The 115343-nt window shown below is 69.6% G+C and carries 92 protein-coding genes, 1 tRNA gene, 3 rRNA genes and 2 pseudogenes (2 of these 98 cut by a window edge); 75 read left to right on the forward strand and 23 right to left on the reverse strand.

Annotated elements, in window-relative coordinates:
* The 4 genes in view from QA802_RS30100 to QA802_RS30115 are tightly spaced (at most 47 nt apart) and all read left to right on the forward strand, a layout consistent with a single transcriptional unit that may run on beyond the window.
* A protein-coding gene (locus QA802_RS30100) for a 1,4-beta-glucanase (protein ID WP_334529047.1) crosses the window boundary here: on the forward strand, positions 1-794 show its end. The gene continues 1420 nt to the left of window position 1, outside the view; 794 of the gene's 2214 nt are visible here — the last part of the coding sequence; its start codon lies beyond the left edge, outside the window; its stop codon occupies positions 792-794.
* Positions 794-2761: a beta-galactosidase gene (locus QA802_RS30105; protein ID WP_334529050.1), complete on the forward strand. Its 1968-nt coding sequence runs from the start codon at positions 794-796 to the stop codon at positions 2759-2761. The genes QA802_RS30100 and QA802_RS30105 overlap by 1 nt, the downstream gene beginning before the upstream one ends.
* Complete coding sequence (locus tag QA802_RS30110) at positions 2758-5094, forward strand: glycosyl hydrolase family 95 catalytic domain-containing protein (RefSeq protein ID WP_334529053.1); 2337 nt, start codon at positions 2758-2760, stop codon at positions 5092-5094. The genes QA802_RS30105 and QA802_RS30110 overlap by 4 nt, the downstream gene beginning before the upstream one ends.
* A gap of 47 nt (positions 5095-5141) precedes the next feature.
* Positions 5142-5861 (forward strand): glycoside hydrolase family 12 protein, encoded by a 720-nt coding sequence (locus QA802_RS30115; protein WP_334529056.1) that lies wholly within the window; start codon positions 5142-5144, stop codon positions 5859-5861.
* A 119-nt stretch (positions 5862-5980) separates the two neighbouring features.
* Here the strand turns inward: QA802_RS30115 and QA802_RS30120 are convergent, their stop codons facing one another.
* From QA802_RS30120 to QA802_RS30130, 3 genes are all read right to left on the reverse strand, one after another.
* A complete protein-coding gene (locus QA802_RS30120; RefSeq protein WP_334529059.1) occupies positions 5981-7168 on the reverse strand; it encodes a sulfotransferase family protein in 1188 nt (395 codons plus the stop codon).
* A 115-nt stretch (positions 7169-7283) separates the two neighbouring features.
* The gene (locus tag QA802_RS30125; RefSeq protein ID WP_334529062.1) at positions 7284-9326 is read right to left on the reverse strand and encodes a glycoside hydrolase family 31 protein; all 2043 of its coding nucleotides are present in this window, start codon (positions 9324-9326) and stop codon (positions 7284-7286) included.
* A 212-nt stretch (positions 9327-9538) separates the two neighbouring features.
* Positions 9539-10552: a LacI family DNA-binding transcriptional regulator gene (locus tag QA802_RS30130; RefSeq protein WP_334529065.1), complete on the reverse strand. Its 1014-nt coding sequence runs from the start codon at positions 10550-10552 to the stop codon at positions 9539-9541.
* Between the two features lie 466 nt (positions 10553-11018).
* Here QA802_RS30130 and QA802_RS30135 point away from each other — a divergent pair, with 466 nt between their 5' ends.
* From QA802_RS30135 to QA802_RS30165, 7 genes are all read left to right on the forward strand, one after another.
* On the forward strand, positions 11019-12992 hold the full coding sequence (locus tag QA802_RS30135; protein WP_334529068.1) for an acyl-CoA dehydrogenase family protein: 1974 nt from the start codon (positions 11019-11021) through the stop codon (positions 12990-12992).
* A gap of 182 nt (positions 12993-13174) precedes the next feature.
* Positions 13175-14428, forward strand: coding sequence for a 1-deoxy-D-xylulose-5-phosphate reductoisomerase (gene dxr / locus QA802_RS30140; RefSeq protein WP_334529071.1), 1254 nt, complete (start codon positions 13175-13177; stop codon positions 14426-14428).
* Positions 14425-15729, forward strand: coding sequence for a M50 family metallopeptidase (locus QA802_RS30145; RefSeq protein WP_334529074.1), 1305 nt, complete (start codon positions 14425-14427; stop codon positions 15727-15729). The genes dxr and QA802_RS30145 overlap by 4 nt, the downstream gene beginning before the upstream one ends.
* Positions 15730-15913: 184 nt before the next feature.
* Positions 15914-17071, forward strand: coding sequence for a flavodoxin-dependent (E)-4-hydroxy-3-methylbut-2-enyl-diphosphate synthase (gene ispG / locus QA802_RS30150; RefSeq protein WP_334529077.1), 1158 nt, complete (start codon positions 15914-15916; stop codon positions 17069-17071).
* 271 nt (positions 17072-17342) lie between these two features.
* Positions 17343-18191: a GNAT family N-acetyltransferase gene (locus QA802_RS30155; RefSeq protein ID WP_334529080.1), complete on the forward strand. Its 849-nt coding sequence runs from the start codon at positions 17343-17345 to the stop codon at positions 18189-18191.
* 21 nt (positions 18192-18212) lie between these two features.
* Complete coding sequence (locus tag QA802_RS30160) at positions 18213-18746, forward strand: GNAT family N-acetyltransferase (RefSeq protein WP_334529083.1); 534 nt, start codon at positions 18213-18215, stop codon at positions 18744-18746.
* Between the two features lie 166 nt (positions 18747-18912).
* Complete coding sequence (locus QA802_RS30165; protein WP_334529086.1) at positions 18913-20616, forward strand: proline--tRNA ligase; 1704 nt, start codon at positions 18913-18915, stop codon at positions 20614-20616.
* Between the two features lie 424 nt (positions 20617-21040).
* Here the strand turns inward: QA802_RS30165 and QA802_RS30170 are convergent, their stop codons facing one another.
* The 3 genes from QA802_RS30170 to QA802_RS30180 all read right to left on the reverse strand — a co-directional run bounded on the left by QA802_RS30170 (position 21041) and on the right by QA802_RS30180 (position 23188).
* Complete coding sequence (locus tag QA802_RS30170) at positions 21041-21940, reverse strand: aminoglycoside phosphotransferase family protein (protein ID WP_334529090.1); 900 nt, start codon at positions 21938-21940, stop codon at positions 21041-21043.
* A 139-nt stretch (positions 21941-22079) separates the two neighbouring features.
* Positions 22080-22580 (reverse strand): DUF4439 domain-containing protein, encoded by a 501-nt coding sequence (locus QA802_RS30175; protein WP_319172441.1) that lies wholly within the window; start codon positions 22578-22580, stop codon positions 22080-22082.
* A complete protein-coding gene (locus QA802_RS30180; RefSeq protein ID WP_334529096.1) occupies positions 22577-23188 on the reverse strand; it encodes a hypothetical protein in 612 nt (203 codons plus the stop codon). Before QA802_RS30180 ends, QA802_RS30175 begins: the two co-directional genes overlap by 4 nt.
* A gap of 285 nt (positions 23189-23473) precedes the next feature.
* Between QA802_RS30180 and rimP the strand changes: the two genes are divergently transcribed.
* The 9 genes from rimP to QA802_RS30225 all read left to right on the forward strand — a co-directional run bounded on the left by rimP (position 23474) and on the right by QA802_RS30225 (position 36104).
* Positions 23474-24001 carry a ribosome maturation factor RimP gene (gene rimP / locus QA802_RS30185; RefSeq protein WP_334529099.1) on the forward strand — a complete coding sequence of 176 codons (528 nt, stop codon included), beginning with the start codon at positions 23474-23476 and terminating at the stop codon, positions 23999-24001.
* A gap of 2 nt (positions 24002-24003) precedes the next feature.
* Positions 24004-24990: a transcription termination factor NusA gene (gene nusA / locus QA802_RS30190; RefSeq protein ID WP_057579509.1), complete on the forward strand. Its 987-nt coding sequence runs from the start codon at positions 24004-24006 to the stop codon at positions 24988-24990.
* A gap of 102 nt (positions 24991-25092) precedes the next feature.
* Positions 25093-25389, forward strand: coding sequence for a YlxR family protein (locus QA802_RS30195; RefSeq protein WP_334529102.1), 297 nt, complete (start codon positions 25093-25095; stop codon positions 25387-25389).
* A 147-nt stretch (positions 25390-25536) separates the two neighbouring features.
* Positions 25537-28665, forward strand: coding sequence for a translation initiation factor IF-2 (gene infB, locus QA802_RS30200; protein WP_334529105.1), 3129 nt, complete (start codon positions 25537-25539; stop codon positions 28663-28665).
* 266 nt (positions 28666-28931) lie between these two features.
* Positions 28932-29225, forward strand: coding sequence for a DUF503 domain-containing protein (locus tag QA802_RS30205; protein WP_334529108.1), 294 nt, complete (start codon positions 28932-28934; stop codon positions 29223-29225).
* A 52-nt stretch (positions 29226-29277) separates the two neighbouring features.
* Complete coding sequence (gene rbfA, locus QA802_RS30210; RefSeq protein ID WP_319172334.1) at positions 29278-29727, forward strand: 30S ribosome-binding factor RbfA; 450 nt, start codon at positions 29278-29280, stop codon at positions 29725-29727.
* Positions 29727-30632 carry a tRNA pseudouridine(55) synthase TruB gene (truB, locus tag QA802_RS30215; protein WP_334529113.1) on the forward strand — a complete coding sequence of 302 codons (906 nt, stop codon included), beginning with the start codon at positions 29727-29729 and terminating at the stop codon, positions 30630-30632. The genes rbfA and truB overlap by 1 nt, the downstream gene beginning before the upstream one ends.
* Positions 30633-30882: 250 nt before the next feature.
* A complete protein-coding gene (locus QA802_RS30220) occupies positions 30883-35094 on the forward strand; it encodes a trypsin-like peptidase domain-containing protein (protein ID WP_334529116.1) in 4212 nt (1403 codons plus the stop codon).
* A 53-nt stretch (positions 35095-35147) separates the two neighbouring features.
* Positions 35148-36104 (forward strand): bifunctional riboflavin kinase/FAD synthetase, encoded by a 957-nt coding sequence (locus QA802_RS30225; protein WP_334529118.1) that lies wholly within the window; start codon positions 35148-35150, stop codon positions 36102-36104.
* A 138-nt stretch (positions 36105-36242) separates the two neighbouring features.
* On the opposite strand, the gene QA802_RS30230 is transcribed toward QA802_RS30225, so the two are convergent.
* The 3 genes from QA802_RS30230 to eccE all read right to left on the reverse strand — a co-directional run bounded on the left by QA802_RS30230 (position 36243) and on the right by eccE (position 42046).
* Complete coding sequence (locus QA802_RS30230) at positions 36243-39611, reverse strand: SCO5717 family growth-regulating ATPase (RefSeq protein ID WP_334529122.1); 3369 nt, start codon at positions 39609-39611, stop codon at positions 36243-36245.
* Positions 39612-39932: 321 nt separating this feature from the next.
* Positions 39933-40727: a hypothetical protein gene (locus QA802_RS30235; protein ID WP_334529125.1), complete on the reverse strand. Its 795-nt coding sequence runs from the start codon at positions 40725-40727 to the stop codon at positions 39933-39935.
* On the reverse strand, positions 40724-42046 hold the full coding sequence (gene eccE / locus QA802_RS30240) for a type VII secretion protein EccE (protein WP_334529128.1): 1323 nt from the start codon (positions 42044-42046) through the stop codon (positions 40724-40726). The genes QA802_RS30235 and eccE overlap by 4 nt, the downstream gene beginning before the upstream one ends.
* A 209-nt stretch (positions 42047-42255) precedes the next feature.
* Here eccE and eccB point away from each other — a divergent pair, with 209 nt between their 5' ends.
* From eccB to QA802_RS30280, 8 genes are all read left to right on the forward strand, one after another.
* Positions 42256-43782, forward strand: coding sequence for a type VII secretion protein EccB (gene eccB, locus QA802_RS30245; RefSeq protein ID WP_334529131.1), 1527 nt, complete (start codon positions 42256-42258; stop codon positions 43780-43782).
* A 14-nt stretch (positions 43783-43796) separates the two neighbouring features.
* A complete protein-coding gene (mycP, locus tag QA802_RS30250) occupies positions 43797-45104 on the forward strand; it encodes a type VII secretion-associated serine protease mycosin (protein ID WP_334529134.1) in 1308 nt (435 codons plus the stop codon).
* A 126-nt stretch (positions 45105-45230) separates the two neighbouring features.
* Positions 45231-45650 (forward strand): WXG100 family type VII secretion target, encoded by a 420-nt coding sequence (locus tag QA802_RS30255; RefSeq protein ID WP_334529137.1) that lies wholly within the window; start codon positions 45231-45233, stop codon positions 45648-45650.
* A 54-nt stretch (positions 45651-45704) separates the two neighbouring features.
* Complete coding sequence (locus QA802_RS30260) at positions 45705-46022, forward strand: WXG100 family type VII secretion target (RefSeq protein WP_334529140.1); 318 nt, start codon at positions 45705-45707, stop codon at positions 46020-46022.
* Positions 46022-47764: an RNase A-like domain-containing protein gene (locus QA802_RS30265; RefSeq protein WP_334529143.1), complete on the forward strand. Its 1743-nt coding sequence runs from the start codon at positions 46022-46024 to the stop codon at positions 47762-47764. The genes QA802_RS30260 and QA802_RS30265 overlap by 1 nt, the downstream gene beginning before the upstream one ends.
* Before the next feature lie 21 nt (positions 47765-47785).
* Positions 47786-48355 carry a hypothetical protein gene (locus QA802_RS30270; protein WP_334529146.1) on the forward strand — a complete coding sequence of 190 codons (570 nt, stop codon included), beginning with the start codon at positions 47786-47788 and terminating at the stop codon, positions 48353-48355.
* A 68-nt stretch (positions 48356-48423) separates the two neighbouring features.
* Positions 48424-48987, forward strand: coding sequence for a hypothetical protein (locus tag QA802_RS30275; RefSeq protein WP_334529149.1), 564 nt, complete (start codon positions 48424-48426; stop codon positions 48985-48987).
* A 74-nt stretch (positions 48988-49061) separates the two neighbouring features.
* Positions 49062-49373, forward strand: a complete 312-nt coding sequence (locus tag QA802_RS30280; protein ID WP_334529151.1) for an RNase A-like domain-containing protein — start codon at positions 49062-49064, stop codon at positions 49371-49373.
* Positions 49374-49670: 297 nt separating this feature from the next.
* Here the strand turns inward: QA802_RS30280 and QA802_RS30285 are convergent, their stop codons facing one another.
* A complete protein-coding gene (locus tag QA802_RS30285; RefSeq protein ID WP_334518312.1) occupies positions 49671-51131 on the reverse strand; it encodes an IS1380 family transposase in 1461 nt (486 codons plus the stop codon).
* Between the two features lie 153 nt (positions 51132-51284).
* On the opposite strand from QA802_RS30285, the gene QA802_RS30290 reads away from it, so the two are divergent.
* The 13 genes from QA802_RS30290 to QA802_RS30350 all read left to right on the forward strand — a co-directional run bounded on the left by QA802_RS30290 (position 51285) and on the right by QA802_RS30350 (position 60926).
* Positions 51285-52001: a hypothetical protein gene (locus QA802_RS30290; protein WP_334529154.1), complete on the forward strand. Its 717-nt coding sequence runs from the start codon at positions 51285-51287 to the stop codon at positions 51999-52001.
* 54 nt (positions 52002-52055) lie between these two features.
* The gene (locus QA802_RS30295; protein WP_334529157.1) at positions 52056-52355 is read left to right on the forward strand and encodes an RNase A-like domain-containing protein; all 300 of its coding nucleotides are present in this window, start codon (positions 52056-52058) and stop codon (positions 52353-52355) included.
* Between the two features lie 37 nt (positions 52356-52392).
* The gene (locus tag QA802_RS30300) at positions 52393-53088 is read left to right on the forward strand and encodes a contact-dependent growth inhibition system immunity protein (RefSeq protein ID WP_334529160.1); all 696 of its coding nucleotides are present in this window, start codon (positions 52393-52395) and stop codon (positions 53086-53088) included.
* Positions 53089-53463: 375 nt separating this feature from the next.
* Complete coding sequence (locus tag QA802_RS30305; protein WP_334529164.1) at positions 53464-53871, forward strand: hypothetical protein; 408 nt, start codon at positions 53464-53466, stop codon at positions 53869-53871.
* A complete protein-coding gene (locus QA802_RS30310; protein WP_319172321.1) occupies positions 53871-54173 on the forward strand; it encodes a DUF6317 family protein in 303 nt (100 codons plus the stop codon). The genes QA802_RS30305 and QA802_RS30310 overlap by 1 nt, the downstream gene beginning before the upstream one ends.
* Positions 54173-55447, forward strand: a complete 1275-nt coding sequence (locus QA802_RS30315) for a WXG100 family type VII secretion target (RefSeq protein ID WP_334529170.1) — start codon at positions 54173-54175, stop codon at positions 55445-55447. Before QA802_RS30310 ends, QA802_RS30315 begins: the two co-directional genes overlap by 1 nt.
* Complete coding sequence (locus tag QA802_RS30320) at positions 55425-55961, forward strand: hypothetical protein (protein WP_334529173.1); 537 nt, start codon at positions 55425-55427, stop codon at positions 55959-55961. The genes QA802_RS30315 and QA802_RS30320 overlap by 23 nt, the downstream gene beginning before the upstream one ends.
* Positions 55958-56464, forward strand: a complete 507-nt coding sequence (locus QA802_RS30325; protein ID WP_319172317.1) for a hypothetical protein — start codon at positions 55958-55960, stop codon at positions 56462-56464. The genes QA802_RS30320 and QA802_RS30325 overlap by 4 nt, the downstream gene beginning before the upstream one ends.
* Before the next feature lie 173 nt (positions 56465-56637).
* On the forward strand, positions 56638-57069 hold the full coding sequence (locus tag QA802_RS30330; protein WP_334449533.1) for a DUF2563 family protein: 432 nt from the start codon (positions 56638-56640) through the stop codon (positions 57067-57069).
* Positions 57069-58787: a WXG100 family type VII secretion target gene (locus QA802_RS30335; protein WP_334529177.1), complete on the forward strand. Its 1719-nt coding sequence runs from the start codon at positions 57069-57071 to the stop codon at positions 58785-58787. Before QA802_RS30330 ends, QA802_RS30335 begins: the two co-directional genes overlap by 1 nt.
* 64 nt (positions 58788-58851) lie before the next feature.
* The gene (locus QA802_RS30340; protein WP_443042193.1) at positions 58852-60105 is read left to right on the forward strand and encodes a S8 family serine peptidase; all 1254 of its coding nucleotides are present in this window, start codon (positions 58852-58854) and stop codon (positions 60103-60105) included.
* Between the two features lie 87 nt (positions 60106-60192).
* Positions 60193-60531 (forward strand): WXG100 family type VII secretion target, encoded by a 339-nt coding sequence (locus QA802_RS30345; protein ID WP_319172505.1) that lies wholly within the window; start codon positions 60193-60195, stop codon positions 60529-60531.
* A 92-nt stretch (positions 60532-60623) separates the two neighbouring features.
* Positions 60624-60926 carry a WXG100 family type VII secretion target gene (locus QA802_RS30350; protein WP_057579477.1) on the forward strand — a complete coding sequence of 101 codons (303 nt, stop codon included), beginning with the start codon at positions 60624-60626 and terminating at the stop codon, positions 60924-60926.
* 91 nt (positions 60927-61017) lie between these two features.
* On the opposite strand, the gene QA802_RS30355 is transcribed toward QA802_RS30350, so the two are convergent.
* Positions 61018-61305 carry a GntR family transcriptional regulator gene (locus QA802_RS30355; RefSeq protein ID WP_319172355.1) on the reverse strand — a complete coding sequence of 96 codons (288 nt, stop codon included), beginning with the start codon at positions 61303-61305 and terminating at the stop codon, positions 61018-61020.
* A gap of 153 nt (positions 61306-61458) precedes the next feature.
* Here QA802_RS30355 and QA802_RS30360 point away from each other — a divergent pair, with 153 nt between their 5' ends.
* Both QA802_RS30360 and QA802_RS30365 read left to right on the forward strand, forming a co-directional pair.
* Complete coding sequence (locus QA802_RS30360; protein ID WP_334529187.1) at positions 61459-61839, forward strand: hypothetical protein; 381 nt, start codon at positions 61459-61461, stop codon at positions 61837-61839.
* A 62-nt stretch (positions 61840-61901) separates the two neighbouring features.
* The gene (locus QA802_RS30365; RefSeq protein WP_334529190.1) at positions 61902-62060 is read left to right on the forward strand and encodes a hypothetical protein; all 159 of its coding nucleotides are present in this window, start codon (positions 61902-61904) and stop codon (positions 62058-62060) included.
* A gap of 418 nt (positions 62061-62478) precedes the next feature.
* Here QA802_RS30365 and QA802_RS30370 read toward each other — a convergent pair whose 3' ends face one another.
* The gene (locus QA802_RS30370; RefSeq protein WP_334529193.1) at positions 62479-62724 is read right to left on the reverse strand and encodes a DUF2283 domain-containing protein; all 246 of its coding nucleotides are present in this window, start codon (positions 62722-62724) and stop codon (positions 62479-62481) included.
* A 300-nt stretch (positions 62725-63024) separates the two neighbouring features.
* Here QA802_RS30370 and QA802_RS30380 point away from each other — a divergent pair, with 300 nt between their 5' ends.
* From QA802_RS30380 to QA802_RS30425, 10 genes are all read left to right on the forward strand, one after another.
* The gene (locus QA802_RS30380) at positions 63025-63498 is read left to right on the forward strand and encodes a hypothetical protein (RefSeq protein ID WP_334529196.1); all 474 of its coding nucleotides are present in this window, start codon (positions 63025-63027) and stop codon (positions 63496-63498) included.
* A gap of 43 nt (positions 63499-63541) precedes the next feature.
* A complete protein-coding gene (locus QA802_RS30385; protein WP_334529199.1) occupies positions 63542-64090 on the forward strand; it encodes a hypothetical protein in 549 nt (182 codons plus the stop codon).
* A 235-nt stretch (positions 64091-64325) separates the two neighbouring features.
* Complete coding sequence (locus QA802_RS30390; RefSeq protein WP_334529202.1) at positions 64326-64757, forward strand: hypothetical protein; 432 nt, start codon at positions 64326-64328, stop codon at positions 64755-64757.
* A gap of 22 nt (positions 64758-64779) precedes the next feature.
* On the forward strand, positions 64780-67140 hold the full coding sequence (locus QA802_RS30395; protein WP_334529205.1) for a hypothetical protein: 2361 nt from the start codon (positions 64780-64782) through the stop codon (positions 67138-67140).
* A 27-nt stretch (positions 67141-67167) separates the two neighbouring features.
* Positions 67168-67845 carry a hypothetical protein gene (locus tag QA802_RS30400; RefSeq protein ID WP_334529208.1) on the forward strand — a complete coding sequence of 226 codons (678 nt, stop codon included), beginning with the start codon at positions 67168-67170 and terminating at the stop codon, positions 67843-67845.
* 153 nt (positions 67846-67998) lie between these two features.
* Positions 67999-68688 carry a hypothetical protein gene (locus tag QA802_RS30405; RefSeq protein WP_334529211.1) on the forward strand — a complete coding sequence of 230 codons (690 nt, stop codon included), beginning with the start codon at positions 67999-68001 and terminating at the stop codon, positions 68686-68688.
* Positions 68689-68856: 168 nt separating this feature from the next.
* Positions 68857-69192: a hypothetical protein gene (locus tag QA802_RS30410; protein WP_334529214.1), complete on the forward strand. Its 336-nt coding sequence runs from the start codon at positions 68857-68859 to the stop codon at positions 69190-69192.
* Positions 69158-69811 (forward strand): hypothetical protein, encoded by a 654-nt coding sequence (locus QA802_RS30415; RefSeq protein ID WP_334529217.1) that lies wholly within the window; start codon positions 69158-69160, stop codon positions 69809-69811. The genes QA802_RS30410 and QA802_RS30415 overlap by 35 nt, the downstream gene beginning before the upstream one ends.
* A gap of 58 nt (positions 69812-69869) precedes the next feature.
* Positions 69870-70208, forward strand: a complete 339-nt coding sequence (locus tag QA802_RS30420) for a WXG100 family type VII secretion target (RefSeq protein WP_334529220.1) — start codon at positions 69870-69872, stop codon at positions 70206-70208.
* Positions 70209-70293: 85 nt separating this feature from the next.
* Positions 70294-70596, forward strand: a complete 303-nt coding sequence (locus QA802_RS30425) for a WXG100 family type VII secretion target (protein ID WP_057579477.1) — start codon at positions 70294-70296, stop codon at positions 70594-70596.
* A gap of 92 nt (positions 70597-70688) precedes the next feature.
* Here QA802_RS30425 and QA802_RS30430 read toward each other — a convergent pair whose 3' ends face one another.
* Positions 70689-70967, reverse strand: a complete 279-nt coding sequence (locus tag QA802_RS30430) for a GntR family transcriptional regulator (protein ID WP_334529223.1) — start codon at positions 70965-70967, stop codon at positions 70689-70691.
* Between the two features lie 161 nt (positions 70968-71128).
* Here QA802_RS30430 and QA802_RS30435 point away from each other — a divergent pair, with 161 nt between their 5' ends.
* Complete coding sequence (locus QA802_RS30435; RefSeq protein WP_334529226.1) at positions 71129-71512, forward strand: hypothetical protein; 384 nt, start codon at positions 71129-71131, stop codon at positions 71510-71512.
* Between the two features lie 56 nt (positions 71513-71568).
* Complete coding sequence (locus tag QA802_RS30440; protein ID WP_319172353.1) at positions 71569-71727, forward strand: hypothetical protein; 159 nt, start codon at positions 71569-71571, stop codon at positions 71725-71727.
* Here QA802_RS30440 and QA802_RS30445 read toward each other — a convergent pair.
* Complete coding sequence (locus tag QA802_RS30445) at positions 71661-72650, reverse strand: DUF2283 domain-containing protein (RefSeq protein ID WP_334529229.1); 990 nt, start codon at positions 72648-72650, stop codon at positions 71661-71663. The genes QA802_RS30440 and QA802_RS30445 overlap by 67 nt on opposite strands.
* Before the next feature lie 36 nt (positions 72651-72686).
* Here QA802_RS30445 and QA802_RS30450 point away from each other — a divergent pair, with 36 nt between their 5' ends.
* Positions 72687-72926, forward strand: a complete 240-nt coding sequence (locus tag QA802_RS30450) for a hypothetical protein (RefSeq protein WP_334529232.1) — start codon at positions 72687-72689, stop codon at positions 72924-72926.
* A 393-nt stretch (positions 72927-73319) separates the two neighbouring features.
* Here the strand turns inward: QA802_RS30450 and QA802_RS30455 are convergent, their stop codons facing one another.
* The 5 genes from QA802_RS30455 to eccCa all read right to left on the reverse strand — a co-directional run bounded on the left by QA802_RS30455 (position 73320) and on the right by eccCa (position 81074).
* On the reverse strand, positions 73320-73817 hold the full coding sequence (locus QA802_RS30455; protein WP_319172356.1) for a hypothetical protein: 498 nt from the start codon (positions 73815-73817) through the stop codon (positions 73320-73322).
* A 27-nt stretch (positions 73818-73844) separates the two neighbouring features.
* Positions 73845-75137 (reverse strand): hypothetical protein, encoded by a 1293-nt coding sequence (locus QA802_RS30460; protein ID WP_334529235.1) that lies wholly within the window; start codon positions 75135-75137, stop codon positions 73845-73847.
* Between the two features lie 73 nt (positions 75138-75210).
* Complete coding sequence (locus QA802_RS30465) at positions 75211-76134, reverse strand: hypothetical protein (RefSeq protein ID WP_334529238.1); 924 nt, start codon at positions 76132-76134, stop codon at positions 75211-75213.
* A 209-nt stretch (positions 76135-76343) separates the two neighbouring features.
* Positions 76344-76790 carry a hypothetical protein gene (locus QA802_RS30470; RefSeq protein ID WP_319172349.1) on the reverse strand — a complete coding sequence of 149 codons (447 nt, stop codon included), beginning with the start codon at positions 76788-76790 and terminating at the stop codon, positions 76344-76346.
* Positions 76791-77078: 288 nt separating this feature from the next.
* Positions 77079-81074, reverse strand: coding sequence for a type VII secretion protein EccCa (gene eccCa / locus QA802_RS30475; RefSeq protein ID WP_334529241.1), 3996 nt, complete (start codon positions 81072-81074; stop codon positions 77079-77081).
* 220 nt (positions 81075-81294) lie between these two features.
* Here eccCa and eccD point away from each other — a divergent pair, with 220 nt between their 5' ends.
* Positions 81295-82806 carry a type VII secretion integral membrane protein EccD gene (gene eccD, locus QA802_RS30480; protein ID WP_334529243.1) on the forward strand — a complete coding sequence of 504 codons (1512 nt, stop codon included), beginning with the start codon at positions 81295-81297 and terminating at the stop codon, positions 82804-82806.
* A 97-nt stretch (positions 82807-82903) separates the two neighbouring features.
* On the opposite strand, the gene QA802_RS30485 is transcribed toward eccD, so the two are convergent.
* Positions 82904-83257: a DUF397 domain-containing protein gene (locus QA802_RS30485; protein ID WP_334529246.1), complete on the reverse strand. Its 354-nt coding sequence runs from the start codon at positions 83255-83257 to the stop codon at positions 82904-82906.
* Positions 83258-83628: 371 nt separating this feature from the next.
* Between QA802_RS30485 and rpsO the strand changes: the two genes are divergently transcribed.
* The 5 genes from rpsO to QA802_RS30510 all read left to right on the forward strand — a co-directional run bounded on the left by rpsO (position 83629) and on the right by QA802_RS30510 (position 89187).
* Positions 83629-83916 carry a 30S ribosomal protein S15 gene (gene rpsO, locus QA802_RS30490; RefSeq protein ID WP_057579463.1) on the forward strand — a complete coding sequence of 96 codons (288 nt, stop codon included), beginning with the start codon at positions 83629-83631 and terminating at the stop codon, positions 83914-83916.
* A 410-nt stretch (positions 83917-84326) separates the two neighbouring features.
* On the forward strand, positions 84327-86546 hold the full coding sequence (locus QA802_RS30495) for a polyribonucleotide nucleotidyltransferase (protein WP_319172345.1): 2220 nt from the start codon (positions 84327-84329) through the stop codon (positions 86544-86546).
* On the forward strand, positions 86543-87922 hold the full coding sequence (locus tag QA802_RS30500; protein WP_334529250.1) for a M16 family metallopeptidase: 1380 nt from the start codon (positions 86543-86545) through the stop codon (positions 87920-87922). The genes QA802_RS30495 and QA802_RS30500 overlap by 4 nt, the downstream gene beginning before the upstream one ends.
* Positions 87923-87966: 44 nt before the next feature.
* Entirely contained in the window at positions 87967-88719 is a 753-nt protein-coding gene (gene dapB / locus QA802_RS30505) for a 4-hydroxy-tetrahydrodipicolinate reductase (protein ID WP_334529253.1), read from the forward strand.
* 12 nt (positions 88720-88731) lie between these two features.
* Positions 88732-89187 carry a tetratricopeptide repeat protein gene (locus QA802_RS30510; RefSeq protein ID WP_334529256.1) on the forward strand — a complete coding sequence of 152 codons (456 nt, stop codon included), beginning with the start codon at positions 88732-88734 and terminating at the stop codon, positions 89185-89187.
* 230 nt (positions 89188-89417) lie between these two features.
* Here QA802_RS30510 and QA802_RS30515 read toward each other — a convergent pair whose 3' ends face one another.
* Complete coding sequence (locus tag QA802_RS30515) at positions 89418-89969, reverse strand: SCO5741 family PH domain-containing membrane protein (protein ID WP_334529259.1); 552 nt, start codon at positions 89967-89969, stop codon at positions 89418-89420.
* Between the two features lie 103 nt (positions 89970-90072).
* Positions 90073-90309, reverse strand: a complete 237-nt coding sequence (locus QA802_RS30520; RefSeq protein WP_334529262.1) for a hypothetical protein — start codon at positions 90307-90309, stop codon at positions 90073-90075.
* Positions 90310-90515: 206 nt separating this feature from the next.
* Here QA802_RS30520 and QA802_RS30525 point away from each other — a divergent pair.
* The 8 genes and pseudogenes from QA802_RS30525 to QA802_RS30565 all read left to right on the forward strand — a co-directional run.
* Positions 90516-90806: pseudogene (locus QA802_RS30525) on the forward strand (FAD-dependent thymidylate synthase); the annotation flags it as partial.
* Positions 90807-90911: 105 nt separating this feature from the next.
* The gene (thyX, locus tag QA802_RS41695; RefSeq protein WP_443042303.1) at positions 90912-92015 is read left to right on the forward strand and encodes an FAD-dependent thymidylate synthase; all 1104 of its coding nucleotides are present in this window, start codon (positions 90912-90914) and stop codon (positions 92013-92015) included.
* A gap of 205 nt (positions 92016-92220) precedes the next feature.
* Positions 92221-93120 carry a 4-hydroxy-tetrahydrodipicolinate synthase gene (dapA, locus tag QA802_RS30540; RefSeq protein WP_334529265.1) on the forward strand — a complete coding sequence of 300 codons (900 nt, stop codon included), beginning with the start codon at positions 92221-92223 and terminating at the stop codon, positions 93118-93120.
* Positions 93121-93248: 128 nt separating this feature from the next.
* Entirely contained in the window at positions 93249-94934 is a 1686-nt protein-coding gene (locus tag QA802_RS30545) for a ribonuclease J (RefSeq protein ID WP_319172338.1), read from the forward strand.
* A gap of 512 nt (positions 94935-95446) precedes the next feature.
* Positions 95447-96972 (forward strand): 16S ribosomal RNA (locus tag QA802_RS30550).
* A 320-nt stretch (positions 96973-97292) separates the two neighbouring features.
* Positions 97293-100416: ribosomal RNA gene (locus tag QA802_RS30555) — 23S ribosomal RNA — on the forward strand.
* Positions 100417-100506: 90 nt separating this feature from the next.
* A 5S ribosomal RNA gene (gene rrf, locus QA802_RS30560) occupies positions 100507-100623 on the forward strand.
* Together the 16S, 23S and 5S rRNA genes with 1 tRNA gene alongside form the textbook arrangement of a ribosomal RNA operon.
* A gap of 247 nt (positions 100624-100870) precedes the next feature.
* Positions 100871-100943 (forward strand) — tRNA-Thr (locus tag QA802_RS30565).
* A 58-nt stretch (positions 100944-101001) separates the two neighbouring features.
* On the opposite strand, the pseudogene QA802_RS30570 reads toward QA802_RS30565, so the two are convergent.
* Positions 101002-103742: pseudogene (locus tag QA802_RS30570) on the reverse strand (SpoIIE family protein phosphatase).
* Between the two features lie 376 nt (positions 103743-104118).
* Between QA802_RS30570 and QA802_RS30575 the strand changes: the two are divergent.
* The 5 genes from QA802_RS30575 to rimO form a co-directional block, all read left to right on the forward strand.
* Positions 104119-109581 (forward strand): HAMP domain-containing protein, encoded by a 5463-nt coding sequence (locus QA802_RS30575; RefSeq protein WP_334529268.1) that lies wholly within the window; start codon positions 104119-104121, stop codon positions 109579-109581.
* Positions 109582-109879: 298 nt separating this feature from the next.
* Positions 109880-110566, forward strand: coding sequence for a response regulator (locus QA802_RS30580; RefSeq protein WP_319170176.1), 687 nt, complete (start codon positions 109880-109882; stop codon positions 110564-110566).
* A gap of 244 nt (positions 110567-110810) precedes the next feature.
* A complete protein-coding gene (locus tag QA802_RS30585) occupies positions 110811-113570 on the forward strand; it encodes a DNA translocase FtsK (RefSeq protein WP_334529271.1) in 2760 nt (919 codons plus the stop codon).
* A gap of 259 nt (positions 113571-113829) precedes the next feature.
* Positions 113830-114669 carry a helix-turn-helix domain-containing protein gene (locus tag QA802_RS30590; RefSeq protein ID WP_334529274.1) on the forward strand — a complete coding sequence of 280 codons (840 nt, stop codon included), beginning with the start codon at positions 113830-113832 and terminating at the stop codon, positions 114667-114669.
* A 100-nt stretch (positions 114670-114769) separates the two neighbouring features.
* Positions 114770-115343, forward strand: the beginning of a protein-coding gene (rimO, locus tag QA802_RS30595) for a 30S ribosomal protein S12 methylthiotransferase RimO (protein WP_334529277.1). 896 nt of this gene lie beyond the right edge of the window; the window shows 574 of its 1470 coding nt (coding positions 1-574); it begins with the start codon at positions 114770-114772; its stop codon lies beyond the right edge, outside the window.

A 115343-nucleotide genomic window follows, 5' to 3' on the forward strand; every position in this document is an offset into this window, starting at 1 on the left:
GTTCGACGACGGGCCTCGCCCAGGCCGCGGCCAGGCCCTCGTACGTCGTGCGCACCGGCTTCGGCGACCACGGCAACGGCGCGTACTCCCACGACGGCGGGAAGACCTGGGCGCCCTTCGCGACCCAGCCCGCGATCGCCAAGGACGCCCCCGGGCCGATCGCGACCAACAGCGACGGCAGCGTGCTGCTGTGGTCCTTCGTGCACTGGGACGGCACCAAGTACCCCGCGCAGCGCTCCACCGACAACGGCGCGACCTGGTCCGAGGTCGCCTCCTTCCCCAAGGGCGCCACCCCGCTCGCCGACCCGGCCGACCCGACGCGCTTCTACGCGTACGACACCGACACCGGCACCCTGTTCGCCAGCACCGACCGCGGTCTCACGTTCACCGGGCGGGCGAGCGGACTGCCGTCCGGCGACAGCCAGTTCCAGCTGGCCGCGGCCCCGGGCCGGTCCGGCGACCTGTGGCTGAGCACCAAGTGGAACGGGCTGTACCGGTCCACCGACGGCGGGGCGACCTTCACCAAGCTGACCAGCTGCTGGGCCTCCTACACCCTCGCCTTCGGCAAGGCCGCCGCCGGCGCCGCGTACCCGGCGATCTACATGGTCGGCTCGACGGAGACGGTCACCGCCGTGTACCGCTCCGACGACGGCGCGCGGACCTGGGTGCGGATCAACGACGACCGGCACCAGTGGGGCTGGATCGGCGCGACCATCGCCGCCGACCCGCGCCAGTACGGCCGCGTCTACATCGCCACCAACGGCCGGGGCATCCAGTACGGGGAGCCCGTCTGATGCCGAACCTGGGCGACGCCACCCGCGGCCGGATCCTCTTCGGCGGCGACTACAACCCCGAACAGTGGCCCGAGAAGACCTGGCACGAGGACGTCCGGCTGATGCGGGACGCCGGCGTCAACTCCGTCACGCTCGGCGTCTTCTCCTGGTCCCGGCTCGAACCCGAGCCGGGGGCACGGGAGTTCGGCTGGCTGGACACCCTGATGGACCTGCTGCACGACAGCGGCATCGGTGTCGTCCTCGCCACCCCCACCTCCTCGCCGCCGCCCTGGATGGGCCGGCTGCACCCGGAGACCCTGCCCCGCACCGAGGACGGCCGCGTCGAGTGGTGGGGCGGCCGCCAGCACTTCTCGCACTCCAGCGCCGCCTACCGCCGTTACGCCGCCGCCATCACCGAGGACCTGGCCGCCCGCTACGGCGGCCACCCCGCCCTCACCATGTGGCACATCAACAACGAGTACTGCACCTTCGACCACGGCGACGAGGCCGCCGCCGCGTTCCGCCGCTGGCTGCGCGAGAAGTACCGCACCCTCGACGCCCTCAACACCGCCTGGGGCACGGCGTTCTGGTCCCAGGACTACGACACCTGGGACGGCATTCTGCCGCCGCGCACCCCGCACTACCTGAAGAATCCGACGCAGGTGCTGGACTTCCGGCGGTTCACCTCCGACATGCTCCTGGAGTGCTACCGCGCCGAACGCGACATCGTCGCCCGGCACACCCCGCACCTGCCGGTCACCACCAACTTCATGCCGCTGTGGATCGGCCAGGACGCCTGGCGCTGGGCCGAGGAGGAGGACGTCGTCTCCGTCGACCTCTACCCCGACCCCCGCGACCCGTTCGGCGCCCAGTACGCCGCCATGGTCCAGGACATGACCCGCTCCCAGGCACGCGGACCCTGGATGCTGATGGAGCAGGCCGCCGGACCGGTCAACTGGCGCGGCGTCAACCACCCCAAGCCGCGCGGCATGAACCGGCTGTGGTCCCTGCAGGCGGTGGCCCGCGGCGCGGACGCCGTCTGCTACTTCCAGTGGCGGCAGTCCCGCCAGGGCGCGGAGAAGTTCCACTCCGGGATGGTCAGCCACGCGGGCGAGGAGGGCCGCACCTTCCAGGAGGTCAAGCAGCTCGGCGCCGACCTCGCGAAACTCGGCCCGCACGCGGCCGACCGGCACATCACCGCCGAGGTCGCCGTGCTGCACGACTGGCACGCCTGGTGGGCCGGCGCCCAGGACGCCCGTCCGTCCACCGAGGTCGACCTGCCGGCCGTCCTCACCGCCTGGCACCGCGCCCTCTGGGAGAACAACCTCACCGCCGACTTCGCCCACCCCGAGCACGACCTGTCCGGCTACCGGATGGTCCTCGTCCCGCAGCTGTACGCCCTCACGGACGCGGCGATCGACAACCTCCTCGGCTACGTCCGCGGCGGCGGGGTCCTCGTCAGCGGGTTCCTGACCGGCGTCGCCGACGAGGACGACCGGGTACGGGACGGCGGCATGGACGCCCGGCTGCGCGAGCTGTTCGGCATCCGCGTCCTGCACGAGTGGTGGCCGCTGGACGCGGGGGAGACCGTCGAGACCGACGGCTTCGACGGCACCCTGTGGTCCGAGGAACTGGAGCCGGCCGCCGACGCCCGCGTCGAGGCCGTCTACCGGCGGGGCGAGCTCGAGGGGATGCCGGCCGTCCTGCGCCGGGACGGCGCCTGGTACCTGTCCACGCTCCCCGAGCGCGACGCCTTCCGCACGCTGCTCGCCCGGATCGCCGCCGAGGCAGGCGTGCGGCCCGTCCTCGAAGGCCTCCCGCCCGGCGTCGAGGCCGTCCGCCGCGGCGACCTGCTCTTCCTGCTCCACCACGGCCGCGAGCCCGTGACGGTCTCTCTCGCGGGCACCCACCACGACCTGCTGACCGGTACGACGGTCACGGACGAGGTCCGACTGGGCCGCTACGGCGTGGCGGTGCTGCGCCCATGACCGCCTCGCCCGGCCCGACCGCCTCGTCCGGCCCGACCGCCTCGTCCGGCCCGACCGCCCCGCCGACTTCGCCCGCCCCATCGGCCTCTTCCGTCCCGCCCGGCTTCGGCGGCGGCGACGGCCCGGTGCACGGAACGTGGGAGCGCCGGCCCGCGACCCGCTGGGAGGACGCCTTCCTCAGCGGCAACGGCCGGCACGGCGCCCTCGTGTTCGGCGACCCGTACGACGAACGTGTCGTCGTCACCCATCACACCCTGGTCCGCCCCAACGGCTCCGAACACGCGAGGCCTCCCCAGCTGGCCGACGAACTCCCGGCGCTGCAGGACAAGTTGCTCGCCGGCGAGACGACGGCCGCCGAGAGCTTCACCGACCACCGCCCGCTGCGGTGGGTCCAGCCCTTCCACCCGGCCTTCCGGATCCGGGTGCGCCGCACGCCCTCGGACAAGCCGCGCCGCGAGCGCCCCGACCGCGGACACAGCGGACACCTGCGGTCCGTCGACTTCACCACCGGTGAGACCGCCGCGACCCGCGCGGGCGCCACCGGCCGGCTGTTCGTCTCCCGCGCCGACGACGTGATCGTCCATCAGGTCACCGGACCCGACCTGGACATAGCGCTCGACCACCGGCTCCCCGGCGTTCCCGCCGGCCTCGCCGTGGGCCACGGCGCCGTCCGCACGACGACCGGGGCCCTGCTCACGCTGCGCGCCCGCTACCCGGACAGCGACCGCGCCTACACCGGCGTCACCCTCGTCGTGGCCACCGGCGGCCGCACCGAGCTCACCCTGCCCGGAGTGCGGGTCATCGGCGCCACGTCGGTGCTGCTGCTGACCCGGGTGCGCCGGCACACCGGCGAACTCGACGTCCTCGCGGAGCAGCGCGCCCTCGGCCGGCTGCCGCACTCCTACGACGACCTGCTCGAACGCCACCTGGCCCGGCATCGCACCGCCTACCGCCGCGTCACCCTCGACCTGCGCGCCGACCCCGCCGAACGCGCCCTGACCGGCTCCGAACTGCTCGGCCGCCCGCGCAGTCCGGCCCTCCTCGAGCGGCTCTTCGCCGCCGGCCGCTACCACCTCCTGTCCTCCTCCGGCCTGAACCCGCCCCGCCTGCCCGGCCTGTGGACCGGCGACTGGGACACCGCCTGGTCAGGGGCGTTCACCAACGACGCCAACGTCAACCTCCAGACCGCATCGGCCGCGGCCGCCGCCCTCCCCGAAGTCACCGAAGCCCTGGCATCCCTGATCTACCGTCAGCTCGACGACTGGCGGACCAACGCCCGCGCCGTGTTCGGGACCCGGGGCGCGGTCGCGCCCGCGCACACCGACGGCGAGTCGGGGCTGACGTACCACTTCAGCCGCGAGTACCCGCTCCACCTGTGGACCGCCGGCGCCGACTGGCTGCTCAAACCCCTCGTCGACCACGACGAGACCCGCGGCGCCCGCGACCCGCGCACTGCCGCCGCCCTCGGCGAGACCGCCCGCTTCTACGAGGACTTCCTCACCCGCACCGACCCGGACGGCCGGATCGTCGTCGTCCCCTCCTACTCGCCGGAGAACCGGCCCGCGAACGGCGGCTGGGGCGCGCTGAACGCGGCCATGGACCTCTCCGCCGCCCGGCACGCGCTCCTCACCGCGGCCGACTACCACCCCGACGCCCCCGAGGAGGCGAACCGCTGGCGGGCCCTCGCCGACCGTCTCCCGCCGCACCGCACCAACGCCGACGGAGCGCTCGCCGAATGGGCCTGGCCCGGCCTCGACGACTCCTACGACCACCGCCACCTCAGCCACCTCTACGGCGTCTGGCCCCTCGACGAGATCAACCCCTACGACACCCCGCGGCAGGCCGCCGCCGCACACCGCGCCCTGGAGCTGCGCGGCGCCGAGAACGACTCCGCGCACGGCCACCTGCACCACGCGCTGATCGCCGCCCGCCTCCGGGACGGCCGGCGGGTCGCGAACGCCCTGGGAGCGGTCCTCGACGGCGACTTCTTCCACGACTCCCTGATGAGCGCCCACTACCCGCGCCGCGACGTCTACAACGCCGACGCCGCGCACACGCTGCCCGCCGTGCTGATCGAGGCGCTCGTCCATTCCACCCCCGACCGGCTGGTGCTGCTGCCGGCGGTGCCCCCGGCGCTCCCGGCGGGCGAACTGCGCGGCGTGCGCACCCGGTTCGGCGCCGAACTCGACCTGACCTGGGGCCCCGACGGCGCCCGGGCGGTCCTCACACCGCACCGCACGCACCGCGTCGAAGTCCGGACTTCCTCCGGCGATCCCCGAATGCTCGACCTGATCGCCGGAGAAGACCACGTCCTCACCCTGAGGACGTGGTGACTCCCCCCAGGAAAAACGCAGTTCCCCCCACCCATGGAAGGGACACCATGGCAACACGCACCCGAACCCCCCGCAGGGTCGTCAAAGCCCTCCTCGCCCCCGCCCTCGCGCTCGGCGCCACCGTGGGCCTCGCCTCCGCCCCCGCCTCGGCCGCCGTCTGGAACAGCTGCGAGCAGTACGGCAACACCGGCCTGAACGGCTACACCCTTTACAACAACATTTGGGGCCGTGGCGCCGGCAGCCAGTGCTTCTGGGCCAACTCCGGCACCAACTGGGGCGTCTGGGCCGACCACCCCAACACCGGCGGGATCAAGTCCTACCCCAACTCCAAGAAGGTGATCAACAAGTCGATCACCTCGCTGGGCTCGCTCACCGGCAGCTACAACGTCACCGTTCCGTCCGCCGGGTCGTACAACACGTCGTACGACATCTGGGACACCGACTACGACTACGAGGTCATGCTCTGGGTCAACAAGACCGGCGCGGTCGGCCCCCTCGGCACCTCGCAGGGCACCGTCACCCTCGGCGGCCACACCTGGGCCGTCTACAAGGGCAACAACACCGCCAACGACGTGTTCTCCTTCGTGCGCACCTCGAACTCGACGTCCGGCACCGTGAACATCCTGCCGATCCTGAAGTGGATCAAGGACACCAAGGGCTGGTTCGGCAACGAGACCATCGGGGACGTGCAGTTCGGCTTCGAGATCACCTCGTCGTCCGGCGGCCTCGACTTCCGGACCAACAGCGCGACGGTCAGCAGCAGCTGACCGGCTTCCAGGGCCGGCCCCGCACACCCCGCGGGGCCGGCCCCCGCCGTGCGCGTGCGTCGGGCCGTGCGTCGGGCCGTGCGTCAGGCCGTGCGTCGGGCCGTGGCTCGAGCCGTGCGTCAGGCCCGGTCGACCTCGGCGCGCAGCGCGTCGTACTCGGCGAACGCGGCGTCGACGTCGGCCCGGGTCAGACCGTAACGGGCCAGGTCGTAAGCGTGCGGCCGGCTTCCCTTGGGGCGGGCGGCGATCCGGGGGAGCCGCGCGGCGTCGGCGTCGGTCCAGCGGGCGCCCACGGCGTCGTAGAGCTTCGGGGCCCCGGTGGCCGGGTCGGAGCCCAGCCAGGAGTAGGGGACGTCCACCAGCGCCTCGCGCGGGACGACGGTACGGGCCGCGAGCCCGCGCTCCACCGAACGGCTCAGCAGGGCGAGCCAGGTGGCGCCCAGCTCGTGCAGGTCGAGCCGGCGCAGGGTGATCGCCATGCCGTGCTCGATCAGACTGCAGAACGAGGCCACGACGGCGCCCGGATCCCGGTGCGTCCACACGAGCGTGGCGTCGGGGAAGACGGAGAGCAGCGCGTCGAGATTTCCGGTGTGCAGGGGCGACTTCAGCACCCAGCGGCGGCGCGGGCGGCCGTACTGGAGCACCTGGTAGACCTGCTTGAGGTAGGCGTAGTCGGGGACGAAGTCCCGCTCCTCCAGCGCCGCCCGGTAGGCCGGGACGCGCGCCTGGGACAGCGGCATCACAGTGTGCGGGAGGGCGAAGGTGCACTCCTCGGGACCCTCGGCGACCAGGGGATGGATGTCGCGGTAGCGCGGCGCGAACAGGTCGATCGCGCCGACCATGAGACGGGCCGCGGTGACCGCCTTGCGGCGCTGTTCGGGCGAGCCCTCCAGGTCCGGGGTGAGCAGCTCCCACAACAGGGGACACCGGTGTTGCTCGGACAGCGACAGCACACCGTGGGTCAGGGTCGTCGCGGTGCGCGGCAGACCCACCACGAACACCGGCCGCTCGATCGGCTCCCGCGCGATGTCGGGGTGCTCGGCGATCAGCTGCCGCACCCGGGCGCGGTTGGCCAGATGCCGCCGGACGTGACCCTGCGCCGACCACCAGCCGACCGGCGTGAGGTTCTCGTCCCGGGCCCAGTGGCGCAGCAGACGCCGGAACTCCTCGGCGAACTCCTCGTCCCCGTCCGCCGGGCCGGCCCCGACCGCGAGCCGGTCGAAGACGCGGTCGGGCGTGCGCCGGGAGGCGAACCCGGGCCGCAGCAGCAGGTTGGCCACAGTGAGGGCGAGCGGCGATGAGGACACGGAAGGACACCCTTTCGCGGGGCAGCAGGGGGCAGCGGGACAGTGGACGCAAGCCCCCTACCCCGCCAACCACCCTTTGCCACAAGGGAGTTCGGCCGACGCCGGCGGACCGGCGCTACTCGGCCACCGGCAGCCGGGCCCCGTCCCGCAGGAACAGCGGGAGGCGCTCCAGCGGGGCGTCCACCGTCACCTCCGTGCCGCCCTCGTACGTCTCGCCCGTCCACGCGTCCGTCCACACCGCGCCCGCCGGGAGGTAGGCCGTGCGGGTCGTCGCGCCCGCCGTCAGCACCGGCGCGACGAGCAGGTCCCGGCCGAAGAGGTAGGAGTCGTCCACCGACCAGGCCGCCCGGTCGTCCGGGAACTCCAGGAACAGCGGCCGCATGGGCGGCAGGCCCTCCTCGTGCGCCTCCCGCATGACCTTCATGACGTACGGCTTCAGGCGCTCCCGCAGCCGCAGGTACGCCTCCAGGATCACGCCCGCCTCCTCACCGTACGACCACACCTCGTTCGGGCCGCCGGTCATGTCCGGGCCGAGCGGCATGCCCGGGTCGCGGAAGCCGTGCAGCCGCATCAGCGGCGACACCGCGCCGAACTGGAACCAGCGGACCATCACCTCCCGGTACGCCGGGTCGTCCGGGTCGCCGCCGTGGAAGCCGCCGATGTCGGTGTTCCACCACGGGATGCCGGACAGCGCGGTGTTGAGGCCGGCCGCGATCTGCCGGCGCAGCGTCGGGAAGTCGGTCCCGATGTCACCGGACCACAGGGCGGCGCCGTAACGCTGACTGCCCGCCCACGCCGAGCGGTTGAGGCTGACGATCTCCTCCTCGCCGGCCGCCCGCAGCCCCTCGTAGAACGCGCGGGAGTTCTCGGCCGGGTACATGTTGCCGACCTCCAGACCCGGACCCGCCCAGTAGCGCAGGTTCTCCGGGAAGCCGGGCTTCAGCTCCGGCTCGCAGGCGTCCAGCCAGAAGGCCGCGATGCCGTACGGGGCGAGGTAGTTGTCCCGGATCTTCGACCACAGGAAGTCCCGGGCCTCGGGGTTGGTCGCGTCGTAGAACGCCACCTGGACCGTCGAGGCGACCCCCTTGTCGGGCCAGTCGGCGTGCGCCATCGGCCCGTACTGGGTGCCGATGAAGTAGCCGCGCTGCTCCAGCACCTGGTGGTTCTCGCTCAGCGGCGACACCGACGGCCACACGCTCACCACCAGCTTGACGCCCATCTCCTCGAGCTCGCGGACCATCGCCGCCGGGTCGGGCCACTCGGCCGGGTCGAACTTCCAGTCGCCCAGGTGCGTCCAGTGGAAGAAGTCGCAGACGATGGCGTCCAGCGGCAGCCCCCGGCGCTTGTACTCCCGTGCCACCTCGAGGAGTTCGTCCTGCGTGCGGTAGCGCAGCTTGCACTGCCAGAAGCCGGCCGCCCACTCCGGCAGCATCGGGGTCCGGCCGGTGACCGCGCTGTAGCGGCGCTGACCGTCGGCCGGGGCGCCGGCCGTGATCCAGTAGTCGATCTGCCGGGCCGAGTCGGCGACCCAGCGGGTGCCGTTGCCGGCCAGTTCGACGCGGCCGATCGCCGGGTTGTTCCACAGCAGCGTGTAGCCGCGGCTGGAGGTGAGCACCGGGATGCCGACCTCGGCGTTGCGCTGGACCAGGTCGAGGACCAGACCCTTCTGGTCGAGGCGGCCGTGCTGGTGCTGGCCGAGGCCGTACAGCTGCTCGTCGTCGTAGGCGGCGAACCGCTGCTCGAGGCGGTGGTGGCCGTTGCCGACGGCCGTGTAGAGGCGCGAGCCCGGCCACCAGAAGTGGGCGCGGTCCTCGGCCAGGATCTCGGTGCGGTCGTCGGTGCGCAGGAAGCGGACCAGGCCCTCGGCGCTCACCTCGACGGTGAGCGCGCCGACCGTCAGCAGGCCCTCCGCGTCGCCGGTCTTGACGCTGCTCTCGGTGGCGGGCGGTTCGTCGAGCAGGGCGCCGGGCAGCCCCTCGAGGATCGGTCCGCCGAGCCGGGCGCGCACCCGGACGGCGTCCGGACCCCACGGCTCGATCCGCAGGGTCTCCTGACGGCCGCTCCACTCCAGCGCGCCGTCGCGCTCCCGGAAGGTGCCGACCGTGGGGGACGACTGCGCGAGGCTGACCTGAGGCTGGTTTTCGGCAGGCTGGTTCACGTGGGGTGCTCCTTGAAGGAGTGCAGACAGGAGTGAAACAGGGGAGGCGGGCATGGCGGCGCCCGGCAGAACGCGGGGAGCGGAGGCGTGGGGGACGAGAGGTGCAACGGGACGGGAGGTGCGAGGTACAGGAAGTGCGAGGTACAAGAAGTGCGAGGTACAAGAAGTGCGAGGTACAAGAAGTGCGGGGAACGAGAGGTGCGGGGTGCGGGTCAGGCTCCGGAGGGCGCCGGTCCCGTGCTCGCCCGGACGGTCAACTCGGGGGCGATGAGCACGACTTCGTCGCCGCCGCGCCCCTCCAGTTTGGCCACGAGGCGTTCCACGGCGTGCCGGCCCATCTCCTGGGCGGGGATGGCGACCGACGTCAGCCGCACCGACGCCTGGACGGCTACCTGATCGGGGCAGATCGCCACCACCGACACGTCCTCCGGGACGGCCCGGCCCTGCTGCCGCAGCAGCGCGAGCAGCGGCTCGACCGCCGCCTCGTTCTGCACGACGAAGCCGGTGGTGCCCGGCCGTTCGTCGAGGACCCGGGCCAGGGTCACGGCCATCGCGTCGTACCCGCCCTCGCACGGGCGGTGCAGCAGCCGCCGGCCCAGTTCCGCGGCCCGGCGCCGCAGACCCTCGAGGGTGCGTTCGGCGAAGCCGGTGTGCCGTTCGTAGACCGCGGGCGCCTCGCCGATGACCGCGATGTCGCGGTGCCCCAGCGACGCCAGGTGCTCCACGCACAGCGCGCCGGTCGCGGCGAAGTCCAGGTCGACGCAGGTCAGGCCGGAGGTGTCGGCGGGCAGTCCGATCAGCACGGAGGGCTGATCGGTGGAGCGCAGCAGCGGCAGCCGCTCGTCGTCCAGCTCGACGTCCATCAGGATCATCGCGTCGGCGAGCCCGCTGCCGGTGACGCGGCGGACCGCGTCGGGCCCCTCCTCGCCGGTCAGCAGCAGGACGTCGTACCCGTGCGTGCGCGCCGCGGTGGCCACCGCGATGGCGATCTCCATCATCACCGGCACATAGATGTCGGTGCGCAGCGGGATCATCAGCGCGATGATGTTGGACCGGCTGCTGGCCAGCGCGCGGGCGCCCGCGTTGGGGTGGTAGCCGAGTTCCCGGATGCTCTGTTCGACGCGCTGCCGGGTGGTGGTGGAGATGGACCGCTTGCCACTGAGGACATAGCTCACCGTGCTCGCCGAGACTCCGGCGTGCTGGGCGACCTCGGCGAGGGTGACCATCCAGCTCTCCCAGTTTTGTGAAGCGCTTCGACAGTGCGCAATGCGAACAGTTGCGGGTGGGGTTGGTTCGACAGTAGCTCCAGAGCGGATGGGTGTCCATAGGTTGTCGAAGCGCTTCGACACCGAGTTATGGGGGAATGGTGGAGAAGGCTACGCCAACCGTTCCAGGAGACCGGGCGGGAGTCGCGCACACCCGTTCGGCGCAGGCCCCCCGACTGGGGGAAGCGCCGCTTCCGGACACCCCGACGCGCAACCCGTGCACCGGGGATCCGCGGGATCCGCCGGGATCCACCGGCCTTTGCCGAGGCGCGGGGCGCGCGCGACCGGAGCCCGCCGGAGGTCTCGGGGCGGCCGAACGTGCGCGCGCGGGGTGGCCACCTCGGCCCGGATCCGGTACCAACGATCGGGTAGCACCGATCGGTAACCAATGTGGTCCGAGATCCCGATTCGCGGCGAGGTGAGCCTCATGTCCGCACCACCCCTCAAGAAACCCACCGTCACCGAACGCGAGGCCCGCCAGGTCGCCGAGGCCGCCCGCGAACAGGACTGGCGCAAGCCGAGCTTCGCCAAGGAACTGTTCCTGGGCCGTTTCCGGCTCGACCTCATCCACCCGCACCCGGTCCCCTCCGACGAGGCCGTCCGGCGCGGCGAGGCGTTCCTGGCCAAGCTCCGCGCCTTCTGCGACACCCAGGTGGACGCGGCCCGCATCGAGCGCGAGGCCCGGATCCCCGACGAGGTGATCGCCGGGCTCAAGGAGCTCGGCGCGCTCGGCATGAAGATCGACCCCAAGTACGGCGGCCTCGGCCTCACCCAGGTCTACTACAACAAGGCGCTGGCCCTCATCGGCTCGGCCAGCCCCGCGATCGGCGTGCTGCTGTCGGCGCACCAGTCGATCGGCGTGCCGCAGCCGCTGAAGATGTTCGGCACCCCCGAGCAGAAGCAGAAGTTCCTGCCCCGCTGCGCCACCACCGACATCAGCGCCTTCCTCCTCACCGAGCCGGACGTCGGCTCCGACCCGGCCCGCCTCGCCACCAGCGCGGTACCGGACGATGGGGGCCCCTCCCGCTCGAGCGATTTCGAGAGTGGGGGAGACTACGTCCTCGACGGCGTCAAGCTGTGGACGACCAACGGCGTGGTCGCCGACCTGCTGGTCGTGATGGCCCGGGTGCCGAAGAGGGACGGCCACAAGGGCGGCATCACCGCCTTCGTCGTGGAGAGCGGCACCCCCGGCATCACCGTCGAGAACCGCAACGCCTTCATGGGCCTGCGCGGCATCGAGAACGGCGTCACCCGCTTCCACCAGGTCCGCGTCCCGGCCGCGAACCGCATCGGACCCGAGGGCGCGGGCCTCAAGATCGCCCTGACCACCCTCAACACCGGCCGGCTCTCGCTGCCCGCGTCCTGTGTGGCGGCCGGCAAGTGGAGCCTGAAGATCGCCCGCGAGTGGTCGGCCGCGCGTGAGCAGTGGGGCAAGCCGATCGCCCACCACGAGGCGGTCGGCGCGAAGATCAGCTTCATCGCGGCGACGACCTTCGCCCTGGAGGCCGTCCTCGACCTGTCCTCGCAGATGGCCGACGAGGACCGCAACGACATCCGCATCGAGGGCGCGCTGGCCAAGCTCATCGCCTCCGAGATGGGCTGGCGGATGGCCGACGAACTGGTCCAGATCCGCGGCGGCCGCGGCTTCGAGACGGCCGCCTCCCTCGCCGCCCGCGGCGAACGCGCGGTCCCCGCCGAACAGGTCCTGCGCGACCTGCGGATCAACCGCATCTTCGAGGGCTCGACGGAGATCATGCACCTCCTCATCGCCCGCGAGGCCGTCGACGCCCACCTCACGGTCGCCGGCGACCTCATCGACCCCGACAAGTCCCTCCAGGACAAGGCGAAGGCGGGCGCGGGCGCGGGTGTCTTCTACGCCAAGTGGCTGCCGAAGCTGGTCGCGGGACCGGGGCAGCTGCCGTCGTCGTACAGCGAGTTCAAGCACGCGGGCGTCGACCTCGCCCCGCATCTGCGCCACGTCGAGCGGCACTCCCGCAAGCTCGCCCGCTCCACGTTCTACGCCATGTCCCGCTGGCAGGGCCGGATGGAGACCAAGCAGGGCTTCCTCGGCCGGATCGTGGACATCGGCGCGGAGCTCTTCGCGATGAGCGCGGCCTGTGTGCGCGCCGAGCTGCTGCGCTCGCGCGGTGAGCACGGCCGCGAGGCCTACCAACTCGCCGACGCCTTCTGCCGCCAGTCCCGGCTGCGCGTCGACGAGCTCTTCACCCGCCTGTGGAGCAACACCGACGACCTGGACCGCAAGGTCGTCAAGGGCGTCATGGCAGGCGCCTACGAGTGGCTGGAGCAGGGCATCGTCGACCCGTCCGGGGACGGCCCGTGGATCGCCGAGGCGGCCCCGGGACCCAGCGAACGGGAGAACGTCCACCGTTCCCTCGGATGAGTCCGTCGGATGAGCCGTCGGATGAGCCGTCGGACGAGCCGTCGGACGAGCCGTCGGACGAGCCGTCGGACGAGTCCCTCGGGTGAGTCCGTCGGGTGACCCGTCGCACACCGGTGCGCAGGGTGTCCTCCTTGGGGGGACACCCTGTCCCGGCGTGCACGCGGTGCGGCGACAATGGGGGGATGAGCGACAGTCCAAGCCCTCTCGCCGACCCGCACCTCGTCTACGACCCCGTCGTGGGCGACGGTCCCAAGGACGTGGTCGTCCTCGGCTCCACCGGCTCGATCGGCACCCAGGCCATCGACCTCGTGCTGCGCAACCCGGACCGGTTCCGGGTGACGGGCCTGTCCGCCAACGGCGGCCGGGTCGCCCTCCTCGCCGAGCAGGCCCGCCTGCTGCGGGTGCGGACCGTCGCGGTGGCCCGCGAGGACGTCGTGCCCGCCCTGCGCGAGGCCTTGGCCGCCGAGTACGGCACGGGCGAGCCGCTGCCCGAGATCCTCGCCGGACCGGACGCGGCCACCCGGCTCGCCGCCTCCGACTGCCACACCGTCCTCAACGGCATCACGGGCTCCATCGGTCTCGCGCCCACCCTCGCCGCCCTGGAGGCGGGCCGCACCCTCGCGCTCGCCAACAAGGAGTCGCTCATCGTCGGCGGCCCGCTGGTCAAGGCGCTCGCGAAGCCCGGCCAGATCATCCCGGTGGACTCCGAGCACGCGGCCCTCTTCCAGGCCCTGGCCGGCGGCGCCAGGGCCGACGTCCGCAAGCTGGTCGTCACCGCCTCCGGCGGCCCGTTCCGCGGCCGTACCAAGGCGCAGCTGGCGCACGTCACGGTCGAGGACGCCCTCGCCCACCCCACCTGGTCCATGGGCCCGGTGATCACGATCAACTCCGCGACCCTCGTCAACAAGGGCCTGGAAGTCATCGAGGCGCACCTCCTCTACGACATTCCCTTCTCCCGGATTGAGGTGGTCGTGCACCCGCAGTCGTATGTCCACTCGATGGTTGAGTTCACGGACGGATCGACACTGGCCCAGGCGACGCCCCCCGACATGCGCGGCCCCATCGCCATCGGCCTCGGCTGGCCGCAGCGCGTCCCGGGCGCGGCGCCCGCCTTCGACTGGAGCGCCGCGTCGACCTGGGAGTTCTTCCCCCTCGACGACGAGGCGTTCCCCTCGGTGAGCCTCGCCCGGCACGTGGGCGAGCTCGCGGGCACGGCCCCGGCGGTGTTCAATGCCGCGAACGAGGAGTGCGTGGAGGCGTTCCGCAAGGGCGCGCTCCCGTTCAACGGGATCATGGAGACCGTCACCCGGGTCGTGGAGGAGCACGGCACGCCGGCGAAGGGAACTTCGCTCACCGTGTCGGACGTCCTCGAGGCGGAGACCTGGGCCCGGGCCCGGACACAAGAACTGACGGCTACCGCGGAGGCGCGTGCATGACAGCCCTGATGATGATCCTCGGCATAGTCGTCTTCGCGGTCGGCCTGCTGTTCTCGATCGCCTGGCACGAGCTGGGCCACCTGTCCACGGCCAAACTCTTCGGCATCCGGGTGCCGCAGTACATGGTCGGCTTCGGCCCGACCCTCTTCTCCCGCCGCAAGGGCGAGACCGAGTACGGCTTCAAGGCCATCCCGTTCGGCGGCTACATCCGCATGATCGGCATGTTCCCGCCCGGCGAGGACGGCCGCGTCACGGCCCGCTCCACCTCGCCCTGGCGCGGCATGATCGAGGACGCCCGCTCGGCCGCGTACGAGGAGCTCCAGCCGGGCGACGAGACGCGCATGTTCTACACGCGCAAGCCCTGGAAGCGCGTCATCGTCATGTTCGCGGGCCCCTTCATGAACCTGGTGCTCGCGGTGGGCCTCTTCCTCACCGTCCTGATGGGCTTCGGCATCCAGCAGCAGACCACCACCGTCAGCTCGGTCTCGCCCTGCGTCATCGCGCAGAGCCAGAACCGCGACGCGTGCAAGTCGACCGACCCGGCCTCCCCGGCCGCCGCCGCCGGAATGAAGCCGGGCGACAAGATCGTCTCCTTCGCCGGACAGCGGACGGACGACTGGAACAAGCTGTCCGACCTCATCCGGGTCAGCGCCGGCAAGGAGGTCTCCATCGTCGTCGACCGCAAGGGCCAGGAGCTGACCCTGCACACGACGATCGCCACCAACCAGGTCGCCAAGAAGGACGCCGACGGGGCGTATGTCCAGGGCGAGTACGTCAAGGCCGGCTTCCTCGGCTTCAGCGCCGCCACCGGCGTCGTCAAGCAGGACTTCGGCGACTCGGTGTCCTGGATGACCGACCGGGCGGGCGAGGCCGTCGACTCCATCGCCGCCCTCCCCGGCAAGATCCCGGCCCTGTGGAACGCGGCCTTCGACGGCGCGCCCCGCGAACCCGACTCGCCCATGGGCGTGGTCGGCGCGGCCCGCGTCGGCGGTGAGATCTTCACCCTCGACATCCCGGCCTCGCAGCAGCTCGCCATGGCCGTGATGCTGGTCGCCGGCTTCAACCTCTCCCTGTTCCTGTTCAACATGCTCCCGCTGCTGCCCCTGGACGGCGGGCACATCGCGGGCGCCCTGTGGGAGTCGTTGCGCCGCAACCTGGCCAAGCTGCTGCGCCGGCCCGACCCGGGCCCGTTCGACGTGGCGAAGCTGATGCCGGTGGCCTACGTGGTCGCGGGCGTCTTCATCTGCTTCACGATCTTGGTCTTGATCGCAGATGTGGTAAACCCGGTCAAGATCTCGTAGGGCGAGCCCTCGTCATCCGTGGAGGGAGACGGCCCGGCACCTCCCCGGTGCCGGGCCGTCTCCATTGAGTGTGTTTGACGGCAGCGATGTGCTCCTGCCGGGGGCAGTGCCGTAATCTCGAAGCCTGGAACCCGCCTGAAGACGGGGCCTGAGCCTTGATCCACGACTTGGGGTTGCACAGCAGATGACTGCGATTTCTCTCGGCATGCCGTCCGTTCCGACCAAGCTCGCCGAGCGCCGCAAGAGCCGGCAGATCCAGGTCGGCTCAGTGGCGGTAGGCGGAGACGCGCCCGTCTCGGTCCAGTCGATGACGACGACGCGTACGTCGGACATCGGCGCGACGCTGCAGCAGATCGCGGAGCTGACGGCGTCCGGCTGCCAGATCGTGCGGGTGGCGTGTCCGACGCAGGACGACGCGGACGCGTTGTCGACGATCGCGCGCAAGTCGCAGATCCCGGTGATCGCGGACATCCACTTCCAGCCGAAGTACGTGTTCGCGGCGATCGAGGCGGGCTGTGCGGCGGTGCGGGTGAACCCGGGCAACATCAAGCAGTTCGACGACAAGGTGCGGGAGATCGCGAAGGCGGCCAACGAGCACGGCACGCCGATCCGCATCGGCGTCAACGCGGGTTCGCTGGACCGCCGGCTGCTGCAGAAGTACGGCAGGGCCACCCCCGAGGCGCTGGTGGAGTCGGCCCTGTGGGAGGCGTCCCTCTTCGAGGAGCACGACTTCCGCGACATCAAGATCTCGGTCAAGCACAACGACCCGGTCGTGATGATCGAGGCGTACCGGCAGCTCGCCGCGCAGTGCGACTACCCGCTCCACCTGGGCGTCACCGAGGCCGGCCCCGCCTTCCAGGGCACGATCAAGTCGGCGGTCGCCTTCGGCGCGCTGCTCTCCCAGGGCATCGGCGACACCATCCGCGTCTCGCTGTCGGCGCCGCCGGTGGAGGAGGTCAAGGTCGGCAACCAGATCCTGGAGTCCCTCGACCTCAAGCAGCGCGGTCTGGAGATCGTCTCCTGCCCCTCCTGCGGCCGCGCCCAGGTCGACGTCTACAAACTCGCCGAGGAGGTCACCGCCGGCCTCACCGGCATGGACGTCCCGCTGCGCGTCGCCGTCATGGGCTGCGTCGTCAACGGCCCCGGCGAGGCCCGCGAGGCCGACCTGGGCGTCGCCTCCGGCAACGGCAAGGGGCAGATCTTCGTGAAGGGCGAGGTCATCAAGACCGTCCCCGAGTCGAAGATCGTCGAGACCCTCATCGAAGAGGCCATGAAGCTGGCCGAACAGATGGAAGCAGCGGGCATCACCTCGGGCGAACCGTCGGTGTCGGTAGCAGGCTGACGCGATTCAGCCCGTCCGGCGTTCGGGGGCGGGACCTCGCAGCGCCGGCCGGGGAAACTCAGCCCGTCTGGGGGTGCCCCCTCCGGGGGAGTTTGAGAACGAGGCCCGTTCAGGGCCGACGCGGGGGCCCGGGGGCGGCAGCCCCCGTCACGACGGCACGACAAGCCCACCGTCACGGCGGACGAACGCCCACTGAACGCAGGGCGGCACGGCAAAGCTTCCGCAGGTACAGTGCGGGGACCAGTCAGACATGAGTGTGAGGCCCCCGCGCGTGTTGACCCAGACGACCTCCCGGGTCCTCGAACCGAGCGACCTGGACGCCGCGCTCGCCGTCCTCGACCGCGAGCCGGTCGCCAACGCCTTCGTCACGTCCCGCGTCCAGGTCGCGGGCCTCGACCCGTGGCGGCTCGGCGGCGAGATGTGGGGCTGGTACGAGGACGGCATGCTGACGTCCCTGTGCTACGCGGGCGCCAACCTCGTCCCGATCTGCGCCACCACCCGCGCCGTGCGCGCCTTCGCCGACCGCGCCCGCCGCGCGGGCCGCCGCTGCTCCTCGATCGTCGGCCCCACCGAGTCGACGACCCGCCTCTGGCGCCTCCTCGAACCCCACTGGGGCCCGGCCCGCGAGGTCCGCACCAGGCAGCCCCTCATGGTCACCGACCGGATGCCCGCCGACATCGCCCCGGACCCCTACGTCCGCCGCGTCCGCAAGGACGAGATGGACACGATCATGCCGGCGTGCGTGGCGATGTTCACCGAGGAGGTCGGTGTCTCCCCGATGGCCGGCGACGGCGGTCTGCTCTACCAGGCCCGGGTCGCCGAACTCGTCGGCTCCGGCCGCTCGTTCGCCCGTCTCGACGACCGGGGCAACGTCGTCTTCAAGGCCGAGATCGGCGCGGCGACCTCCCGGGCCTGCCAGATCCAGGGCGTGTGGGTGGCCCCCGAGTACCGCGGCCGGGGACTGGCCGCCCCCGGCATGGCCGCGGTCCTGCGCTACGCCCTGGCGGACGTCGCCCCGGTGGCGAGCCTGTACGTCAACGACTTCAACACGGCGGCGCGGCGCACCTACACGAGGGTGGGCTTCCAGGAGGTCGGCGCCTTCACCAGCGTGCTGTTCTGACGCCCCTGTAGGCTCCCCGCCATGGACCTCTCCATCGGCCCCCTGGACCTTCCCGCCCACGTGGACGAGGCCCTGGCCGTCCAGGCCGTCGCCTTCGGGCTGGGCCCGGACGAAGTGGCCGTCCGACGGCAGATCGTCCTGCGCCACATGACCGGTCGAGGCGCGCGGGCCTTCGGCGCGACGACCCCCGAGGGCCGGCTGATCGGCTTCGTCTACGGCATGCCGAACGACCGCGGCCACTGGTGGTCCACCGTCGTCCAGCCCTATCTGCGGGCCCAGCACAACGAGTACTGGCTGGACGACTCCTTCGTGATCACGGAACTCCACGTCCACCCCGCCCACCAGAACCGCGGTGTGGGCCGGGCGCTGATCACCACGATCACCGACACCGCGAGCGAGCCCCGCTCGATCCTCTCCGCCATCGACACCGAGAGCCCCGCCCGCGCCCTCTACCGTTCCCTCGGGTACCACGACCTGGCCCGCCGCGTCCTGTTCCCGAGCGCCCCCCGCCCGTACGCGGTGATGGGCGCCCCGCTGCCCCTCCTGCGCCGCTGAAACGGATTTCCGGGCACGCCGCGCTCCCGGCTAACCTCCTAGTGCCGTGACCGGAAAGGTTCGCTCGAGCCGGTGAACCTGTCCGGGCGCGGCGCTAGCCACCACCTTCCCCGCTCCCGGCCTCGCCCGGGGACGGAGGACCCCCATCGGCAGGAGTACGAGAACCATGGCCAACGCACCGGTCCAGCGCATGTCCCAGTTGATGGCGAAGACGCTGCGCGACGACCCGGCGGACGCCGAAGTCCTCAGCCACAAGCTCCTCGTCCGGGCGGGCTACGTCCGCCGCACCGCCGCCGGCATCTGGTCCTGGCTGCCGCTCGGCAAGAAGGTCCTCGCGAACGTGGAGCGCATCGTCCGCGAGGAGATGGACGCCATCGGCGCCCAGGAGGTCAGCCTCCCCGCGCTGCTGCCCCGCGAGCCCTACGAGGCCACCGGCCGGTGGGACGAGTACGGCCCGGAGCTGTTCCGCCTCCAGGACCGCAAGGGCGGCGACTACCTCCTCGGCCCGACCCACGAGGAGATCTTCACGCTGATCGTGAAGGACCAGGCGTCCTCCTACAAGGACCTGCCGGTCATCCTCTACCAGATCCAGACCAAGTTCCGCGACGAGGCCCGTCCCCGGGCCGGCATCCTGCGCGGCCGCGAGTTCCTCATGAAGGACTCGTACTCCTTCGACACCGAGGACGAGGGCCTGGCCCGGTCGTACGCGCTGCACCGCCAGGCCTACCAGAAGGTGTTCGAGCGCCTCGGCCTCGACTACCGCATCTGCGCCGCCACCGCGGGCGCCATGGGCGGCTCGAAGTCGGAGGAGTTCCTGGCCCCGGCCGGCGCCGGCGAGGACACCTTCGCCGACTGCCCGAACTGCGACTTCGCGGCCAACACCGAGGCGATCGCCTACGAGTTGAAGCCGGTGGACGCCGACGGCGTGCCCGCGCTCGAGGAGATCCCGACCCCGGACACCCCCACCATCGAGACCCTCGCCGCCCACCTCGGTGTGCCGGCCTCCGCAACCCTGAAGAACCTCCTGGTGAAGGTGGACGGGGAGATCGTCGCCGTCGGCGTGCCCGGCGACCGCGAGGTCGACCTCGGCAAGGTCGAGGCGCACTTCGCCCCGGCCGCCGTCGAACTCGTCACCGCCGAGGACTTCGTGGGCCGCCCCGACCTGGTCCGCGGCTACGTCGGTCCGCAGGGCCTGGGCGAGAAGGTCACCTACATCGCCGACCCGCGGGTGCCCCCCGGCACCTCCTGGATCACCGGCGCCAACAAGGAGGGCACGCACGCGAAGAACGTCGTCGCGGGCCGTGACTTCGAGGTCGGCGGTTACGTCGACGTCGTCGTCGTCCAGGAGGGCGACCCCTGCCCCAAGTGCGGCACCGGCCTCCACCTGGACCGCGCCATCGAGATCGGCCACATCTTCCAGCTGGGCCGCAAGTACGCGGACGCCCTCAAGCTCGACGTCCTCGGCCAGAACGGCAAGCCGGTCCGGGTGACCATGGGCTCGTACGGCATCGGCGTCTCCCGCGCGGTCGCCGCCCTCGCCGAGCAGTCCGCCGACGACAAGGGCCTGTGCTGGCCCGCCGAGGTCGCTCCGGCCGACGTGCACGTCGTCGCCGCGGGCAAGGCCCTGCAGACCGAGCTGGCGCTCGAGGTGTCGGAGAAGCTGCGGGAGGCCGGTCTGCGCGTCCTGGTCGACGACCGGGCCGGCGTCTCCCCGGGCGTGAAGTTCACCGACTCCGAGCTGATGGGCGTGCCGAAGATCCTGGTGGCGGGCCGCCGCTCCGCCGAGGGCGTCCTGGAGCTGAAGGACCGCAGGACCGGCGAGCGCGAGGAGCTCACGGTCGACGAGGCGATCGCCCGCCTCACCGCGTGAGGTGAAGAGCCGTAGCAGAGAGTTCTGACGAGGCGGCGCACAGCTGTCTCGCAGGCCTCTTGCCGCGGCGGCGGTCCGCGGAGGCGCACGACGGACGGCGGCACCCGCCGCCGTCACGCTCGCCGCGGCGGCCGGGGTGTTCGCCCTGGTCGGCACGGTGCAGGCGTCTTCGGCGAACCGGCCCCGCCCACGTACCGGCGCCCGCCGGTCCGCGAACGCTGCGTGGGCGGCACCCCACCCCCCGTCCTGTGCCCGGCGCCCCGATCCCGCCCGCCACCCTGGGACGGGCCCGCCGGGCGGCGTCCGACTTGCCCGGGCCTCGCCCTACGACTGACGCCCGACACCGCGCCCTGAGGACCGGCCGGAATCAGCCGGACACTGTGCCCGGCGCGCCAGCCGGCGAAGCTCTCGTGACCAACGCGCCCTAGAGCCAGCCGGCGAACTCCAGCAGCAGCTCCGCGTCCTTGCGGCGGCCCACCCGCAGCGCGCGCACGCCCGACTCCACCGCGCGGAACAGGGTCCAGCCCCGCACCCGTTCCTGGTCCAGGTCCAGCGACTCCGCGAGCCGCTTCACCCGCCGGCGGGTCGTCGTCGCCCCGGACGGCGAGGCGATCAGATCCTCCACCCGGTCCCGCACCAGCCGGGCGAGATCGAACGCGCGCTCGCCGGCCACCGGGTCCGGCCCCACCGCCAGCCACGGCATCCGCTCACCCGCCAGCACCTTGCTCTGCCGGAACGTGCCGTGCAGCAACAGCTGCTCGGGCGGCGCGGCCAGCAGCGCCGCGCGCGCGGCGAGCGCCGCGTCCACCAGGGCGGCCACATCGGGCTCGGCCGCGGCGCTCGCCCGCATGGCCTCCGCCTGCCGCCCGGTGCGGTCGGCGACGGTCTCGAACGAATGACCGGCCGGCGGCTCCACCCACAGCCGCCGCAGCGTGCCGGCCGCCTCCAGCAGCGCCTTCGCCTCCGGCAGGGACCGCACGGACACATCGGGGTGCAGCCGCTCGAGGAGCAGCGCCCCGGGCGTCGTCGGCCCGTCCAGCAGTTGGACGGCGCCCAGGCCGTCCCAGTGCGTCAGTGCGGCCCGCTCGGCCTCGGGCCGGAACCGGGGCGGGGCCAGCTTCAGCACGGCCGGCGACCCGTCCGCCCGCCGCACGAGCACGACGAGGCTGCTCCGGCCGCCCGGCGCCTGCACCCGGTCGACGGTCAACTCGCGTAGAGCGACGGCTTGTCGGGCCGTCTCCGGCAACGTCTCCAACCAGCCGTCACCGTCCGGCGCCGTTTCTCCGAGCGCTCGGACCAGACGCTGAGGCGGTTCGAAAGCCATGCGCGAGTCGTTCCCTTCCGTCTCCGGTCAAGCCGTGGGCGTCCCCGCAGCCGCTGTCGCCACAGCCACCGCCGCCGTCGTCGCCGACCCCGAACCGTCGCCACCCGGCGCTCGTCCGAGCCGCCGCCTGAGCCGTCCTCTAAGGCGCGGTCGCTCCCGCCGCCGCCTCCGGAGCCGCCGCGGACGCCGATCCCGTGGCCGGATCCGTACCGCCGCGCTCGGCGAGCCCAGGGAAGGCTACGCTCCCGCCCCGCCAGCGTGCCGCGCGGACCGCCGCCTCCCGCAGTGCGGCGGCGGCCTCCCGCCGCCGCGCCCCGGCGGCCGCCCGCACCAGATCGGAGTACACCCCGGCCACCCGGTCCTCCAGCTCGGCGGCGAGCCGGACCGCCGTCGCGGAGTCCGCCACCGGGAACGGCAGCGCATACCCGGCGCTCGCGGCGACCGGATCGGCGCCCAGGCCGCGCACCTCGCGCGCCAGCGCGTCCCGCCGCGCCCGGTGCGCGTCGTAGGCCGCCCGCGCCTCGCTGCTCCGGCCCTCGCCGACACGGCCGCCGACCACTCCGTACCCGTACACGGCGGCGTGTTCGGCGGCCAGCGCCGCCTGCACCGCCGTCAGCTCCGCGCCCGTCTCCCCGCTCATCGCGTCCCGTCCGTCAGCAGATAGGCGTGCGCCGCTCCGGCCGCAGCCACCGAGGCGAGCAGCCGGGCCAGCTCGCCCGGAACATCCAGCAGCTCCGCGGCCCTGCGGTCGGCGAGCGCCCGCTCGGCGGCCGCGAGCCCGACGAGGGTGTCCCGCTCGGTCGCCGGCGCGGCGGCGGACGGCGCGGCGGCGGACGGCGGGGCCGAGGCACCGGCCGCCGCAGTCGCGCCGGGGGCGGAGGGCGAGGAGGAGCCGGCGGCGGAGGGGGAGGCGGTGGGGGAGGCGGTGGGGGAGGCAGAGGGGGACGCCGTGCCGACGCCCCCGAACGCCGCCACATGCCGGACGACCTCCGCCCGCAGCGGAGCCAGCCGCGCCGCCAGCGTCGGATGGACGGCGAGCGCGGCGTCGTACCGCGCCACCAGACCGTCGCTCTCCCGCGCCGCACGCGCGCGTACCCGCTCGGTGACCGACGGGGTGCGGCTCGCGCTCCGCGCGGTCTCCTCGGGCCCGGCGGAGCAGCCCGCCAGCAGAGCGGCACCGGCGGCCGAGGCGAGCAGGGTTCTTCTGCGCGGCCCCGAGGGGGTGCGCGAGGGGTGGGGGAACGGCACGGCAGACGTCCTCGGCGATGTCGTACGGAGCCAGGACCGGCATCCGTACCCGTATCGGTACCGGGACCTGTCCTGGTGGGCGGCGAACCCGTGATCACCGTACCCGCGCGCCCGCCGCGCACCACTCAGCGGCACCACCCGTCGGCACCACTCAGCGGCACCGCGCGCGTGAGCCCCGCCACCCTCCGTGCACAGGTGGACGGCAACACTCCCTGCGACCGGATACCCTTTGACCAGACACGAGCCCCCACCCACAACAGCACACGCGGCCGAGGAGTCACCCGGATGAGCACCACCCAGAGCGAGAGGCTGCGAGAGCTCCTGGAACCGCTCGTCGCCTCCCAGGGTCTGGATCTCGAAGAGATCACCGTGGACTCGGTAGGCCGCAGAAGAGTGCTGAGCGTCGTCGTCGACTCCGACACCGGAGCGGACCTGGACCGGATCGCCGATGTGAGCCGCGCGCTCTCGGCGAAGCTCGACGAGACGGACGCGATGGGCGAGGGCGAGTACACCCTCGAGGTCGGCACCCCCGGCGCGGAGCGCGCCCTCACCGAACACCGGCACTACGTGCGCGCCACCGGCCGTCTGGTCCGCTTCCAGCTCGGCGCGGGCGGCGACCTGGTCGCCCGGATCCTGACGGTCGACGACGAGGGGCTCGACGTCGAGGTGCCCGGCGTGAAGGGCCGCAAGGCCACCGCCCGCCGGCTCGCCTTCGGCGACGTCGACAAGGCGCGCGTACAGGTCGAGTTCAACCGCAAGGACGGCTCGGCCGCCGACCAGAGCGACAGCAACGAGAAGGAAGAGGAGGCGTAGCCGTGGACATCGACATGAGCGCCCTGCGGGGCTTGGTGCGGGAGAAGGAGATCTCCTTCGACCTGCTGGTCGAGGCGATCGAGTCGGCCCTCCTCATCGCCTACCACCGCACCGAGGGAAGCCGCCGTCACGCGCGCGTGGAACTCGACCGGCAATCGGGGCACGTGACCGTGTGGGCGAAGGAGGACCCCGAGGACCTCGAGGAGGGGCAGGAGCCCCGCACGTTCGACGACACCCCGTCCGACTTCGGCCGTATCGCCGCCACCACGGCCAAGCAGGTCATCCTGCAGCGCCTGCGCGACGCCGAGGACGACGCGACGCTCGGCGAGTACGCCGGCCGTGAGGGCGACATCGTCACCGGCGTGGTCCAGCAGGGCCGCGACCCGAAGAACGTGCTCGTGGACATCGGCAAGCTGGAGGCCATCCTGCCGGTGCAGGAGCAGGTCCCCGGCGAGACGTACCCGCACGGCCTGCGCCTGCGGTCGTACGTCGTCCGGGTGGCGAAGGGTGTCCGCGGCCCGTCCGTCACCCTCTCCCGGACGCACCCCAACCTGGTGAAGAAGCTCTTCGCGCTGGAGGTGCCGGAGATCGCCGACGGGTCCGTCGAGATCGCCGCCATCGCCCGCGAGGCCGGTCACCGCACGAAGATCGCCGTAAGGTCCACCCGTTCGGGCCTGAACGCCAAGGGCGCCTGCATCGGCCCCATGGGCGGCCGGGTGCGCAACGTCATGGGCGAACTCAACGGCGAGAAGATCGACATCGTGGACTGGTCGGACGACCCGGCCGAGATGGTGGCGAACGCCCTGTCCCCGGCCCGCGTCTCCAAGGTCGAGGTCGTGGACCTCGGGGCCCGTTCCGCGCGCGTGACCGTACCGGACTACCAGCTGTCCCTGGCGATCGGCAAGGAGGGGCAGAACGCCCGTCTCGCCGCCCGGCTGACCGGCTGGCGGATCGACATCCGTCCGGACACCGAACAGGCTGAGGAATAGATCTCGGCCTGAGTGGGCTGAGATCACGTCAGAGTTCTGTGCGGCAAGCGTTCGACTGCAGCCCCGAAGGGGTGAGGTCGGCGCGGGGAGGTAGACTTAGCTGTGTCTGGCCGGACGCACGCCGGAGCATGCCCTGAACGCACCTGTGTGGGGTGCCGGGAGCGAGCGGCCAAGACGGAGCTGCTGCGCATCGTGGCGATCGAGGACGCATGTGTCCCTGATCCACGCGGTACGCTGCCCGGCCGGGGTGCGTATCTGCATCCCGCCCCGTTCTGTCTCGATCAGGCGGTACGCCGACGGGCGTTCACGAGGGCGTTGCGAGCCCCGGGAGCGCTCGACACAAAGGTGTTGCGCCAGTACGTCGAGCAGACGACCGTTGCCGAGCAGGCAACACCGTAAGAAGGCGTCGCACGGAACCCCCGTGCGGCTCTGGTACCCCGCGAGTTGGAAGTAGGTCGAGATTGCGATGAGCACTCGATGAGCACGCGATGAGTACGCCCATGAAGTAGCGACGGTCCGGACACACCCGGACCTAAAAGGAGCGAAGTGGCTAAGGTCCGGGTATACGAACTCGCCAAGGAGTTCGGGGTGGAGAGCAAGGTCGTCATGGCCAAGCTCCAGGAACTCGGTGAATTCGTCCGTTCGGCGTCCTCGACGATCGAGGCGCCCGTTGTCCGCAAGTTGACAGACGCCTTCCAGGGCGGCGGCGGCAAGTCCGCCAAGCCGGCCCCGCGCAAGGCTGCCCCCAGGCCCGGCGCGCCCTCTCCGGCGCAGGCGGCCCGTCCGGGCCCGGCTGCTCCGCGGCCGGCCGCCCCCAAGCCTCCGACGGCTCAGCAGCCCGCGGCGCCCGCCGCGCCCGCTGCCTCGTCGGCCCCGTCGGCCCCCGCGCCGACGACCCCCGGCCCGCGTCCGGGCCCCAAGCCCGCCCCGCGTCCGGCCCCCGCCGCCCCGGAGTTCACCGCTCCGCCGTCGGCCCCGGCCGCTCCGGCGGCTCAGGCCCAGCCCGCGGCTCCGGCCCAGTCCGCCCCGCGTCCGGCCTCGCAGGGTCCGCGCCCCGGCGCGCCCCGTCCCGCCGGCCGCCCCGGCGCCGGTCAGGGCCAGGACCGTGGTGACCGCGGCGACCGCGGTCAGCGTCCGGCCGCCGCGCAGGGTCCGCGTCCCGGTGGCGCGCCCCGTCCGGGCGGCGCCCGTCCGGCCGGTCCGCGTCCGGGCAACAACCCCTTCACGTCCGGCGGCAACGCCGGCATGGCGCGTCCGCAGGCGCCCCGTCCGCAGGGCGCCCCGCGTCCCGGCGGCCCGGGTGCTCCCGGCGCCGGTCCCCGTCCCCAGTCCCCCGGCGGTCAGGGCGGCGGTCCCCGTCCGCAGTCCCCGGGCGGCGCCCGTCCGAGCCCGGGCGGCATGCCTCGCCCGCAGGGCGCAGGCCCCGGCGGTCCGCGTCCCGGCGGCGGTCCGCGTCCGAACCCCGGCATGATGCCGCAGCGTCCCGCTGCCGGCCCGCGTCCCGGCGGCGGCCCCGGTGGCCGCGGTCCCGGTGGCGGCGGCGGTGCGGGTCGTCCCGGCGGCGGCGGTCGTCCCGGCGGCGGCGGCTTCGCGGGTCGTCCGGCCGGTCCCGGCGGCGGCGCCCGTCCCGGTGGCGGCGGCGGCTTCGCCGGTCGTCCCGGCGGCGGCGGTCCCGGTGGCGGCGGCGGCTTCGGCGGCGGTCGTCCCGGCTTCGGCGGACGTCCCGGCGGCCCCGGTGGCCGTGGTGGCACGCAGGGCGCCTTCGGTCGTCCCGGCGGTCCCGCGCGTCGCGGTCGCAAGTCGAAGCGGCAGAGGCGCCAGGAGTACGAGGCCATGCAGGCCCCGTCGGTCGGCGGCGTGATGCTGCCTCGCGGCAACGGCGAGACCATTCGCCTGTCGCGCGGTGCGTCCCTCACCGACTTCGCCGAGAAGATCAACGCCAACCCGGCGTCGCTCGTCGCGGTGATGATGAACCTCGGCGAGATGGTCACGGCCACGCAGTCCGTCTCCGACGCGACCCTCGAGGTCCTCGCCGGCGAGATGAACTACACCATCCAGATCGTCAGCCCCGAGGAGGAGGACCGCGAGCTGCTCGAGTCCTTCGACATCGAGTTCGGCGAGGACGAGGGCGATGAGGAGGACCTGGTGGTCCGCCCGCCGGTCGTCACCGTCATGGGTCACGTCGACCACGGCAAGACCCGACTGCTCGACGCCATCCGCAAGACGAACGTCATCGCGGGCGAGGCCGGCGGCATCACCCAGCACATCGGTGCCTACCAGGTCTCGACCCAGGTCAACGAAGAGGACCGCGCGATCACCTTCATCGACACCCCGGGTCACGAGGCGTTCACCGCCATGCGTGCCCGTGGTGCCCGGTCGACGGACATCGCGATCCTGGTCGTCGCGGCCAACGACGGCGTCATGCCGCAGACGGTCGAGGCGCTCAACCACGCCAAGGCGGCCGAGGTCCCGATCGTCGTCGCGGTCAACAAGATCGACGTCGAGGGCGCCGACCCGACCAAGGTGCGCGGTCAGCTCACCGAGTTCGGTCTGGTGGCCGAGGAGTACGGCGGCGACACCATGTTCGTCGACATCTCCGCCAAGCAGGGTCTGAACATCGACTCCCTGCTCGAGGCCGTCATCCTCACCGCCGACGCCTCGCTCGACCTGCGGGCCAACCCCAGCCAGGACGCGCAGGGCATCTCGATCGAGTCCCGTCTCGACCGCGGCCGCGGCGCCGTGGCGACGGTCCTCGTGCAGCGAGGCACCCTGCGGGTCGGCGACACGATGGTCGTGGGCGACGCCTACGGCCGAGTGCGCGCCATGCTCGACGACAACGGCAACAACGTCGCCGAGGCCGGCCCGTCGACGCCGGTCCAGGTCCTGGGTCTGACCAACGTCCCGGGTGCGGGCGACAACTTCCTCGTCGTCGACGAGGACCGCACCGCCCGCCAGATCGCCGAGAAGCGTGCCGCCCGCGAGCGGAACGCCGCCTTCGCCAAGCGCACGCGCAGGTTCTCCCTGGAGAACCTGGACGCCGCCCTGAAGGCCGGCGAGGTCCAGCAGCTGAACCTGATCATCAAGGGTGACGCTTCCGGTTCGGTGGAGGCCCTCGAGTCCTCCCTGCTCCAGCTGGACGTCGGCGAAGAGGTCGACATCCGCGTCCTGCACCGCGGCGTCGGTGCGGTCACGGAGTCCGACATCGACCTGGCCATGGGCTCGGACGCCATCGTCATCGGCTTCAACGTCCGTGCGGCCGGTCGTGCCGCGCAGATGGCCGAGCGCGAGGGCGTCGACGTCCGGTACTACTCGGTCATCTACCAGGCGATCGAGGAGATCGAGGCGGCCCTGAAGGGCATGCTGAAGCCGGAGTACGAGGAGGTCGAGCTCGGCACGGCGGAGATCCGCGAGATCTTCAAGTCGTCCAAGCTGGGCAACATCGCCGGTGTCCTGGTCCGCTCGGGCGAGGTCAAGCGCAACACCAAGGCGCGCCTCATCCGCGACGGCAAGGTCATCGCGGAGAACCTCAACATCGAGGGCCTGCGCCGCTTCAAGGACGACGTCACCGAGATCCGCGAAGGCTACGAGGGCGGTATCAACCTCGGAAACTTCAACGACATCAAGATCGACGACGTCATCGCGACGTACGAGATGCGGGAGAAGCCGCGGGCGTAAGCATCCGTGGTGCGCACCGGCCGGCGGGGGATCCTTCCCCGCCGGCCGGTGCGGCGTCCGGCGGACGTGTGAACCGGCGCACATGAGCGGGGCGTGCGAGCGGCGAAGCGTGAGCGAGGGCGCGCGAACGGAGGCACGTGAGCGGAGGCGCGTGAGCGGGGCAAAACCCCGTCGAGTCGCCGCCGTGAACGCTGTACCGTTCTTGATGTCCCTGCCCCCTGGCGGCAGGGCCGTCGATCCCGTACCGGCGGGTGAACCGGTTACACATGTACGTGGGGACCCTGTCCTTCGACCTCCTCCTCGGCGACGTCCACTCGCTGAAGGAGAAGCGTTCCGTCGTCCGTCCGATCGTCGCCGAGCTCCAGCGCAAGTACGCGGTGAGCGCGGCCGAGGTGGACAATCAGAACCTCCACCGCAGGGCCAAGATCGGCCTTGCCGTGGTCTCCGGTGACGCGGAACATCTGACCGACGTCCTGGACCGGTGCGAACGGCTGGTGGCAGCCCGCCCCGAAGTGGAGCTGCTGTCGGTCAGACGCCGCTTGCACGGCGAAGACGACTGACACCGACCGACCACGTGAAGAACGCAACAAGGAAAGAACGGGAGACGGACCAGTGGCCGACAACGCGCGCGCCAAGAGGCTGGCGGACCTCATCCGAGAGGTGGTGGCCCAGAAGCTGCAGCGCGGGATCAAGGACCCGCGGCTCGGTTCCCACGTCACCATCACGGACACCCGGGTCACCGGCGACCTCAGGGAAGCGACCGTCTTCTACACCGTGTACGGCGACGACGAGGAGCGGGCGGCCGCGGCCGCCGGCCTGGAGAGCGCCAAGGGCGTCCTGCGCTCCGAGGTGGGCCGCGCGGCCGGCGTGAAGTTCACGCCGACGCTGGCCTTCGTCGCCGACGCCCTGCCGGACAACGCCCGCACCATCGACGACCTCCTCGACCGGGCACGTGCCGCCGACGAGAAGGTCCGCGAGGTGTCCGCGGGCGCCGGGTACGCCGGCGACGCCGACCCGTACAGGAAGCCCGGCGACGAGGACGAGACGGACGACTCCGCCTGATGAACGGCAAGCAGACCACGCCCGACGGCCTTGTCATCGTCGACAAGCCGTCGGGTTTCACTTCGCACGACGTCGTCGCCAAGATGCGGGGGATCGCCCGGACCCGCCGCGTCGGCCACGCCGGCACGCTCGATCCGATGGCGACGGGAGTCCTCGTCCTCGGCGTCGAGAAGGCGACGAAACTCCTCGGGCACCTCGCGCTCACCGAGAAGGAGTACCTGGGCACGATCCGGCTCGGCCAGACGACGCTGACCGACGACGCCGAGGGCGAGATCACGGGGTCCACGGACGCCTCGAAGGTCACCCGGGACGCGATCGACGCGGGCATCGCCAAGCTGAGCGGCGACATCATGCAGGTGCCGTCCAAGGTCAGCGCCATCAAGATCAACGGCGTCCGCTCCTACAAGCGCGCCCGGGACGGCGAGGACTTCGACATCCCGGCCCGCCCGGTCACCGTCTCCGCCTTCTCGGTGTACGACGTCCGTGACGCCGTCGCCGAGAACGGCACCCCGGTGACGGACCTGGTGGTGTCGGTCGTCTGCTCCTCCGGTACCTACATCCGTGCCCTCGCCCGCGACCTGGGCGCGGACCTCGGCGTCGGCGGCCACCTCACCGCCCTGCGCCGCACCCGCGTCGGCCCCTACAAGCTGGACTCGGCGAAGACCCTCGACCAACTGCAGCAGGAGCTGAGCGTGCTGCCGATCGCCGACGCGGCCGCCGCCGCGTTCCCCCGCTGGAACGTGGACGCGAGGCGCGCCCGGCTGCTTCTGAACGGCGTACGCCTGGAGATGCCCGACGAGTACGCGGGCGCGGGCGCGGTGGCCGTGTTCGACCCCGAGGGCCGCTTCCTGGCCCTGGTGGAGGAGCAGAAGGGCAAGGCGAAGAGCCTCGCCGTACTCGGCTGAGCCGTCCCCCTTCCGGTCTGCCCGTGGAGCGGCGGCGAGCACGGGGTGCTGCGCCGCCGCTCCACGGTCCCCCTCGGTTCCCCCACCCCTAGGCTGTCTCGGACGCGGGGTGTTCATTCACCCGTCCGGGCAGGCGCTCGGAGTGAACCGAGGGAGCGCAGGGGGGCGCTTTCGTTCCACGATCCGCCCCGCTGATCATTCGCGCCTACCGTCGAACGGAGGGCACGCGGGCGCGGTGGGAGGTACGGCGATGGCGGGACGGGGCCCGCGGACACCGCGGCAGGACCTCCTGCGGCAGGACCTTCTGCGGCACGATTCCCCTCGGGGTGCGTCGCGCGACGGCCGGACGGATCCTCACGACACCCGCGACGAAGACCCCGGCGCCCCCTTCGGCGCCGACGCCTCGTTGGTCCGCATCCGCGACCTGGCCGGCCGGCCGCGCGGCGCCGGCTTCGTCGCCGACCACCACGGCACGGTCCTCACCAGCCACGAGACGGTCGACGGCCTCTCCCGGCTCCTGGTGTGCGCGGCGGGCGACCGCAGCTGCGTCGTGAGCGCCGACGCGGTCACCCCGCTGCCCGAGCTCGACCTGGCGATCGTCCGCACCGAAGGCCTGGGCGCGGCCCCGTTGCCGATGACCGTACGGGAGGGCGTCGAGCCCGGCCGGTACGTCCGGCTGGCCGCCGGCTGCTGGCGCGAGGCGAGGGTACTGGGCGAGACGCCCGTGACGTACACGGCCATGGCCACGGACCGTTCCCACGTGCTCGACGGGGCCCTCGAGCTGGCCATCGGCACGGCGGGCCGGGACGCGCTGCGGCCGGCCGGCGGCGCGTCAGGCGGGCCGGTCCTCGACGCCGCCACCGGCGCGGTCGTCGCCGTCCTCGGCACGGCGCTGCGCTCCGGCCCCCGCGACACCGGCTTCGCTGTCACCCTGCGCCCGGTGCCCCCGGTGCCCCCGGTGCCCCCGGTGCCCCCGGTGCCCCCGGTGCCCCCGGTGCCCCCGGTGCCCCCGGTGCCCCCGTCGCCGCCTGGTGACGCCCCGGCGAGCGCCGAGGGTCCGGCGGGCGGGCCGGCCGGGCCGTCGCGAGAGACCCGACACGGGTACGGGACGGGAGTCGGGGTCGGGGACGGGTACGGGTACGGGAGCTTGGGCTTGGGCGGGGCCGTGGGTGCCGGGTCGGTGCACATGCCGGCGACCCGGGTCCCGGACGGCGGTTCGCCGCGCGGGGAGGGCGGGGCGGGTTCGGTACCGGCTCAGGCCGAGGTCGGCGGGCCCCTGGCCGAACTGCTCGCCCGCAACGCGGCGACCGTGCCGGCCTACGGCGCGGATCTCAATCTGGCAGGCGTGCTGGAGCTGACGGCCACCTCCGTCGCCTCGGACGGACCGGCCGGCGCGCTGTCCGGCTGCCTCGGCGGCACCGCCGGCGGTTCCCGTCCCGCCGCGACGGCCCCGGTCGAACGCGCGCAGCCCGCGCGGGAGTTCGCCGCCTTCGCGGTGAGCCCGGCGGCCGTCCTCGGCCTCGTCGGGGCGCCGGGCAGCGGCCGTACGACGGAACTGGCGGCGCTCGCCGCCCGCCGCTACCGGGCGTCCGACCAGGCACCCACCCTGTGGCTGCGCGGCGCCGACCTACGGGCGGACGACGACTCCCTGGCCGACGCGGTCCGCCGCACCCTGGCCCGGGCGGCACGCATCGTGGCCGCCGGGCGGAGCACACCGCGGACGGCCGTTCCCGGCCCGTCCCACCCGCCGGGCACGGCTGGGACCGCGAGGGCCGCCGAGAGCGTGTCGGGAGGGTCGAGCGGGTCGGGCGGATCGGGCGACGCCGGTCCGGGCGACGTCACCCCCGAGCGGCTGGCCCGTCTCGCCCGGGCCGCGGGCCGCCCCCTGCTGCTGCTCCTCGACGGCCCCGAGGAGATGTCCCCGGTCCTCGCCCACCGGCTCGCCGACTGGACGGAGGGCACCGCCCACTGGCTGCGGGAGACGGGCGCCCGACTGGTGGTCGCGTGCCGGGCGGAGTACTGGGAGCGGGCGGGCGCGCAGTTCCCGCCGGAGACGCTGTACGGGACCGCGGCGGTGTCGGGCCCGCTCCCGCCCTGCGTCCGCCTCGGCGACCTCACCCCCGAGGAGGCGCGCGAGGCCCGCGCCCGTTACGCCGTCCCCGAGAGCGCGCTCGCCGCCCCCGACGACCGTCACCCGCTCACCCTCCGCCTCTTCTCCGAAATCCGGGCCGCCCTGCCCGGCGGCGCGGCCCGGACCCCCGGTGACCGGGCGGTCGGTGATCGGCTGCCCGCCGACCTGGCCCCCTTCGACCTGGCCCCCGCCGACCTGGCCCCCCTCGACCGGGACGACGTCTTCGCCGCCCATCTCGACCTGATGTGCCTGCGCATCGCCGTCCGCATCGCCGTCGAGAACGGACTGCGGGGCGCGGCCGTGCGCCGTCTCGCGGTGAAGGTCTCCGGACAGGTGCACGAGGCCGCCCGCCGCAGCCTGGGGCCGGGACAGGGCCAGCTGGACCGGGCCTCGTTCGAAGCGGTGTTCCCCTGGGGGCCGGCGCCCGCCCGGCTCGGCGGCGGCAGCGGCTGGGCGTCCGCCGTCCTCACCGAGGGCCTTCTCGTGCCCGCGGGCAGCGGCTACCGCTTCGCCCACGAGGAACTCGCCGACTGGATCCAGGGCCTCCATCTCGACCTGGACGAAGCGCTGCGCACCCTGGTCCACCGCCCCGCCGACCGGGCCGCCGACCGCCCCGACGCGCCCGGCGGCGACCGTCCGCTGCCCGTGCCGCATCACCGCATCGGCCCCGTGATCCAGGCCCTGCTGCTCCTGGGTCGGCATCAGGGACCTCCTCAACTCGCCGCACGATTGCGCGAGTTGATCCACTCCCTGGAGGCCGACCCCGGCTCCTGGTGGGCCGCCCGGCTGCTCGCCGAAACCCTGCTGCGGGTGCCGGACGCGACGCCGTACACGGGCGTCCTGCGCCTGCTCGCGGACCGTATCGGCGCGGGCCTGGGCACCGGCGCCGATGTCGCGGAGACAGGCGCCCCCGTCGCGGACTTCGGCCCCGGATTCTGGACGCGACTCGCCCTCCCCTGCGACGCCCGCCTCGACCTCCTGCGCCGCCTGGTCCTCGCCGACGGCGCCCCCCACGCCGCGGACGCGCCCCGCTACCTGGACGTCGTGGCCGGCCTCCTCGCGGCCGACCCGGCAGCCGTGCAGCCGCACCTCACCCACTGGTTCGACGACGAGCGCCCGCTGCCCGCGACCCCGCACGCCACCGTGGCGACGGCCGCGCAGGCCCTGTTGCACACCCATCGCCGCCGCGCCCTCGACGATCTCACCGACGTGCTCGTCGACTGCGCCCACCACCGCGCCGCCGAACTGCTCGCCGTACTGGCCGAAGAGGAGCCGTCCGCGCTGTGCCGGGCCGTCGACCGCTGGGCGCACGACGAGCGTCCGCCCAGGCGGCTCGCGGCGGTCGTCCACGCCCTGCGCGCCGCCCCGCACGCCCAAGCCCTGGGCGCCGCGCCGCCCGTCGGCTCGGAGGCCGACCGCCGGCTGCTGCGCCACGCCGCCCTCGCCCTGCTCGCCCGCCCCGCCGACGGGGCCCTGCACGGCGGCGCGCTCGCCCTCCTCGTCGGCGATCCCGAGACCCGGCCCGGGCACCTGTCGCGGGCCCTGCAGCGGTTCGCGGCGGGCGACGACCCGTACCTCCCGCCGAGCGCGCTGCTGCCCGCCCTGTCCTCCGATCCCGGTCCGGTGCTGGACGCGTTCCGGGCGCGGCTGCTCGGCACCGACCGTGCGGACGCGGGCAGGATCCTGCGGACGCTCGCCGACGTCACCGCCCCTACCGCCCCGGCCCGCCGGATCGCCGGCCTGGTCCAGGAGGCCGGCGAGCGCCGGCCGGAGTGCGCGGACCATGTGGCCGCGTACGTCGACCGGCGTCTCGACCACGGGTCCGACGCCCGCGCCGTGCTCCCCCCGCTGGTCACAGGCCTGCTCGCCGAAGGGGGCCCGGAGCCGGTCCGGGCCGCGCTGGCCGCGGTGCTGGCCGCCCCCGGCGCGCCCGGGTCCCGCCCGCTGCGGGACGAACTCCTGGCACACCTCCTCACCCGCGAGCAGGCCCCCGCCGTCCTGGCCGCCGTCCTGTACGGGGCCGCGGGCCGCGACGGCGACGACCTGCGCGACCTCGTCCACCGCGCCGGCCGCCTCCTCGTCCGCACCCCGGAAGGCGCGACCTGCTTCGACCGCGCTCTGGTCGACCTGGGCCGGCAGGTGCCGGGCTTCGCCGCGCAGGTGGTGGCGTGGCTGACGGAGGCGCCGGGGGAGTGGGCCGCGCTGGTCGGCCCGAGCGCCCGCCGCACCGTCGAGAAGCTGGTGGGGGCGGCGAATGCGGCGGGCTCGCGTGGGCCGGGTCACAGCCTCGATGCCGATGCGGGCCGGAAGCACCCGGCATGGCACCCTTAGACCTGCGTAAGAGGCAAGGCTAGACACGGACAAGGGTTCGAGGAGCGGTCACAGTGCAGCGCTGGCGTGGCTTGGCAGACATCCCCGAGGACTGGGGACGCAGCGTCGTCACCATCGGCTCCTACGACGGTGTCCACCGAGGACACCAGCTGATCATCCGGCACGCCGTGGACCGGGCCCGTGAGCTGGGCGTTCCGGCCGTCGTCGTCACGTTCGACCCGCACCCCAGCGAGGTCGTCCGTCCCGGCAGTCATCCGCCCCTGCTCGCCCCGCACCACCGCCGCGCCGAACTGATGGCGGACCTCGGGGTCGACGCCGTCCTCATCCTGCCGTTCACCACCGAGTTCTCGAAGCTCTCGCCTGCCGAGTTCGTCGTGAAGGTCCTGGTCGACAGGCTGCACGCCAAGGCGGTCGTCGAGGGACCGAACTTCCGCTTCGGCCACAAGGCGGCGGGCAACGTCGAGTTCCTCATCGAGCAGGGCAAGGTGTACGACTTCGAGGTGGAGGTCGTCGACCTGTACGTGCGCGGCGAGGCCGGCGGCGGCGAACCGTTCTCCTCCACCCTGACCCGGCGTCTGGTCGCGGAGGGCGACCTCGCGGGCGCGGCGGAGATCCTCGGCCGTCCGCACCGGGTGGAGGGCGTCGTGGTGCGCGGGGCCCAGCGCGGGCGCGAGCTCGGCTTCCCGACCGCCAACGTCGAGACCCTGCCCCACACCGCGATCCCGGCGGACGGCGTCTATGCGGGCTGGCTGCACGTGGACGGCGAGGCGATGCCCGCCGCGATCTCCGTCGGCACCAACCCGCAGTTCGACGGCACCGAACGCACGGTGGAGGCGTACGCGATCGACCGCGTCGGCCTCGACCTGTACGGCCTGCACGTCGCCGTCGACTTCCTGGCCTTCGTGCGCGGCCAGGCGAAGTTCGACTCCCTGGACGGGCTGCTGGTGCAGATGGCGGAGGACGTGAAGCGCTGCCGGGAACTGGTGGCGGCGCAGAAGCAGGACCGGTAGCAGACCGGTAGCAGGGACGGTAGCGGTGGCCGGGGGGCTGTTTCGGCCCGTCCGTCCGGCGAACGGCCGAGGGGCGGCCGGTGTCTTGGGACACCGGCCGCCCCTCGGCCGTTTCGGGTGCTCGGTACTGCTCTCCCGCTACTGCTGCGGCTGCTCGGGCTGCTGCGGGTAGCCGTAGCCGGCCGGGGGATACCCCGGGTGCGGCTGTTGCTGCGGGTGCTGCTGGGTCTGGGGCTGGGGCTGGGCGTAGGGTTCCTGGCCCGGCTGCGGCTGCGGTTGTGGCTGCTGCGGCGGATACGGCTGACCCGGCTGCTGCGGGTACGGCTGGGCCGGCGGTTGCCCCTGGGGCACGCCCTGCTGCGGGTACGGCTGGCCGGGCTGGGGCGGATAGGGGTAGCCCGCCTGGGACGGATAGGGCTGCTGTCCCGGCATGGGTTGGCCCGGCATCGGTTGCCCCGGCATGGGTTGCCCCGGCATGGGCTGTCCGGGCATCGGCTGTCCGGGCATGGGCGGGGCTGCCACCGGGGGCGGGTTGCCGTCGTTGGTCCACAGCCCCTGACGCTGCTGGTGGCGGATGAAGTCCTCCGCGACCAGCGCCGTGAGGTTGAAGTACGCCTCGCGCACCTTGGGCCGCATCATGTCGAGGTCCACCTCCGCGCCCGCGGCGAGGTGCTCGTCGAACGGCACGACGACGACACCGCGGCAGCGGGTCTCGAAGTGCGCCACGATGTCGTCCACCTTGATCATCTTGCCGGTCTCGCGCACCCCGGAGATCACCGTGAGGGACCGCGAGACGAGCTCGGCGTACCCGTGCGCGGACAGCCAGTCCAGCGTCGTGCTGGCGCTGCTCGCGCCGTCCACGGACGGTGTGGAGATGATGATGAGCTGGTCGGCGAGGTCGAGCACCCCGCGCATCGCGCTGTAGAGCAGACCGGTGCCGGAGTCGGTGAGGATGATCGGGTACTGGTTGCCCAGCACCTCGATCGCACGCCGGTAGTCCTCGTCGTTGAAGGCGGTGGAGACCGCCGGGTCGACGTCGTTGGCGATGATCTCCAGGCCGGACGGCGCCTGGGAGGTGAACCGCCGGATGTCCATGTACGAGTTGAGGTACGGGATCGCCTGGACGAGGTCACGGATCGTCGCCCCCGTCTCCCGGCGCACCCTTCGGCCGAGCGTTCCGGCGTCCGGGTTGGCGTCGATCGCGAGGATCTTGTCCTGGCGTTCGGTGGCCAGGGTCGCGCCCAGCGCGGTGGTGGTCGTGGTCTTGCCCACGCCGCCCTTGAGGCTGATGACGGCGATCCGGTAGCAGGACAGCACCGGAGTGCGGATCAGCTCCAGCTTGCGCTGCCGCTCCGCTTCCTCCTTCTTCCCGCCGAGCTTGAAGCGGGAGGACGCGGCAGTCGGCCGTCCGCTCTTCGCCTTCTGCTTCTTGTTGTTGAGCAGCCGGTCGGACGACAGCTCCACCGCGGCCGTGTAACCCAGCGGCGCGGCACCGGGGTTGACCGGCTGCCGCTGGTCGTGCTGGATCGGCTGCGGCCAGGCGGCCCCGGCCCGGGGGTCCACCGGCTGCTGGGGAGCCTGCGGGGCCTGCGGCTGCTCGGACTGCGGTGCGTGCGGTGCGTGCGGTGCGTGCGGAGCCTGAGGCGTGTACGGCTGGGGGAAGCCGTACGCGCCGGGTGCCCCGGGAACCCCGGGGACGCCGGGCGGGGCAGGCGGGGTCGGCTGGGGGAGGTTCTGCGGTGCCGTCGGCGGGAAGTCCTGACCGCCCGCCGCAAGGGGCTGCCCGTCCGGCTGCGGAATCCCGGGCTGCGGGAATCCGGGCTGCGCCTGGGGGGCCTGGGCAGCCTGCGGCTGCGGTGTCTGCGGTGCCTGCGGTGCCTGCGGTGCGGGCGGCTGGGGGAACCCGTAGCCACCGGGGGCGGCAGGCGGCGTCGGGTGGGGGTGCTGGTGCGGCTGCGGTGCGGCGGGAGGCGTCGCCGGGCCCGCGTTGGGCTGCGGGAACCCGTAACCGCCGGGGACGCCCGGCGGGTTCGGGACAGGGGCGACGCCGGGAGGCGGGAAACCGTAGCCCGGCTGTGGGGCCTGCTGCTGAGGGGCCGGAGGCTGTTGCGGTGCCTGCACCTGCGGCTGCGGGGCCTGGAGAGCCGGGGGGTGAGGAAAGCCGTAACCGGGCTGCGGTCCCGCCGGAGCGTGCTGCTGCGCCGCCGGGTTCCAGCCGGTCGGCGCCTGAGCCGCAGCGTCGGCAGGCTGCGGCTGCGGCTGCGCCGGCCACTGGGCCGCCGCCGCAGGTGCCGCGGGCTCGTACGACGGCGGCAGCGGCGGCAGTTCGCCGTGCGGGGCCGGCGGGGGAGTCCAGGAGGCCGGGGCGGCGGGAACGGCGTGCTGGGGAGCAGGAGCGTCACCCTGAGGAGGGCTGTCCTGCGGCTCGGCCGCGGGTTCCGGGGCGGCGGCCACGACGGCGGCGTCTTGCGGAGTCGGTTCCGTCACGCCATCGGCGTCCGAGCCCTCGGGCCGGGCCTGGGCCCCGGTTCCGGGCTCGTTTCCGGGCAGGGCACCGGCCGTAGCGTCCGCCTCTGCCTCCGCCCCGGCGTCCGCGTCCGCATGCGCAGGCTTTTCTGCATCGGTCGCGGACGACGACGGTTCCGAGGCATCCGCGGGGTCGATCGCCTCAGCGACCTCGGACACCGGGGAGACCTCCGGGGAGACCTCCGGAGAGGCATCCGTGGTCGTCCCGATGGGCTCGGCCGCCTCGTCGGACCGGATGGGCTCGACGGGTTCGACGGCCGTCTCGTCGGCACCGCCGGGACCTGTGGCGTTGACGGGTGCTTCGTTCTCGGCGGCGGTGGTGTCATCCGTCTCGGAGGGCTTCTCGTGGTCAGCCTGCACCGTGGCGGCGTGTTCCGCGATGTCGCGCCGGAGAGCAGCCGAAGAGAAGCGCATGGTGGCGCCGCTCTCGAGGTCGCCGTTGCCGGCGTCACCCTCTCCGGGGCCCGCGTCGGCGCCCGAGCCCGCAACCCCCCACGGCGCCCCCGGCTGCCCTGGGGGCTGCGGCTGGAAACCGCCGCCCGGCGAAACGCCGGGCACGGGGGCCGGCTCTGCGGGGAAGGGCGCGGCAGAAGGCACGGCGGGATTCACCGGGCCGGCAGGATTCACCGGCGCGCCCGGCGCGCCCGGCGGGGGAGGCGTGGCCGGCGCGAACGGCGCCGACGGCACCCCCGGAGCAGACGGCGTAACCGGGCCACCGGGACCCGCCGGCCCATCCGGACCCCCCACGCTCCCCGGGCCCCCCGGAGTTCCGGGCGCCGGCGGCGCAGCAGGAGCGGCAGGCGTGCCGGGCGCGGGCGTCGCGCCCGATGCCGAACCGCCGCCCGCGTTCTGCGTGTACCAAGCCGGCGGCGCGTAGTCGATGGTGAACTCGCCCGTCGCCTCGATGGCCGATTCCGCGTCGGGCTGGTCATCGCCGGGTGTGGCCCAGCCCCCGCGGATGCCGTCCCGATCGCTGCTCACAGTTCCTCCTGGTTGGTCGAGCACCCTCATGCCGTGCCGAAGCGACCGTTTTCTGTCGTCCGATGTGGGTTCGCGGCCGTCTGACGTCGTCGGATGTGCGGGCCCTCCCCCGGGGACGCCGACGTCCACCCCTCGGTTTCCGGCCCTGCGCCCCGTACCAGCCTAATCACCGAACGGCCCGCCTCGGCAGGCCCGCCCAGCACTCGGCACCGGTCCGTCACGTCACACACCGCCCGAAAGGCCGCGCGGGCACGCCGGAGTGCGCGACGAAACGGCCATAGTGCCCGAAGTGCCGCGCAGTTGACGGAGCCGCGGCGGGCCTCAGTCGATTCGTCTGGGCGTGCCCAGCAGCCCGATCTCCGCGTCGGTGGGCTGGGTCATCACATACTGACGGTCCCGGTCGCCGCACCACAGCGTGAAGCCGTCGGCGAGGGCGGGCAGGGCCTCCACGTCACGTGGGGGCAGTGTGAGGGCGCGGCCGAGTTCCGTCGCCTCGTCCGGCGAGATCCGCTGCACGCCCACGAGCCGGGCCTGCCGGATCAGCCGGGGAGCGACCGGGCTGAGGTACGGCAGCAGGGTCAGCACGGACTGCCAGGGCCCGGAGGCGACCCGTCCGCGCGGCGGGCGCATTCCGCAGTCCCGCACCACCAACGCGGGCGTGCCCGCGGAGGCGCCCTGCGGAGGCACCCGTCCGACCTCGTACACCGCCAGCCCGTTCTGCCCGCCGCCCATCGCGTGCACCATCTGCACCCAGGCCTGCGGCCGCCCCGTCTCCACGGCCACCCGGGCGCCGGTGGCCGCCGCCCTCAGCGCCAGCACCTGCGCCGTCCACAGGCCGCCGATCAGGACGACGTCGTACGGCGTTGGCCGGTTGATGCCCAGCACGGCCGGCCGCCCCTCGGCGTCCACACCGATGACGACACCGTCGTCCCCGATGGGCAGGGTGAGCGCCTGAAGTTGCTCCAAGGACGCCGAATGGCGGCCGTGCCGCGGCCCGAGGAGACCGAAGCCGCTGCGCGGCGAACGGCGGCCGGAACGGTCCGACCGGCCGGAACGCCCGGCGGGCGGCTCCGGCTCACCGGAAGGGGTGGTCGCGTGTGGTGTCGTCGCCGTCATCGGGCACCTCCGAGGGGCAGCGTCGCGAGCATGCCGGGCACCTGCTCCCGGTCGAGGCGGGCAAGGCCCGCGCCGGTGTGCCGGGCCGCGCCCTGCACCGCGCGCCGGGCCGCCACGAGTTCGTCGTCACTGCGCCCGGTCACCCGGATGTGCCCGGACAGGGCCACCTCCTGCCGTTCGCCGCGCGCGAGCGTGACGCTGAACGTGGTGGCGAGCGCGGGAACGGCCGTGACGAGGGCGACGAACTGCGGCAGCGAAGGGCCGGCGCCGCCCAGCGCGGGCCAGCGGCGCAACCAGTACGTGGTGTGGCGGCGGTTGTCGCACCGCCAGCTGCGGCCGGTCTCCTCGGTCCGCCGCTCCAGCTGCCCGGTCCGCCCGGCCTCCGCCGTGACCAGCGGATTGGCGCAGGCCGACGTGGCGACGGCGGCGGTCAGCTCCTCCTCGTCGAGGACGGTCGCCCGGAACCCCGCGCCGGTCAGCCGGCTCGCGAGATGGTCCGCCGCCCGCACGACGCACTTCTGAGCCCCGGTCAGGCCGCCCCCGCGGACCGCGACGGCCTCCGGGCACAGCTCCGGATCCAGCTTCAGCGCGATCCAGGTGATCCGCACCGCGGGCGCCCCGGTCTGCTCCTGCAGCGGCGCGTAGTTGGCCACCGCCACCGACTGCCGGGGCAGGTGCAGGGCGGGCGCGGGCTGCGTGTGCAGCACGATCTGCGCGGACTCAAGGACGATGCCGTCCACTTCGAGGGCGTCCGCCACCAGCGCGAGAGGCAGCGGCTGACGGTCCCGCTCGGCCCGCAACGCGGTCGCGTCCGCCTGCACTTGCAGCACGACGGTGACGAACGTGCCGTCCCCGACGAGCCCGACGGGCCGCCGGTCGCGCCCGCCGTACGTGTAGGTCCGCAGACCGGGATCGCACTCCACGGCCGGACCGAACCCCGGTTCCGTGCCGGCCGGTATCCCGAGCCGGTCGGCCCGGCGCCGACGGGCCTTCAACGCCCGTGCGGTGGCCAGCCATTCCGGCAGCGAGCGCCCCCGGCGACGGGCGAAGGCGAGCACCACCAGCGCGACGGCGACGACTCCCGCCGCGATCAGCGCCACGGGCCCGGCCACCCAGCCGACGACCATCACCGCCGCCGCGATCTCCAGCAGGACGAGGCGTTGCACCCGGAATGCCCCGCCTTGCGCCGTGCGTGCCCTGAGGTGCGGCGTCCCGGACGCCGACGGGTTACCGCTCCGCTCGGGCGGCCGCGGACCGGGCTGCGCGGAGCCCCGGTTCCGCGACCGGCCGACGGAGCGCACGCCCGTTCCCGAAGCCATCACTCCATCTCCCCGTTCCGTTCACGAATCATCCGTGTTCCAGCACCGCACACGGCACTCGACGGCCCGGGAACCCTACCCGCTCCCCGAGTCCCCAGGGCTACCGGGCATAGTAGGTGCCCGCTCTGACAACGAAAGACGGGGAACCGGGCCCGCCCGCGCAGCAGATACCCGCGGATCGGCCGGAAAACGGGGAGTGACGAGCACAGATGGCATCTCGGCGGGACCAGCTCAACGCCTACACCTTCGCGAAGCGCAGGATGCTCGCGGCCTTCCTGCAGTCGTCGCCCGACGGCTCGGAGGAGGGGGCGCCGCGACCGCTGCGCGGAATCCTGCCCGGCATCGTGGTCGGGGTGATCGTCATGGCCGTCTTCGGGGCGTGGGGCATGTTCAAGCCGACCGCCCCCAAGGGCTGGGACCAGCCCAACGCCAAGGTGATCGTCGCGAGCAAGTCGACCACCCGCTACGTCGTCCTGCGGACCGGCAAGGAGGTCCAGCTGCACCCGGTCCTCAACATGGCTTCCGCGAAACTGCTCCTCGAGGAGGGGCAGGGCGACGTGGTGACGGTCTCGGAGTCCGTCCTCGACAGCGGCAAGGTTCCGCACGGCGTGACCGTCGGCATCCCGTACGCCCCCGACCGGCTGCCCTCGGCGTCCGAGGCGGGCACCTCCAAGCGCTGGGCGGTCTGCGAGCGGCCGGGGGCGGGAGGCGGGGCGTCCGTCCAGAAGGCCGCGCTGGTGCTGGCCTCCCGTGAGAAGGCGGCCACCGAGGGCTCGGAGCGCCTGCACGGCGGCCAACTGCTCTACGTGGCGGGCCCGGACGGCAAGCGCTTCGTCGTGGACGCGGCCGGCACGGCGTATCCGGTGGGCGACGACGACGAGTTGCTGCTGCGCGCGGTGGTCGGTTCCGGACGGCAGCCGCAGCGGGTCTCCGCGGAATGGCTGGCGACCCTCCACCAGGGCGACCCGATCGCTTTCCCGGACGTCCCCGGACAGCCCGGCTCCGCGGCCGGTGCGCCCGGCCAGCTGGACGAGGCGGCGAACAAGATCGGCATGGTGCTCAAGGCGTCCGACAACAACAAGGCCCAGTACTACGTGGTGGTGCAGGGCCGGGTCGCTCCCGTGTCCGCTTTCGTCGCCCAGCTGCTGCTGTTCAGCAAGGAACTGGCCCCGCTCGGCCAGGCCGGTCACGCCCGCGAGATGAGCCCCGGCGCGATCGTGCCGGGCGGGCCGTTCGGCACCGAGCGCCACTGGCCGACGGGGAGCCCCGTGCCGGTCAACGAGGCGTCGTCGGCCGCCGGGAGCCGCAGCACGGTCTGCACCGTCCTGCGGGGCGTGAACGCCGGAACGGGCGCCACGACCCTGAGCACCTGGGCGGGCGACGACTTCCCGGCCAAGCTGGCCACGGGCTCCTCCAGCGCCTACGTCACCCCGGGCTCCGGCCAGCTCTACCGCCAGTTCCAGGGCGAGGAGACCAAGGCCGGGCCGGTCTTCCTCGTCACCGACACGGGACTGCGTTACGTCCTGCAGTCCAACGGCGACAGCGCGACCGACGACGCGGGCATCGGCACCACCCCCGAGCAGCGCGAGAAGCAGCAGCAGGAGGCCAAGCAGGCCCAGACCCTGCTGGGCTACAAGGACGTCGACCCGGCGCCGATCCCGGCCGCCTGGTCGGAGTTCCTGCCCACCGGTCCCCGCCTGTCGACGGCGGCGGCCCGCCAGCCCCAGGGCTCGTGAGAAGGGAGACGGCGATGGCACCGCATACGGCGACGAAGGCGCTCGGTACGACGTCGGACCGGCCCTCTACCTGGGCCCTGCGGGCGACGTTCGCGACGGCCGCCGCCCTCCTCACGACCGCCACCGTCCTCGCGCCCCCCGCGGCGGCCGCACCGGCGGCGGGCAAGCTGCCCTACTCCGACCAGTGCGCGTTCCCCAACGGCGACTACCCCGGCCGCCCCTGGTCCCTGCAGCGGGTCCTGCTGGACGAACTGTGGAGCCGCTCCAAGGGCAAGGGCGTCCGCGTGGCCGTCATCGACACGGGCGTGGACGTCAAGAACCCGCAGCTCGCCCGCGCGGTGGACGTGAAGGCCGGCCGCAACCTCCTGCCGAAGAACCTCAAGGACGAGGACGGCGACCCCATCGAGCGCGGCAACGAGAACGGCACGACGGACACCGTCGGCCACGGCACCAAGGTCGCCGGCATCATCGCGGCCCGCCCCCTCGACGGCACCGGCTTCGTGGGCCTGGCCCCCGAGGCGACCATCATCCCGATCCAGCAGAACGACGCCGAGGGCCACGGCGACACCAAATCCCTCGCCCAGGCGATCCGGTACGCCGCCCAGGCGGGGGCCGGGGTCATCAACATCTCGCAGGACACCTCCAACGCGCTGAAGCCGTCCCCCGACCTGGAGAAGGCGATCGACGAGGCGCTGGCCCGCAAGATCGTCGTCGTGGCGTCGGCGGGCAACGACGGCCTCGGCGGCAACATCAAGGAGACGTACCCCGCCTCCTACGACGGCGTTCTCGCGGTGGCCGCCTCCGACCGCAACAACGAACGCGCCTCCTTCTCCCAGTCCGGCGAGTTCGTCGGCGTCGCGGCCCCCGGCGTCGACATGATCTCCACGGTGCCCCAGGGCGGCCACTGCTCCGACAACGGGACGAGCTTCTCCGCGCCGTACGTGGCGGGCGTGGCCGCGCTGCTCAAGGCACGGCACCCGGACTGGACCGCACGCGAGATCGTCGCCCAGATCGAGCAGACCGCGGAACGCACCATCGCGGGCCACGACCGCCTGGTCGGCTGGGGCGTCGTCGACCCGGTCCGCGCCCTGACGGAGGACGACCGCCCCATCGAGTCGCCGCGCCCCGAAGGCGGCCTGGGCAAGGCCGAGGCCCCGTCCCCCGCCAAGTTCCAGATCGGCGAGACCCCCGACGAACGCAACACCCGCCTCGCCACCTACGTCACCGTCGCCGCGGCCGTCCTCGTCGCCGGCCTCACCGGCACAGCGGTCGCGATCCGCGACGCCCGCAAACGCTCACGCCGGCTCGCGGGGGCGGAGTAGCGGCGCGGAAGGGCCGACGTACCTGACCTCGGGGCGAGTTGAGGCGTGTAGGGGGCACGGACTTATGGGATCATCGCAACAGCAAGCGACTTGGGATGCCGATGCGTCGGGGGACGGAGGTAGGCCATGGGCGTGCCCGGAGCCGGCTCGGGGCAGGGGAGCGGCCCGAATCTGCGTGTGACCGCGACGGATCTCACCAAACTCGCCGGCGACCTCGACGACATGCAGGATCACCTGGACAAACAGGTGCAGCGCATGGACGCGATCGTCGACCGCATAGAGGCCGGCTGGCGCGGCCCCGCGGCGTCGGCGTACCGCGACTTCCACCGCGCGGCGGCCGAGGACGCCGTACGCATCCGTGAAGTGATGAAGCTGCTGGAGGAGGCGGTACGGCTGAGCCGCGACGGCTTCTCCCGGGACGACCTCGAAGTGCTCGCACACATGCGGCAGATCCAGGTGGACGTCGACAGCGAGGTCGCCCGTCTGTCGACCCCGAACACCGACCCGCCGCCGACAGCACCGCGCAGCAGCCTCGACGACCTGTAGGCCGCCCCGAGCCCTTTCCGGAAAAGTAGTTGTTGAGACGACCACAGGGGGATCATGTCGACCGGCGCCGCACCCGACGACGAGTACATATCCGTTTCCTTCGCCACCCTCGACGAGTTGGCTGCCGATCTCGAGGACGTCCTCAAAAAGCTCAACGGCAAGCTGGACGACCTCTACGACCGGGTCGTGCCGGTCGTGTTGTCGTGGCAGGGCGAGACCCGAGAGGTCTTCGTCGACAAACTCGACGAGTGGGACCGCTCCGCCCAGGACTTGCAAGCCGCCCAGAAATGGCTCCACGACTACGTCACCACGGGCCGCACCAACTACACGGCCGCTCACCTCGCGGTGCTACGGGGCTGGGGGGCGGTCTGATGGCCGAGCGGCCCACGGACGAGGAGCGCGCCCAGGAGAGGGCGCAGGCCCGGACCCGCTCGCCCAAGTCGAGCGGCGGTGGATTCGACGTACAGCCGCAGCATCTGCACTACACAGCGCTCGTGGTGCGTGACGGGCAATTCGACTACGACAAGGGTGCCACGGCGCTCGTCGACGCGTTGAACCAGTACAGCCAGTCGGCGGGAACCGGATGGGGCGCGGACTCCTTCGCCTCGGTGTACAAGTCGGTGAACGAGAAGTTCCTGGAGCTCTGGGCGAAGAGCGTGGTCAGCGTGGGCGGGGTCGCCGTCGGTCTGACGGACACGGCCAACAAATACACCCAGGCCGACTGGCACGCCCGCAAGATGTATGGCCCGCCGCCGGTGGAGAAGCCTCTGCCTGCCGTCATCGACAAGCCGCCCCGGTATGGCCCGGTCAACGACATCAAGTGGTCCGGCACCGGCGAGGACGCCGACTCCTGGGACATCTCCGGGATGCTCGGAGAGATCCCGGACTTTCTGGCCGACGTCATCCGGCCCGCGATCGAGCACGGCCTCAACCTCGGCAAGATGCCTGAGATCACTCCGGGAGCCAGGGACCAAGAACTCAAGGGCATGGCCACGGCCTGGCGTGCAGTCGAGAAGGACGCCAAGGCGGTGTCGGACGACTTCAACGGCGCCATCAAGTTCATCACCAACAACAAGGGCAACGACGAGTGGCAGGGCGCGATGAAGGCGTTCTGCCAGACCATCTGGGGCACCACAGAATGGGGCAGGACTTACGACGCTCAGGGCAACCGGGCTTCCATGGGCCGCAGTTGGAAGACCAACCGCAATGTGGTGCCGGCGAAGCAGCGGCCCATCATCGAGATCCTCCGTCAAACCGCCAACACGGTGCAGGAGACCCTCGACCACTTGGCCGACGTGCGCGTCAAGACCGCGGAGACGACGACCCGGCTCGGCGAGGAGGCCGCGAAGGCGACGGCCAAGGATCTCACCACAGGCCTCGACCTGTCCGAGATGACCCGGCTTGCGGCGACGATGGCCTTCGGTGAGATCGTGCTGACCTTCCGCTCACACATGGACAAGGCCGCCGCTGACGCTGCGGTCGCGAAATACCACCAGGAGTTCAGCGACGCCGCCACCAAGCTGCTGGCGCTGGAGGTCGAGCTGGACGAGGCGCTGCTCAGTGTGCCCACGTTCCGAGCGGAGGCGGCGCGCGCGGCAGCGTACGGCGCCCGCTCCCTGAACGACTTCAAGAAAGAGCACAGCTGGCAACGGACCGAGAACCAGATTCCCTACAAGTATTCCATGGACCTGGTCACCGAGGAGGAACTGTACGGGGGCCACAGTATCGACAAACACGTCGGCCTGACGGACGCCCAGCTGACCCAACGGTTGCGGGACGAGGCGAACGGCGCGGGAATGCCGCAGATCCCTGCAGCTTCCACGTTTACCGATCTGGATTCTGCTCAAGAATACACCCAGTATAATATACGGAGCAATTCTGCGAAAATTGACAAGTGGCTGGAGAATCCGCCGCCTGACCCTCTGAAGAATGAATTTAGCGTTCCTTCGGTCACCGATGGAGTCTTGGGGTCTCCTGTGGTGACCGGGCGTACAGCACCAGTAGTGGGGAGTAACCCGACTCAGCCGCGAGACGCCCATGGCGTCCTCACAATTTTGAAGTACGAACCGAGTCTGGACCCGCCGTTCGTCGTCCTGACGTCCATGCCCGCATGATGACGAATGAGGAGGTGCCGGATGAGACAGCTGGATGCAGAGTCGTGGGCTCGGGCGCTCAGTATGTACGCGCGCAGGTACACGGTTGCCAAGGTGACGAGCCGAAAGCACGAGGACTGGGCGCTTGACCTGCGCGCCTTGATGCACGGTGACACGGCCGACAATCGCGGCTGGCGGTTGTGCGATCCACTTTTGGGGGAGTTTGAGAGGCTACGCGATCCCTACTACCCCTTCATGGTGCCGTCCGACGACCCTTCGGCTCTCGACGCCTGGAAGACCCGACTGCAAGAAATTCCGCTTCCTTCCGCCAAGAGATTCCTCGTCGCTTTGTCAACGCTCTGGCTCAATGTAGAGAAAGAGGAGCACTTTGACGAGCGCAGGGCATCCTTGGAGGGGAAAGCCGACATCATCCTGTCCCGCTTTCCGCAAGGTTCCCGATTCTATGCAAATACAGGGCGGGACAGTGAGAATCTCGACTATTACAAGCGGATTCCCGGCTGTAATACGATTTCCGTGCACCTCTGGGATCTCGGGCTGTTCCTCGTCTCTGATTCGGAGGTCGGGATGGTCTGGTCCTTCCATGCATGGTGACCGAGGAATCAATCAGGCCCCGGCGTGCGTGGTATTGCCCGCGTCCCAGAACGCTTGAGGAGACAGGGATGACCGAACTCGATGAGCGTTCATGGTCCAATGCGATCGGCATGTACGAGCGCCGGGCGACCATTGCCGGGACGACGAATCGAAAGCATGAGAACTGGGTGCTCGACCTGTCCACCTTGATGCGCGGTGACACTCGCGACGCCCGAGGTTGGCGCGCGGTGGACATGTGGGAGGGTGAACTCGAAAGGATTGACGAGCCGTCCTACCCCTTCGTCATGCCTCCGGAGGTCGTCGCGGCGGCGGACTCCTGGAAGCTTTACCTGCATGAGATCCCGCGCTCTCAGGCCTCGCGATTCCTGGTGGCCCTGTCCACCCCCTGGATCGATGTCACAAAGGAGCAGGACTTTGCGGAGCGCCGGGAGCTCCTCGAAGCGAATGCCCGTGTCATCCTGTCGCGCTTTCCTGACGGATCGCACTTCTATGCCAACACTGGACATGGTAGCGATACGCGTGACTACTACCAACGGGTTTCTCGCTGGTACTCCTTTTCTGTGCGCACATATGACTTCGGGTTGGTGCTTATCTCGGAGAAGGAAGTGGGGATGGTTTGGTCATTCCGATGATGCGACGTGAGCCGTTCGTTCGAACAGGTTGGCTTTCTCTGTTCGTTCAACCCCCGTTTGATGGAGCCTAGAACTTGCGCACCCGCACCGCCACTTACCCCGACCGCGAGACCGCTCAGTGGGCCACTCAGCAGGTCGTCACCGCCAACGAGCAGGTCATCCACCGCTGGCTCGCCGCGTCCACGCGCCCGCGTCTGGTCATCGAGGCGTCATGGCCCTCGCAGCCCGAGCCGGTCGGCCGAGTACTGCTGCAGGCGATGATGCTGGCCGGCCGGGAGCCAGTGGACGTGCGCGCGGCCCGGGTGCTTTCGTATCATGACGCGAATGGTCGGGTGACCGGAGAAAGCCTTTCCAAGGTGGATTTCCAGGCTTATCTAAACTCTTAACAGCCGCCGAATGTAGTCGACTCGCACGGCGTGCAGATCCGGGTGAAGCCCGATCCGGGTATGGACCCGTCGTTCACGCTCATCACGTCCACGCCGACAAAGAACTGACACGGAACCGACGCGTAGACCTCGATTCTTCACTGGCGGTGTGACGCCGGTCGGCTCGGCGACTTGCCCGTAATATCCCCTGCCGTTCGAGGATGGGCCGTCGCGTGACGCTGCGGGGCGTCGGGTTCCACGGGCCCGAGGGTGCTGCGGGTTCCCTCCTCTCCGGTGTCGTTGGGGCGGGGCCGGTCGTCAGGTGTCGGCCGGGAGGCCGGTTGCGTGTCGCCAGGCGGTGGCGAACGCGGGTGCCCAGGGCCAGGTGCGGTCGAGGTGCAGGGTGCGCCGGCGGGCGTGGGTGGTGAGGCGGGCGGGCAGGTGATAGAGCTTCGTCCGGATTGTCTCCGGTTCGGCGGCGGCGAGTTCGGGTTCGTCGTGCAGGAGGAGGAGTCGGGTCCAGGCGTCGAGGTCGGCGGCGAGGGTGGCGGCCAGCATCCAGGCGGCGTTGAGCTGGAAGGACTTGGAGGGCAGTAGCCCGAGCCCGACTCTCTTGATCGCTTTGATGCGGTCCTCGACCTCGGCGTGATCACGGTAGAGAGCGTCGACGAACCACACCTGTCCGGAGCCTGGGACCCCGGAAAGCCCCTGGTGGGTGGGGATGTTCGTGGCGACGATCTGGTAGCGCCAGCCGGTGCGCTGCTCGAACGCGGTCAGCTTCTTCAGGTCGCGGCGCGAGGGTTTGACCCGGCGCACGATCAGCCGTGTCCCCTCGGGCCAGCCGGTCAGGTCGCGGACCCCGGTCAGCTCGGCGACCTGGTAGGTGACCTTCTCCCCGTCCGGGCCCTTGATCTCGTGGACCTCGCCGTCCTGGCGCAGCGCGTCACTCCACACGTCCGCGGGCAGCAGTGCGATCGCTCTCTCGTCGGCGGTGTTGATGGCCCAGCCGGTGATCCAGCGCACCCGGCGGCGGCTGGTGGTCAGCGCCTGCAGATGCTCAAGGAGGCCATGACTGAAGGCCGCGCCGTCGATCCGGATCAGCAGCTTCGACCACAGCGGCAGCGGGAGCTGGTGCAGGGCTGCCGCGAGGACGCTCTTGTGGTCGGCGATGTCGTTGGCCGCGGCGTTGCCCGGCCGCAGCAGCATCGTCACGCATTCGCGGGTGTTGGCCAGCCAGGCTCCCAGCGGGTGATGCCCGTAGCTGCCCTTGAACGTGCCGGCCGCGCCGTCCTTCTTGCTGGTGCAGGTCACGAGGGTGGCGTCGAGATCGAGGACGTACCAGTTGGTGAGCTTGCGCCCGCATACCGAGATCCAGGGAAACCCGCCGGGGCGCAGGGCGAGCAGCGTCCACACCCCACGCCGTATCACGGCACGGACGCGCTCCACCCGGGCTGCGACCGGGCCGTCGATGGCTTCCAGCGTGCGCCACAGGGTGCTGTCCGAGACCGGACAGGGGAACAACGGCCGCCAGTGATGCTGCAGTTGCTCGGCCTGCAGGATGTTCCTCGCGCCGAGGACGATCGCGCAAGCCAGCTGGACAAGGGCCATCCCGCGATCCCGCCACCCCGGCCCGACGCCCTGCGGCAGCGCGGCGGTCAGGGCCCGGGTCAGCCCGACGCGGTCCGCTATCCGGCGCAGCAGCACCACGCCCGCGTGCCCGACCAGGTTCTTGCCGTCGGCCCGCACGACGAGCCGGTGATTCCATTCGGTAGCCTGCACCTGTCGGGTGCCCCCACTCTGCGACGTTCTTGATCTAGGAAATCCAGATCATCGCAGGTCAGGGGCACCCTTCTGCTGTCAGGTCGTCACATCGCTGGCGGACGGCCCTCGTAGCTGAATACACGAGGTAGAACCGAGGAGTGGCCGAGCGACATGCTCAGCGAGGACACGATCAACTACTTCCGCTTTGCGGGTGCGCGAGCCCTTCTGTCGGTGTTCCGTGACGGACGGGCGCTCGATCACGCGGCGGAGCGTGACACAGCCTTGCAACCGGTTCTGCGATCCCTGTGGCTGGCCGGCAGAAGAGGTGGGCGGAACCTCTTTGAGGCCGCCGCGCAGGTACGTCTGATCGCCGATGCCCTGGAACCGGACTCGGGCGGCAGGGCTTCCGTACCCGAAGACCTGGGTGAACTCATCGCCGCTTGGACTGTGGACGAGCCGTGGTCGGTGCTGCGGACCATTGCTGAGTGCGCGGAAGCCTGGGAGTCGGGCTTCGTGACCAAGCTCCTCGGGGCGAACCCCACGAGCAAGGAACTTGGCCGCCGCTTTCCTCAGCTGACCGAGTTCCTCCTGAACTACTACGGCCAGGACGGAATGGCGACCGAGGAGGAAATGACGGAGGCGGAGGGGCTCCAGCTCTTCATCGAACACTGCCACCCCATCTGTCTGTGGTGCCTCCCTCCTGTCGCGGCGGAATGCACTGAAGCGCTGACCATTTTTCACAGCGAGCACACGCTGCGACGGTTCTTCGAAGAGGAACACGGCTTGGGATCAGGAAACCTTGCCTGGTCGGACTGGCTCCCGCTCATCATCGAAACCTTCACCGCACATATGCGCGAGCACCATGCGCCGGAGTGGACCTCTGCATAATCCCGACCGGAGCAGTCTTCTCAGCACAGCGCCGAACCGATCAGGAGCCGAGCGATGCGTACTCGCACTGCCACCTACCCCGACCGCGAAACCGCCCAGTGGGCCACCCAGCAGGTCGTCACCGCCAACGAGCAGGTCATCCACCGCTGGCTGGCCGGGTCCACGCGCCCGCGCCTGGTCATCGAGGCGTCATGGCCCTCGCGGCCCGATCCCGTCGGCCGAGTGCTGCTGCAGGCGATGATGCTGGCCGGCCGGGAGCCAGTGGACGTGCGCGCGGCCCGGGTGATCCTGAAGCGGGACGCAAGCCGCCCGCACGGCTTCGCCGTTCACGCGACTTTCCCCGTGTACCTGTAGAAACCCAGTAGTAGAAACCCTGTAGAGGCTGCCCACCGTGCCCCTGAGCCCCCTCGAACACGACCGCCGCTACGGCGAGTTGGACCAGGTGATCCGCGCCTACGCCGGCCAGCCGGCGGACGACACCCCCGACAAGCCGAGCCACGCTCTGACCGCCTATCTGCGTCAGACCTGGCACACCCGCCCCTGGGCCCTGGCCGTGGCGGAACGCCAACTGCGCGAGTACGCCGACAACCCGCCGGGCCGACTCCGGCTCCGCCTGGGCGAGTTCTACGCCGTCCCGGACGTCGGTCTGCCCGAGGCCGAGATTCAACGGTGGCTGTACTGCCTGGCCGACCACCTCCGGCACAGCGTCGAGCAGGGCGAGGTCCCGCCGCCCGCCGTCCCCGCCACCCACTGGGAGTGGCACGCCCGCTTCCCGGAACTGGGCCAGTTCCTCGGCGGCTGGTTCTCGCAGGACATGCCCGACGAGTTCGACGACCATGACGCGGCCGTCGACGACTACCGCTCGACCACCGACCCGCACCTCGTAGCCCGCCTCGTCGGCGAACTGCACGAACTGCTCGCCCTCGACCTGGACGAGTCCGACTACGCCTTGGCCGTGGCCGAGTTGGGCATGGAGGTCGACCCGCCGGCCCCGTACGCCCCCAGCGGCTGGCTCGCGCTCGTCGCGGGCCGACTGAGCGCCCCGCGCGCCGACTACGGCCCCGGTGCGCCGACGGACGTGCCCTGACAGGCCACCAGGTCATTTCGCGGTCAAGCACTGATCTGGCCACGGCCAAACACCTGTATGCGTTCCGCATGCTCCGTCCCTGCCGACCTGAAATAGCCGGACTTGCCCGAAAGCAGCCTGGCTACGGTGGTGCCGCCACAGCATCCGCAGGTTCACGGGGAACAGGAGACGGCGGTGGGCACACCCATGCGTTCAAGCCTCCTCGACTACATCGAGGAGCCGCCCGCAGCGCCGCGCACAGGGGCGGGCCCGGCGGCGTCTCCGCCGACGCCGACGCCGACGCCGGAGCCGGAGCCGGAGCCGGTTCGATCGTGCTTTCTCGCATACGCCGAGGCCGCCGAGACCGGAGCAACCCGGCCCGCATCCCCTGCCCCCGTGCCCGGCGTACCCGCCTACCACACCCCCGTGTTCGTCCCGGCCCACCCCCGGTACGCCGACGTCACGGACACGGACGGCCGTCCGGCCCGCGTGCCCTTCATAGCGTACGAACTCTTCGCACACCCAACCGCCGGAACCGCGGACGGGATTGATACCGGAACCCGGACCGGAGCCGACGACGCGACCGGAGCCGGTACCGGAACCGTGGCCTACGCCTTCACCACCCGCGACCGGCTCGTCGCCGCGCTCGGCGAGGCGCAGCCCTGGGTCGCCACCTCGATCGGCCTCCTGGCCGAGGCCGTCGGCGCGTACGACGCGACGGTCCTCCTCGACCCACGGGTCACCCCCGGCAGGCACAACTGGCAGCCGGACGACCTGGCCGCCTACGCCCGGGAGATGCGCTGATGCCGCCCGACTTCAAGGCCGTCCTCGGCGACCTCACCTCGATGTCCACGACCTTCCACGACGAGGCCGTCAACTACCGCAAGCTGCACGCCGACGTCGCCCCGCCCCTGGTCGGCGGCGGCGACGCAGGCCTCGACCACGCGCTCAAAGAGGTCGCCGACCTCATCGTCGCCCTGCACATCGGCTTCGCCGACCGCCTCGACGACCACGGCGACAAGGTGACGTACGCCCGCGACTCGTTCCGGCGACACGACATCGACGTCCACGGACTCTTCGAGGACCTGATGGCGGAGGACGGCTGATGGCCGACAGCTGGGTCGGCGGCGACATCGGCGGACTGCGCACGATGGCCGAGACGTACAAGAACGCCAAGGACAAGCTCGACGACGTCATCACTCCCGTCAGCCGTGCCGTCGAGGCCCTGGTGGGCGACGCCGCCTGGAAGGGCGAGGCGGCCGAGACCTTCCGCGCCACCTGGAGCGAGGACGCCCTGACGGCCGGGGCCTTCGCCACGCTCGTGCACAGCGCGGGCGACATCCTCGACACGCTCGTCGGCGCGCTCACGGCCTGCGAGACGGCGTTGCAGAACGCTGAGCACGTCGCCACGGGCAAAGGCGTCCCCATGGGGGAGAAGGGCGTCCCGCTGGAGATGCTCACCGCGAGTCCGCCCAGCTCCGACGATCAGAAGACGATCGCCGCCCTCGTCGAGTACGGCAAGGTCCGCACCGAGATCCTGCACACCGCCCAGCACGCGCGTCTCGTCGCTGCGGACGGTCTGCGTGGCCTCTACGCGCAGGTGACGGCACCGGTCTCGACCGGAGACAAGATCACCATCGCGGACGCCCTGCGCGGTCTCTACGCCTACGACGCCGAGGACGCCCGGGCCGGCGGCAGAAAGGCCCGCGCACTGCTCGACGACGCGAAGGCCGAGGAACGGGCCGCCAAGAAGGGACTGCGGGCGGAGCGCAAGGCCTTCCAGAAGGCCGGCCGCGCGCTGCCGGACGATCTCCCCGCTAAGAGCGCCTACCGGGACGCGGTGACACAGGTCGACTCGCTCGAGGACGCCATCGCCCGTGCCGACCACGGGAGTACTGCCCTGCCCTACGACCGCGCCCTCAACGTCAAACTGGCCGACGCCGCGGACGCGCTGCGCCTCGGCGAAGGCGTAGCGAAACTCCCCGAGTTCCTCAGGGAGATCCCGGTGCTGGACGTCGCGGCGGCCGCCGCCTGCGGCCTGGTGGAGGCCAAGGACGACCACGACAAGGGCTGGTCCTGGCAGCACTCCGTGGTCGTCGACGGCGGAGTGGCGCTCGGCGGTGTGGCCGTCGGCGCAGCCGTGGTGGCCGCCCTGCCGGTCGAGGGAGCGGCGGCGGTCGCCGTGGTCGGCGTGGGGGCGACGATTCTCGCGACAGACGTGCTGGACCACTCGTTCCACGAGCACTGGAGCGAGGACGTCCACGACCACGGGGTGGTCGGCGGTGTGCTGCACGGTGCCGGAAACGTCGCCACAGAGACGGGAGGCGACGTCGTACGCCTCGGGAAGGACATCTGGAATGGCGTCACGGGCCTCTTCTAAGGCTTCTGCCCAGGAAACACCCGTTCTCATTCCGGCGCTGCCGAAGCTCGGCACGACCTGGTACAAGCGCGGGACGCTCTACTGGCTGTGCCGCGCCCGCACCACCGTCTTCCTCCTCGTGGTGATGGCCATGGTCTGCTTCTTGGCGCTCAACCTCTACCGGGGGTTCACCAGCGAGTGGACGCCGCCCGCGCGCACCGTCGCCAACTGGGTGCAGGCGGCGGCGTCCTGTGTGGCTCTGCCCTGGGGCTGGCTCAAGCAGCGCCGAGGTCACCGCGAAGCGCTGCTGAACCCGCCCACGCCCGAGCAGACCCGCCTGGCCAAGAGCGACCACGACAGTCGTGGCCCCGGCCGGATCGCCGCCGGCCGGGGCCTCGTCCTGCTCGCCGCCCCCGTCCTGCCGGCGTTCGCCGCCTACATCGTCGGCTGGCTCACGGCGTGGCTCACCGTGCGCGAATACCCCAGCGAGGTGGGAGCTCGGCGCTGGCTGGAGAAGCACGGGTCCCGACCATGACGACGCAGGCACCCCCCGACCCGATCCCGCTTCTGCCGGGACTGGGCACCACCTGGTACGAGCGGGGTACGCGCTATTGGGCACGCCGAATCTGGACGGCCGTCCTGTTCCTCCTCGTCCTCGCCTTCATCTGCTATATCGCGCTCAGGCTCTACTTGGGCGTTCCCCGCAGCGACCTGCCGCCCGCCGTGCGCACCGTGTGGGACTGGGCACAGGCGGCCGCGTCCGGCGTGGCTGTCGTGTGGGGGTGGATGAAGCAGCGCCGCGATCACCGCAGAAAGCTTCTCGCTCCTCCCACTCCCCAGCAGATGTGGGACGCCAAGCGCGGCGAGAGCAGACGCGCCGGGGGACTGGCCCGTGCGGCTGTTCTCCCCCTGCTGATCGCGGCACCTGTCCTGCCGGCGATCGTCGCGTGGGGCGTCGGCTGGCTCGTAGCCACGCTCACGGTCCGCGAGTACCCCAGCGAAGTCGGCGCCCGGCGCTGGATGGCGCGGAGGTTGTGACGTTCTGCGAAGAATAGGTGGTGTGCCCAAGGAGCGGTAGCAGGGTTGTTGCATATGGCAGTTGGGACTGTCGGAGGAGCCCACTACAGTGGTTGTGTTGCGGTCATGAACACGTGAGAGGCGTGGGTTGAGCTGCTCAGGACGGGCAGCGGAAAACGGGGAGATGGGCTGTCGTGATTCCTGCGGACACAGGTGGGGGCGCCGACATGCGGCGCGGCTACATGGCGCTCTCGACGTTCAAGAAGCGGGTGGACGACCTGCTCACGGCCTTCGAGAAATCTGCGGGCGGCTCCGCGAAGGTGGCCGGCCACAGCCTGTCGGCGGCCACGTTCGGAGCGGGTGAGTTCCCGGAGGCAAAGACCCTCCACCTGCAGTACGAGCGCGTCCACGAGCGCATCACCGCGCTCTCCAAGTCACTTGGGCTCCAGCTGGAGGCGATGCAGATCGCCGTGCACGGCGTGGACGTCACCTTCGACAACCTGGAAGACGAACTGCGGTACCGGTTCCACGAGATCCGGACCGAAGTCAACCGGGACCGGGACGAGGCGCTCAACCCGCAGATCAAGCGGACCAACGACGCCGACCACACGGACGCGGGGTACTGATGAGCGGCGACAAGAAGAAGCCGGACCACTACCAGGCCGAACGCCAGGACGCGACCCAGCAGAACAGCGGCGTGGACGACGCCGTGAACAAGGCCGCGGTGATCAGCCCCGGGATGCTCAGCAGTCCCGGCGGCTTCGGCAACACCAGCTTCGAGGGCTACGAGCTCAACACCATGATCGACATCGTCGAGTCGGCGAGCCCGGAGACGCTGGAGAGCGCCGCCACGGCCCTCGTCGACGCCCGGGACGCCATCAACGACGCCGCCGACGAACTCAGCCGCAATCTGGGCAACGTCGACTGGGAGGGCGAGGCGCACACCGCCTTCTACACCTGGGGCATGAACCTCACCACCACGGCTCTGGCGCTCGCCACGTACACCGACGAGGTGGGCACCCAGGTCCTGGCGGCAAGCTCCGGCCTCGCCTCCGTACGCAAGTCGATGCCCCCGCGCGACAGCCGCATCGTCCCCAAGAAGGTCGAGGACATCCCGACGCCCCAGCAGGTCGAGGGCAACGCCGAGTACACGGCGGCGGTCAAGGCCGAGAAGGACCGCCAAGAGGCGATCAACCAGATGTACCGACTGGCGTCGTTCTACACGGTGTCGAGCGGGATGATGGAAATGGCCGAGGAGCCGGTCTTCCCGGAGATGCCGAGCGCGGGGGTACCGGAGCCGCCGCCGGGCTTTGATCCGAGGGAAGAGCAGCCGCGCCATCAAGGGACTTTGCCAAGCGTGGGTGACACGGCAACACCACGCCACCAATCTGTCGCATCTGAGGTCGAGCGACCGCGTTCGGAAAACTTGCCCTCGGCTCCTAAGGACGGGGACGAGCCTGTCAGGCTTCCCGAACGGCACGTGGGTACGGAGATCGACAGCGTCGGCACCTTGCCGCCGCAGGATTTGACGAAACCGACGACCGTTGTGCCTCCCACGACGCCAGGTCCTGGCGCAACTCCGGCGGGATCGGTTCCTTCATTCGTGCCGACTGGTGTACCCCCAACGTTCCGGGGACCGGCAGGGCGTAGTTCAGGATTCGGCGGCGTGCCGGCTAACAGGCTTCCTACGCCGGCGCAGGGGCGCCCAGGTGGCGTGCCGGGCGGCACCGGGGTCGGGCGTACAGGCGCCGGCCCCATGGGGCCAGTAGGACGTGCCGCCACCGCAGGGAAGGCAGGCGGCCACATCCCTGGTCCCGCGGGGCGAGGTGTGGTCGGTGGTACGCCGAAGCCCGGTGGTCAGACCGCAGGAGGTACTGGCAGTGGCCCACGCGGTCCCGTCACCGGCGCTGGCACCATGAACCCTGTCCGTCCTGGCGGCGCTGGGCGCTCCGGTGTCGGACGAGTCGGCAATGGCGTTGTTGGTGGGAGGCCCGTCACCGCGGGTCCTGCCGGCTCCAACGCTTCCAAGTTGCCGCGCGGCACGGTCGTCGGTGGTGAAGGCACATCAACGCCGCGCGCCGCAGGCGAACGGCCTGGGCAGCGCGGGGTGGTCGGGGCGCCCCGTTCAACGGCGGGCCTGGCTACAGGACAGGCGGCTCGCCGCCCCGCCGGCAGTCCTGACGGTGTGGTTGGAACGCCAAGAGGAAGAGTTTCCGGAGGCAAGAAGAGTGGAAACCCTTCCGGCGTGCCGGGCACGGTGCTTGGTTCTGCAGGCAACCAGGGTTCACGCGAGAAGCGTTCCCGCCGTGACGAGCGGCGCGATGACGCGTCGGCGACCGACTGACCACACAACAGCGAGGACAGACAGAGTCATGGTGGCAGGGATCAGCCGACGCGGCGGTCGGAGCATGTCTTTTGCAACACGTAACGGGAGACGGGTTTCCGTTGTTTGTTCAGCTCTCGGCGCCTTGGCCGTTCTCTCGGCGGGGCTGGCTCCGAATACGTCGGCCGCTGACGTTCAGTCCCAACAGTGGTACCTGTCTGCGATGAAGGCCGACGAAATGTGGAAGGTGAGCACTGGCAAAGGCGTCAAGGTGGCCGTTGTCGACACGGGGGTCAACCCCGACACTCCCTCGCTGAAAGGGCAAGTACTCGTCTCCGAAGTGCCGAAAGCCGTCGCGTACAAGGCAAATGTGGACTACCTGGGACACGGGACGAGCATGGCGGAGCTCATCGCTGGTACCGGTGCTGGCGGAGGTCTGAAGGGTCTTGCCCCCGGGGCAAAGATCGTTCCCTTTCGGATCGGCATGAAGGTTCAGGCGAACGGGGACGAGAAAAAGAAGGCCCCCGCAATGGCGGCCGTAATGAGGGCGATCGCTGACAGTGACGTAAAGATCATCAGCATGTCCTTCGGTGAAGACACGCAAAGGGCGGAGGACCTTGCGGCGATCAAGTATGCCCAATCCAAAGGCAAGTTGCTGATCGCGAGCGTCGGCAACGACCCGAAGAGCAAGACCATCGACTTTCCCGCGGCCTACCCAAATGTCGTCGGTGTCGCAGCCTCGGACGAGAAGGGAACGGTCGGAAAGTTCTCGGAGCACGGCAACTACGTTGACTTGGCTTCTCCCGGCCTGAAAGTCCCCACTTGGTGCGACAATACCTTCCGCTCCTACTGCCCCAGCCAGGGCACCAGCCAAGCCGCAGCCATCGCCTCCGCCTCCGCCGCCCTCATCTGGTCCGCCCACCCCAAGTGGACCGCCAACCAGGTCCTCGCCAGTCTGATCGACACCGCCGGTCGTGACTGGGCGAAGGATGACCCGAGCACGTACCTCGGATACGGCCTGATCCGCCCCCGCAAGGTGTTGGAGAACCCCAGCTTCAACCCCGGCCCCGCCGGCACCGACCCCCTCGCCAAGGAAAACGTCACGGGTGTGACGGACGCGGCGGGCAACGCGCCCTCCACCAGCGCTTCCGCGTCAGCCTCGCCGCAGCCCTCGAAGGACTCGACGGACGATCAGGCCCCCGCAGCAGCAACCGCCGACGCTTCCGACAACACCACGATGTGGATCGCGCTCGGAGCCGCAGCGGCCGTTCTGGTGATCGGAGGCGGTGCCTTCGGCGTGATCCGCTCACGACGAGGCGCTGGATCGACCCACGCATGACGAAGAACCGTCACCCGCAACGGTTCTGACCCACAGACCACCGCGCAGTCAGCAGCGAATCGAAGCTCACGAAGAAGGAGTGTCGCAATGGTCGACCGCAAGCTCAATGACAGCGATGTACACAAGCTCCAGAAGGAAGTCATCGACCGATACGACAACATCCGGAGCTCCCTCGCGAAGCTGCAGGGCACGATCGACATGATCGAGAAGGCGTGGACGGGCCAGGGCGCCAACGCGTTCAACGCCAAGCAGACGGAGATCAACACCCACATGGTGGGGATCGGCAAGATGCTCGAGGACTTCCTCGAGGGCATCCACATGACCAAGACCGACAAGCAGAACCTCGAAGACCAGATCACGGCGGACCTGACCAAGATCTCGGTCGACGATCTCGGTGGCAAGACGTCGGCGCTCAGCAGCTACTGACGAGCCCGAGCCCGAGCCACGCATCGCGCTGAACCACACTGTTTGCCCGGACTGACAATGCCGGCTGACATTCGCACAGAGACGAGGGAAACATGTCCGGAGCCCATTACGACGAACTTGCCGTCACGTACGGCACCATGGACGCGCTCGCGACCGAGCTCGGCGACCAGGCCAAGAAGCTCGAGGACGACCTGGAGGCGCTGCGGCAGGCCGTGCTCAACGTGTCGGCCGGCTGGGGCGGCGAGGCGTTCCAGGCGTTCCAGGGCAAGAGCGAAGAGTGGAACAAGCACGCGCGGGGCATCCACACCGCGCTGATGCAGATCTCGCACAAGGTCCACGGCGCCGGCGGTGACTACCGCGGCGGCGACCTGAAGGGCGCCAGCTACTTCATGTAAGTGCGGGCACGAATTCGCAACACAGGGTGGGCACGCACGGGAGGTGCCCACCCTGTGCTGTGCCGCAGCGTTGGGAAATGGGCACCCACCTTCAGTCGGTGGACTCGCCACTCTCGGCTGTGTCGGCCTCGGGGTCGCCGGTCGGCGGCTTGGGCACCACATAGGAACCTTTGCCGGACACGGTGTAGATCAAGCCGCGCTCACGCAGCTCCCGCATGGCTCGGCGCACGGTCATATGCGCGATGCCGTACTCCTCGGACAGTCGGAGGGACGCGGGGATCATGCGGTCGGGTGCGTACTCCCCGCTGCGGATCCTGGACTCGATCACGTCAGCGAGCTGCATGTACAGCGGTCGACCGGATTCGGGGTCAAGGGACATTCCTCGACAGTAGGTAGACGTACCACGCTCGACATCTTTAGCTCTAGCTACAGCTGGATGCATCAAGCTACATCAGGCTATGGTGGATGAAGCAAGGACCCCCGCGACGGGTGGAGCCGTCCGGGGGCATGGCCGCCAACCCGATGGAGGTTGATGACAGTGAGCATTATCCACGCGTTGCTGCGCTGGATCCTGGGCGTGTTCGCGCCCGGCACCGGCAGGCGGAGGGCGGGCGCACGCTCCGCCGAACCGGCCGCCCCCCACATTGCCGCACAGCGCGACGCGGGGGCCGTGCGGCGACTCCCCGCAGCCCGTTCCCCGTACGGGCTCCCCGAGCAGTTCGACGGAGCCGCCACGATCCCGGTCCGCCCGTACGTACTCGCGGTTGAGCAAGCTCACCACGGCCGGGAACAGGAACTGGAACAGCAGCGGACGCGGCAGACGCAGACCCGGCGTCGTAGGGCCTTGGCGCTCGCGGCGGACTTCGGCATCGACGTCGACCGGCATGTCGTCGGCGCGGAGAGGGCGGCGTGATGGGCACGGGGGACAGGGACAGGGAGCCTCGCCCGCCGGTGCGGATGTGCGTGCGCTGCGAGGTGATCACTGAGACGCCGGTCGTGGTGGGCGTCGTCCATCAGAACTCGGGGCCGGGCTTCGTCGTCTACGCGTGCCAGGTGTGCGCTGCGCACTACCCGCCGCAGCCGGACGTTCTCACCGTCCTGTCCCCACCCGACCGAGCCGGGAGCGCGCAGTGAGCCGGCGTTTGGTCGAAAGGGCGGGGGAGGCGCGGGAGTTGTCGCCGGAATGCGCTCTGGCGCACCGCCCCGGCTACGAGGACGTACACCACGCCTGTCGCCGCCTGCGAGACATCCCGCTCCCACACGGCAGGGGCCTGCTGCTCGTACACCGCTGCCCCTGCCCCTGCCACCACCCGACGCCGGAGAGAGCCCAGCCGAGCCCTGGCACCTCACCCCGGGCAGCGCCAGACGCCCGACGCTGAACGCTTACTCCATGCCTTGCCCCCAAGGGTTTGGATCGGTCCGGCACGTCGGCCCGATCCAAGCTCTGCCCAATGGCGTTGGTGTCGATGCGGGGGCTTTGAAGGAGAGGTTCGATGGCCGACGACACTGAGCCTCATCCCACGTCCTCGCCGTGGACGTGGTGCTCGACTGGTCATGCGCCGTCGGTGTCCAGTCGCTCCGCGGACCGGAGCAGGTGCACGGGCAGTTTCGAACTGGCCGCCAGCACCTCGATGCCGACAAGGCGGCACTGCTCGTCGAAGTCAAGGTTGATCATGCCGTCGACGTCCACTGGATCGCAGGGATACGTGCGCGCGGCCGTCACGCGGGCCTGTGGTTCGGTGAGGTATATGTACGCCGCGTTCGCGGTCTCGTCGTACGTGACTGTGACGTCTGCCAAGGTGAGCGGACTCCTTTGCTGTTCTTGATGGCACGGCGCTGTCCTCGTGCACGTATCCGGCCGAGGTGACGTCAGGCTGCCGTGGCGAGGTGCGAGGCCAGGACGGTCTTCACGATGTCGGTGATGCGGGCGGAGCGGCAACGGAGTTTGTGCGGGGGCCGTCAACTCTTCAGGGCGATCTCGGCCTGATCTCCCACGGCCTGGCTCTGTCCACGAGAACGACAACCGACAGTAAATGTTGACCAGCTGGCCGGATGGCATCGGAGGGCACCTGTCAGACCTCGGGCCTAAGGTGTGCCGATGATCTTCAGAAGGAAGCGCAAGGCCGTGGACCTGGACGCCGTCATGGCAGAGCTGGAGCAGGCAGTGACCGCTCGCGACGGTGACCGCACGGAGCGTGCGTTCGCCGCGGCGATGAGTGGCCTGCAGTCGGCGACGGGCACCGAATGCGTGCCGGTGGGCCCCCGGTTGGCCGCGCTGCTCCCCGCTTTTCCGCCCACCGGTCCGCGCCCGATGCTGGCGACGATGGCCGGCTTCTGTGTGGAGCGCGGTGCCGATCCGGCAGCCTGTGCGGAGCCGATCCTCGACGGAGCCCACCGCGACCTGCTCGATGCCCTGGAGTTCGCCCGCCGCTGGTCCGCCGCCGGCGGTGCCGGGGACGAACTGCCGGAGGCCGACGAGAAGATCATCGACGACACGCTGATGGCCCGGCTGGGTGGCGAGGCGCACGAGGCGTTGCGGCTGGCGCTGGCCTGGTGCTCGGTCGAGCAGTGACAGCCCCCCCCCCGCGCTGGCCGTGCTGTGCCGGAGCACCGAGGTGCGCCGTCGGCACGCATCCGCGATCCTCCCCGCCTGCCGCGACCTGGCGGCCCTGGAGCAACACGAGCTCAAGTGCCTGGCATACGCGCTCGCGATCCTGGACGACGAGCCGCTGGTGGTGTTGCACCGGCCGACCGGGACCGGGTTCGAAGTGCGTATCGGCGGCATCGGGGACAACTTCCAGTTGCACACGCTGCTCGCCCACGTGCTCGTCGGCGGCGGCCACGTGGCCGGCATCGAGCCGTCGGCGGAGAGCGTCCGCCTGGCCATGGACCCCGAGCCCGCCCAGGGGCGCACCGAGGCCGTCGCGACCGGGGCCTTCGAACTCCTCGCCCCGGACGGGGAACGGATCTGGAACGAGGTGCTGCCCGACGACCTCCCCGTTGTGGAGGGACACCGCCTACTCGTGCTGGACGAGCCGATATACCAGCGCAGTTGGAATGCTGACCGCTTCTTCCCGATGCTGCCGGGGGCGGTTGAGCTGACTCGTGTGCTGTCCGCCGACGAGGTCCAGACCTGGTTCACCCACACCCGCTGGACGTCCTGACCCGGTGTCCCGCGTCGACAGCACTGCTTCCCGGGCTGAGCCCGCGAGTCTTTCGGAAGCTGGTGACGGTTCTGCGGCGCAAAGCCCTGCCGGGATTCGAGCGTTGTTGTGTGGGCTTCGAGGAATCAGCTACCGGCCTCCCCGTGGGCGGGTGATGATACAAAAGACGGGTGATCAGGTCGGTGGCCGCGTGCGTGCCGTGGAGTGGCCTGCCCGGAGGGACTTGGGGGAATTCGTGACGTTCGATCAAGAATGGGCCGAGTTACGTGCGGCGGCCGCCGCGCGGACCGGCATGCAGATCAACAGCATTCCGGCCGACGGCGGCAAAGGCGGCGGTGGCGAGAGGGATCTGGTGGTCAATCGGGACGACCTCGGCGCTATCGGCAATGACGCGTACGGCCTGTTGGGGCGGCTGGGGAAGGACGGCGACATCGCCCGCACCTCCACGTTCGACGCGGCGACGGCGCTGACCAACGGGAACTTCGTGAGCGGCTCGGCCGTACTGAAGGTGCATGACTTCTGGCAGGCCCACATGAGGACGCTGCTGGACGCCTGTGCGCAGATTTCGAATCACCTCGACTACAGCAAGGCCCAGCACGCCAAGGACGAGGCGAAGATCGAGGGCGATCTGGCCCGGATTTCCGTTCTCACGGAATACATGAAATAGGAGGCTCGGGGGAGTGCTCGGCATGCTGAAGTACGAGGACGTAATCGACGCCCCGTTGGCGAAATTACAGGCTGCCATCGACGACTGGTCGGAGATGGTGGGGAAGCTGGACAAGCTCGCCACCGACGCCGCCGACGGAATGAAGGCGAAGGCGGACAAAGCGGCCTGGGAGGGCGTCAACGCAGGGGTCACCAAGCCGTTCATCGCCAAGACGGCCAAGGAGTTCGCGGACGCCGCGGCCGAGGCCAAGGGCGTCAAGCTGATCCTGCAAGAGGGTCACGCGGCCATCAAGAAGGCCAGGGACGACCTGGTCAACATCCGGGACCACGAGGGGCCCGCGGCCGGCATCCATGTGGACGGCAAAGGCAAGGTCACGGCGCGCAACCCGTTGTCCGAGACCTCCTCGGCGCGACACGACCCCGACTACAGCAAGCTTCTGCAAGAGGAGAAGCAGAACATCGAGTCGTGGCAGAAGCGGATCGACCTCATCGTCGACAACTGCAACGACACCGACGTCGCTCTCAAGAACACCCTCGAGACTAACGTCACCGACCGCAAGGACTTCGGCGCTCCGACGTACACGAAGCTGGACCAGGAGGAGGCCGCCCGAGCCGCCGCTCTGGCAGGCAAGGGCCGGAACATCACACACAAAGAACTGCAGCAGCTCAACGAGCTGCTGCAGGACAACAGTTCGTCGATGGAGTTCGCCAAGGGCTTCTACGAGAAGCTCGGGCCCGAGAAGTCGCTCGCGTTCTTCGGCCAGCTCTCCACGGACACCTACGAGTACGCCAAGGTCGACCCCGAGCGCCTCAAGGACGTCCAGGCGCTCCAGAAGAACCTCGGCCTCAACCTGGCCACCGCCTCCCACGACAAGGAATTCACCGACAAGTGGGGGCCGGAGCTCCGCAAGTTGGGTACGCAGCGCATCCCGCTCGACAAGTACGACTACGGCGGCCCGTTCGGATACCAGTTGCTCGGCGGGATCATGCGGAACGGGAACTACGACGCGAAGTTCCTCAACCCGATCGCCGAACACGTGACGCAGCTGCACGCCAAGGACCCGTACATGTTCGCCGAGAGCAAGACGGTGAACAGCACCTTCAAGAACCCGTTCAACCCCTCCGGAGTGAACGGGGCCGGCTACGACCCGGCCACCGCCATGCTGGAAGCGCTCGGCAACAGCCCGGAAGCGGCGAAGAAGTTCTTCACCGATCCCCCGACCGCGTACAACGAGGACGGCACGGTCAACAAGGGCGCCACGGTCGACCTCGGAAAGAACAAGGACGGCGAGGCGATCGACAACTACTTCGACTTCTTCACCGACGAGGAGTGGGAGTCCTTCCCCGACGTCAACACGCTCGACGAGAAGGAGCTCAAGGCGTCGCTCGACCAGATGCCCGACGCCCTCGGTCATGCCCTGGAAGCAGCGACCCTCGGCTACCCGGCCGGGGACCCGAACCCGAACGTGGTGCGGGACGAGGGCAACGTCGCGGTCATGCAGAAGGTCATGGAGACATACGCTGCGGACCCGGGTCTGCTCAAGGAACACCACGAGGCGATGGCCGACAGCCTGGGCGTCATGGGCGCCGGCTACATCGACGACATCAACTGGGCGCTGACCAAGAACGAGCCGGGCAACGTGTTCGCGCCGGTCAAGAACCCTGAGGGGCACCTCGACTTCGCGAACACCTCGGACGAGTACGGGCGGAGCGTCGCCCGGGGCTTCCTCAGCACCCTGGGCCAGCACCCGGACGCCTACGCGACGGTCTCGACCGCGGAACAGGTCTACACCCGCAGCGTGCTTGAAGGGACAGTGGGCCCGGACGGAAAGATCACCGATGAGGTCGCTGCCAAGGCCAGGGCGACCGTACTCGTGGGCGCCGAGGTGCAGGGCATGCTCGACCAGTCCCGGGCCGATCAGGTGGAGGCGACGAACCTCAAGACGCACGAGGACTACGAGAAGGCGGTAGCCAAAAGGTCGGGCTGGGTCGAGTTCGGGGCCACGGCGGGCATCGCGGCGGGCGTCGCCTTCCTGCCCGCGACCGCAGCCGTGGGCACGGCCGCGGTGCTCATCCCGCTGGCGACCGACACCGCCAGCGGTGCCGCCGAACAGCTCATCGGCCAGATGGTCGGTGACTTCTCCGACAAGTCGGTGGACGAGCACAAGGAGAAGATGGAGGACCTCACCGATGAGGAGAGAAGGGCCGTCTTCTCCGCCGGTGAGGCCCTGGCCGAGGCACCGACGGAGGACTTTCTGGAGCGGTACGTCCCGGACCGCGAAAACAGCACGTTCGCGCGAGACCTTCGTGAATCGATGCTGCTCGGCTACGGGGTTGGCAACGACCGGGAGCAGCAGCAGGGCAACGGTCCGGAGACCGGCTGAGGCCGGTGACTGAGGGGACACCTAAGGATGCGGATAGTGATCAATCGTCGGCCGGTGCGCGTTGGAGTCCTTGCCACGGTCGTGGCCAGCTTGTATCTCGGGGCCACCGGCTGTGGTGGGGACGGAGACGACGACGCGGTCGACAAGGCTCTCGCGGGGACTCAACTGTGCGGTGGCCACGCCGTGTCCGCGCAGGCGTCCAAGGCCTTGAAAGTGATCACGGGGTCGTCGCGGTTCGGGACGACGGCGGAGAAGTCTACCGTCGCGCGGGCTGCGACGAACCTCGTCGAGGCGTTTCCGGTCGCCACCGGGGGGCGCGACGACGTCTGCCGCATCTACACTGCCGACGGTACGCCGGATTTCGCGATCCGAGTCACCTGGGGGCTGGATGACGGCCCCCCGACGGGAACTCCGGCTCCGGATTTCACCGCGCTGGATATGGGGGAGCGCACCCTGGCGGCGGCGGACAGGGCGTCGGTCCGGTTCGCGTGCCGGAGCGACAGGTTCCCCAACTCGACGAATGCGGCCCACATCGTCATAGGCGTGGAGCGCTGGATGATGCCGAAGCCGCCCGAAGGCAACATCAAGGCGCTGAAGGACGCCTACGCGACTGTGGCTCACTCCTTCTCGCTGGCCATGGCCAAGGAGTTGCGCTGCGAGAAGAACGGCGGCCTCCCCGACCGGCCCGTGCTGGATCCCGCGTAGCCGCCAGAGGAATACGCTTCCACGCCTATTCCGTACTGGCGGTCGGCGGCCCGCAGAAATCAATGACGCGTGAGCAGAACCACTTCACCGAACGGTTCACCTGCTGGTTAACAACCCAAAGACCGGCTGATGTTGGTGGACGGTCAAGGGGACATGAGGATGTGGGCAGTGATCAGTCGTGGGTCGGTGCGCGGGGGGCTGCTCTCCGCAGCCATGGCCGGCTCGTTGCTTTTCGGGGTGACGGGTTGTGGAGATGACGGTGATGATGACGGGCTTCCGAAGGACTACAAGGTGGTGGCGGGGACGCAACTCTGTGGTGGCAAGGCGGTGTCCGCCGATGCGTCCCGGGCGCTGAAGGTGATCACGGGGTCGTCGCGGTTCGAGGCGTCGGGAAAGGAGTACACCGTCGCGAAGGCCGCGGCGGACCTTCTCTGGGCGTTCCCGGGCCCCACCGTGACGGAGGATGCCTGCCGTGTCTACACGCCCCGCGACGCGCCGGATTTTGAGCTCAGAATCACCTGGAGGATCAGCGACAGCGCGCCGACGGGTGCCCCGGACCCGAAGTTCACTGTGCTGAAGATGGGGGAGGAAACGCTGGCGGCTGCGGACCAGGCGTACGTCTATTTCGCGTGCCGGAGCGACAGGTTCTCCTCGACGGCAGGGGCCCACATCGTCATGGGCGTCGAGCACCGGGATCCCTGGAAGGAACCCGAGGGCAACGTCGAGGCGCTGAAAGACGCCTACGCGACCGTGGCCCACTCCGTCTCGCTGGCCATGGCCAAGGAGCTGCGCTGCGAGAAGAACGGCGGGCTTCCTGAGCGGCCCGTGCTGGATCCCGCGTAGCCGCCAGAGGAATACGCTTCCACGCCTATTCCGTACTGGCGGTCGGCGGCCCGCAGAAATCAATGACGCGTGAGCAGAACCACTTCACCGAACGGTTCACCTGCTGGTTAACAACCCAAAGACCGGCTGATGTTGGTGGACGGTCAAGGGGACATGAGGATGTGGGCAGTGATCAGTCGTGGGTCGGTGCGCGGGGGGCTGCTCTCCGCAGCCATGGCCGGCTCGTTGCTTTTCGGGGTGACGGGTTGTGGAGATGACGGTGATGACGACGGGCTTCCGAAGGACTACAAGGTGGTGGCGGGGACGCAACTTTGCGGTGGCAAGGCGGTGTCCGCCGATGCGTCCCGGGCGCTGAAGGTGATCACGGGGTCGTCGCGGTTCGAGGCGTCGGGAAAGGAGTACACCGTCGCGAAGGCCGCGAAGCATCTGGTCGAGGCGTTCCCTCCCACCGTGATGGAGGATGCCTGCCGTGTTCTACACGCCGCTCGACACGCCGGATTTTGAGCTCAGGATCACGTGGAGGCTGGACGACAGCGCTCCGTCGGACGGCACTGCGGACCCGAAGAAGTTCACTGTGCTGAAGATGGGGGAGAAAGCCCTGGCAGCAGCGGACCAGGCGTACGTCTATTTCGCGTGCCGGAGCAACATGTTCTCCAACCCGACGAAAGTGGCCCACATCGTCATTGGTGTCGAGCACTGGGCTGTGCCGAAGGAACCCGAGGGCAACATCGAGGCGCTGAAGGACGCCTACGCGACTGTGGCTCACTCCGTCTCGCTGGCCATGGCCAAGGAGTTGCGCTGCGAGAAGAACGGCGGCCTCCCCGGCCGGCACCGACCCCCTCGCCAAGGAAAGCGTCACGGGCGTGACGGACGCGGCGGGCAACGCGCCCTCCGCCAGCGCTTCCGCGTCAGCCTCGCCGCAGCCCTCGAAGGACTCGACGGACGATCAGGCCCCCGCAGCGGCAACCGCCGACGCCTCCGACAACACCACGATGTGGATCGCGCTCGGAGCAGCCGCAGCCGTTCTGGTGATCGGAGGCGGCGCCTTCGCCCTGATCCGCTCACGGCGAGGTGCCGGATCGACATATGTATGACGAAGAACCGTCACCCGCAACGGTTCTGACACACAGACCACCGCGCAGTCAGCAGCGAATCGAAGCTCACGAAGAAGGAGTGTCGCAATGGTCGACCGCAAGCTCAATGACGGCGATGTACACAAGCTCCAGAAGGAAGTCATCGACCGGTACGACAACATCCGGAGCTCCCTTGCCAAGCTGCAGGGCACGATCGACATGATCGAGAAGGCGTGGACGGGCCAGGGCGCCAACGCGTTCAACGCCAAGCAGACGGAGATCAACACTCACATGGTGGGGATCGGCAAGATGCTCGAGGACTTCCTCGAGGGCATCCACATGACCAAGTCCGACAAGCAGAACCTCGAGGACCAGATCACGGCGGACCTCACCAAGATCTCGGTCGACGACCTCGGTGGAAAGACCTCGGCGCTCAGCAGCTACTGACGAGCCCGAGCCACGCATCGCGCTCAACCACATCGTTGTCCGGACTGACGATTCCGGCTGACATCTGCACAGAGACGAGGGAAACATGTCCGGAGCTCATTACGACGAACTTGCCGTCACGTACGGCACCATGGACGCGCTCGCGACCGAGCTCGGCGACCAGGCCAAGAAGCTCGAGGACGACCTGGAGGCGCTGCGGCAGGCCGTGCTCAACGTGTCGGCCGGCTGGGGCGGCGAGGCGTTCCAGGCGTTCCAGGGCAAGAGCGAAGAGTGGAACAAGCACGCACGGGGCATTCACACGGCCCTGATGCAGATCTCGCACAAGGTCCACGGCGCCGGCGGTGACTACCGCGGCGGCGACCTGAAGGGCGCCAGCTACTTCATGTAAGTGCAGGCACATATGTCGCAACGCAGGGTGGGCACGCACGGGAGGTGCCCACCCTGTGCAATGTCGCAGCAGCCGCCCTTGACGTCGCCCCGTCAGCCGTTGCCGTCGTCCTCCTCGGACGTACCGGCGGGCACGGCGATGACGAACACGCCCTTGCCCTGGACTCCTTGAACGGTTCCCTCGGCCTGTAGCACCTCGATGGCGGACTTGATGGTTCGGCGGCTCACCGCTCCGCCCGTCTCCTGCTCCAGCTCATGGTGCGAAGGGATGCGCCGACCAATCGGAATCTCGCCGCGTCGGATGCGCTCACGCAGGGCGGACGCAAGCTGCACGTACATCGGGACGATGCTTTCGCGGTCGATGTCTATCACGCGTTAGAGCGTAAAAGGCCAGCTCAAGACAGCATAGGGCGGCATGGCACGTGAAAGGACGTACCAAGACGTTCCAAGTTGCCGTACAGTCGATGTCTGCAGAGGACCCCCGCGACGGTAGGCGCCGTCCGGGGGCATGGCCGCCAACCCTATGGAGGTTGATGACAGTGAGCATTATCCACGCGTTGCTGCGCTGGATCCTGGGCGTGTTCGCGCCCGGCACCGGCAGGCGGAGGGCGGGCGCACGCTCCGCCGTACCGGCCGACACCGGCATTGCCGCACAGCCGGACGCAGGGGCCGTACGGCGACTCCCCGCAGCCCGTTCCCCGTACGGACTGCCCGAACTTCTGGACGGAGCCACGATCCCGGTACGCCCGTACGTACTCGAGGTTGAACAAACTCACCACGGCCGGGAACGGAAACAGGTACTTGATCAGCAGCGGACACGGCAGACGCAGACCCGGCGCCGGGTGGCCCTGGTGCTCGCGGCGGACTTCGGCATCGACCTGGACCGGCACGTCGTCGGCGCGGAGAGGGCGGCGTGATGGGGACGGGGGACAGGGCACCCCGATCGCCCGTGCGGATGTGCGTGCGCTGCGAGGTGATCACTGAGACGCCGGTCGTGGTGGGCGTCGTCCATCAGAACTCGGGGCCGGGCTTCGTCGTCTACGCGTGCCAGGTGTGCGCTGCGCACTACCCGCCGCAGCCGGACGCCCTCACCGTCCTGTCCCCGCCCCGCCGAGCCGGGAGCGAACCGTGAGCCGGGGCTTGACCGAAAGGCCGGGAGAGGCGCGCGAGTTGTCGCCGGAATGCGCTCTGGCGCATCGGCCCGGCTACGAGGACGTACACGACGCGTGCCGCCGCCTGCAAGACATCCCGCTCCCACACGGTAGGGGCCTGCTGCTCGTACACCGCTGCCCCTGCCCCTGCCACCACCCGTGCCCGCAGGAAGCCCGGACGAGCGCCGGCACCCCACCCAGGCAGCGCTAGACGCCCGACGCTGAGGCGCTTCCCCTGGTGACCTGCCAAGGGCCTGGACCGCTCCGGCTTGTAGGCCCGATCCAGGCCCTGCCCCATGGCGTTGGTGCCGATACGGGGGGTCTTCGAGAAGGAAATTCGATGGCCGACGACACTGAGCCGGTCATGCGCCGTCGGCGTCCAGTCGCTCCGCGGACTGGAGCAGGTACTCGGGCAGTTTCGAACTGGCCGCCAGCACCTGATGCCGACAAGGCGGCCCTGGTCGTCGAAGTCGAGGTTGATCACGCCGTCGACGTCCACCGGATCGCAGGGATACGTGCGCGCGGACGTCACGCGGGCCCGCGGTTCGGTGAGGTATACGTACGCTGCGTTCGCGGTCTCGTCGTAGGTGACTCTGGCGCCTGTCACGGTGAGCAGGCTCCCTTGTTGTTGTCGTTGCTGGCTACGCTGTCCTCGTCCACGTATCCGACCGTGGCAACCTCGGGTTGCTGCTGTGGAGAGGTGCGAGGCCAGGACGGTCTTGACGGTGCCGGTGATGCGGGGGGAGTGGCAACGGAGTTTGCGCGGGGCAGCGTATTCTTCAGGGCGGCGTCGGCCTGCTCTCCCACGGCTTGGCTTTGGGCACGAGAACCGACAGTAAATCTCGGGTTGCTCGCGAAGTTGGTCAAGGGCAGGCGGGATCAGCGATGATGCGTCGGCAGGCACGGTCTTCCACTCGGATCACGAGGCATAGAGAAATCCATGATCTTGGAAGCCGCGCCTGTCACGTTCTGGGGCACTGCCGAGCTGACAGAACGTCACGAACTGGGCGTCTCGCACTACACCGAAGCCGTGGCGGCGCCAGCACTGTGGGAAGACGGTTCGGGTGCACTTATCGCGTTGGGCCAGTTTGTGAGGTCGTCGCCCGGGATCACAGTTTCCGTAGTACGCCGCGCCACGTCCATCCTGCGGCAAGAACTGCATCCTTCAGCGGGTTTGTAAAGTCCTTACGGGTGTCGAACCGCAAGACTTCTACCTTCTGCCGATGACCGTCGGGGCCCTTCTCGTATCGCCACTGGCTGTAGATCGCGCCCGCCGGGCCCCGGGAATACTCATCGCGCGAGTATTCCGAAGACTTCCACCGCTCCTCCAGGGCACGCACCTCGTGGCGGTCTTGGTCCAGTCGCATGCGGACCTTGAGGGTGACGCGTACCTCGGGCAGTTTGCATTCCGCGACCAAATCGGCACCCTCCTCTCGAGTGCTGTTGCGGACGACGTACCGGACATCTGGTCTGTTCAGACCAAGGAGTGTGGTGCTCAGGTCTTCAGCGGACCGCGGAGAAATATCGCCTGCGGCGTGCCTAGTTCCCGTGAATTTGTCCCATAGCCGCCCCATCACGCTGCCCCTGTCTTCGTGTCCGGACGCACACTGCGGATGAAGTCCTGGAAATCCCCCAGCACTTCATCGAATGTTGCAGCTGTGGTGGTCAGTACCAGTCGGATCACGGCACGTCGGCGCGGATCCATAGTGTCGGACATCACCAGATACACCTGCGATTGGACCAGATCCTCAGGGATTCCGTTGACGGCGGCAGTGAATGTGAGTTTCTGCGTCAGGCCAGGTGTGTCCGCCGTGCCTACCTCCCGAACATAGACGACTGACACATCGGTAACTGCACGTAGTCCCTCCACAGACTCACCGGCCACTTCCGCGAGACTCACCGCGTCCGGCAGCACGTCGCCACCGATCGTGATATTCGTGGTGAAGTTGCTGTCCTGTGCAGGGAGCACTGCGGCAAACGCGATGTCCGAGGTATCGATGGCATCCGGACGAGCAGGAAACCAGCCTTCGGGCAAGCGAAACTCGATGGGCACTGGCAGTACTGCGGGCATCTCAGCCACTTTCTTCCTCTGGATTCGCTAGTCGAAGATTCCGCTCACGAAGTCGACGGCGTCATCGACGCCAACCGCATCGGCCACTTCCACAACCGTCTTGGCCACCTTGTCCGGGTCGATCGTTATTTCCAACCCCAACTTGCCTCCGGTACCCGGCGAAAGGCCAGCGTCTCCACCAATGCTCCAGACGCCCGTCTCTTTGTCCTTCTTCCAACCGAACCACGCCTCAGCGCCAGGTCCGGCCCATGCCTCAGCTGTCCCACCCACGCCGATCCCGCCGACTTCGATACCCCCGGCAGCTCCCGCTTTCGCACCGGCGAATGCCTTTCCTCCGATGGTGACTTCATCTTTGGTGACCTTGAGGTTCGCTGCGGCCTCGGCACCGGCGAAGCCTTCGCCTCGGACGTAGGCGCCGTAGTTCCCATACTCGGCGCGGCCCTCTGTCAAGACACGCGCTCCCACGGAGGCTTCCGCCTTGCCGACGACGCCACTCTCTGTGATCCCGAAGTTTGCGGTGGCCCTGGCGCCGCCGTAGCCGTCCGCGATTCCGGAGAGCTTCATCTGCCCATTGGTGAGCGAGCCTTCTGCAGTTCCGTGAAATAGGTCAGCAGCTGCCTTGACTGAGCCCTCCTTCCCGTATGCAGGTCCTTTCGCGCTGAAGCTCGTGTCCGGGCCCGTGAAGGAGGCCTTGCCGTCGGAGACCCAACCATCTACCTGAGTGGCGTCCGACGACTGCTCCGGCGTATATGCGTCGATCGTCGTCTTGGCGTTGCGGTTGAAGCCGTTGAGGGTTCCATCGGTGAGGTCGGTATCGAGGACCACTGCTTCCAATGCGATCTTCACGGCGTCATCGGCGTCGTTGATCGCCTGGACTGCGGCTTTGATGGCTTCGTTCCACTCGCCCTCCGCCTTGCGGGCTGCGGCCTGGTAGTCTGGGTCGTGGTGGTAGGCGGTGCGGGAGGCATCGCTGAGCTGCTCGGTGTCGAAGGCGACGACGCCTTCCTCGGACAGCCTCATACCATTTTTGATGGCATCGGCGCGCACGGACTTGAGTCTGCCCCGGAGATCGGCGAACTGCGTGTGGGCATCGCGCAGTAGGGCAGCGATCGCCTTGGCCTCCTTCTGCGCGGCCTGATACTCACGCAACGTGATCTTGAAGCGATCGTTGGCTGCGGTAGCGGCCAATCCCCGCCAGGTCTGGCCGCTGGCTATCTTCGACACGTCTCGTTCGTACACCTCTTCGAGCTTCTTGAACTCGCCTGCCATGTCGTCCCACTTGTCTGCCGCGCTGGTCAGCGAGGACAGATGGGTGGTCATCGCTTCGTGGTACGTCGGCATGGTGTCTCCCCCGTGGTTCCGGTGGCGTGGTGCGGCGGTCGGCGGCGGATCGTCAGTAGCCGTCGAGGTTGGACGACTGACGGACCTTGTTGGCGATGTCGATGTCCTGGTTCTGGAACAGGATGTGAGTGCTGCGGAGCGCGCTCTTGTCCGCGGAAAGGCGGTCCATCAGTGCTTTGACCTGCTTCTCCCACGTGCCGTGTGCCTTCTTGAGCGCATCGGAAGTGTCCCAGCCATGGCCGCCCTTGCCGTTGAACTCCTTGACCGCGGTGTTGGTCTTCTCCTCAGCGACGTCGCCGGCCTTCTTGGTGTCCGGCTCGAGATGCTGCTCGATCGCGTTCGCCGCGGCCTTCTTTTGCGCGGGTGTGGAGGCCAGGTCAGGCGCGCCGTTACGACCATTGCCGGGGTCCACCTGATTGAGCTGCATCCGTCCGCCAGCTTCGCTTTTCGCCTGTTCCGACTTATCCCACCCCAACGCCCTGCTCCCTTCCCTGCTTCGATATGTGATCCATTGTGAGACACGTTCTCGAACGACGGGCCGCCGCCACTCGGCTTGTAATCCACCCGTTGCTCCCCGTGTATCCCGAGTTCTTGCCTGATCTGACTGGTCAGTCAGAAGCCCGAATCCCTTGGGCCCGAGGCGTGTAGCGAACTGTTCCGCGAAGAGGGGATCGCCGTTGTAGGTCTCCATCGTGCGATTGAAGTTTCTGATGTCGTCGAGACTCATGTGGGCCGGGTCCTTGGCCAACTTCGCCAGCTTCTCCGCAGCCGCGACGGCCTTTGCAGCGGAGCCCCGGTCGGCGTACGAGGCGTCGGTGAAGCCGTACTTCGCCTGGTCGACGAGGAGCCGGGGAACCGTTGCGGCGCTGTTGTACCTCTGCGTCGCTTTGGTCAAAATTGCCTGGATCTCGTCGCGGAGGGCGTCCGCCGCCTTCTGGTACGTCGCCCCGCTCTCTCCGCTGGGTCCGACGCACAATCGGGCCGTGTGTTCCCGGTGACGGTGACCGTGCGGAGGCTGACGGCGGCGTTCATCCCGGCCCACCTGGCGGTGTCCGCCTACGCCTTGAGGTTGGTCTCCGCGTCCTTCTGTAGTTCTGCGAGCTTTTCGTCATCTGGTGCCAATCGGTGACAGCTTCACCGAGCTTGGAGAGGTCTCCGTGGCGCAGGGCGTCGAGATCCATCGGGTCAGTGGCCCTTTCGGTCGTCAAAGCCCTCGTCCAGCAGAGCGATGCTGCTGACCGCACCGGCGATGTAGGAGTCGTCGGCGGCGTGCTGGTTTTTCGTGAACCGCAGATGGTTGGAGATATGGGCGCAGGCGTCCAGCAACGTCTTGCTCTGCTCGCCCCAGCGCTCCGTCACATGGTCGAGGGCCGCGCCCAGGGCGAAGTTCTCACCCTTGAGTCCGCCCGCGGCGGCCTCCGACGCCACGCGCGCGTGCCCGCTGTAGGTGGTGAAGTCCTGAAACAGGTCGTGAGCCGCCTTACCGACCGCCTCCAGGTCCTTGTGGCCAGCCACAAGGTAGCCGTAGGTGTTGTTCGTGCCGGGTTCGGTCGGCACATGGTTGAGCTGCATCCGAGTGGAATGCCGATCGGCCGCCCCGGCCTTCAACTGCTCCCATTCCTCCCACGCCATGCGTAGCTCCCCTTCCGTTGCGCGCGTCGTCCCAGCGTCACCGTCGTCCCCTCAGGCCCCATGTCCATGCGACGACGACGCCGTGTCACTGACACAACGGATCCAGTGGGTCACCCCAAGCGATATCCCGAACTCACCATACTTTCCGCGATGCTTTGCCCATGGATCGGCCGCGGCCAAAAATCAGGGGCGAGGACCGGCCACTCCCGCAGCCCGGCCCTTGATCGGAAAGCCGCGAACCAAGTGTCCGCGACTCACCCCACCCTTCCGCTCACGCCACCTCTCGGCTCACTCCGCCCCTCCTGCCCCGTCCGCCCCCTCCAGCCCTTCCTCCACCAACCCCACCTGAACCAACGGCTTCCCCCGCCGCCGCGAGACGAAGATGCCGCGGCCCGCCGGCATCGGGCGGGGGCGGACGCCGCCCAGGAGGTCGCCCTCGCCGGGGTCGCCCGCCAGGACGACGCCCTGCGCCCCGAGTTCCTTGATGCGCTGCATGAACGCCTCGTACGAGGCGCGCCCCGCGCCCGCCGTGGACCGCGCGATGATGAACCGCACGCCCACGTCCCGGGCGAACGGCAGCAGTTCGGTCAGTCCAGCCAACGGATTGCCGCTCGACGTGGCGACGAGGTCGTAGTCGTCGATGACGACGAACACCGTCGGCCCCCGCCACCAGCTGCGGTCACGCAGCTGCTGCGCCGTCACGTCGGCCGTAGGCGTCCGGCGCTGCATGAGGTCGGCGAGCGCGGCCATGTGATGGTCCATGGAGTTGGACATCGGGATGTACTCGGCGAGATGGGTCGCCGGCGTCACGTCCAGCAGGGAACGCCGGTTGTCGACCACGAACAGCTTGCACTCGTCACCGGAATACCGCTGCGTGAGCTGCTTGATCAGCAGCCGCAGCAGGTTCGACTTGCCGGACTCGCTCTCGCCGAGGACGAGGAAGAAGGGATCCTGCTCGAAGTCGACGAAGACCGGCTCGAGACGGTCCTCGTCGAGGCCGAAGGCGACCCCGCGGCGCGGGAAGCGGTCGCCCGGCGGCAGCGAGGCGGCCGGGAACTCCCGCGGCAGCAGCCGCACTTCGGGCGCGGGCGCGGCCTGCCAGTGCCGGGAGACCTCCGCGGCCAGCGCCTGCGTGGCGTCGGACAGCTCGGTGTCCGAGGCGAGGCCGTCGATCCGCGGCACCGCCGCCATGAAGTGCAGCTTCTGGGGCGACTGCCCCCGGCCGGGAACGCCCGACGGGACGTTCGCGGCGAGCTTGCGGTCGATCTCGGAGTCCATCGTGTCGCCGAGCCGGAGCTCCAGCCGGTTCATCAGGTGGTCCTTGAGCGCGGCCCTGACCTCCATCGACCGCGACGCCGTCAGCACCAGGTGGATGCCGTAGCCGAGGCCGCGCGCCGCGATCTCGTGGATGACCTGGTCCATCGCCTCGTAGTCCGCCCGGAAGTTGCCCCAGCCGTCGATGACCAGGAAGACGTCCCCCCACGGCTGGTCCGTGACCGAGATCTCGCCCCGGGCCCGCCTGGTCCGGAAGTCGGCGATCGAGGGAATCCCCGACGCGCGGAAGTACTCCTCGCGGCGGGTCAGGATGCCGTACACCTCCGCCACCGTCCGCCGTACCCGCTCCGGGTCCAGCCGGGACGCGACCCCGCCCACATGCGGCAGGCCGGCCACCGAGGCCATGCCTCCGCCGCCGAAGTCGAGCCCGTAGAACTGCACTTCGTGCGGGGTGTGGGTGAGGGCGAACGCCGAGATCAGCGTGCGCAGCAGCGTCGACTTGCCGGACTGTGGGCCGCCCACGATCTGCATATGGCCGGCCGCGCCGGAGAAGTCGACCCACAGGGAGTCACGGCGCTGCTCGAACGGCTTGTCCACCAGACCGACCGGCACGACCAGCCGTCCCGCGCCCTCGTAGCCGGGCTGGGTGAGCCCGCGGCCCTCCACCGCCGTGAGGCCCGGCAGCAGCGCGTCCAGCGACGGCGGGCTGTCCAGCGGCGGCAGCCACACCTGGTGCGCCGCCGGACCCTGCGCCTCCAGCCGGCGCACGATCACGTCGAGCACGGTGTCGGCCAGCGCGTCGTCGACCTCCGCGTCACCGGCCGCCCGGGCCTGCGGCACGGCCGCGTACCGTACCGGCACCTCGGACGAGGTGAAGAGCACCGGCCGCCGGTCCAGGGGCAGCGAGCCGCTCCCCGGCGCGGTCCGCTGACCGCCCGAGCGGTAGACGCCGGACACGTACGCCGCCTTGAACCGCACCATTTCGTCCGTCCCGAACTTCAGGAACCCCGAACCCGGCACATTGGGCAGCGAGTACGCGTCGGGCACGCCCAGCGCCGCCCGTGACTCCGCCGCGGAGAACGTGCGCAGACCGACGCGGTACGACAGGTACGTCTCCAGTCCGCGCAGCCGCCCCTCCTCCAGGCGCTGCGAGGCCAGCAGCAGATGCACGCCCAGGGAGCGCCCGATCCGGCCGATCTGCACGAACATCTCGATGAAGTCCGGCTTCGCCGTGAGCAGTTCGCTGAACTCGTCGATCACCAGCACCAGCGAGGGGATCGGCTGCAGTGCGGCGCCCGCGGCCCGCGCCTTCTCGTAGTCGTGGATGTTGGCGTAGTTGCCCGCGTTGCGCAGCAGCTCCTGACGGCGGTTGAGCTCGCCCCTGATGGAGTCGCCCATCCGGTCGACCAGCGTCAGATCGTCCGCCAGGTTGGTGATCACGGCCGCGACGTGCGGCATCTGCGCCATGCCCGCGAACGTGGCGCCGCCCTTGAAGTCGGCGAGGACGAAGTTCAGCGTCTCCGACGAGTGCGTCACCGCCAGCCCCAGCACCAGCGTGCGCAGCAGCTCGGACTTGCCGGAACCGGTCGCGCCCACGCACAGACCGTGCGGGCCCATGCCCTCCTGCGCCGCCTCCTTCAGGTCCAGCATCACCGGACGGCCGTCCTCGCCCACCCCGATCGGCACCCGCAGCCGCTCGGCCAGCGAACGCGGCCGCCAGGTGCGCTGCGTGTCCACCGACGCCGCGTCGCCGAGGCTCAGCAGCTCGGTGAACTCCAGGTTGGCCAGCAGCGGCTCGTCGTCATCGCCGCCGGAGGCCATCCGCAGCGGCGCGAGCTGCCGGGCGAGCGCCTCCGCGGACTCCGGGGACAGCACGTCGGGCGTCCCCTCGTACACGGCCCCATGTCCCGACTCCAGCCGCAGCGCGCCTGGCTGTACGACGATGTCGAGCTCGCCGCCCGTTCCCGTCAGCTCACCGGGGACGATCTCGAGGACCGTCACACCCTGCAGCCCCTCGGAGTTGGCCAGGACCGAGTCCTGGGGGAGCGACACACCGTCCAGGATGACGACCACGTGCGGCTCGTCGGGCAGCGGCGTCGCGTTCGGGTGGAACCGCGGCCGCCCGGTCAGCCGGGAGCCGAGCAGGCTCTCCAGCTCACGGGTCTTCGAGCCGATCAGCCGGCGGCTGCCCGCCCCGTCCACGGCGCCGGGCGCCTGGACGTGCGGCAGCCACTTCGCCCACTCCCAGTGCGGCAGCTCGTCCCGGCCCGCCGCGACCACCAGCACCAGGTCCTCGGACGAGTGCAGCGCGGCCAGCGAACCGGCCAGGGCCCGGGCGCAGGAACGGACCGAGTCCGGCTCGCCGCTGACCGTCACGTGGTAGAAGGCCCGCAGGGAGACCGCCATCGGCAGGTCGTCCAGACTGTCGTGCACGGCGAGGAAACGCTGCAGCGCGCCCGCCGTCAACGGTTCGAGCTGCTCCACGGGACCGGTCTCCGGAGCGACCAGCGGGGTGGCGAGGGCCTGAGCGCCGAGGCCCACCCGGACCTGTCCGAAGTCCTCGTCCCCGGGCCGCCGTTCCCACACCCGGCTGCCCTCGGCGACCAGGGCCCACAGCTGCTCGGGGGAGGGGTGCAGGTAGTACTGCGCGTCACGCTGGGCCCGCGCGGTGTCGAGCGCGGTACGCCGGGTCTGCGCCAGGTAGCTGAGGTAGTCCCGGCGCAGATCCGCCAACTGCCCCTGCGAACCGCGCCGGAAGCGCACCACCATCGCGATCGACATGGCCACCGTCGAGGCGATCATGACCATGCCCATGATGCGCATGAACGGCTGCCCGCTCGTGAAGAAGAAGACCACCGAACCGCCCATGCCGAGCGTCGGCAGCAGTTGCATCAGCACGCTCTCCTGATGCCCCCGAGGCAACTCGGGCGGAGGCTGCAGAACGACCTCGCCCATGGGCACCTCGGACGGCAGCGCCCTGGGCGGACGCTTCACGACGATGTGGCTCACTGCTCACCAATCCCCTTGCGAGGCCCCCGGGAAGTACCGTCCGCCACCCCGTGTCAGGCGGACGCAGGCCGCCGCGTGATCCTACTGACTGCTGGTACCACCGCGGGGCGGTAGGGTGCCGGATGTTCGCGTGAGCACACCGCGGGCCGCGCGACCGCACGAACCTGCGCGGGACCTTCACACAGCCGACGCGAGACCATCACTGAGGGGGAGCAGCAGGGTGAGCATCACGACCTCCGCGGCAGCCACCGGAGAAGGACGCGGCGCCGCAGCCGCGCCCGCGGCGGGGACGGGACTCGGCTTCTGCCGGGTCACCATCGTCGCCCCCGACAGCCGGATCGACGTGGCGCTGCCCGACGACATCCCGGTCGCCGACCTCTACCCGGAGATCCTCCGGCTCGCCCGGCAGAGCCCCGCCGAGGGCGCGCCGGTCGGCTACACCCTCGTCCGCCGGGACGGCGCCGTCCTCGACAGCTCGCGTTCGTTCGCCGCCCAGCACATCCTCGACGGCGAACTCCTCACGCTGCGCCCGTTCTCCGAGTCGCTGCCGCCCGCCGTCTTCGACGACGTGTCTGAGGCGGTCGCCTCCGCCGTCACCCGAGAGCACACCCTGTGGAGCGGCGAACTCACCCGTGCCGCAGGCCTCGTCGGCGGCAGCGTACTGCCGGCCCTGCTCGCCTTCGTCGCCTGGACCGGCGACCCGCGCCACGACATGAACAGCCTGCCCGGCGTCCTCGCCGCCGTCGTCGGCGTCCTGCTCGTCGCCCTCGCCGGCGTCCGGGCCCGCGTCTACGACGACCGCGGCTCCGCGATCGCGCTGGGCCTCGGCGCCCTGCCCAACGTGGCGGTCGCGGGCTCCGGACTGCTCCCGCTCGCCGACGGCCAGGGCATCGGCAAGCTGCAGTTCCTGCTGGCCTGCGCGGCCGTTCTGCTGGCGTCGGTGCTGCTCACCCTGTGCTCCCCGCGCGGCGACGGCCCGTTCGTCGCGTTCGTGGTCGCGTCCGGCGCCGGCCTCGCGGCGGTGTTCGCGGCGATGCTCGCGCACTGGAGCCCGGCCGAGACCGCCGCCCTGTGCGCCCCCGTCGGCGTGGGCGCGCTGGCGTTCCTGCCCGGCCTGTCCATGCGCTTCGCCCGCCTGCCGATCGGCTTCGACGCCCCGGACTCCTCCTCGCGCCGCGCCTACGGCGCAGATCCCGCGCCCCGGGAACCGGTCGACGCCGAGCGGATCGCCGCGCAGGCCCGCCGCGGCCACGAACTCCTGGTCGGCCTGGTCGGCGGCTGCGCGGCGATCACGGTCGGCGCCTGCGCGGTCCTCGGGTTCTCGGACGGCGTCTGGGCCCAGCTGCTCGCGCTGGCCACGGGCATCGCGCTGCTGATGCGCGCCCACCTCTTCCGCTACACCGCGCAGGTCGCCCCGGTGCTGGCCGCGGGCCTCGGCTCGCTCGTGCTGCTCGGACTCGGCCTGGCGCTCAACCCGCCCCACTCGGTGATCCGCGCCGCCCTCACCGGCGACCGCGCCGACCTGGACATCCGCACGGTCTGGCTGGTCGCCGCCGTCGCGGCGGCCGCGGCGATCGTCACCTCGATCGGCCTGATCACCTCGCGGGGCGGCCTCACCCCGTTCTGGGGCCGCTTCATGGAGATCGCCGAGGGCTTCGTCCTGCTGACGCTGGTGCCGCTGGCCCTGGCCGTCTTCGACGTGTACTCGGCAGTCCGCTCGATGACCGGCTGACCCCCTGGACGGGAGGGCCCCGGACAAGGAGGCCCCGGAACGGACCCACAGGGCGCCCGCTCCGAGGCCTCGTCACCGTCCCGCCGTGGTGCGGTGCCTACGTAGAAGACTCCGACGATTCCGACGACGCCTCCGTGCCTGCCGTACCTTCCGTGCCCTCTGCCGCCGTTCCGCCGTTGTGCGGCGCGGGCTCCAGGTCGAACTCGCCGTCCCGGGCGCCCAGCACGAAGGCACGCCACTCCGCCTCGGTGTAGCGCAGCACCGTCCCCGGGTCGAGCGAGGACCGCATCGCCACGGCGCCCTCGGGCAGACTGGCGATCTCGACGCGCTCCTCGTGATCCTCCGTGCCCGGCGCGCTCTTCCACTCGACGCCGGAGATGTCGAGCGCGTACAGCTCGTCCCGCTCCCGCTCCTTGCGCGCCTTGACTGCCTGGTCCTCGGCATCGGCCATGTCGGCTCCGACCCTTTCCTCTGATGTTCCCGCTGCCCCAACGAGCTGCAGCGCCACCCTACTTGCCCGCGTTCCCCCAGCTCAGAGGTTCTTCCGTTACGTTCCGTCCAGCCGGCGCCGCCCGTACACTGCCCTCCGTCACCCGAGCGCGGCCCGGCCGTCCGCCGCGATATCCGGGCAGGTCGGGCGCACCGGCCTGATACCCTGGCTCTCGGCCGTTTGTGTACGCACCCCCGGAAGCCCCCTCAGGCAGCCCCTGAAGGCTCTGGAGGTCGCGCCCAGCGGATCCCCGCCTCCCGAGTAACGGAAGCTCCCCCGAGACCAAGACCGGGGGCACTCGGTGGCCACTGAAAAGACTACGAGGAGTACGCGTGCCGCTCGACGCCGCTACGAAGAAGCAGCTCATCAGCGAGTTCGGTCAGAAGGAGGGCGACACCGGCTCTCCCGAGGTCCAGGTCGCCATGCTGTCCCGCCGGATCTCGGACCTGACCGAGCACCTCAAGACGCACAAGCACGACCACCACTCCCGTCGTGGTCTGCTGATCCTGGTCGGCCAGCGTCGCCGCCTGCTGCAGTACCTCGCCAAGAAGGACATCCAGCGCTTCCGTGCGCTGGTCGACCGCCTCGGCATCCGCCGCGGTGCGGCGGGCGCCAAGTAGGACGCCGTGAGGGGAGCGGTTCCCGGCAATCGGGACCGCTCCCTTTGCTGTACACCTCGATGCGCACCACTGCGCTGCGCATCGGCACGCACCACCGACAGGGCCCGTCGTACGCCCGACCGTGGAGCGGAAACATGCGGAGTGTCACCGACGCTTTGTAGTGTGGTAGCACAACGCCATACGTACGACACAGCCTGATGACGTGTACTCGCTGCGGGTAGACGTCACCACGCACACCGAACGAGGAGAGGCGCGCCCAGCCGCCGCCGGTCCTCGGTAGTGGCCCCCGGGAAAGAGATCCCCGGGTGCTTCGATCGAAGACCGGCCCGCACCGAGCGCTTCTCCGCCACCGTCCCCCTGCCACACGGGCAGCGAGGGACGAAAGACGACAAGTAACGGAGAAAATGCTAGTGGAGAACGAGACCCACTACGCCGAGGCCGTCATCGACAACGGCACCTTCGGCACCCGCACCATCCGCTTCGAGACGGGCCGCCTGGCCAAGCAGGCCGCCGGCTCCGCCGTGGCGTACCTGGACGACGACACCATGGTGCTGTCGGCCACCACCGCCTCCAAGAACCCCAAGGACCAGCTCGACTTCTTCCCCCTCACGGTGGACGTCGAGGAGCGGATGTACGCCGCCGGCAAGATCCCCGGCAGCTTCTTCCGCCGTGAGGGCCGCCCCTCCGAGGACGCCATCCTCACCTGCCGCCTGATCGACCGCCCGCTGCGCCCGTCCTTCCGCAAGGGCCTGCGCAACGAGATCCAGGTCGTCGCCACCATCATGGCGCTCAACCCCGACCACCTGTACGACGTCGTGGCGATCAACGCCGCCTCCGCGTCCACCCAGCTGGCCGGCCTGCCCTTCTCCGGCCCGATCGGCGGCGTCCGCGTCGCGCTGATCAACGGCCAGTGGGTCGCGTTCCCGACGCACACCGAGCTCGAGGACGCCGTCTTCGACATGGTGGTCGCCGGTCGCGTCCTGGAGGACGGCGACGTCGCCATCATGATGGTCGAGGCCGAGGCCACCGAGAAGACCATCCAGCTCGTCGCGGGCGGCGCCGAGGCGCCGACCGAGGAGGTCGTCGCCGCCGGTCTGGACGCCGCGAAGCCCTTCATCAAGGTGCTCTGCAAGGCCCAGGCCGACCTCGCCGCCAAGGCCGCGAAGCCGACCGGCGACTTCCCGGTCTTCCTCGACTACCAGGACGACATCCTGGAGGCCCTGTCCGCCGCCGTCCGCCCGGAGCTCGCCTCCGCGCTGACCATCGCCGGCAAGCAGGACCGCGAGGCCGAGCTCGACCGCGTCAAGGCGCTCGCCGCCGAGAAGCTCCTCCCGGAGTTCGAAGGCCGCGAGAAGGAGATCTCCGCCGCGTACCGCTCGCTCACCAAGCAGCTGGTCCGCGAGCGCGTGATCAAGGAGAAGACCCGCATCGACGGCCGTGGCGTCACGGACATCCGTACGCTCGCCGCCGAGGTCGAGGCCATCCCGCGCGTGCACGGCTCGGCGCTGTTCGAGCGTGGCGAGACCCAGATCCTGGGCGTCACCACCCTCAACATGCTCCGCATGGAGCAGCAGCTGGACACCCTCTCCCCGGTGACCCGCAAGCGCTACATGCACAACTACAACTTCCCGCCGTACTCCGTCGGCGAGACCGGCCGCGTGGGCTCCCCCAAGCGCCGCGAGATCGGCCACGGCGCCCTCGCCGAGCGCGCCATCGTGCCGGTCCTGCCGACGCGCGAGGAGTTCCCCTACGCGATCCGTCAGGTGTCCGAGGCCCTCGGCTCCAACGGCTCGACGTCCATGGGCTCGGTCTGCGCCTCCACCATGTCGCTGCTGAACGCCGGTGTGCCGCTGAAGGCCCCCGTCGCCGGCATCGCCATGGGCCTGATCTCCCAGGAGATCAACGGCGAGACGCACTACGTCGCCCTCACCGACATCCTCGGTGCGGAGGACGCCTTCGGCGACATGGACTTCAAGGTCGCCGGCACCAAGGAGTTCGTCACCGCCCTCCAGCTCGACACCAAGCTGGACGGCATCCCGGCCTCCGTCCTGGCCGCGGCCCTCAAGCAGGCCCGCGACGCCCGCCTCCACATCCTCGACGTGATGATGGAAGCGATCGACACGCCGGACGAGATGTCCCCCAACGCCCCGCGGATCATCACCGTCAAGATCCCCGTGGACAAGATCGGCGAGGTCATCGGCCCGAAGGGCAAGATGATCAACCAGATCCAGGAGGACACCGGCGCCGAGATCACGATCGAGGACGACGGCACCATCTACATCGGCGCCCAGGTCGGCTCGCAGGCCGAGGCCGCCCGCGCCACGATCAACGGCATCGCCAACCCGACCATGCCGGAGGTCGGCGAGCGCTACCTGGGCACGGTCGTCAAGACCACGACCTTCGGTGCGTTCGTGTCGCTGCTCCCGGGCAAGGACGGTCTGCTGCACATCTCGCAGATCCGCAAGCTCGCCGGCGGCAAGCGCGTGGAGAACGTCGAGGACGTGCTCGGTGTGGGCTCCAAGGTCCAGGTCGAGATCGCCGAGATCGACTCCCGCGGCAAGCTCTCCCTGATCCCCGTGATCGAGGGCGAGGAAGCCGCCGAGGACACGAAGGACGACTCCGACAAGTGACGTCGAGCAGCTCCCAGTCGACGGCCCGCACCTCTTCGGAGGCGCGGGCCGTCGCCCGTACCCAAACCCTGATCAAGGGCACGGCCGGCATCGGCGTCGTCCGCAAGACCACCCTGCCGGGCGGCCTGCGCATCGTCACCGAGACCCTCCCCTCGGTCCGCTCCGCCACCTTCGGCATCTGGGCGCACGTGGGCTCCCGTGACGAGACGCCGTCCCTGAACGGCGCCACGCACTACCTGGAGCACCTCCTCTTCAAGGGGACGACCCGCAGGTCCGCGCTCGACATCTCCTCCGCGATAGACGCGGTGGGCGGCGAGATGAACGCGTTCACGGCGAAGGAGTACACGTGCTACTACGCGCGCGTGCTCGACACCGACCTGCCGCTCGCCATCGACGTCGTCTGCGACATGCTGACCGGCTCCCTCATCCGCGAGGAGGACGTCAACGTCGAACGCGGCGCGATCCTCGAAGAGATCGCCATGACCGAGGACGACCCCGGCGACTGCGTGCACGACCTGTTCGCGCAGACGATGTTCGGGGACAACCCCCTCGGCCGCCCGGTCCTCGGCACCGTCGACACGGTCAACGCCCTCACCGCCGACCGCATCCGACGCTTCTACAAGAAGCACTACGACCCGACCCACCTGGTGGTCGCCGCGGCCGGCAACATCGACCACAACAAGGTCGTCCGTCAGGTCCGCGCGGCCTTCGAAAAAGCGGGCGCCCTCCAGAACACGGACGCGACGCCCATCGCCCCGCGTGACGGCCGCCGCGCGATCCGCGCCGCCGGCCGGGTCGAACTGATCGGCCGCAGGACCGAACAGGCGCACGTCGTGCTCGGCATGCCCGGCCTCGCCCGCACGGACGACCGGCGCTGGGCGCTCGGCGTGCTGAACACGGCCCTCGGCGGCGGCATGTCCTCCCGCCTCTTCCAGGAGGTCCGCGAGAAGCGCGGCCTGGCCTACAGCGTGTACTCGTACACCTCGGGCTTCGCCGACTGCGGCCTCTTCGGCGTGTACGCGGGCTGCCGCCCCAGCCAGGTGCACGACGTGCTGAAGATCTGCCGGGACGAACTCGACCAGGTCGCCGAGCACGGCCTGTCCGACGAGGAGATCGTCCGCGCAATCGGCCAGCTCCGCGGCTCCACGGTCCTCGGCCTGGAGGACACCGGCGCGCTCATGAACCGCATCGGCAAGAGCGAGCTGTGCTGGGGCGATCAGATGTCCGTCGACGACATGCTGGCCCGGATAGCGGCCGTCACCCCGGACGAGGTCCGCTCGGTGGCCCGCGACATCCTGGGACGGCGCCCGTCGCTGTCGGTCATCGGCCCGCTCAAGGACAAGCAGGCCGCGCGACTGCACGACGCGGTCGCCTGACACCCTCCGCCAGGCCTTCGGCAACTTCGGTAAGGAAGCAAGAGATGAGCAAGCTGCGCGTGGCGGTCCTCGGCGCCAAGGGCCGGATCGGCTCCGAAGCGGTACGGGCGGTCGAGTCCGCCGAGGACCTGGAGCTGGTGGCCGCCCTCGGCCGCGGCGACGACCTGGAGACGCTGACGCGGACCGGCGCCCAGGTCGTGGTCGAACTGACCACCCCGGCGTCGGTCATGGACAACCTCGAATTCTGCGTACGGCACGGCATCCACGCCGTCGTCGGCACCACCGGCTGGACGGACGAACGCCTCGCGCAGCTGAACGGCTGGCTGGCCGCGTCCCCCGCCACAGGCGTCCTCATCGCACCCAACTTCTCCATCGGGGCCGTCCTCACCATGAAGTTCGCGCAGATCGCCGCGCCGTACTTCGAGTCCGTCGAGGTCGTGGAACTGCACCACCCCAACAAGGTGGACGCCCCCTCCGGCACCGCCACCCGCACCGCCCAGCTCATCGCCGAGGCCCGCCGCGCGGCAGGCTCGGCACCGGCCCCGGACGCCACGGCGACGGCGCTGGACGGGGCGCGCGGCGCCAGTGTCGACGGCGTCCCGGTCCACGCGATCCGGCTGCGGGGCCTCCTGGCCCACCAGGAGGTCCTGCTGGGCGGCGAGGGAGAGACCCTGACCGTCCGCCACGACTCGCTGCACCACAGCAGCTTCATGCCGGGCATCCTGCTGGGAGCCCGCCGGGTGGTGTCGACGCCCGGCCTCACCTTCGGCCTGGAACACTTCCTGGACCTGAACTGAGCCTCTGACGTCATGCGCGCGAAGATCTCCTACGCCCTTACAGCCGCCGTCCTGGTGTTCTACTTCGTCCTGGTCGGCAGCCGCGGCGTCATGCTCATCCAGTCCGGCACGCTGCTGACCGTCACCTTCGGCGTGGCGGTGCTGATCCTGCCGGTCATCGGCGTCTGGTTCCTGTGGAAGAACACCCAGTTCGTCCGCCGGGCGAACGCGCTCGCCGTCGAACTCGACGCCGAGGGCGGTCTGCCCGTCGACGAGCTCAAGCGGACCCCGAGCGGCCGGGTCGACCGCGACTCGGCCGACGAGGTGTTCGCCGTGCGCAAGGCCGAGACCGAGGCGGCCCCCGAGGACTGGCGCACCTGGTTCCGTCTCGCCGTCGCCTACCACGACGCCCGGGACACCCCCCGGGCCCGCAAGGCCATGCAGCGGGCGATCAGACTGCACGACGGCAAGCCCGCCGAAGCCGTCTGACCCCCGCACTCCACCAACCCCTGATCTCCCGCACGCGACGAAGGGGCCGGCCCGCTCTCACAGCGGACCGGCCCCTTCGTGCGCACGGCGATCAGGACAGCCCCTAGTGCCGTGACCGGAGAGGTTCACCGGCTCGCGACGCCCGGCACGGCACTTCCCCAGCCTTCGGCCGGGGGTACCCCCACCACCGGACGCCGCGAGCTTCTCGGCAAACCTTTCCGGTCACGGCACTAGCCGCGCCGGTTCTCCGAGGCCCACGCCTCGACCGCGTCCGCCGCCCGGTCGAAGGCCTCGCCGCGCGCCAGGAAGTCCGCCCCGTGCGTGGTCAGCAAAGGCGTGCTCCCGGCGGGCCGGTCCCGTCGCACCAGGGTCAGGGCCTGCCCCTGGACAGTACGCGGCAGCCCCAGCCAGCGCACCGGCTGCTGCACGGTGTGCACCGCCCCGACCCGCTCCCACGGCAGCGTTCGCGTCACGAGGAACCCGACATGGCGCAGCCCGCGCGCGCTCACCCACACCCCCATGCGCAGCAGCCGCAGGGCGCCGATGATCACCAGCAGGGAACCGCCGAAGATCACGGCGGACTCGGACACCGAGCCGGTCAAGGCGATGATGACGGCCGCGAACAGCACGAACGAGGCGAGCAGCAGCGTCAACGCCGCGATCCCGACCCGCCAGGGGCCGGGCCGGTAGGGGCGCCGCCAGCGCTCATGGTCCTCGAAGGGCAATGCGACGTCGTCCGCCGCGTCGAACGGTCGGTCGGCCGTCAGAAAGGGCAGGGGCACGACTGGTCCTCACTCGTCCATGCGTGGGCTGTGCCCGGTGAGGCTATCCGCCTGTCCGCCCGCTCACCACCATCGGGGCCGTGGCGGCGGTACCGGCCCCGCGTCAGCGGCCCTGGGACGCCTGTGACTGCTGAGCCTGTGAGGAGTGGTCGACCCTCAGCGCCGGCATACCGATGACCAGCGATCCCACCAGCCCGGCGACGATGGTGAGCCCGAGCAGCCAACGCCCGGCTATCAGGCTCACGGAGGACCGCTCGGGGGCTGGGGCAACGACATTGCTCCGGAACTGGTCGGCCTCGGCGAGGAAGGCGAAGGAGACGGGCTCGCGCCGACGGAACATGATGGGTGCTTCCTCCTGGAACGGATGGGCATCGTCGAAACGGATGGGACATCTTCTACCGGTACAGACGAGCGAGTGCCCGAAAACGTGCCCCATATCGGCAGACGTCCCGGAGAAAGTCTCGCGGCATGCCCCTGCCCGTCCGGCCCAACGGCCCCCGTAGAGTTGGCGCCGCTCCGAAGACGCGATGGAAGGACCTCCGCACCGTGACCGACAGCCCCGCCGACGACCTCAAGCCCGGCTTCCGCAGCGACGTCACCGTCGAGCTGGTCAAGCACACCGCGTCCGACGCCGACGTGCTTTTCGCCGCCCGCGTCTCGACCGTCGGAGAGCAGTCCCTCGACGAGCTGGGCAAGGACCCCGAGCGGTCGAAGGGCCTGATCAACTACCTGATGCGGGACCGGCACGGCAGCCCCTTCGAGCACAACTCGATGACCTTCTTCATCAGCGCCCCGATCTTCGTCTTCCGCGAGTTCATGCGCCACAGGGTGGGCTGGTGCCTGCCGGGGGACGCCATGATCCGGGTCGGCACCAGCAAGAACGGCAAGGCCAAACGAATCGCGGACATTCATCGCGACTGGAAGATCGGTGTGCCCGATTCCATGGGGCGTACGCGCAGGCTGAAGTCCTGCCAGAACCTCCTGGCCGACACCGTCAACCTGGAGACCGGGTTGGCGGAGAAGGCGCCCATGGTCGACGTCTTCGAGTCCGGCGTGAAACCGATCCTCAGGGTGTCGACAACGAACGGCAAGGCTCTGCGGTGCACCGCGGATCACCGTGTATGGACTCCCGAAGGCTGGGTTCGCGCCGGCGATCTGCGCGTCGGTGACCGGATCGGACGATTGGGCCGCGTGGGGGCGGGCGAGCGGGTGGGCATCCCGAAGCGCCTGCGTGAGGGCATTCAGATCTGGACCACCGAGCAGCGAGCCGAGCTCGTAGCGCCCATGGACCTCTGTTACATCTGCGACGAGAAGTTCGAGGCCGAGGACCTGGAGCTGGATCACGTCGTCCCGGTGGACGCCGATCTGACGAAGGCACTCGACGTCGCGAACCTGCGACCGGCCTGCAAGCCGTGTCACCAGCGGAAGACCAACGGTGAGGGCGTGCCGATCGGGGCGCGCCGTCGTGCTCTCCAGAACGGTGTGCGTTGGGAGGGCGTTCTCTCCGTGGTGCCCGACGGGGAGGAGATGACCTACGACATCTCCATGCCGCCGCCGCACCACAACTTCATCGCGGACGGTTTTGTCGTACACAACTCGTACAACGAGGAGTCCGGCCGCTACCGGGAGCTCCAGCCGGTCTTCTACGTCCCCGGCGAGGACCGCAAGCTCGTCCAGCAGGGCCGTCCCGGCAAGTACGTCTTCGTCGAGGGCACCGAGGCCCAGCAGGAGCTGGTCGGCCGCACCATGGAGGACTCCTACGTACGGGCCTACGAGGCCTACCAGGAGATGCTCGCCGCCGGCGTGGCCCGCGAGGTCGCCCGCGCGGTCCTCCCGGTCGGCCTGTTCTCCTCGATGTACGCCACCTGCAACGCCCGCTCGCTGATGCACTTCCTCGGCCTGCGCACCCAGCACGAGCTGGCGAAGGTCCCGTCCTTCCCCCAGCGGGAGATCGAGATGGTGGGCGAGAAGATGGAGGCCGAGTGGGCCAGGCTCATGCCCCTCACCTACGCGGCCTTCAACGCCAACGGGCGTGTCGCGCCGTGACACGCACGGGCCACGGAGACGTATGTGCGGATCATCCGCCCGAAGTGTCCGTATTGCGGCATTTAGAGAAGTTCATCTAGCCTGATCAAACGGACCCGGCACTGCTTGAACCCCCGAGCAGGCAGTGCCGGGTTCCCTCTTTGTCATGACTTTTCGCGCCCCCCGAGGGCAGACCCCACGGTGAGCAACGAGTAGCGTGTCACCCATGGCTCCGACCTCCACTCCGCAGACCCCCTTCGGGCGGGTCCTCACCGCCATGGTCACGCCCTTCACGGCGGACGGCGCGATCGACCTCGACGGCGCACAGCGGCTCGCCACCCACCTGGTGGACGCAGGCAACGACGGCCTGATCGTCAACGGCACCACCGGCGAGTCGCCCACCACCAGCGACGCGGAGAAATCGGATCTGGTACGAGCCGTCCTGGAGGCCGTCGGAGACCGGGCCCACGTGGTCGCCGGAGTCGGCACCAACGACACCCACCACAGCGTCGAACTGGCCAAGGCGGCCGAGACGGCGGGCGCACACGGCCTCCTGGTCGTCACCCCGTACTACAACAAGCCCCCGCAGGAGGGCCTGTACCGCCACTTCACGGCCGTCGCCGACGCCACCGCACTGCCGGTCATGCTCTACGACATCCCCGGCCGCAGCGGAGTCCCGATCAGCACCGAGACGCTGGTCCGCCTCGCCGCGCACCCCCGGATCGTCGCCAACAAGGACGCCAAGGGCGACCTCGGCCGCGCCGGCTGGGCCATCGCCCGCTCCGGCCTCGCCTGGTACTCCGGCGACGACATGCTGAACCTGCCGCTGCTCTCCGTGGGCGCGGTCGGCTTCGTCTCGGTCGTCGGCCACCTGGTCACCCCGGAGCTGCGCGCCCTGGTCGAGGCCTTCACCGCCGGCGATGTCCAGAAGGCCACCGAGATCCACCAGAAGCTGCTCCCCGTCTACACGGGCATGTTCCGCACCCAGGGCGTCATGACGACGAAGGCGGCGCTCACCCTGCAGGGCCTGCCCGCGGGACCGCTGCGCCTGCCCATGGTCGAGTGCTCCCCCGAAGAGATCGAACAGCTCAAGATCGATCTTGCCGCGGGCGGGGTACAGCTCTGACAACGGACTTCACAACTGAATAGGCAGGCCACCGGTGCCTGCAATCCACAACGACAACTGCTTCTGCACGAACGTCATGCGCGCCACGTGCCCACCGGTACGTGGCGCGTGTGTGTGAGGAGAGTCTTTTGAGTCATCCGCATCCGCAACTCGCTCCGCCCCCGCAGCTGCCCGAGGGCGGCCTCCGGGTCACCCCGCTCGGCGGCCTCGGTGAAATCGGCCGGAACATGACGGTCTTCGAGTACGGCGGCCGTCTGCTGATCGTCGACTGCGGCGTGCTGTTCCCCGAGGAGGAGCAGCCCGGCATCGACCTGATCCTGCCGGATTTCTCGTCCATCCGGGACCGCCTCGACGACATCGAGGGCATCGTCCTCACCCATGGTCACGAGGACCACATCGGCGCCGTCCCCTACCTTCTCCGCGAGAAGGCGGACATCCCGCTCATCGGCTCCAAGCTGACCCTCGCCCTCATCGAGGCCAAGCTCCAGGAGCACCGGATCCGCCCGTACACCCTCGAGGTGGCGGAGGGGCACCGTGAGCGCATCGGTCCGTTCGACTGCGAGTTCATCGCCGTCAACCACTCGATCCCTGACGCCCTCGCGGTCGCGATCCGCACGCCCGCCGGCATGGTGGTCCACACCGGCGACTTCAAGATGGACCAGCTTCCGCTGGACGGCCGGCTCACCGACCTGCACGCGTTCGCACGCCTGAGCGAAGAGGGCATCGACCTTCTTCTCTCCGACTCGACGAACGCCGAGGTCCCCGGTTTCGTGCCGCCCGAGCGGGACATCTCCAACGTGCTGCGCACGGTCTTCGCGGGAGCCCGCAAGCGGATCATCGTGGCCAGCTTCGCCAGTCACGTCCACCGCATCCAACAGATCCTCGACGCGGCGCACGAGTACGGCCGCCGGGTCGCCTTCGTGGGCCGCTCGATGGTCCGCAACATGGGTATCGCCCGGGACCTGGGCTATCTGAAGGTCCCGCCGGGTCTCGTCGTGGACGTCAAGACCCTCGACGACCTTCCGGACCACGAGGTCGTGCTGGTGTGCACGGGTTCCCAGGGCGAACCGATGGCGGCCCTGTCCCGCATGGCCAACCGTGACCACCAGATCCGCATCGTCCCCGGTGACACGGTGATCCTCGCGTCGTCGCTCATCCCGGGCAACGAGAACGCGGTCTACCGGGTGATCAACGGTCTGACCCGATGGGGCGCGAACGTCATCCACAAGGGCAACGCCAAGGTGCACGTCTCGGGCCACGCGTCCGCCGGCGAGCTCCTGTACTTCTACAACATCTGCCGCCCGAAGAACCTGATGCCGGTGCACGGCGAATGGCGGCACCTGCGCGCCAACGCCGAGCTGGGTGCCCTGACGGGCGTCCCGCACGACCGCATCGTGATCGCGGAGGACGGCGTGGTCGTCGACCTCGTCGCGGGCAAGGCGAAGATCACCGGCAAGGTCCAGGCGGGATACGTGTACGTCGACGGCCTCTCGGTCGGCGACGTCGGCGAGCCGGCCCTGAAGGACCGGAAGATCCTGGGTGACGAGGGCATCATCTCGGTCTTCGTCGTCGTGGACTCCTCCACCGGCAAGATCACCGGAGGGCCGCACATCCAGGCCCGCGGTTCGGGCATCGAGGACTCCGCCTTCTCGGCGGTCACCCCGAAGATCGCCGAGGTCCTGGAACGCTCGGCCCAGGACGGCGTCGTCGAGCCCCACCAGCTGCAGCAGCTCATCCGCCGCACCCTGGGCAAGTGGGTCTCCGACACCTATCGCCGCAGGCCGATGATCCTCCCGGTCGTGGTCGAGGTCTGAGCGACGGACGGCCCCTCGTACGCGTGAACCCCGAGCGGGGCTCCCCGATTTGCATCGGGGAGCCCCGCTCCAGTACGTTTACGGCTCCGCCTGAACGGGAACCCGGTACACCTCGTGCCCCGGATCCACTCCCGGGAGGGGCCGGGAAAACCGACTCAGAACTTCTGATAAAGTCGGAAACGCCGGAAAGGGAAACCGCGAGATAAGCGGGGAACCTGGAAAGCACCGAGGAAATCGGATCGGGAAACGGTCTGATAGAGTCGGAAACGCAAGACCGAAGGGAAACTGCCCGGAGGAAAGCCCGAGAGGGTGAGTACGAAGGAAGCGTCCGTTCCTTGAGAACTCAACAGCGTGCCAAAAATCAACGCCAGATATGTTGATACCCCGTCCCCGGCAGTGATAGCCGAGGATGAGGTTCCTTTGAAACAAACACAGCGAGGACGTTGTGAACGCCGGGCTTATTCCGCTCGACGTTCCGCTCTCGTGTGTGCGATCCCGATCACGGGAAAACATTCACGGAGAGTTTGATCCTGGCTCAGGACGAACGCTGGCGGCGTGCTTAACACATGCAAGTCGAACGATGAACCACTTCGGTGGGGATTAGTGGCGAACGGGTGAGTAACACGTGGGCAATCTGCCCTTCACTCTGGGACAAGCCCTGGAAACGGGGTCTAATACCGGATACCACTTCCACTCGCATGGGTGGGGGTTGAAAGCTCCGGCGGTGAAGGATGAGCCCGCGGCCTATCAGCTTGTTGGTGAGGTAACGGCTCACCAAGGCGACGACGGGTAGCCGGCCTGAGAGGGCGACCGGCCACACTGGGACTGAGACACGGCCCAGACTCCTACGGGAGGCAGCAGTGGGGAATATTGCACAATGGGCGAAAGCCTGATGCAGCGACGCCGCGTGAGGGATGACGGCCTTCGGGTTGTAAACCTCTTTCAGCAGGGAAGAAGCGAAAGTGACGGTACCTGCAGAAGAAGCGCCGGCTAACTACGTGCCAGCAGCCGCGGTAATACGTAGGGCGCAAGCGTTGTCCGGAATTATTGGGCGTAAAGAGCTCGTAGGCGGTCTGTCGCGTCGGATGTGAAAGCCCGGGGCTTAACCCCGGGTCTGCATTCGATACGGGCAGACTAGAGTGTGGTAGGGGAGATCGGAATTCCTGGTGTAGCGGTGAAATGCGCAGATATCAGGAGGAACACCGGTGGCGAAGGCGGATCTCTGGGCCATTACTGACGCTGAGGAGCGAAAGCGTGGGGAGCGAACAGGATTAGATACCCTGGTAGTCCACGCCGTAAACGGTGGGAACTAGGTGTTGGCGACATTCCACGTCGTCGGTGCCGCAGCTAACGCATTAAGTTCCCCGCCTGGGGAGTACGGCCGCAAGGCTAAAACTCAAAGGAATTGACGGGGGCCCGCACAAGCAGCGGAGCATGTGGCTTAATTCGACGCAACGCGAAGAACCTTACCAAGGCTTGACATACACCGGAAACGGCCAGAGATGGTCGCCCCCTTGTGGTCGGTGTACAGGTGGTGCATGGCTGTCGTCAGCTCGTGTCGTGAGATGTTGGGTTAAGTCCCGCAACGAGCGCAACCCTTGTTCTGTGTTGCCAGCATGCCCTTCGGGGTGATGGGGACTCACAGGAGACTGCCGGGGTCAACTCGGAGGAAGGTGGGGACGACGTCAAGTCATCATGCCCCTTATGTCTTGGGCTGCACACGTGCTACAATGGCCGGTACAAAGAGCTGCGAAACCGTGAGGTGGAGCGAATCTCAAAAAGCCGGTCTCAGTTCGGATTGGGGTCTGCAACTCGACCCCATGAAGTCGGAGTTGCTAGTAATCGCAGATCAGCATTGCTGCGGTGAATACGTTCCCGGGCCTTGTACACACCGCCCGTCACGTCACGAAAGTCGGTAACACCCGAAGCCGGTGGCCCAACCCCTTGTGGGAGGGAGCTGTCGAAGGTGGGACTGGCGATTGGGACGAAGTCGTAACAAGGTAGCCGTACCGGAAGGTGCGGCTGGATCACCTCCTTTCTAAGGAGCACTTCTCACCGATCCCTTAGGGGTGAGGTCAGAGGCCAGTTCATCGGCGAACGTCCGATGCTGGTTGCTCATGGGTGGAACGTTGATTATTCGGTCCGGTTTCCGGGTCGGAGGCTTGCGAGTACTGCTCTTCGGAGCGTGGAAAGCATGATCTCCGGGCGGGATCGGGTCGGGCACGCTGTTGGGTGTCTGAGGGTGCGAGCGTTTTCGCTTGCCCTTCTGATGCCGGTCCCAGTGAACTCCAGCTCAGGTTGGGGGTGATGGGTGGCTGGTCGTTGTTTGAGAACTGCACAGTGGACGCGAGCATCTGTGGCCAAGTTTTTAAGGGCGCACGGTGGATGCCTTGGCACCAGGAACCGATGAAGGACGTGGGAGGCCACGATAGTCCCCGGGGAGCCGTCAACCAGGCTTTGATCCGGGGGTTTCCGAATGGGGAAACCCGGCAGTCGTCATGGGCTGTCACCCATACCTGAACACATAGGGTATGTGGAGGGAACGCGGGGAAGTGAAACATCTCAGTACCCGCAGGAAGAGAAAACAACCGTGATTCCGGGAGTAGTGGCGAGCGAAACCGGATGAGGCCAAACCGTATGCGTGTGAGACCCGGCAGGGGTTGCGCATACGGGGTTGTGGGATCTCTCTTTCACAGTCTGCCGGCTGTGAGGCGAGTCAGAAACCGTTGATGTAGGCGAAGGACATGCGAAAGGTCCGGCGTAGAGGGTAAGACCCCCGTAGTCGAAACATCAACGGCTCGTTTGAGAGACACCCAAGTAGCACGGGGCCCGAGAAATCCCGTGTGAATCTGGCGGGACCACCCGCTAAGCCTAAATATTCCCTGGTGACCGATAGCGGATAGTACCGTGAGGGAATGGTGAAAAGTACCGCGGGAGCGGAGTGAAATAGTACCTGAAACCGTGTGCCTACAAGCCGTGGGAGCGTCGGACGTCAAGCTTGCTTGGCGTCTCGTGACTGCGTGCCTTTTGAAGAATGAGCCTGCGAGTTTGCGGTGTGTTGCGAGGTTAACCCGAGTGGGGTAGCCGTAGCGAAAGCGAGTCCGAACAGGGCGTTTCAGTAGCACGCTCAAGACCCGAAGCGGAGTGATCTAGCCATGGGCAGGTTGAAGCGGAGGTAAGACTTCGTGGAGGACCGAACCCACCAGGGTTGAAAACCTGGGGGATGACCTGTGGTTAGGGGTGAAAGGCCAATCAAACTCCGTGATAGCTGGTTCTCCCCGAAATGCATTTAGGTGCAGCGTCGTGTGTTTCTTGCCGGAGGTAGAGCACTGGATAGGCGATGGGCCCTACCGGGTTACTGACCTTAGCCAAACTCCGAATGCCGGTAAGTGAGAGCGCGGCAGTGAGACTGTGGGGGATAAGCTCCATGGTCGAGAGGGAAACAGCCCAGAGCATCGACTAAGGCCCCTAAGCGTACGCTAAGTGGGAAAGGATGTGGAGTCGCAGAGACAACCAGGAGGTTGGCTTAGAAGCAGCCACCCTTGAAAGAGTGCGTAATAGCTCACTGGTCTAGTGATTCCGCGCCGACAATGTAGCGGGGCTCAAGCGTACCGCCGAAGTCGTGTCATTGCGATATATACCCCCAACGGGGATCGTGATGGGTAGGGGAGCGTCGTGTGCCGGGTGAAGCAGCACCGGAAGGTAGTTGTGGACGGTTCACGAGTGAGAATGCAGGCATGAGTAGCGATACACACGTGAGAAACGTGTGCGCCGATTGACTAAGGGTTCCTGGGTCAAGCTGATCTGCCCAGGGTAAGTCGGGACCTAAGGCGAGGCCGACAGGCGTAGTCGATGGATAACCGGTTGATATTCCGGTACCCGCTGTGAAGCGTCAAACATCGAACCAGGCGATGCTAAGTCCGTGAAGCCGTTCCGGACCCTTCGGGGAATGGAAAGTGGTGGAGCCGACGGACCAGACTTGTAGTAGGTGAGTGATGGGGTGACGCAGGAAGGTAGTCCATCCCGGGCGGTGGTTGTCCCGGGGTAAGGGTGTAGGACGGTGTGTAGGCAAATCCGCACACCACATAGTCTGAGACCTGATGCCGAGCCGATTGTGGCGAAGTGGATGATCCTATGCTGTCGAGAAAAGCCTCTAGCGAGTTTCATGGCGGCCCGTACCCTAAACCGACTCAGGTGGTCAGGTAGAGAATACCGAGGCGTTCGGGTGAACTATGGTTAAGGAACTCGGCAAAATGCCCCCGTAACTTCGGGAGAAGGGGGGCCACGCTTGGTGAGAGGACTTGCTCCTCGAGCTGGGGGTGGCCGCAGAGACCAGCGAGAAGCGACTGTTTACTAAAAACACAGGTCCGTGCGAAGCCGTAAGGCGATGTATACGGACTGACGCCTGCCCGGTGCTGGAACGTTAAGGGGACCGGTTAGTCACTCTTCGGGGTGGCGAAGCTGAGAACTTAAGCGCCAGTAAACGGCGGTGGTAACTATAACCATCCTAAGGTAGCGAAATTCCTTGTCGGGTAAGTTCCGACCTGCACGAATGGCGTAACGACTTCTCGACTGTCTCAACCATAGGCCCGGTGAAATTGCACTACGAGTAAAGATGCTCGTTTCGCGCAGCAGGACGGAAAGACCCCGGGACCTTTACTACAGTTTGATATTGGTGTTCGGTTCGGCTTGTGTAGGATAGCTGGGAGACTGTGAAGCTCGGACGCCAGTTCGGGTGGAGTCGTCGTTGAAATACCAGTCTGGTCGTGCTGGATGTCTAACCTGGGTCCGTGATCCGGATCAGGGACAGTGTCTGATGGGTAGTTTAACTGGGGCGGTTGCCTCCTAAAGAGTAACGGAGGCGCCCAAAGGTTCCCTCAGCCTGGTTGGCAATCAGGTGTTGAGTGTAAGTGCACAAGGGAGCTTGACTGTGAGACCGACGGGTCGAGCAGGGACGAAAGTCGGGACTAGTGATCCGGCGGTGGCTTGTGGAAGCGCCGTCGCTCAACGGATAAAAGGTACCCCGGGGATAACAGGCTGATCTTCCCCAAGAGTCCATATCGACGGGATGGTTTGGCACCTCGATGTCGGCTCGTCGCATCCTGGGGCTGGAGTCGGTCCCAAGGGTTGGGCTGTTCGCCCATTAAAGCGGTACGCGAGCTGGGTTTAGAACGTCGTGAGACAGTTCGGTCCCTATCCGCTGCGCGCGCAGGAATATTGAGAAGGGCTGTCCCTAGTACGAGAGGACCGGGACGGACGAACCTCTGGTGTGCCAGTTGTTCTGCCAAGGGCATGGCTGGTTGGCTACGTTCGGGAGGGATAACCGCTGAAAGCATCTAAGCGGGAAGCCTGCTTCGAGATGAGTATTCCCACCCACTTGATGGGGTAAGGCTCCCAGTAGACGACTGGGTTGATAGGCCGGATGTGGAAGCCCAGTAATGGGTGAAGCTGACTGGTACTAATAGGCCGAGGGCTTGTCCTCAGTTGCTCGCGTCCACTGTGTTGGTTCTGAAACCACGAACAGCCCCATGCCATGGTCACGGTGTGGTGCGGCTGAACAGTTTCATAGTGTTTCGGTGGTCATAGCGTGAGGGAAACGCCCGGTTACATTCCGAACCCGGAAGCTAAGCCTTACAGCGCCGATGGTACTGCAGGGGGGACCCTGTGGGAGAGTAGGACACCGCCGAACAATCATTCAAAAGGGTTGGGCTCTGGACCTCGGTTCAGGGTCCAACCCTTTTTTGTATGTGGCCACTTGGTGTTCATGAATCCCGCCGGCTGCGCGAAGTCGGGCTGCGGGCCGGGCGGTTGTCGGCTCCCGGTCAGCGGGCAGCCTCGGATCGCCGTCGGACCGCCACCTGAACGAGTTTGGAACACCGGCTCGTTCGGGGTAAGATCTGTTTCGTTGCCGCGAGGGAGACCTCGAGAAGTGACCAGCCCCCTTAGCTCAGTCGGCAGAGCGTCTCCATGGTAAGGAGAAGGTCAACGGTTCGATTCCGTTAGGGGGCTCCGCACAGAGAAAGCCCCCCCACCCTTCCGGGTGGGGGGCTTTCTCATGCCCGCCTTGTCACGCCACGCGCATGGCCAGGATCGCCATGTCGTCCGACGGGGCGTCGGACGCGAAGCGTTCCACCGCGCGCATGATGCGAGCGGCTACCGCGCCGGCCGTGAGACCCGTGCACGTGGTGAGCACGTCGGCGAGGCCGTCGTCCCCCAGCATGCGGGAGCCCTCGCGGCGCTCGGTGACTCCGTCGGTCACGCAGAGCAGGACGTCGCCCGGGTCGAGGGTGACGGTCTGCTCGTAGAGCTCCAGGTCCTCCATGACGCCGAGCAGCGGCTGCGGTTCTGCGGCCGGCTCGACCGTGCCGTCCTGGCGCAGCCTGAGGGGGAGCGGGTGACCGGCGCAGACGACCTTCAGCTCCGCGCTGCCGTCCTCGCGCGGGCGCATCTCGCCGTAGAGCAGGGTCAGGAAGCGGCTGCGGGCGCCCTCGTCGAGGATGGCGGAGTTGAGACGCTCGAGGACCGCAGGGCCGCTGAGGCCCTCCCTGGCCAGGAGGCGAAGAGCGTGCCGGGCCAGGCCGGTGACCGCCGCCGCGTTCGGGCCCGTGCCGCAGACGTCACCGATGGCGAAGCCATAGACGCCCTCGCTGATGGGGAAGACATCGTAGAAGTCGCCGCCCACCTCGTTGCCCTCTCCGGCTGCCCGGTAGATGACCTCGACCTCCACGCCGTCGATCTTGGGGGTCTCCGGGGGAGGAGGCTGCGTTGGAGGGCCTGGCTGATGGCCGTGCGCTCCGAGTACAGGCGGGCGTTGTCGAGGGCGAGGGCCGCTCGGCGGCTCAGGTCCTCGGCCAGTTCCAGGATCTCCTGGCGGAAATGCTCGTCGGTGGGCTTGCCGAGGGTCAGCATGCCGATGACGCGGTTGCGGGCGACCAGGGGCAGGACGACGGTCTCGCCGCCGACGGCGGACGCAGTGGCGAGGGTGGGGCCGATACCCGAGGCCACCTGGTACGTCGGGCCGCCGGTCAGGCCGAGGCTGCGCATGGAACTGCGCAGGGCCGCGTCGTGCGCGGCCGCGGCGGGAGCCGGCCATACCCGGGCGCCGGGCGTGGGAACCGGGTCGGGCGGGGCGATCTTCGAGAGCAACGACTTGATGCCGTCGATCAGTTCCTCGTCCTCGTGCAGCACGTAGGAGAGGTACGGGTCGGAGGCCTGGTCGGCGATCGTGTAGACCGCGCACCACGTCGCCAGCGTCGGCACGGTCATCTGGGCCATCAGGGCGAGGGTCTGGTCGCGGTCCAGGGTGCCGGCGAGGAGGTCGGACGCCTCGACCAGGAAGCTGAGGGAACCCCGGCGCAGGCGTTCCAGCTCGCCGAGACGGGCCGACTCCACGGCCAGCGCGATGCGATCGGCCGCGAACTGGAGGCGCAGCGCCTCCTCGTTGGAGTAGCGGCCGTGGGCCTCGGCCGCGACGCCGAGGGAGCCGGTCAGGCGGCCCTCGACCTTCAGCGGGACCGTCACGACCGAGCGCATACCCGTACCGCTCAGCAGGGGGACGGCGCCGGGGACGGCCAGGAGGTCCTCGTGGACGGCCGGCATCCGGGCCGAGCCGTAGCGGCCCGGGCCGGCCGCGACGGGCACGCGCGCGAAGCGCTGGCGGGCGGAGGGCAGACCTGTGGAGGCGCGCACCTCCAGCTCGGTCTCGTCGTCGGTGGCAAGGAGGAGGAAGGCGGAGTCGCCGTCGAGCATGTCGCGGGCGCGTTCGACCGTGCGCTGGAGGAGGCCGTCGAGGTCGTCGGGGGCCGGCGAGCCGATGAACACCTCGAAAGGATCGGTGCTCTGGCCGTCGGAGATCGTGGTGCTGTCCGCGGTCGGTACGCGCGCGGGGGTCTGCAGGACTGCGCGTTCGTGGTCGCGGACGAGCAGGCAGACGGTGGAGGGCTCGCCTTCGGTGTCACGGACGCGGAGGTGGGAGGCGTAGACCGGGGTGACCCGGCCGTCCGCGCACCGGATGCCGTAACTGCCCTCCCAGCGGGAGAGTTGGAGCGCCTCGACGATCCCGGTGCTGGTGCCGGGGGTGTGCGGCCAGGCGGCGAGGTTGGTGAGCGGCTTGCCGGTGACCTGGTCGGCGGGATAGCCGAACAGTTCCTCGGCGTCCTCGTTCCAGGCGGAGACTGCCCCCGCGCGGTCGATCTGGACGACGGCGACCCGGACCCGGCTGTCGGCGAGGGGCAGGAGGTCGGCGGGCAGCGACGGGCCGGCGGTGCGGGTGCCCACCGGGCGGTCGGGGAGGTCGAGTTGGAACCAGACCTGTTTGTGGGTGGACGTGTAGTCGACGCCCCAGCGGGCGGCGATGGCGGCGCACAACTGCAGGCCGCGGCCGCCCTCGCGGTCGGGGCTGCCCATGGTCGCAGGGGAGCCCTGGAGGGGGATCTCGCGTTCCGGATACCGGTCGGCCACCTCGATGCGGACCTCGCCGTCGCTGCGCAGGCACAGGACGTCGGCGTGGGTGCCGGCGTGGACGACCGCGTTCGTCACCAGTTCGCTGGTGAGGACCACCGCGTCGTCGATGATGTCGGCGAACCCCCAGCCCTGGAGGGTGTCGCGGACGAAGGCGCGGGCGGTCGCCACGGATCGCCCCACGGGCTCGAAACTGGCAGCCGCGCGCGCGGTGATCACAGAACTCCTCGGCCGGTCGTCGACGTGCAGGGCTCCCTGGCCGGTCAGGTGGCCCCGCTGGTGGGGCGGACGCGTGCCTGAGGACCGGGGGTCCGGGGTCTGTCCCCCCGGGATCAGTCCGGTGGTCATGTGTGCGGCCGCCCCTCCGATGCCCGCTCGTGCTCGTGCCACCGCCCAGGCCGGGGGGACCGGCGTGGCTGGGAGGCCGTATGCAAGGTTACTTACCTTCCCGGTCCGCGCGGATGCCGGACGGCTGTGTTTCCGCCCCAGGGGTGTGCGGACGATGTGCGAAGCTGCCGAACTGTTATGGCCTGGTTCGGCAAGGGTGAAACACTGGGCAGGCTTCTTGTGAAGGTCCGGGCAGACTGGGTGTCTTCTGAGTACAGGGGGCAGTAGCTCCCGGGCCCGCCTGGTTTGATCGGGCGGGACTACCCAGCGGTAACGGGCATGGCGAAAAGTAGCACCCAGGCACAGTGGTAACGGTCGACCCCTGCGGGAGGGACAAGTGGAGTCTGGCGCAGCGACGCGGGGCACTAAGGCGCGCGCGAAAGGCGGACAGTCTCTGAGCAGGCCGCGTACACCACGCGGCGGGACCACTGTCGTGGACACGGCAGCTCTGAACCGGTTGCTGGTCGCTCTGGTGTCCATGCGGGAGGGAAACTTCCGCAAACGGCTCACGGTCTCCGGCGACGGGGTCATGTCGGAGATCGCCGCCGTGTTCAACGAGGTGGCGGACCGCAATCTGCATCTCACGGGCGAGCTGTCGCGGGTGCGACGCATGGTGGGGCGTGAGGGGAAGCTCACCGAGCGGTTGGAGACGGGTGCCTGTGAGGGGTCCTGGGCGACGGCCGTCGACAATTCGAACGCGCTGGTCGACGATCTGGTCCGGCCGGTCTCCGAGGTCGGGCGGGTGCTGTCGGCGGTGGCCGAGGGCGATCTGTCGCCGCGCATGGAGCTCAGGACGCAGACGCCGGACGGGGCGGCCGGGCAGCCGTTGCGCGGGGAGTTCCTGAAGGTCGGGCGGACCGTCAACAACCTCGTCGACCAGTTGTCGACGTTCACCGACGAGGTCACGCGGGTGGCCAGTGAGGTGGGCACCGAGGGCAAGCTGGGCGGGCAGGCGCAGGTGCGCGGCATGTCCGGCTCGTGGAAGGACCTCACGGAGTCCGTCAACACCATGGCGTACCGGCTGACGGCGCAGGTGCGGGACATCGCGCTGGTGACGACGGCGGTGGCCAAGGGTGATCTGTCACGGAAGGTGACGGTTCACGTCGAGGGCGAGATGCTCGAGCTGAAGAACACCGTCAACACGATGGTGGATCAGCTCTCCGCGTTCTCGGTCGAGGTGACGCGGGTCGCCCGCGAGGTGGGCACCGAGGGCATCCTCGGCGGCCAGGCGCAGGTGTCCGGCGTGGACGGCGTGTGGAAGGAGCTCACCGATTCGGTGAACACCATGGCCGGGAACCTGACGGCCCAGGTGCGCGGGATCGCGGAGGTGACGACGGCGGTCGCCAACGGCGACCTGTCGCAGAAGGTGACGGTGTCGGCGCGCGGCGAGGTCGCGCAGCTCGCCGACACGATCAACCAGATGACCGAGACGCTGCGGACCTTCGCCGACGAGGTCACGCGGGTGGCCAACGAGGTGGGCGCCGCGGGGCAGCTGGGCGGCCAGGCCAACGTGCCGGGTGCGGCCGGCACCTGGAAGGACCTGACGGACTCCGTCAACACCGTCTTCCGCAACCTCACCACGCAGGTGCGGGACATCGCGGCCGTGACGACGGCGGTGGCGAGCGGTGACCTGTCGCAGAAGGTCACGGTGGACGTGGCCGGCGAGATGCTGGAGCTGAAGAACACCGTCAACGGGATGGTCGACCAGCTGTCGGCGTTCGGCGCCGAGGTCACGCGGGTGGCGCGGGAGATCGGCGTCGAGGGCGAGCTGGGGGGGCAGGCGCAGGTGTCGGGCGCGGCCGGCACCTGGAAGGACCTGACGGACTCCGTCAACACGGCGTTCCGGAATCTCACCGGACAGGTGAGGAACATCGCGCAGGTCACCACGGCGGTGGCCAACGGCGACCTGTCGCAGAAGGTCACCGTGGACGTGTCCGGCGAGATGGCGCAGCTGAAGAACACCGTGAACACGATGGTGGATCAACTGTCGTCGTTCGCCGACCAGGTGACGCGGATGGCCCGGGACGTGGGCACCGAGGGCCGGCTGGGCGGTCAGGCGCGGGTGGACGGCGTCTCGGGCACGTGGAAGGAGCTCACCGACTCCGTCAACTCCATGGCGGGGAACCTGACCTCGCAGGTGCGCAACATCGCGCAGGTGACGACGGCGGTGGCCCGTGGTGACCTGTCGCAGAAGATCGACGTGGACGCGCGCGGGGAGATCCTCGAGCTGAAGAACACCATCAACACGATGGTCGACCAGCTGTCCGCGTTCGCCGACCAGGTGACCCGGGTCGCGCGTGACGTGGGCACCGAGGGCCGGCTGGGCGGTCAGGCGCAGGTGCCCGGCGTGGCCGGCGTGTGGCGGGACCTGACGGACTCGGTGAACGGCATGGCCGGCAACCTCACCGCCCAGGTGCGCAACATCGCGCAGGTGGCCACGGCGGTGGCCCGTGGTGACCTGTCGCAGAAGATCACCGTGGACGCGCGCGGGGAGATCCTCGAGCTGAAGAACACCCTGAACACGATGGTCGACCAGCTGTCGTCGTTCGCCCAGGAGGTCACGCGGGTGGCCCGTGAGGTGGGTACGGAGGGGCAGCTCGGCGGACAGGCCGAGGTGCAGGGCGTCTCCGGCACCTGGAAGGACCTCACGCAGTCGGTGAACTTCATGGCGAACAACCTGACCATTCAGGTGCGCCAGATCGCAGATGTCACGACCGCGGTCGCCAAGGGCGATCTGTCGAAGAAGATCACCGTCGACGCCAAGGGCGAGATCCTCGAGCTCGTCACCACCGTGAACACGATGGTCGACCAGCTGTCCTCCTTCGCGGAGCAGGTGACCCGGGTGGCCCGCGAGGTGGGCACCGAGGGCATCCTGGGCGGTCAGGCGTACGCGTCGGGCGTCACCGGCATCTGGAAGGACCTCACCGACAACGTCAACCTGATGGCCAAGAACCTGACCATGCAGGTGCGCAACATCTCCCAGGTCGCGGCGGCCGTCGCCAACGGCGATCTGACCCGTACGGTGACGATCGAGGCGCGCGGCGAGGTCCAGCAGCTCGCCGACACCTTCAACACCATGGTGAAGACGCTGAGCTCGTTCGCCGAGCAGGTCACCAAGGTGGCCCGTGAGGTGGGCACGGACGGCATCCTGGGCGGTCAGGCGCATGTGCCGGGCGTGGCGGGCACGTGGAAGGACCTCACCGACTCGGTGAACGGCATGGCGTCCAACCTGACGGGTCAGGTGCGCAACATCGCCATGGTCACGACGGCCATCGCCAAGGGTGACCTGACGAAGAAGATCGACATCGACGCGCGCGGGGAGATCCTCGAGCTGAAGACGACCATCAACACGATGGTCGACCAGCTGTCGTCGTTCGCCGAGGAGGTCACCCGCGTCGCCCGTGAGGTGGGCACCGAGGGGCAGCTGGGCGGCCAGGCACGCGTGCGTGACGTCGACGGCACCTGGCGAGACCTGACCGAGTCGGTGAACGAGATGGCCGGGAACCTGACCCGGCAGGTGCGGGCCATCGCGCGCGTGGCGACGGCGGTGACCCGCGGCGACCTGAACCTGAAGATCGACGTGGACGCGTCCGGGGAGATCCAGGAGCTCCAGGACTACATCAACAAGATGATCGCCAACCTGCGCGACACCACGATCGCCAACAAGGAGCAGGACTGGCTCAAGGGCAACCTCGCGCGCGTGTCCGCTCTGATGCAGGGCCGGCGCGACCTGCAGGACGTGGCGTCGCTGATCATGAGCGAGCTGCCGCCCCTGGTGGCCGCGCAGCACGGTGCGTTCTTCCTGGCGATGCCGCCGGCGGACGGTGACGCCGATCTGTACGAGCTGCGGATGCTCGGCTCGTACGGCTACTCGATGGGATCGATGCCGTCGTCGTTCCGGCCGGGCGAGGCGCTGGTGGGGACGGCGGCCGAGGAGAAGCGCACGATCCTGGTCGCGAACGCCCCGAGTGGCTATCTGAAGATCTCCTCGGGGCTCGGCGAGGCGCCGCCGGCGCAGGTGATCGTGCTGCCGGTGCTGTTCGAGGGCCAGGTGCTCGGTGTGATCGAGCTGGCGTCGTTCACGCCGTTCACGCAGATCCAGAAGGACTTCCTCAACCAGCTCGCCGAGATGATCGCGACCAGCGTCAACACGATCTCCGTCAACACCAAGACGGAGCAGCTGCTGAAGCAGTCGCAGGAGCTGACCGAGCAGCTGCGGGAGCGGTCGGCCGAGTTGGAACAGCGGCAGAAGGCGCTGCAGGCGTCCAACGCCGAACTGGAGGAGAAAGCCGAGCTGCTGGCCCGGCAGAACCGCGACATCGAGGTGAAGAACACCGAGATCGAGGAGGCGCGGCAGGTCCTGGAGGAGCGTGCCGAGCAGCTCGCGGTGTCGATGCGCTACAAGAGCGAGTTCCTGGCGAACATGTCGCACGAGCTGCGGACGCCGCTGAACTCGCTGCTGATCCTCGCCAAGCTGCTCGCCGACAACGCGGACACCAACCTGACGCCGAAGCAGGTCGAGTTCGCCGAGACGATCCACGGGGCCGGCTCCGACCTGCTCCAGCTGATCAACGACATCCTCGACCTGTCGAAGGTCGAGGCGGGCAAGATGGACGTGTCGCCGACGCGGATCGCGCTGGTGCAGCTGGTGGACTACGTGGAGGCCACCTTCCGTCCGCTGACCGCGGAGAAGGGGCTCGACCTGTCGGTGCGGGTGTCGCCGGAGCTGCCGGCCACGCTGCACACCGACGAGCAGCGGCTTCTGCAGGTGCTGCGGAACCTGCTGTCCAACGCGGTGAAGTTCACCGACTCCGGGTCGGTGGAGCTGGTCATCCGGCCGGCCGGGACGGAGGTGCCGGTGGCGATCCGCGAGCAGTTGCTCGAGGCCGGGTCGCTGACCGACGCGGGCGCGCCGCTGATCGCGTTCTCGGTGACCGACACCGGCATCGGGATCGCGGCCAGCAAGATGCGGGTGATCTTCGAGGCGTTCAAGCAGGCGGACGGCACCACCAGCCGCAAGTACGGCGGCACGGGCCTCGGGCTGTCGATCTCGCGGGAGATCGCGCAGTTGCTCGGCGGTGAGATCCACGCGCAGAGCGAGACGGGCCGTGGATCGACGTTCACGTTGTATCTGCCGCTGCACCCGAGCGAGCTGCCGCCGCAGGGCTACCAGCAGATCGTGCCCGCCCTGGAGGCCGGAGACCTGGTGGCATCCGAGAACGGGGCGGCCGAGCCGTCGGAGCTGTCCCATACGGAGATCCGGATGCCGGCCGAGGTGAAGTCGTACCAGGACGCGCAGAACGGCCCGGCGGCCCTCTTCCGGCGCCGCCGCCGGCTGGTGAGCGGTGAGCAGGTCGGCCGGCCGGAGCAGTGGCCGTCGCGCGGACAGCAGACGGGGGCGCAGGCGCGCCCGGGGATCCGGTTCGGCGGTGAGAAGGTGCTGATCGTCGACGACGACATCCGCAACGTGTTCGCGCTGACCAGCGTCCTGGAGCAGCACGGTCTGTCGGTGCTGTACGCGGAGAACGGCCGGGAGGGCATCGAGGTCCTGGAGCAGCACGATGACGTGGCGGTCGTCCTGATGGACATCATGATGCCCGAGATGGATGGTTATGCGACGACGAGTGCGATCCGTCGGATGCCCCAGTTCTCCGGGCTGCCGATCATCGCGCTGACCGCGAAGGCGATGAAGGGCGACCGGGAGAAGGCGATCGAGTCCGGCGCCTCCGACTATGTGACGAAGCCCGTCGACCCCGATCACCTGCTGTCGGTGATGCAGCAGTGGATGCGGGACGCGTGACACGGGTCCTCGGTGCGACACGGCGGTTCGGCGTGACCGGGGCCTCCCGCGCGACGGGAACTTCCGTCGGCCGCCCGGAGTTGTTGACTCTGGGTGGCCGATGCCGTGTAGCGGGACGGAATTCGGGGAACCTTCTGGTCTTCTGCTGCGTTCCTGCTACGTGCACAGTGACATCACGGTGACAGGGTGTGGCGACGGTCGGGGTGCGGCTACCATGACCGGCACAAGGAAGGGCGGCGCAAGGGAGTCGTCCCCAGGGGCGGCGCCCGGTGCACTGCCGGGGCGAGGAGGGCGGGCCATGGTGCAGAAGGCCAAGATCCTCCTGGTCGATGACCGGCCGGAGAATCTGCTGGCGCTGGAGGCGATCCTCTCTGCGCTCGATCAGACGCTGGTGAGGGCATCGTCCGGGGAAGAGGCGCTCAAGGCACTGCTGACGGACGACTTCGCGGTCATTCTGCTGGACGTCCAGATGCCGGGAATGGACGGCTTCGAGACGGCCGCGCACATCAAGCGGCGGGAGCGGACCCGGGACATCCCGATCATCTTCCTCACCGCGATCAACCACGGGCCGCACCACACCTTCCGCGGTTATGCGGCGGGCGCGGTGGACTACATCTCCAAGCCGTTCGACCCGTGGGTGCTGCGTGCGAAGGTCTCGGTGTTCGTCGAGCTGTACATGAAGAACTGTCAGCTCCGGGAGCAGGCAGCGCTGCTGCGGCTGCAGTTGGAGGGTGGTGGCGGCAAGGCCGCCACGGGCGGCGCCAGGGAGGCGGCCGGACTGCTCGCCGAGCTCTCCGCGCGGCTCGCGGCCGTCGAGGAGCAGGCGGAGGCGCTGTCGAAGCAGCTCGACGACGAGTCGGCGGACGCGGCCGCGGTGGCTACGGCGGCGCACCTGGAGCGCAAACTCACAGGTCTGCGCCGGGCGCTGGACGCCCTGGAACCGGGCGCCGGCAGCGGCACGGCTTCCGTGTCGTCGCAGAACTGAGGCGTCGCAGAACTGAGGCGTCGCAGAACTGAGGCGTCGCAGAACTGAGGCGTCGCAGGACTGAGGCGTCGCAGAACTGAACGGAACTGACGCGCGCGGCGCACGGAGTTGCGTATGAAGGCGCGTCAGTTCCTTCTTCCCGTGCGGGGGACGCGTCAGTTCCGGGTCTCCGCGAAGGCGACACGAACGGGTGAAGCAGTGGGCACGCGTGTCCCTTGTGGTCTCCACCGGTAACCTCACACCCATGGCCTCACGTCCTTCCGCAGCCAAGAAGCAGCCCGCCAAGAAGGCGGCGGCTCCCGCGAAGGCTGTGGCGAAGAAGGCCGCCGCGAAGAAGGCCGTCCCGAAGAAGGTGCCGGCGAAGAAGGCGTCTGCCCGAAAGGCCGCGGCCCGCACGCCCGCGCCCGCGCCGGCTCCCAGTCCCACCGGGGGCGTCTACCGGCTCGTCCGCGCCGTCTGGCTCGGCCTGGCGCACGCCGTGGGCGCGGTGTTCCGCGGCATAGGGAACGGCGCGAAGAACCTCGACCCGGCCCACCGCAAGGACGGCGTCGCGCTGCTGCTGCTGGGCCTCGCGCTGATCGTCGCCGCGGGTACCTGGGCAGACCTGCGCGGCCCGGTGGGCGACCTCGTCGAGATCCTGGTGACCGGCTCGTTCGGACGGCTCGACCTGCTCGTACCGATACTGCTGGCGGTCATCGCCGTGCGCTTCATCCGGCACCCGGAGAAGCCGGACGCCAACGGCCGCATCGTGATCGGTCTGTCCGCGCTCGTCATCGGCGTGCTCGGACAGGTCCACATCGCCTGCGGCGCACCCGCGCGCAGCGCCGGCATGCAGGCCATAAGGGACGCGGGCGGTCTCATCGGCTGGAGCGCGGCGACCCCGCTGACCTACGCCATGGGCGAGGTGCTCGCGGTGCCGCTGCTGGTGCTGCTCACGGTCTTCGGGCTGCTCGTCGTCACCGCGACCCCGGTCAACGCCATTCCGCAGCGGCTGCGGCAGCTCGGGGTGCGGCTGGGCGTGCTGCACGATCCCGAGACGGACGAGTACGACGAGTTCTCGGACGACGAGCGCTACGACGAGCAGTGGCGCGAGGCGCTGCCCGGTCGCCCCCGACGGCGCTCGGGCGCGTCCGAGGCGTACGACCCCGACAGAGCCGAGCAGGACGCTCTCTCGCAGCGGCGCGGCCGGCCCCGGCGCTCGGCGGTGCCCCAGCCGGCCATGGACCGGCAGCCGGACGCCGTGGACATCGCGGCGGCCGCCGCGGCCGACCTCGACGGCGCCGTGCTGCACGGGATGCCACCCTCGCGGATCGTCGCCGACCTCACCCAGGGCGTCAGCGTGGGCGACCGGGAGCCGACGACGCCGACACCCGTGCCGACACCGGGCGCGGCGCCCGTCCCCGCCCCGGCGTCGCGCCCCAGGCAGGAGAAGCTCAGGACCGACGGAGCGGTACCGGACCTGACCAAGTCGGCCCCCGAACACCTCCGGGAGCTGCCGCCGCGCGCCGAGCAGCTTCAACTCTCCGGCGACATCACCTATGCGCTGCCCTCGCTCGACCTTCTGGAGCGCGGCGGCCCCGGCAAGGCACGCAGCGCCGCCAACGACGCCGTCGTCGCGTCGCTGACGAACGTCTTCACCGAGTTCAAGGTCGACGCCGCCGTCACCGGCTTCACCCGCGGGCCGACGGTCACCCGCTACGAGGTCGAGCTCGGCCCGGCCGTGAAGGTCGAGCGGATCACCGCCCTCGCCAAGAACATCGCCTACGCGGTCGCCAGCCCCGACGTGCGGATCATCAGCCCCATCCCCGGCAAGTCCGCGGTCGGCATCGAGATCCCGAACACCGACCGCGAGATGGTCAACCTCGGCGACGTGCTGCGACTGGCCGAGTCCGCCGAGGACGACGACCCGATGCTGGTCGCCTTCGGCAAGGACGTCGAAGGCGGTTACGTCATGCACTCGCTGGCGAAGATGCCGCACATCCTGGTCGCCGGCGCCACCGGCTCCGGCAAGTCGTCCTGCATCAACTGTCTGATCACCTCGGTCATGATGCGGGCGACTCCCGAGGACGTCCGGATGATCCTGGTCGACCCCAAGCGTGTGGAGCTGACGGCCTACGAGGGCATCCCGCACCTGATCACGCCGATCATCACCAACCCGAAGCGGGCGGCCGAGGCGCTCCAGTGGGTCGTCCGCGAGATGGACCTGCGCTACGACGACCTCGCCGCGTACGGCTACCGACACATCGACGACTTCAACCGCGCCGTGCGCGAGGGGAACGTCAAGTCGCCCGAGGGCAGCGAGCGCGAGCTCCAGCCGTACCCCTACCTGCTGGTGATCGTCGACGAGCTCGCCGACCTGATGATGGTCGCGCCGCGGGACGTGGAGGACTCCATCGTGCGCATCACGCAGCTCGCGCGCGCGGCGGGAATCCACCTGGTGCTGGCCACGCAGCGCCCGTCGGTGGACGTCGTCACCGGTCTGATCAAGGCGAACGTGCCCTCGCGGCTCGCCTTCGCCACCTCCTCGCTCGCCGACTCGAGGGTCATCCTCGACCAGCCGGGCGCCGAGAAGCTCATCGGCAAGGGCGACGGGCTGTTCCTGCCGATGGGGGCGAACAAGCCCACCCGTATGCAGGGCGCCTTCGTGACCGAGGCCGAGGTCGCGACCGTCGTCCAGCACTGCAAGGACCAGATGGCCCCCGTCTTCCGGGACGACGTCACCGTGGGCACGAAGCAGAAGAAGGAGATCGACGAGGACATCGGTGACGACCTGGACCTGCTGTGCCAGGCGGCCGAGCTGGTCGTCTCCACCCAGTTCGGGTCGACGTCCATGCTCCAGCGCAAGCTGCGGGTCGGCTTCGCCAAGGCCGGACGGCTGATGGACCTGATGGAGTCGCGGAACATCGTCGGGCCCAGCGAGGGATCGAAGGCGCGTGACGTTCTGGTGAAGCCGGACGAGTTGGATGGCGTCCTCGCGGTGATCCGAGGGCAGTCCGAGGGGTAGACGTCAGTCGAGGGAACCGGGTGCCGGTCGTGACTCACCCGTTAGGAAACGTTGAGCAACCGTTTCCCTTTGCCGTACGTCCAGTTGAGCGAGAGGCAGGTGCGGTTCCCCGCCAGGGGTCCGGTCACCGGCCCGCCATCGATGTGTCCGGGCCATACCGATGGCGTACAAAGACCCACCGTCCGGTTGCCCCTCCCTTCGGCACCCCCCCTAGACTGAACCTCCAGCACAGGTGGCTATACGCTCGAAAGGCGCCCCCGTGTCCATCGGCAACTCCCCTGAAGACGAGCGTCCCTTCGAAGACCCGTCCGAGGAAGCCCCCTTCTCCATCGGCCGGGCGCTGCAGCAGGCCCGCATCGCGGCCGGGCTGACCGTCGACGACGTCAGTACGGCCACCCGGGTGCGCATCGTCATCGTGCACGCCATCGAGGCGGACGACTTCGCCCCCTGCGGCGGGGACGTCTACGCGCGCGGGCACATCCGGACCCTGGCCAGGGCCGTCCACCTGGATCCCGCCCCGCTGATCGACCGGTACGACGCCACCCACGGCGGCCGCCCGGCACCGACCCCCGCAGCGCCCATGTTCGAAGCGGAACGCATCCGCCCCGAGCGCCGCGGACCCAACTGGACCGCGGCCATGGTCGCCGCGATCGTCGCGGTCGTCGGCTTCGTCGGCTTCACCGCCTTCAAGGGCGGCGACGACGACGGGTCGACGAAACAGGTCGCCGAAGGCGCCACCCCCACGACCGGCAGGACCCCCTCGCCCACACCGAAGACCGACAAGCCGGTCGACGGCAATCCCGAGCCCTCCGACAGCGCCATCGCCGCCGCGCCGCAGGACAAGGTGACCGTCCAGGTCGTCGCCGCCGACGGGAAGAGCTGGGTCTCTGTCAAGGACCACACCGGCCGCCTGCTCTTCGACGACCTGCTGAAGAAGGGCGCCTCCCGGACCTTCCAGGACAGCAAGAAGATCAACCTCATCCTCGGCGACGCCGGCGCCGTCGACCTGTACGTCAACGGCAAGAAGCTGAACGACGACTTCCAGCCGGGCGCGGTGGAGCGGCTGACGTACACGAAGGGCGACCCACAGGTCGGATGAGCGGGCGTTTCCCGGTGTGACGGGGGCGTACGGCGGGGTCGGCGAAGATCGTCAACCCCGTCGACGTCCGCTGTCGGCAGGACAAAGTAGTCTTGAGCCCATGCCTGAACGCCGTACCGTCGCACTCGTCACTCTTGGCTGCGCCCGCAACGAGGTGGACTCGGAGGAGCTCGCAGGCCGTTTGGAGGCGGACGGCTGGCAGCTCGTGGAGGACGCCGAGGACGCGGACGTCGCCGTCGTCAACACCTGCGGCTTCGTCGACGCCGCCAAGAAGGACTCCGTCGACGCCCTCCTGGAGGCCAACGACCTCAAGGGGCACGGCAGAACCCAGGCCGTCGTGGCTGTGGGCTGCATGGCCGAGCGGTACGGCAAGGAGCTCGCCGAGGCCCTTCCCGAAGCCGACGGCGTGCTCGGCTTCGACGACTACAGCGACATCTCCGACCGCCTCCAGACCATTCTGAACGGCGGCATCCACGCCTCCCACACCCCGCGTGACCGGCGCAAGCTGCTGCCGATCAGCCCGGCCGAGCGCCAGTCGGCGACCGACGTGGCGCTGCCCGGCCACGGCGCGCCCACCGACCTCCCCGAGGGCCTGGCCCCGCAGTCCGGCCCCCGCGCCCCCCTGCGCCGACGGCTGGACGGCGCGCCGGTCGCCTCCGTCAAGCTCGCCTCCG

It is taken from the genome of Streptomyces sp. B21-105 (genome assembly GCF_036898465.1).
In the GTDB taxonomy this organism is placed as follows: domain Bacteria; phylum Actinomycetota; class Actinomycetes; order Streptomycetales; family Streptomycetaceae; genus Streptomyces.

Excerpts from the sequence above, each read along its gene's own strand:
- QA802_RS30405 (WP_334529211.1), top strand. The coding sequence starts at position 67,999 with ATGAGGATGTGGGCAGTGATCAGTCGTGGGTCGGTGCGCGGGGGGCTG.
- QA802_RS30170 (WP_334529090.1), bottom strand. The coding sequence starts at position 21,940 with ATGGCTTTCGAACCGCCTCAGCGTCTGGTCCGAGCGCTCGGAGAAACG.
- QA802_RS30220 (WP_334529116.1), top strand. The coding sequence starts at position 30,883 with ATGGCGGGACGGGGCCCGCGGACACCGCGGCAGGACCTCCTGCGGCAG.
- mycP (WP_334529134.1), top strand. The coding sequence starts at position 43,797 with ATGGCACCGCATACGGCGACGAAGGCGCTCGGTACGACGTCGGACCGG.
- QA802_RS30580 (WP_319170176.1), top strand. The coding sequence starts at position 109,880 with ATGGTGCAGAAGGCCAAGATCCTCCTGGTCGATGACCGGCCGGAGAAT.
- QA802_RS30315 (WP_334529170.1), top strand. The coding sequence starts at position 54,173 with ATGGCCGACAGCTGGGTCGGCGGCGACATCGGCGGACTGCGCACGATG.
- QA802_RS30130 (WP_334529065.1), bottom strand. The coding sequence starts at position 10,552 with ATGGTCACCCTCGCCGAGGTCGCCCAGCACGCCGGAGTCTCGGCGAGC.
- QA802_RS30400 (WP_334529208.1), top strand. The coding sequence starts at position 67,168 with ATGCGGATAGTGATCAATCGTCGGCCGGTGCGCGTTGGAGTCCTTGCC.
- eccB (WP_334529131.1), top strand. The coding sequence starts at position 42,256 with ATGGCATCTCGGCGGGACCAGCTCAACGCCTACACCTTCGCGAAGCGC.
- QA802_RS30360 (WP_334529187.1), top strand. The coding sequence starts at position 61,459 with ATGACAGTGAGCATTATCCACGCGTTGCTGCGCTGGATCCTGGGCGTG.
- QA802_RS30235 (WP_334529125.1), bottom strand. The coding sequence starts at position 40,727 with ATGACGGCGACGACACCACACGCGACCACCCCTTCCGGTGAGCCGGAG.
- QA802_RS30345 (WP_319172505.1), top strand. The coding sequence starts at position 60,193 with ATGGTCGACCGCAAGCTCAATGACAGCGATGTACACAAGCTCCAGAAG.
- QA802_RS30510 (WP_334529256.1), top strand. The coding sequence starts at position 88,732 with ATGCGCGCGAAGATCTCCTACGCCCTTACAGCCGCCGTCCTGGTGTTC.
- QA802_RS30270 (WP_334529146.1), top strand. The coding sequence starts at position 47,786 with ATGAGACAGCTGGATGCAGAGTCGTGGGCTCGGGCGCTCAGTATGTAC.
- QA802_RS30380 (WP_334529196.1), top strand. The coding sequence starts at position 63,025 with ATGATCTTCAGAAGGAAGCGCAAGGCCGTGGACCTGGACGCCGTCATG.
- thyX (WP_443042303.1), top strand. The coding sequence starts at position 90,912 with ATGGGGCGTACGCGCAGGCTGAAGTCCTGCCAGAACCTCCTGGCCGAC.
- QA802_RS30470 (WP_319172349.1), bottom strand. The coding sequence starts at position 76,790 with ATGGCGTGGGAGGAATGGGAGCAGTTGAAGGCCGGGGCGGCCGATCGG.
- QA802_RS30585 (WP_334529271.1), top strand. The coding sequence starts at position 110,811 with ATGGCCTCACGTCCTTCCGCAGCCAAGAAGCAGCCCGCCAAGAAGGCG.
- QA802_RS30350 (WP_057579477.1), top strand. The coding sequence starts at position 60,624 with ATGTCCGGAGCCCATTACGACGAACTTGCCGTCACGTACGGCACCATG.
- QA802_RS30145 (WP_334529074.1), top strand. The coding sequence starts at position 14,425 with ATGACAGCCCTGATGATGATCCTCGGCATAGTCGTCTTCGCGGTCGGC.
- truB (WP_334529113.1), top strand. The coding sequence starts at position 29,727 with ATGAACGGCAAGCAGACCACGCCCGACGGCCTTGTCATCGTCGACAAG.
- QA802_RS30520 (WP_334529262.1), bottom strand. The coding sequence starts at position 90,309 with ATGTTCCGTCGGCGCGAGCCCGTCTCCTTCGCCTTCCTCGCCGAGGCC.
- QA802_RS30455 (WP_319172356.1), bottom strand. The coding sequence starts at position 73,817 with ATGCCCGCAGTACTGCCAGTGCCCATCGAGTTTCGCTTGCCCGAAGGC.
- QA802_RS30395 (WP_334529205.1), top strand. The coding sequence starts at position 64,780 with ATGCTGAAGTACGAGGACGTAATCGACGCCCCGTTGGCGAAATTACAG.
- QA802_RS30310 (WP_319172321.1), top strand. The coding sequence starts at position 53,871 with ATGCCGCCCGACTTCAAGGCCGTCCTCGGCGACCTCACCTCGATGTCC.
- eccE (WP_334529128.1), bottom strand. The coding sequence starts at position 42,046 with ATGGCTTCGGGAACGGGCGTGCGCTCCGTCGGCCGGTCGCGGAACCGG.
- QA802_RS30460 (WP_334529235.1), bottom strand. The coding sequence starts at position 75,137 with ATGACCACCCATCTGTCCTCGCTGACCAGCGCGGCAGACAAGTGGGAC.
- QA802_RS30160 (WP_334529083.1), top strand. The coding sequence starts at position 18,213 with ATGGACCTCTCCATCGGCCCCCTGGACCTTCCCGCCCACGTGGACGAG.
- QA802_RS30335 (WP_334529177.1), top strand. The coding sequence starts at position 57,069 with ATGAGCGGCGACAAGAAGAAGCCGGACCACTACCAGGCCGAACGCCAG.
- QA802_RS30420 (WP_334529220.1), top strand. The coding sequence starts at position 69,870 with ATGGTCGACCGCAAGCTCAATGACGGCGATGTACACAAGCTCCAGAAG.
- rimP (WP_334529099.1), top strand. The coding sequence starts at position 23,474 with ATGAGCACCACCCAGAGCGAGAGGCTGCGAGAGCTCCTGGAACCGCTC.
- QA802_RS30205 (WP_334529108.1), top strand. The coding sequence starts at position 28,932 with ATGTACGTGGGGACCCTGTCCTTCGACCTCCTCCTCGGCGACGTCCAC.
- QA802_RS30175 (WP_319172441.1), bottom strand. The coding sequence starts at position 22,580 with ATGAGCGGGGAGACGGGCGCGGAGCTGACGGCGGTGCAGGCGGCGCTG.
- QA802_RS30290 (WP_334529154.1), top strand. The coding sequence starts at position 51,285 with ATGCTCAGCGAGGACACGATCAACTACTTCCGCTTTGCGGGTGCGCGA.
- QA802_RS30115 (WP_334529056.1), top strand. The coding sequence starts at position 5,142 with ATGGCAACACGCACCCGAACCCCCCGCAGGGTCGTCAAAGCCCTCCTC.
- QA802_RS30295 (WP_334529157.1), top strand. The coding sequence starts at position 52,056 with ATGCGTACTCGCACTGCCACCTACCCCGACCGCGAAACCGCCCAGTGG.
- QA802_RS30105 (WP_334529050.1), top strand. The coding sequence starts at position 794 with ATGCCGAACCTGGGCGACGCCACCCGCGGCCGGATCCTCTTCGGCGGC.
- QA802_RS30275 (WP_334529149.1), top strand. The coding sequence starts at position 48,424 with ATGACCGAACTCGATGAGCGTTCATGGTCCAATGCGATCGGCATGTAC.
- QA802_RS30435 (WP_334529226.1), top strand. The coding sequence starts at position 71,129 with ATGACAGTGAGCATTATCCACGCGTTGCTGCGCTGGATCCTGGGCGTG.
- ispG (WP_334529077.1), top strand. The coding sequence starts at position 15,914 with ATGACTGCGATTTCTCTCGGCATGCCGTCCGTTCCGACCAAGCTCGCC.
- dapA (WP_334529265.1), top strand. The coding sequence starts at position 92,221 with ATGGCTCCGACCTCCACTCCGCAGACCCCCTTCGGGCGGGTCCTCACC.
- QA802_RS30450 (WP_334529232.1), top strand. The coding sequence starts at position 72,687 with ATGATCTTGGAAGCCGCGCCTGTCACGTTCTGGGGCACTGCCGAGCTG.
- QA802_RS30325 (WP_319172317.1), top strand. The coding sequence starts at position 55,958 with ATGACGACGCAGGCACCCCCCGACCCGATCCCGCTTCTGCCGGGACTG.
- QA802_RS30135 (WP_334529068.1), top strand. The coding sequence starts at position 11,019 with ATGTCCGCACCACCCCTCAAGAAACCCACCGTCACCGAACGCGAGGCC.
- QA802_RS30165 (WP_334529086.1), top strand. The coding sequence starts at position 18,913 with ATGGCCAACGCACCGGTCCAGCGCATGTCCCAGTTGATGGCGAAGACG.
- QA802_RS30425 (WP_057579477.1), top strand. The coding sequence starts at position 70,294 with ATGTCCGGAGCTCATTACGACGAACTTGCCGTCACGTACGGCACCATG.
- QA802_RS30320 (WP_334529173.1), top strand. The coding sequence starts at position 55,425 with ATGGCGTCACGGGCCTCTTCTAAGGCTTCTGCCCAGGAAACACCCGTT.
- QA802_RS30255 (WP_334529137.1), top strand. The coding sequence starts at position 45,231 with ATGGGCGTGCCCGGAGCCGGCTCGGGGCAGGGGAGCGGCCCGAATCTG.
- QA802_RS30110 (WP_334529053.1), top strand. The coding sequence starts at position 2,758 with ATGACCGCCTCGCCCGGCCCGACCGCCTCGTCCGGCCCGACCGCCTCG.
- QA802_RS30355 (WP_319172355.1), bottom strand. The coding sequence starts at position 61,305 with ATGTCCCTTGACCCCGAATCCGGTCGACCGCTGTACATGCAGCTCGCT.
- dxr (WP_334529071.1), top strand. The coding sequence starts at position 13,175 with ATGAGCGACAGTCCAAGCCCTCTCGCCGACCCGCACCTCGTCTACGAC.
- QA802_RS30260 (WP_334529140.1), top strand. The coding sequence starts at position 45,705 with ATGTCGACCGGCGCCGCACCCGACGACGAGTACATATCCGTTTCCTTC.
- QA802_RS30485 (WP_334529246.1), bottom strand. The coding sequence starts at position 83,257 with ATGGCCGATGCCGAGGACCAGGCAGTCAAGGCGCGCAAGGAGCGGGAG.
- dapB (WP_334529253.1), top strand. The coding sequence starts at position 87,967 with ATGAGCAAGCTGCGCGTGGCGGTCCTCGGCGCCAAGGGCCGGATCGGC.
- QA802_RS30340 (WP_443042193.1), top strand. The coding sequence starts at position 58,852 with ATGTCTTTTGCAACACGTAACGGGAGACGGGTTTCCGTTGTTTGTTCA.
- QA802_RS30265 (WP_334529143.1), top strand. The coding sequence starts at position 46,022 with ATGGCCGAGCGGCCCACGGACGAGGAGCGCGCCCAGGAGAGGGCGCAG.